Raw genomic sequence first — 110,509 nt, forward strand, 5'->3', positions numbered from 1 at the left:
CCCGTCGCCCTGACGCTGGGTGCCACCCTGTACACCCGCCTGCGCGCACAGGTCTACACCTTCAACGCCGCCAAGACGGCCATCACCGGCATCGTGTGCGACGCACTCGACCCCGCTGGCCTGAACCCGAGCGGCCGCAAGGTCACGATCAAGGCCAAGCACTATGTGCAGGCCACGAGCGCGATCAATGGTCCTTCGCTGCTGATGCGTTCGGGCGCGCCCGACCCGCATGGCACGCTGGGCAAGCGCACCTTCCTGCACCCGAGCGCTTCGGTCGGTGGCCTGTACCAGCGCGACATCGCGGCCCACGCCGGTCTGCCCCAGTCGATCTATTCCGACCACTTCCTGGACAACGTGCCGCTCACCGGCACGCCGGGCTACAAGTTGGAAGTCGCTCCGCTGCACCCGGTGCTCGTGGCTGGTGGCCCGACGTACTTCGGCGAGCAGCACGCCACGCTGATGAAGAACTTCAACAAGTACGGGGTCACGATCTCGTTCGTGCGTGACGGCTTCAACGCCGACAGCGTGGGCGGTACCGTGCAGCTGCGCGCCGATGGCTCGCCGGGCCTGGACTACCCGCTCACCACCTCGGTGCTGGAGTCGATTCGCCAGTCGATCAAGAGCCAGGGCGCGGTGCACTTCGCTGCGGGCGCAACGCGCGTCTTCATCGGCCACATCGACGCTGCCACCGAAGGCTTCACCGACAACGCCTCGTTCCAGGCCGCGGCGGATGCTCTCGTCATGTCGAGCGGTCGCGTGCGCCTGAACTCGGCTCACCAGATGGGCGGCTGCGGCATGTCGGCCGACCCGACCAAGGGCGTGGTCAACCCCAACGGTCGCCACCACCAGATCACGAATCTGTCGGTGCACGACTCGTCGGTGTTCCCGACCAGCCTGGGTCTCAACCCGCAAGAGACGATCTTCGCCATGTCGGCCCGCAACACGGCCAAGCTGGCGCTGGACATCTTCGCGAAGAAGAACTGCGGCCTGACCGCCTGATTCGGTTCGTATTTGCTGCTTTCAAGCCCGGGTTCGCCCGGGCTTTTTTTCGTCTGTCGCGGGCCGTTTTGTCAGCGCAAACCGCAGCCCGCGCGCCGCGGCCCTGACGCCCACGCGACTGCCATGGCTCGGTGCTGCGCGCTAGGCTCGTCCCCTTCGCCCGAACCGCCACATAGGAGACACCGCCATGGATACCAGCCAACTCTTTTCGCTCAAGGGCCGAACCGCGCTCATCACCGGTGGCTCGCGCGGCATCGGCCGCATGATCGCGGAGGGCTTTCTCGCGCAGGGCGCTCGTGTGTACATCTCGGCGCGCAAGGCCGACGCCTGCGACGCCGCCGCCCAGGAGCTCTCGGCCTTCGGGCATTGCGTGTCGCTGCCGGCCGACGTGTCGAGCGTGATGGGCGCCCATGAACTCGCCACCGCCTACGGCCAGCATGAGAGCGAGCTCGACATCCTGGTCAACAACGCCGGCGCCGCCTGGGGCGCCGATTTCGACGAGTTCCCCGAGGCCGGCTGGGACAAGGTGGTCGACCTCAACCTGAAGACGCCCTTCTTCCTGACGCAGGCCCTCAAGCCCCTGCTGGCCAAGGCGGCCAAGCGGCAACTGGCCAAGGTGATCAACATCGCGTCGATCGACGGCATCGGCGTGAACCCGCTGGAGACCTACTCGTACGCCGCGAGCAAGGCCGGGCTGATCCACCTCACCAAGCGCATGGCCACACACCTCATCAAGCACAACATCGCGACCACGGCCATCGCCCCCGGCGCCTTTGCCTCCGAGATGAACCGCGCGGCGCGCGACCATGCCGAAGAGGTGTCTTCGCACATCCCGGCGGGGCGCATCGGCACCAGCGAAGACATGGCGGGTGCGGCGATCTTCCTCGCCTCGCGCGCGGGCGACTACGTGCTGGGCAACACCCTGATCGTGGACGGCGGCGTCACGCTGGGTCGCTGACCCGGTATGAGCTTTTCAAGCCGGATTCTTAGTTAGCATCCACAGGGTTCAGAAAACCCGGTATGCCCCGGCATGCCCATCGGCCGCCCGCCCGGCGGCCCGCCACGCAAGGTTCACGCACCATGTCCGACCGCCACCTGGCCCATTGGCCCGAGCACGCCCCGCGCCACCTGTACGTCCCCGAGACCAACCTGTACTTCAACGTCGAGGTGTCTGCGGCGCGCTTCCCGAACAAGCCCTTCCTGTACTTCTACGACACGCCGCTGACGTATTCGCAGTTCAAGCAGGAGACGGAGACCCTGGCCGGCTACCTGGAGCAGGTGTGCGGTGTGAAGAAGGGCGACCGCGTGCTGCTCTACATGCAGAACAGCCCGCAGTTCATGGTGAGCTACTACGCCATCCTGCGCGCCAACGCGGTGGTGGTGCCGGTGAACCCGATGAACCTCACCGGCGAACTCGAGCACTACGTGCACGACACCGACGCCAAGGTGGCGCTGGTGGCACAAGAGCTCTACCCGCGCATGAAGCCGTTGCTGGGCGTGGCGAACGGCCTCGATCACATCGTCGTCGCGGCCTACAGCGACTACCTGCGCGAACCCACCACACTGAAGGTGCCCGAGTTCGTGGCCGCTCCGCGTGCGCCGATCGCCGATGCCGGCAGCCATCTGTGGGCGGACGCGATGGCGGGCCAGCTCACACCGGGCCCGCTGACCGCCGGGCCTGACGACCTCTGCGTGATGCCCTACACCTCGGGCACCACCGGCCTGCCCAAGGGCTGCATGCACACGCACCGCACGACCATGTACAACACCATCTCGGGCGGCGTGTGGGGCCAGGGCAACCAGGGCACGGTGAGCATGGCGGTGCTGCCGCTGTTCCACGTGACCGGCATGCAGACCGCGATGAACGGCGTGATCTTCGGTGGCTCGACCGTAGTGGTGGTGCCACGCTGGGACCGCGAGGCGGTCGCCGAATGCATCCAGCGCTACCGCGTGACGGCCGTGGGCCTCATCACCGCGATGGTGGTCGACTTCGTCTCCAACCCCAAGCTCGACAGCTACGACCTCAGCAGCCTGCGCAAGATCGGAGGCGGCGGCGCGCCCATGCCCAAGGCGGTGGCTGACATCCTCCAGAACAAGCTCGGCATCACCTACGGCGAGGGCTACGGCATGTCGGAGACCAACGCCACCAGCCACACCAACCCGCCGGATCGCCAGAAGAAGCAGTGCCTGGGCGTCCCGTACTTCGACGTTGACGCGCGCGTGGTCGATCCGGCCACCCTGCAGGAACTGCCGCCGGGCGAGACCGGCGAGATCCTGATCCACGGCCCGCAGGTGATGCAGGGCTACTGGAAGAACCCCGAAGCCACGCGAGAAGCCTTCGTCGAGATCGACGGCAAGCGCTTTCTGCGCACCGGCGACCTGGGGCAGACCGACGACGAGGGCTACTTCTTCTTCGTCGACCGCCTGAAGCGCATGATCAACGCGAGCGGCTTCAAGGTGTGGCCGGCCGAGGTCGAGGCCATTCTGTACCGCCACCCGGCGATCCTCGAGGCCTGCGTGATCGCCTCCAAGGACCCCAAGCGCGGCGAGACGGTGAAAGCCTTCGTGGTGCTCAAGAAAGACGCCGACGCCGTGAGCGAGCAGGCCATCATCGACTGGTCGCACGAGAACATGGCAGCCTACAAGATCCCGCGCATCGTGGAGTTCGTCGAGGCACTGCCCAAGTCGGGCACGGGCAAGGTGCAGTGGCGCGAACTGCAGGAAAAGGAAGACGCCCGCACCACCGGCTGAGCCGCCCGGATATGCTGGCGGCCCCGACCTGACGGAGCCGCCGGCGCTGCATGACGAGATTCGACCCGAAGGCGATCTTCATCGCCATGCTGCTGTCCCTCGCGCTCGACGTGATCGGCGCCGTGGTGCTCTACACCGTATTCAGCTCGGGCATGCCCGACAACATGACGGCCGACGAGATGAAGGCCGCGGTGCTGACCATGCAGCAGAGCACGCTCTTCCTGATGACCTCGTTGCTTTACGGCTCGGGCACCACGGTGTTCGGCGGCTACGTGGCGGCCCGGCTCGCGCGCGCTTACCCCTACTTCAACGCGTTCGCCGTCGGAGTCGCGGGCATCGTGCTGGGCCTGGTGCTAGGCGGCGATGCCCCGTGGTGGGCCGATGCACTGGCCATGCTGGTGAGCATCCCGGCGGCGGTGAGCGGTGCGCGCCTGTGGCAGCAGCAGGCGCTGCGCGGCAAACGCAACGAATGAAACACGGCGGCGCGGCGGTGAAACACCACCGCAACCGCCCGGCGCGACAGTCTCCGCCAGTGCCCCAACTGCCGGAGCCTCCCATGAGCGACGCCCTTTTCCTGCCCCGTGAGCTGTTTGCCGACATGCCTACCAGCCCGGCCGCCGGCAGCGCAATGCCTCGGCCCGCTCCCGCATCGCCAACGCTCCCCGCGCCCCGCGCCACCGCTTTCGAAAGCGGCGAGGCGGTGGCCGCCGACCTGCTGCGCTCGCTCGGGCCGGTCGACCGCCGACGCCAACCGCGACCGGCAGGCGCCCGCGGTGTCGATCTGTTCATCGGCTGACCGCGCCTCACCGGCGGCGCGTTCTTCAGCCGGCTGACTCGAAGTTCTCTCTCACGCGCTGCAACAGCGCCATCAACTGTGTCACCTCGTCTGCGCTCAGCCCGGCCACGGCCTGCGCCTGCAGCCGCGACGCGCCCTGCCGCAGCGTGCGCAGCACCGCGCGCCCCGGTTCGGTAACGCTCAGGCTCACGCTGCGCCGGTCGGACGCCTCCACCGCGCCGTCCAGCAGGCCCTGATCGCGCAGCGTCTTGATCAGCCGCGCCAGCTGGGCCTTGTCGCGCCCGGTGTGGCGCGCCAGATCGCTCTGCGTGGCGCCGGGGTGTGCGTCGAAAAAGGCGAGCGCCTTGCCTTCCATGTGCGTGATGTCGTGCGGCCCGTCGCGCAGCGCCTGGTACTGGCGGGCGCGGTACTGGTGCATCACGCTGTGGACGAGTTCGAGCACGCCTTCTTCGCGACCCAGGCCGGTTTCACCGCGCCGCACGAAGGGTGGCCGGCCCGATTGGTTGACATTGTCAATTGATTTGCCCATGATGGGTGACATTGTCAACCAATTCGCCAGACACCGGAATACCCGCATGAACACAAGCACCGTCGACACACCCGCCCGCCCGCTCGGCGTGCGTCGCGTACAGCACGAACTCAAGCGCCGCGAGCTGACCGTGGCCCGCGTGGAGCGGCTCAGCCCCAACGTCCTGAGCATCACCTTTCGAGGCGACACCTTGGCCGATTTCGTCAGCGCCTCGTTCGACGACCACGTGAAGCTGATGCTCCCTGCCGAGCCCGGTGCCGAGCCCGCGCGCCGTGACTACACGCCGCGCCGGTTCGACACCACCGCCCGCGAGTTAACGCTCGAGTTCGACCTGCACGCGACCGGCCCCGCCGCGCGCTGGGCGGCGCGGGCCGCACCAGGGCAGCAGGTGGCGATCGGTGGGCCGCGCGGCTCGTTCATCGTGCCTCTGGAGTACGACTGGCACCTGCTCGTCGGCGACGAAACCGCGCTGCCCGCCATTGCGCGCCGGCTCGAAGAACTGCCCGCGAGCGCCCAGGCGCTGGTCGTGCTGCAGGTCCGTGAGGCCGCCGACCGGCGCGCGCTGCCCAGCGCCGCCCAGGTGCAGCTGCAGTGGGTGGACGACAGCCCGGCACTGATCGCAGCCGTGCGCGCGCTCGCCTTGCCGCCCGGCCAGGGCTACGCCTGGTGCGCCGGCGAAGCCGCCACCATGGCCACCTTGCGCCAGGTGCTGGTCGACGAGAAAGGCCACGACCGCCACGCCATCCGCGCGGCCGCCTACTGGAAGCGCGGCGCGAACGCCCACCACGAAAACCTCGGCTGAAAGGACACCGCTATGTCGCGCGTCTTGAACGTCACCGAATCGCTCTACCAATATGTGCTCGACCATTCGCTGCGCGAGCACCCCGCCCAGGCCGCTCTGCGCGAGGCCACGCGGCTTCACCCGCGCGCCGGCATGCAGATCGCCCCCGAACAGGGGCAGTTGATGGCCATGCTGGCGCGGTTGGTCGGCGCGCGCCGCTGCATCGAGATCGGCGTGTTCACGGGCTACAGCGCGCTGAGCGTGGCGCTGGCGCTGCCCGACGACGGCCGGCTGCTCGCCTGCGACATCAGCGACGAGTACCCACGCATCGGCCAGCCGTACTGGGAGCAGGCGCAGGTGGCCCGCAAGATCGACCTGCAGATCGGCCCCGCCCTCGCCACCCTCGATGCGCGCCTGGCCGCTGGAGAGGCCGGCCAGTACGACTTCGCCTTCATCGATGCCGACAAGACCAGCTACGACGCCTACTACGAGCGCTCCCTGCAACTCGTGCGCGCGGGCGGGTTGATCGTCATCGACAACACCTTGTGGGGCGGCGCCGTGGCCCAGCCCGCCAGCGACCCCGACACCCTGGCGCTGCAGGCGCTCAACGCCAAACTGCATGGCGACGAACGCATCGACCTCTCGCTGCTGCCCTTCAGCGACGGCGTGACGCTCGCCCGCAAGCGCTGAGCGGCCCGGGCCCAGCCACAGCGCCAACGGCTGGCCGAATCTTCAAAACACCGCCGTTTTCGGCTTTCGGCGAGACGGCAACCCGCAGCAGGTCGACATTCCGGGCCTTCCCGGCCCATTGGAGACCCACCTTGCCTGCCGTCCGCTCACTCACCTTCTCGAGCCCCTTCTCGCCCCTCCTCGCCGCCGGCCTGGCCGCAGCGCTCTTGCTCAACGGCTGCGCGTCGCTGCGCATCGACCGCGCCGCTCAGGTGGCCACCGGGCTGACCAGCCACTACCTGTGCGACGACGTCTTCATCTCAGGCCTGGACGCCCAGACCGCCTTCACCGAACGCATCGAACCCCTGCGCGGCATGGGGCTGGTGAACTGGGGGCTGCGCTGGTCGATCGACCCGGAGCGCCGGCAAGTCACGGCATCGATCGCCGGCGCCTTCGAAAGCCACGCCGTGTACCGACCCGGCCTGGGCTGCGTGGCCCTGCCCGCGACCGAGCCCTTGCCGCCAGACTCGCCGGCCGACCCGGCCCGGCCGACCGGCCTGCCCCCGCCCCTGCAGCCTGAAATCGCCCCCGGCCCGGCACGCGTGCAGACCCCTCACCCCCCACTGGCCGCCGCGCTGGCTCGCGCGGTCTCGCCCACGCAGCCCGACGGCCAGCGACATCAGACCAAGGCCGTGCTCGTGCTGCGCAAGGGCCGGCTGATCGCAGAGAGCTACGCACCGGGCATCGGCGTGGACACCCCGCTGCTCGGCTTCTCGATGAGCAAGTCCGTCACCAATGCTCTGATCGGCGTGCTGGTTCAGCAAGGCAGGGTCGACCCTGCCGCGGCTGCGCCGGTGCCCGCCTGGAGCGACCCCGCCGACCCGCGGCACGCGATCACCCCCGAGCGGCTGCTGCGGCAGACGTCGGGGCTCGACCTGCCGCAAGACAACAGCGGCTTCGACCCCGGCACGCAGATCATGTACAGCGTGCGTGACAAGGCCGCCGCCTCGGCCGCCGGCTCACTCGCCGCGCCGCCCGGCACGCAGTTCGCCTACAGCGACACCAATTTCCTGCTGCTCTCGCGCATCCTGCGCGATGCGGTGGGTGGCCGGGCCGACGACGTGCGCCGCTTCGCGCAGCGCGAACTCTTCGGCCCGCTCGGCATGCGCCGCGTGACGCTCGACTTCGACGCCACCGGCACGCCTGTCGGCGCGGCGCACATCCTCGCCCCGGCGCGCGACTGGGCACGCTTCGGCCAGCTCTTTCTCGACGACGGCATGGCCGGCGGGACGCGCCTGCTGCCTGCCGGCTGGGTGCGTTGGTCGACCACGCCCACGCTCGACACCGCCTACGGCGCCGGCTGGTGGACCAACCGTTTCGGCGGGCAGATCAAGCCCGACTGGGGCGTGCCCTGGGGGCTGGCCAACGCGCCCGCCGATGCCTTCTTCGCGCGCGGCTTCATGGGTCAGTTCGTGGTGGTGATCCCCTCCGAGCGGCTGGTGATCGTGCGCCTGAGCGTGGCGCAGGTGCGCGGCGACGACATCGCCGAGACCGACCGCATCGTGGGTGAGATCCGCGCGGCGCTCAGAACATGGCCCTGAACACGCGGCCCTGGGTGGGGGCCCGGTCACACGGTGCATGGGGGCGGCAAGGCAAACTGCGCCTTCCACCGGATGGCGAACCACCGCCCAGGAGCCCGCATGGCCTTCTTTCCCCAAGACGCTCTCAACGATGGCGTGCGCAAGCGCGAGGTGTTCGGCTGGGCGATGTACGACTTCGCCAACTCGGGCTACACCACGGTCGTGCTCACGGCGGTGTTCAACGCCTACTTCGTGGGCGTGGTGGCCGATGGCGCGCCCTGGGGCACGTTTGCCTGGACGCTCGCGCTCGCCGCGTCCAGCCTGGTCGTGATGATCGTGATGCCGGCCCTCGGGGCCTATGCCGACCTGCGCGCCAACAAGAAGCGGCTCTTGGCGATCAGCACCGCGCTGTGCGTGGCCTCGACGCTGATGCTGGCCTACGCGCAGCGCGGCGACGTCGCCTGGGCGGTGGCGGCGATCGTGCTGTCGAACACGTTCTATTCGATCGGCGAGGCGCTCACCGGCGCCTTCCTGCCCGAGCTGGCGCGCCGCGAGGCCATGGGGCGCGTGTCGGGCTGGGGCTGGAGCTTCGGCTACTTCGGCGGCATGCTGTCGCTCGGCCTGTGCCTGGGCTACGTGCTCGCCGCGCAAGCCCGCGGCGAGCCGGCCACCACCTTCGTGCCGGTCACGATGCTCATCACCGCAGCGGTCTACGGCGTGGCCTCGCTCGCCACGTTCGCGCTGCTGCGCGAGCGTGCGGTACCGCAGCAGGCGAAGGCGGCGGCCCAGCCCGGCGTGATGGCCTCGCTGCATCGCCTGGCGACCACCTGGCGCCAGGCGCGGCGCTTTCGTGACTACTCGTGGCTGCTCGCCTGCGCGGTGAGCTACCAGGCCGGCATCGCGGTCGTGATCGCACTCGCCGCGGTCTATGCCGAGCAGGTGCTCGGCTTCAAGCAGGCCGAGACCATGGCGCTGGTGTTTCTCGTCAACATCGCCGCCGCGCTCGGCGCCTTCGCCTTCGGCTACTGGCAGGACCGGATCGGCCACAAGCGCGCACTCGCCGTCACGCTGGTGGGCTGGGTGGCCATGACCCTGCTGGCCTACATGGCCACTGGGCCAGCACTCTTCTGGCCGGCCGCGGTGATCGCAGGCCTGTGCATGGGTTCCAGCCAGTCGGCGGGCCGCGCCATCGCCGGCCTCTTTGCGCCCGAAGCACAACGCGCCGAGTTCTATGGCTTGTGGACCTTTGCGGTGCGGCTGGCCGCGATCCTCGGGCCGCTCACCTATGGCCTCGTCACCTTGATCACGGCCGGCAACCACAGGCTAGCGATTCTTTCGACGGGACTCTTCTTCGTCGTCGGGCTGCTGCTCTTGCGACCAGTGAACGTGGAGCGCGGCGCAACGGCCGCGCAGGAGGCCGCATGAGCACGCCGATGCTGCAAGCCAAGCGCATCCTCGTCACACACGCCGATGGCTTCATGGGCCCCACGCTGTGCGAGGTGCTGCGCGAGCACGGCGCGACCGTGCTGCCCAGCCACGACCCGCTGCGCGACCCGGCATCACCTGCTGCGGTAGTCGCCCAGGCCGGTCCGATCGACGTGCTCGTGGTCAACCTCGCGCACCCGGCGCCGAGCACCGCCGCGAAGGACGTGGACGACGCTGAATGGCACGACACCTTTGCCGCGCTCGTCGATCCGCTGCCGCGCCTGGTGCGCGCGGTGCTGCCGCAGATGATCGAACGGCGCGCCGGCAAGATCCTGGTGATGGGCAGCTCGTCGGCGCTGCGTGGCATGAAGCGCACTTCGACCTACAGCGCGGCACGCGGCGCACAGCTCGCGTACGTGCAGGCGGTGGGCGTGGAGGTGGCGCCGCACAACGTGCAGGTCAACGCCATCGCGCAAAACTTCGTCGAAAACCCGACCTACTTCCCACCCGAAGTGCAGGCCGATCCCCGTTTCCAGGAGCGGCTTCAACGCGAGGTGTCGCTGGGCCGTCTGGTCAGTGCGCGCGAAGACGCCGCCTTTGCGGCCTACCTGTGCAGCGATGCGGCCCGCTGCTTCGTGGGGCAGGTGTTCCCGGTGTGCGGCGGCTGGGTACAGCGTTGACCCGCGGCCGGCGCACCTCTCAGGTCAACGACCACTGCCCCGCGCGGTCGACCGCGACGCCATCGGTGCGCAGCTTGTCCAGGTGCGCCAGCAGCGAGCGTGCCGCGACGGGGAGCAGGCGCGGGTCCACGTCGTCGTAGGCGTGGGGCAGCAGGCCTTCGAGCGTGGCCGGCCCGTGCTCGCGCAACGTGGCGAGCACCTTGGCCTCGCGCTTCAGGCGGTGCGCGATCACGCCCTCGAAGGCGCGCTGCGGGTGCGCAATCAGAAAGCCGTGGCCGGGCGCGAGCCACTCGATGTCTTCGCCCATCAGCGCATGCAATGACGAGATGTAGGCGGCCATGTCGCCGTCGGGCGGGTTGATGACGACGGTAGAGCCCTGCATCACGTGGTCGCCGGTGAAGAGCGTCTTTTCTTCTTCGAGCAGGTAGCACAGGTGGTTGGATGCATGGCCCGGCGTGTGGATCACGCGCAGCGTGGAGTGCGGGCCGACCGCGATGCGCTCGCCGTCGATCAACTCGCGATCGGGCGCGAAGCTCGCGTCCTGCCGTTCGGGGTATGCGGGCAGCCGGCCCAGCACCTCGGCGTGGGTGTGCTGCTTGAGCGCGACCGCGCCGGGCGAGTGATCGGAGTGCGTGTGCGTGGCAAGAATCCAGCGCACCGGCCCCGGCGCCGCGGCCAGGATCGCCTCCACATGCGATGGCATTGCCGGGCCGGGGTCAATGACGGCCCACTCGTTGCGCTCGCCACCGCCGACGAGGTAGGTGTTGGTGCCAGGGCCTGTCATCACGCCCGCGTTGGCACACGTGACGCGGATCACGTGCGCCGACAAGCGCACCGCCCGCCCGGGCACGATCTCGTACGAAGCCGTGCCGTGCCCCAGCGGGTCGATGCGGCCCATCTCGGCCCAGGCGTACTCATTGGGCATGACCGGGCGCAAGCCCTGGCTGCCCGAACCGATGCGCGGGTTGATGAGGTTCACCACGCGCGGGCCACGCGCATGGGCTATCAGCGCCTCGGTGGTCTTGAAGGCGGCGATCTCGTTGAGCGTGGCGCGCGTGGGGCCCATGATCTTCAGGGTGTCGCTGCGCGCCAGCGCATCGGCCGGGCGCAGCCACTGCATGCCGACCATCTCGACGCCGTCGTGCTGCGCGGCCTGCCCCGGTGGCAGCGCGGCCACGAAGAAGCGCGTGTCGTAGCGCTTGGCGCGGCCGAGAGGCGTGAGCCAATGGCTGAAGTAGCCGAGTTCGCCCACGGCGAGCGTGAGCCGCTCTTCGGCGCAGAACTCGCCCAGGCTGCGCTCGCCATCGTTCAATGGTGCGCGCCACGGCGCCAGGCGCTCGGCGTCGCCGCCCACCAGCGCGCCATCGCGCAGCGCGAAGAGCAGGCCGCACTCTTCGAAGCATTCGCGGATGGCGGTGATGGCGTAGTCGAGCCCGCCTTCAGGCACGCCAAGGCGCGCGCTCATGGCGGTGTCGTCGACCCCGCTGCACAGCGATCGCCACTGCGCGTCGGCCTTGTCCACGGTGCCGCCCGGGAACACCCAGGCGCCGCTGTTGTGGTCGCCGCGTTCGGCACGGCACAGCAGCAGCACCTCCAGCCCACCGGGCGCATCGCGCACCACGAGCAGCGTGGCGGCGGCGCGCGGCGGCTTGCCGGCGGAACTGAGGTCGATGGGGGCAACGTCGTGTGAACTCATGACTGCACTGTGAGATGGTGGCCGGGCCTTGCACAGTCTCGCATTCCCTCGCCGTGCGCTGGCGTCGCCAAGGCGGCTGCCCTTCGCGGCAAGACGTGATCACAATCGCCCAACCCAGCTGCCGCCGCACGCCATGTCAATCATCCTCGTACGCCACGGCGAAACGCCGCTCAACGTCGCCCGCACCCTGCAGCCGGCCGACACGCCGCTGAGCCCCACCGGCCTGTTGCAGGCGCAGGCGGTGGCGCAGCGCCTGGCCGACCTGAAGGTCGCGGCCATCCTGAGCAGCGACCTGCCCCGCGCCCTGCAAACCGCACAGGCCATCGCGGCCAGCACCGGTGCGCCGATCACGCCCACGCCGCTGCTGCACGAGCGCAACTTCGGTGATCTGCGCGGACAGCCCTACGACAGCCTGCCCTACAACCCGCTGGCAATGACCGAAGCGCCGCCGGGGGGTGAATCGGTGGCCACCTTCGAGGCCCGCGTGGCCCAGGCCTTCGCGCAGATCCTGGCGATGCGCAATGGCCTGCCGGGCAACCTGGCCGTCGTGACACATGGCCTCGTGATCCGCGCGCTGCTCGCGCGTCATCTGCAATTGGCGGCCGATGCCAGACCGCTGCGCGTGGGCAACACCTCGGTGACGATCTGCGGCGCGCAGCCGCCCCATGCGCTGGAGCTGGTGGATTGCACGCGCCATCTCGACGGCACGATCGCGCACGACGCCAAGAGCCTGTCGGGCGGCTGAGCCGCCGGCACGCTTCGTTCAGGCGCGCTCGGCCAGTGGCGCGTCGATCACGAGATCGCTCTCGGCGCGCGCCACGCAGGGCAGCACCCAGCCATCTGCCTTTTCTTCGCGGCTGAGGCCGGGCCATTCGATCGTGTAACTCACCTTGCCCTGCAGCAGCCTGCACATGCAGGTGCGGCAGGTGCCATTGCGGCACGAGGTGCGCAGCGGCGATAAGCGTCGCATCGGGCCCAGCCTCGAAAGCCCAGCCCTGCGGGCTGAGGTTGACGCGATGGCTCACGGCCGCTCAGTCAGAACGCTCGCTCAAGCGCTCTAGCAGGGCCATCGCCGCCGCGGGGTTGCGTTCCTTCGCGCCACTGATGAAGTACACGAACACCTCGCGCGGCGCTGCCGGGCGCGGCGGCTCGACGCGCGGCAGGGCGTCGGGCTCACCGCCCTCGGCCCAGCGCCGCGCGCAAGTTGCAATCGCATCCAGCACCTGCGGCTCGAAGCCCAGCGGCAGCGCGCTTTGCGAGCGCATGGTGCGCAGGTAGACGAAGTCGCCCGTCACGTCGGCGAACGAGGGGTAGTCGTCGGAGTCGGTGAACACGGTGCCCACGCGATGGAGGCGGGCGAGCGCCAGGTACTCGGGCGTCTTGAAGCTGTCGTGCCGCACGTCCATCACGTGGCGCAGCGGCAAGCCGCCCACACCGCTCGGGAGCAGCTTCAAGAAGGCACCGAAGTCATCTGGATCGAAGCGCTTCGTGGGTGCGAATTGCCACACCACGGGCCCGAGCTTGTCGCCGAGTTCGGCCAGGCCGCTGCCGATGAAACGCTCGACCGACTCGCCCGCCTCGGCCAGCACCCGGCGGTTGGTCGCGAAGCGGTTGGCCTTGAGCGAGAACACAAAGCCGTCCGGCGTTTCCGCCTGCCACTTGGCAAAGGTGGCCGGCTTCATGGTGCTGTAGTAGGTGCCGTTGACCTCGATCGCGCTCAGCTTGCTGGCCGCGTACTCGAGCTCACGCGCCTGAGACCAGCCCTTGGGATAGAAGTTGTCGCGCCAGGGTTCGAAGGTCCAGCCGCCGATGCCCACGCGAACGCGCGCCGAAGCGCTCATCGCAGCAGACCCCAGGCGAGCGCTGACAACCCCGCAACCACCAGCACGCCGCAAACGACGAGCAGCATGCGGGTGCGCACGCGCAGGATGTCGACCGCATCGACCAGCCGCACGTTTTGCTCGGCCAACGTCTCGATGAGCTTGGCCGAGGCCTGCTGCTGCGCCTGCAATTGCGCGAGGCTCGATTCGAGCCGGGCGATCCGCTCCTGCGTACCCAGTGGCTCGGCGCTGTCGGGCTCGGCTTCGGCAGGCTGACTGCGCGCGAACATCTTGCGCGCGCCCTTGACCACATTGGGCGCAGCGTCGATCACGTCACCCCAGGGAATGACTTTCAGGGCGGACAACCAGGAAACGGTCATGTTGCGAGCCGGGCGGCATGAGGCCGCCGGGGCGGTGAGAAGTGTCGCACCGCCCCGGCCCAGCCCGGAAATCAGGCCGGGGATACCCGACCGTCTTTCAGGCGCACCCGGTCACCCACGCGCAACCCGGCCAGGCTGTCCTGCTGGACGGTGCGCGTGTCACCGTTCTCCAGCCGCACCTGAACGCGGTAGCCCACGATCTGCTCGCGGCGATCGCGTTCGATCTTGTTGCCCAGCACCGCGCCACCGATGGCACCGGCCGCAGTGGCGAGCTTCTTACCGTTGCCGTCGCCGATCTGGTGGCCGGCCACACCGCCGATCACGCCACCCGCCACGGCCCCCAGGCCCGTGCCCTTGGGGCGCTCGGTCAGGGTTTCGATCTCGCTCACGTAGCCCACATCCGCCCGCGCCACTGGCTTGGGTGCCGGGCGCCGGGCCTCTGTCTGCGTGGCCGGAACCGGGGTGCCGGCCGGGCTTGCCACGGGTTCGCCGTTCTGCGGACCGCAGGCGGTCAGAAGGGTGAGGGCCGCCGTGCAGGCAAGCGCCGCCGAGGCCATCGAGTACGTCATCAAGTTGTAAGAAGGGTTCTTCAAAGTGGACTCCTGCTCCTGTAGGGGCAGGCGAATCTTCCGGTGCGCGGAGGTTGTGTGTCTGTCCGCTGCACCCGCGAGTGCGCGTAGGACCGATCGCACGACACATGCACGCTGTAGGCAAATGACTACAGGCTTTCGCTGCCTCGCCTGATGGCGAATGCGCGAGGCGATCGGGACCATTCGCACCATGCACCCGGCAAGCGTGTGCAGTGAGTCAAAGGCAAGGATCAAGGAGCACGCCATGGCGAGCAATGACGATTGGGTTGAAGACGTTCGGCGCTGGTACTTCGGCGGCAACGCCCCCGCAGCCGACCGCGAGTTGGACGGTGAGCCCGGGGCCGAGGCCCACGAACTCGGCTACGAAGCCGCCCACCCCGCGCTGCAGGCCCGCCATTGGCCTGACGCGCCGAGGCCCAAGAACTCGCCATGAGTGAGATGCACGCCGAGAGCAAGCCTCACGCTTGGCCCTCGGCTGGCTGGGCGGGCGAATGGGCTCAGCGGGTTCACCCACTGCGTGCCGAGATTCAGCGCCTCTGGGCCGCGCTGCCCGAGTGGGCCCGATCCCCGGCCACGATCGCCAGCGCGGCGGCCGTGATCGCGATCTGCCTGCTGGTGGCGCTGGCGATGGTGGTTCACGGCGTGGTCGAGCGCGGCGTCGAACTCAACCAGGCCTGGGTCGCCGAGCAGAACCGGTCTTCCGCCGTGGCGACGCGCATCACCTCGCGCGTTTCAGCCGGCATCTCAGCGGGCACCGGCTTAGCGCCGCAGGTGGCCAGCGCGCGCCCCTGACGGCGGCGCGCGCCACTCTCATTCGTACGCCGTCACCAGGTGTCGATGGGGTGCCCGCCCCGCTCGCGTACCTTTGACGAGGCCAACCCGCGCGCCAGCCAGTGGCGGGTGTCGGCGGGGTCGATCACCGCATCGATTTCCAGCATGGCGGCCATGTGGATCGCCTTGCCGCGCTCGTACTGCGCAGCCACCAGCTTGTCGAACAGGGAATCGCGCTCCGGCCCTTCGGGCACAGCCGCCAGTTCCTTGCGGTAACCCAGGCGCACCGCGCCCTCGAGCCCCATGCCACCGAACTCCCCCGTGGGCCATGCGGCGGTGAACGTGGGCGCGTGGAAGCCACCGGCCGCCATCGCCATCGCCCCCAGCCCGTAGCCCTTGCGCAGCACCAGCGCGAGGAACGGCACGCGCAGGTGCGCCGCGGTCACGAACATGCGGCTCACGTGCCGCACCTGCGCCTGCTCTTCGATCTCGGGACCGACCATGAAGCCGGGCGTGTCGATCAGCGAGACGATGGGCAGGCCATGCGTGTTGCACAACTGCATGAAGCGCGCCGCCTTGTCGGCCGCATCGGCATCGATCGCCCCGCCCAGGTGCGCCGGGTTGTTGGCCATCAAGCCGATCGGGCGGCCCTCGATGCGCGCGAGCGCGGTGAGGATGCCGTGGCCGAAGCCGGCGCGCAGCTCCAGCAGCGTGCCGGTGTCGGCCACGCCGCGCATGACGTTGCGCACGTCGTACACGCGCACGCGGTTCTCGGGCAGGGCGTCGCGCAGCAGCGCCGGGTCGGCCGCGTTCCATTGCGAAAGCGCACCCTGAAAGTAGCCGAGGTACTGGCGCGCCGCGATCACCGCCTGCGCTTCGTCGTCGACCAGCACGTCGATCACGCCGTTGCCGTGCTGCACCGCACTCGGGCCGATCTGCTCCGGCGTGTAGACGCCCAGACCCCCGCCTTCGACCATCGCCGGCCCGCCCATGCCGATGTTGCTGTTGCGGGTGGCGATGATCACGTCGCTGCAGCCCAGCAAGGCCGCATTGCCGGCAAAGCAGCGGCCCGCCGCGATGCCCACCACCGGCACCAGGCCGCTCAGGCGCGCGTAACTCGCGAAGGTGTGCAGGTTGAGGCCTGCCACGTGCATCGAATCGGTGTCGCCCGGGCGGCCGCCGCCGCCTTCGGCGAACAGCACCACCGGCAGGCGCTGCTCCAGCGCGACGCCCAGCATGCGGTCGGTCTTCTCGTGGTTGCGCATGCCCTGCGTGCCGGCGAGCACGGTGGCGTCGTAAGACATCACCACGCAGCGTGATTTCTCTTCGCCGAACTGCCCGCCGTTCACACTGCCGATGCCGGTGACCAGACCATCGGCCGGCGTGTTCTTGATCAGGTCCTCGAGCTCGCGGCGGCGCGTCTGCGCGGCAAAGGCCAGCGCGCCGTACTCGATGAAGCTGCCGTCGTCGCACAGGTCGGCGATGTTCTCGCGCGCACTGCGCATGCCCAGCGCGTGGCGCTTGGCCATGGCCTCGGGGCGGTTCGCATCGAGCGTGAAGGCATGGCGCGCGATCACCTCCTGCAGGTCGGCGCGCAGCGCAGGCGGCGCGTCGGCAGGTGTGGGGGAGTGATGCTGAGCCACCGACACCCCGGCGGCCACGGCCACCGCAGGGCCGAGCGTGAGCAGCACCTCGTCTTCGGTCACCGCGTCGCCTTCTCGCACCGAGACGCCGAGCACCTGGCCGGCAGCCTCGGCACGCAGTTCGTGCTCCATCTTCATGGCTTCGAGCACCAGCAGCAGGTCGCCCGCCTGCACGGCCTGGCCGGCGCTCACCGCGAGTTGGACCACCGTGGCCGCCATGGGTGCGCGGATCGCGTCTTGTCGTGTCATGACCTCGTCTCCTTGTCGGCGCAATGTAGCGGCCGTGACCCCGCGCGGCTGTCGCGCGGTGGACGCACAATGTGCCCATGACCTCGACGCCGACCAAACCCACGCTGCTCAACGCCCAGTCGTTCACCGATGCCGCCGCGGCACTGGCGCACGCCACGACCATCTACAACAGCGGCATCGCCCACCTGCGCGAAAGCCTGCAACGCTTCGTGGCCGGCGAAGAGCTCGGCCAGCACGTGCGCGCCTGCTACCCCTTCCTGCGTGTGCACACCGACACCGTGGCCCGCGCCGATTCGCGCCTGGCCTACGGCTTCGTGGCCGGCCCCGGCACCTACGAGACCACGCTCACGCGGCCGGATCTCTTTGCCGACTACTACCTGGAGCAGTTCACGCTGCTGCTGCGTAACCACGGCGTCTCGCTCGAAGTGGGCCTGTCGACGCAACCGATCCCGGTGCACTTCTCGCTCGCCGAGCACGACCACCTCGAAGGCAGCATGCCGCCCACGCGCCGCCTGCTGCTGCGCGACCAGTTCGATCTGCCCGACCTCGGCGCCATGGACGACGGCATCGCCAACGGCACGCACGAGCCGCCGATCGGCCCCGACGGCCAACCGCGCCACCCGCTGTCGCTCTTCACCGGCCCGCGCGTCGACTACTCGCTGCACCGCCTGCGCCACTACACCGGCACGGCGCCCGAGCACTTCCAGAACTTCGTGCTGTTCACGAACTACCAGTTCTACATCGACGAGTTCATCCAGCTCGGCCACGAGATGATGGCCGACCCCGACAGCGGCTACAGCGCCTTCGTGCAGCCCGGCAACGTGGTGCTGCGCCGCTCGGGCCTGGGCCCGCAGCCCAACGACGAACTCGGCGTGGCGCCTCCGCGCCTGCCGCAGATGCCGGCCTATCACCTGGTGCGCGAAGACCGCGCCGGCATCACCATGGTCAATATCGGCGTCGGCCCGGCCAATGCCAAGACCATCACCGACCACATCGCCGTGCTGCGCCCGCACGCCTGGATCATGCTCGGCCACTGCGCCGGCCTGCGCAACACGCAGGCGCTCGGCGACTACGTGCTGGCGCACGGTTATGTGCGCGAGGACCACGTGCTCGACGAAGAGCTGCCGCTGTGGGTGCCGATCCCGCCGCTGGCCGAGATCCAGGTCGCGCTCGAATCGGCCGTGGCCGAGATCACGCAGCTGAACGGCTACGAGCTCAAGCGCGTGATGCGCACCGGCACCGTCGCCAGCACCGACAACCGCAACTGGGAGCTGCTCCCGTTTCGCCACCAGACCACCACGCCGGAGCGGCGCTTCTCGCAGTCGCGCGCCATCGCGCTCGACATGGAAAGCGCCACCATCGCCGCCAATGGCTTTCGCTTCCGCGTGCCCTACGGCACCTTGCTGTGCGTGAGCGACAAGCCGCTGCATGGCGAGATCAAGCTGCCCGGCATGGCCAATCACTTCTACCGCGAGCGCGTCGACCAGCACCTGCGCATCGGCATCCGCGCCATGGAGCTGCTACGCGAGCAGGGGGTGGATCAGCTGCACAGCCGCAAGCTGCGCAGCTTTGCCGAGGTGGCGTTCCAGTAGCGGGCCGACCGCTCAGCGCTTGCCGGTCTCGGCAGCGCTGTGAATGATCCAGATCAGGTTGCCGTCGCCACCGGCCGGGTTCCAGCCGCTGCCGCCCGCGAAGACCAGGCGGCCCTGGCCTTTGTAGACGAGTTCGAAGCGGTAGCGGTCGGAGCCGAAGTTGAACGGAATCCAGGCCTTGCCGGTCATGTAGCTGCCCTGGTCGCTGGGCGCGCCGAGGATGTCAGTCGCCTGCTTCATGGTCATGCCGATCTGCAACCGGGTGAACTTGCTGTTGGGCGCCGGCTTGCCGGTGATCTCGCCTTCCCATTCGCCCACCTTGACCTTCTGCCCGTAGCCGGATTCGACCAGCTTGGGGTCGACGACCTGGCCCTGCGCGTTCATGCCGGGGCCGATCTTGTTGCCGGCCGGTGCAGCGGGGGCGGCGGCGGGCTTGCTGCTGGTGCTGGCCGCTGCGGGAGCCGGGGCGGGTGATGCGGCAGTGTCGGACGAGGTGGCGCCCTTCTGGGCGCAGCCGGCAGCCAGAAGGGTGGTGAGCACGGCCGAAAGGGTGTGCACACGCAGATGACGACGGCAGGTCACGGAAGTCATGTCAGGGTCTCTCTGAGCTTGGTGGTTGAACAGATGTGTCAAGAGTGAGCGCCGGCCGACGGATGCTGCGCGCAGCAGGCCGGCCGGGTGCCGTGGCGCACGCTGCCGACCGCCCTCGCCTCCCCGCCGACAGAGCGCGGCCCGGAGCATCTCACAAGCCCACACGCGCGCGGGCACGCGCCGGCCCCCCCGAGGTGCGGCCTCGTCCGTAAGGGGGAGGTGCCGCGCATCCTCAGAGCCCGGCGACGCAAGGGGGCTGAACTAGAATCAGCGCCGCTTGTCCGCGGCACTTCCGGTGGGCCGATTCGGGCCGCCAGACCAGCCATCCACCTCAATTCGTCAGGTGCACCCACCACCCCCGGGCGCACCGAGCCCACTGCCCACGTCGCCTGCCTTCCATGAGCGTTGCTCCGCAGCAATCACCGGCCAGCCCTGCTGCGTTGAGTTTCAGCCGCATTGACCTCGCCAGCGGTGTCGCCGCACCGGCGCATCTGCTCGGCGGCCGCTGGGTGGGCCATGCACCCGACGCAGTCCACGCCCCGCTGCTCGCGCCCGGCGGCGCCTGGCTCGACGGCTGGTTCGGTGGCAGCGACGTGATCTCTCAGCAGCACGGCTGCGTGCGCTACGCCACCGATGGCCGCTGGCTGTACGGCCGCGCCGTCATCGACGAGCGCGAATCCGGCATCCAGGCCGCCACCAAGCGCGCCTATTCCGACCTCTTTGCCGTGCTCGCGGATTCGCCCGCCCACCACCTGCTGCGGCTGTGGAACTACTTTTCCGACATCAACCTCGCATCGCAGGGCAGCGAGCGCTACCGGCAGTTCAACGCCGGCCGGCAAGAGGCCTTCATTGATGCGCAACGCAGCGCCTTCGACGGTTCGCCTGCGGCCTGCGCACTGGGCATGCACGGCGGCAGCCTGCAGGTGAGCTTTCTGGCCGGGGCCGCCGCGCCGATGGCGATCGAGAACCCGCGCCAGGTGAGCGCCTACCGCTACCCTGATCGCTACGGCCCGCGCGCGCCCACCTTCTCGCGCGCGGCCGTCGCCGACGCCGGAGACGGCCGCGGACTGCTGTTCATCTCGGGTACGGCAAGCATCGTGGGACATCAGAGCCTGCACCCTGGCGATGTGCGCCGCCAGACCGAAGAGAGCCTGGCCAACATGACCGTCGTGCGCCAGGAGGCCGAAGACCGGTCGGGGCGCCGCTTCGCGGTGACCGACATGCATCACACCGTCTACGTGCGGAACCCGGCCGACCTGCCGGTGGTGCGCGAGGTGTTCGAGCGCATCGTCGGGCACGACAGCCCGGCCGCGCGCCACGCGCTGTATCTGCACGCCGATGTGTGCCGCGCAGAGCTGCTGGTCGAGATCGAAGCCCACGGCTACAGCACCGACGTGCGGGGCTCCGCGTGAACCGCCTGCGCGCGGCCTTCGCCGGCATCGTGCTGATGGCAAGCGCTGCGGCGTGGTCGCAGACGCGCGTCGATGCCGAACCGACGGCGAGCGCTACGGCGAACTCCAGCGGCTCGCAGAGCCAGGCCGACACATCGGTGACCGAATCACCCGATGACACCGGCACCCGGCATGTCGAGCGCCCCCTGTGGGAGCTGGGCCTCGGCCTCTCGGGCATCCGATTGCCCGACTACCGCGGCTCGGACGAAAGCCAGAACTACCTGCTGCCCTTCCCCTACGTCGTCTACCGCGGCAGCTGGCTTCGCTCGGATCGCGACGGCACGCGCGCCAACTTGTTCGACTCGCGCGACGTGCGCGTCGACCTCAGCTTCGGCGCCACGGCCCCCACCAAGAGCAACAAGAACAAGGCGCGCGAAGGCATGCCCAACCTTCCGGCCACCGCCGAGGTGGGGCCGAACCTCAACGTCACGCTGGGCCGTGGCAGCGACGGCTTCTGGAAGCTCGACCTGCGCATGCCCGTGCGCGCGGCGATGTCGCTCGAAAGCTCGCCGCGCTATGTGGGCGCCACGTTCACGCCCAACCTCAACCTCGACCTGCGTGAAGAAGGCGACCGCTGGAACCTCGGCTTCCTGACGGGCCCGCTGTTCGCGGACCGCAAGTACCACGAGCAGTTCTACAACGTCGATGCCCCCTACGTGACGGCCCAGCGCGCGGCCTACCAGGCGCACGGCGGCTACGCTGGCTGGCAGCTGATCGCGTCCGGGTCGCGACGTTTCGGCATCACCTGGCTGGGCATGTTCATGCGCTACGAGAACCTGCATGGCGCCGTCTACGAAGACAGCCCGCTGGTGAAACAGAACACCTCGTACAGCGTGGGCTTCGCGGTCACGTGGGTGATGCGCACATCATCCGAAACCGTCACGCGCCCGGAATGAGCTCGCTCAAGCAGGTTCTCGTGGGCGTGGCGTTCTACGGCGCGCTGCTGCACCTGGGCGCGATGTCGCTCAGCTGGAACCTGGTGTGTTTCGCGCTCTACCCCTTCCTCTCGCGCGAGAAGGGCATCGAGATCGGCCGGGCGGCCATCTCCTGGTGCTATCGCAGCTTCTGGGCAGGGCTCGTGCGTACCGGGGTGATGAAGCTCGACTACGGCACCCTCGATGCACTCAACAACGACGCCGGCCTGATCATTGCCGCCAACCACCCGAGCGCACTCGATGCGCTGCTGGTGATCGCCAAGATCCCGCGCGGCGTGTGCATCATGCGTGCGAGCCTGATGCGCAACCCGTTCCTCGGCGCCGGCGCACGCCTGGCGCGCTACATCCGCAACGACCCGCCTTGGGGCATGGCACGCGGCGCGGTTCGCGCACTGCGCCAGGGTGGCCAGCTGGTGATGTTCCCCGAAGGCACGCGCACGGTGACGCCGCCGGTCAACAAGTTTCAGCCCGGCATGACGCTCATCGCGCACGTGGCGCGGGTGCCGATCCAGACCGTGATCATCGAAACCGAGTCACCCTACCTCAGCAAGGGCTGGCCGATCTGGCGGCCGCCGCATTTCCCGATGGTGTTCCGCGTGCGCCTGGGCGAGCGCTTCGCGCCCGAGGCCGATCACCAGGGCTTGCTCCGGCGCATCGAAGACTACTTCCGCACCGAGCTGGCACGATGAACGCGAGGCCCGCATCGATGCTGCCGTCCACCACGCACTTGCTGCTAATCCCGAGCTACAACACCGGCCCCAAGGTGTACGACACGGTGCGCGCCGCTCGCGCTCAGTGGTCGCCGGTGTGGGTCGTCACCGATGGCAGCACCGATGGCACGCCCGAAGGCCTGCGCCAGATGGCCGCAACCGACCCGGGCCTGCACGTGATCGAACTGCCCACCAACGCGGGCAAGGGCGCGGCCGTGCTGCAGGGCCTGGTGGCAGCGCGCACGGCGGGCTTCACGCACGCCTTGACCATGGATTCCGACGGCCAGCACCCGGCCAATCTGATCCAAGGGTTCATGCAGGCCTCTGCCCAGCGCCCCGAGACCATGGTGCTCGGCCGCCCGGTGTTCGATGCATCGGCGCCGCTGCTGCGCGTGCGCGGGCGGCGCGTCTCCAACTGGTGGACCAACCTCGAAACGCTAGGCGCCGGCATCGACGACTCGCTCTACGGCTTTCGCGTGTACCCGATCACGGCGTTGATCGCCGTGATGCAGCGCCAGCCCTGGATGCGCCGCTTCGACTTCGACACCGAGGCCGTCGTGCGCCTGGCGTGGCGCGGCATCAAGCCCGTCAACCTGCCCGCACCGGTCAAGTACCTCTCGCCCGAGGAAGGTGGCGTGTCGCACTTCCGCTATGGGCGCGACAACGCGTTGCTCACCTGGATGCACACCCGGCTGATGATCGAGTTCGTGCTGCGGCTGCCCGTGCTGCTGGTGCGCAAGGCCCTGCGCCGCCCTCCTTTCCAGGCCTGACACCCGTGACGCACGCCACCCGCTGGACCACCGAGCTGGGCATGCGCTGGAAGCGCCTCGCGCTCATCAAGACAGTCGGCATCACTGCCTTCACCTGGCTCTTCTTCGTCGCGTACTTCCACATCCTGCGCTACCCCGCCTTCCCGGCCACCGCGATGCCGCTGACGGCACTGGACCACTGGATCCCGCTTCAGCCGCCGTTCCTGATCGCGTACTTCTCGCTGTGGCTGTACATCGGCATCGCGCCGGCGGTGCAATGGGGATTCGACGAACTGCTTTCATACGGCGCATGGGTCACCTCGATGTGCCTCGTCGGGCTCGCGATCTTCTACTTCTGGCCCACCATCGTGCCGGCCCGCGCTGCCGATGCGACCGATTTCCCCGGCTTCGCAATGCTGCACGGCGTGGACGCGCCGGGCAACGCCTGCCCGTCGATGCATGTGGCCGCGGCCATCTTCTCGGCGATCTGGATCGAGCACCTGCTGAGCAACATGCGCGCGCCACGGGCGATTCGCGCACTCAATGTGTTGTGGTTCGTTGCAATTGCCTACTCGACCCTCGCGGTCAAGCAGCACGTGGTGCTGGACGCCATCGCCGGAGCCGCGCTGGGCCTGGTTTTCGGCGCGCTTTCCCTGCGGTTTCGCCCGGGGCGTGGCTAGGGGGCTGCGGCTATCATTGACGGGCGCTGAGGGCGCCAAGACATGCGGCGCAATCCAGGGGCCGCAACGACACGACAAGGGACACGCAGCATGAGTTCGCTCAAGGAACTTCAGGACCTGATTCAAGAGAAGTACGGCATTGCACCCGCCGATCTGGACCCGAATGCGTCCATGCGCGACAAGGGCCTCGATTCACTCGCGCTGGTCGAATTCCTGTTCGCCGTCGAAGACCACTTTCACATCAGCATGCCGGACACCGACGCCAACGTCGACACGCTCGCCCAGTTGGCGGCCGTGGTCGATCGCGTGCTGGCCGCGTCGGCTACCAAGACCGCCGTGTGAGCGCTGCTGCCGTTGCCCCTGCCCCAGTCGCCATCACCGGGCTGGGCCTCGTTTCGTCACACGGCAGCACCCCCGACGACGTGTTTGCTGCGCTGATGCGTGGCGAATCCGCCATTCATCAGGTCTTCCCCGATCTCGCCAAACCTGCGGCGGCAGCCACCGTGGCCTTCGACGAGACGCGCTGGTTCAGCAAGCTGCAACTTGCGGGCGTCGATCGCGTGAGCCAGTTCGCCGTGGCGGCGGCCGACCTCGCCGTCGCCGATGCGGGCACGCTCGGTGATGCCGACCCCGAGCGCATCGGCATCTTCGCCGGGTGCGGCATGGGCGGCGCCACCTCCATCGAAGCCGCTTACCGCAGCACCAACGGCCGCGTACCGCCGCTCACGATCCCTGCGTTCATGCCCAACGCACCGGCCGCGCACATCGCCATGCGCCAGCGCGTGCTGGGCCCGGTGCTCACGTACTCGGTGGCCTGTGCGTCGTCGGCGGTGGCGATTGCCGAAGCGGCCAAGGCCGTGCAGAGCGGCGAGGTCGACGTGGCCATCGCCGGCGGCAGCGAGGCGCTGATCGTCCCCGGCGTGATGCTCGCCTGGCAGGCCATGCACACGCTCGCGAGCTTCCAGGCAGGCGAGGCCGCGCAGGCGGTGCGGCCCTTTGCGCGCGAGCGCAGCGGCTTTGCACTCGGCGAGGGCGCGGCCTTTCTGGTGATCGAATCTGCCGAGCGGGCGAAGCGCCGCGGGGCACGCATCCACGCCCTGCTCAGCGGTTGGGGCATCAGCACCGACGCCACCCACCTCACCAAGCCCGACGCGCCCGGCCAGGCCCGCGCCCTGCGCGCCGCGCTGCGCCGCGCCGGCCTGCAGCCGCGCGACGTGGGCTATTGCAACGCGCACGGCACCGCCACTCCGGTCGGCGACCCGATCGAGCGCGATGCGCTGGCCAGCGTGTGGGGCGACGAAATCACGCAACTGCAGGTGAGCTCCACCAAGGCGCTGCACGGGCACCTGCTGGGTGCCGCGGGTGCACTCGAAGCGGTGATCACGGTGCTCGCCTTGCGCGAACGCCGGCTGCCGCCAAACGCCCACTGCAACGAGGTCGATCCGGCCTGTCAGTTGAATCTGGTGCCGGCGGGCGGGGCCGAGGCGCCGCAGCTCCAGGCTGCCATCAGCAACTCGTTCGCCTTCGGTGGCACCAACGCCGTGCTGCTCTTCCAGCGGGCTTGACCCACGCGTTCGCGCGCCCTGCTGTCACCCCGACAAGCGCGGGGTGGGCACTCAGGCCATGCCGCCGTTGATCGAGATCACCTGCCCGGTGATGTAGGCCGCCTCGTCGGACGCGAGAAACGCCACCAGCGCCGCCACTTCGTCGGCCCGCCCTGCGCGCTTGGCCGGCACCATGCGCTCGATCATGTCCTTGTCGAACGTGCCCTCGGCCATGCCCGATTCGATAATGCCCGGGGCGACCGCATTCACCGTCACGCCGCGGCTGGCCAGCTCCAGCGACAGCGCCTTGGTGGCGCTGTTGAGCGCGCCCTTGGCCGCGGCGTAATTCACCTGCCCGCGGTTGCCGGTGATCGCCGCCACCGACGAGATGTTGATGACGCGCCCCCAGCGCGTGCGCAGCATCGGCATCGTGAGCGGCTGCGTCACGTTGAAGAAGCCATTGAGCGACACGTCGATCACCCCTTGCCACTGCGCCTCTTGCAGCGCCGGGAAGGCCGCGTCGGCATGCGTGCCGGCGTTGTTGACGATCACCTGCACGGGGCCCTGCACGAGCAATTGCGCGCAGGCCGCCTGCGCGGCCGCTCGGTCCGCCACATTGAAGGCCACGGCCTCGCCGCTGCCGCCGGCGGCCTCGATCTCGGCCACCACCTGCTGCGCCACCGCGAGGCGGCTATTGGCGTGCACGATGACATGCAGCCCCTCGCGCGCAAGGCGCAGTGCGATGGCACGACCCAGTCCGCCGCTGCCGCCGGTGACAAGTGCGCGCTTCATGACAGCGCTGTGCCCGACGCATCCGCCGGCTGGGTTGAAACTTGGACAGTCGCGGTGGCGTTCATGCAGGCAAGGGTGTGTTGAGCACCACGGCAGCCCGGCCTTCGGCCACCGGCCGGCCGTCGTGGCTCACGTGGAAGGCGTAGAGGATCTGGCGTGCGTCGCCACTCTGGCGCGTGGCCTGAACCAGCAACTCGCCGCGCAGTTCATCGAGGCGCAGCACATGAAACTGCACACCGCGTGCGCTCGCCAGAAAACCCGGCGATGCGGCCGTGCCGGCCTCCTGGCCGATGAGCGCGCCGTGCAGCGCCATGGCCTGGGCGGCGTACTCGATGGCGATCGGCGACAACAGGCCACTCGCGGTGCGCAAAGGGTGGTCGGCGTCGCACTGGTTGGTGGCGATGCAGGCGATGCGGTGGGCGTCCCAGGATTGCAGGCGATCGAGCAGGCACATGCGGCCCGCATGCGGGATCAGCCGGGCGATCCCCTCGTGCCCCAGCATCTCCTGTGCGCTCATGCCGGCGACACGGCAATGTGCAACGACAGCGCCGGCAGGTAGTCGATCACCACCTCGGCCTGCGGCACACCGCGCGCGATTGCGATCAGCAGTGGCAGCACTGCGGCGGCCGGGATCGCGCGCAGCGCGGCGAGCTCACCCGTGGCGAGGCCCCGCGACCCCGCACCGGGCTGGGCGCCCAGGCGCAGCGTCAGCTCGCACAAGGAAGCCTCGTTGCGCTGCGCCGCCAGCACCAGCGCCGCGCCGAAGTGATCGGGCAGCGGCCGCGTCGCGTTCAGCGGCTCGGGATAGGGCGAATCGCTCGCCACCAGCAGCAAGGGCTGGGCGTTCGCCTGAACGCTGACCGCAGCCTCCAGCAGGCCGGCACCCAGGCTGCCGTCGAACGCGCACAGGCTGGTCGACGACGCGCGGCTACCCACCGCGATGTGCCAAGCGCCGGATGCCGCGTTGTGGACCGAATTGGTGAAGCGCGTGGGCGACACCACCGGCGCCGGCTCGGCGAGCGCCTCGCACAAGGCGTGGCAGTTCGCGCACTCACCGCTCGACGAGGTGAACACCGTGGCCAGCGTGGACGGGTCGATCTGCGCCTGCGCGACCGCTTCGTCGGCCACCGCCATCGCGAGCTTCACGGCTGCCCCCGCGCGGCGGCGTTCAGCCGGCGGCAAGCGCGCCGGCAAGGGCAGCGCCGTGGGTGCCGCTGCGTACACCTGCGATCCCCTCAGCACCGGTTGCGATGCCGCCCAGCCGCTCAGGCCCGGCCCGAGCAGGCCGATGCCCTGCACCCACACGCGCAGGCCGCACGCGGAACCACCGTCCACGGCGCTCATGCCTCACCCCCGAACACCAGGCTGGCGTTGGAGCCGCCAAAGCCGAACGAGTTGGACAGCACGCGCCGCACGGGCGCCAGCCGATTGGCCTGCAGGTAGTTCATGGTCAGTGTGGGGTCGCGCTCTTCGACGTTGAGCCCAGCGGGCATCAGGCCGTTCTGCAAGGCCAGCAGCGAGATCACCGCCTCGACACCGCCGGCGGCGCCCAGCGTGTGGCCGGTGGCGCCCTTGGTGGAGCTGCTCGGCGTGGCGGTGCCGAAAACGGCGCTCACCGCCTTGTCTTCGGCCGCGTCGTTGCTCGGCGTGGCGGTGCCGTGCAGGTTGATGTAGTCGATGTCGCCCGGCTGCAGCCCGGCTTCGGCCAGTGCGCCGCGCATGGCCGCGATCGCGCCCGCGCCTTCGGGGTGGGGCGAACTCATGTGATAGCCGTCGTTGCTCTCGCCGACACCCAGCAGCCAGCCCTGCACGGCCGCAGCCGCCTCACGCTCGAGCACCGCAAACGCTGCGGCCTCGCCGATCGAGAGCCCCTTGCGCTGCGCACCCCAGGGGCGGCAGATCTCGTTGGACAGCAGCTCCAGCGAGTTGAAGCCGTAGAGCGTGGTCAGGCACAGGCTGTCGACACCCCCCACCACCGCGGCATCGATCAGGCCCGCGTCGATCAGGCGGGCCGCATTGCCGAACACCTTGGCACTCGACGAACACGCGGTCGACACCACCCAGCTCGGCCCCTGCAGGCCCAAAGCCCGGGTGGCGAACGCGGCCACCGAGTAGGTGTTCTGCGTGGGCCCGTACAGAAAACTGGCAGGCAAGGCGCCATTCGGCTGGCGCTCGCGGTAGGCCAGTTCGGTCTGCAGCAGCCCCGAGGTGCTGGTGCCGAGGAACACGCCGACACGGTCGGCGCCCCAGCGCGCGCGCGCCTGCGCCACGGCATCGAGAAAGCCGTCCTGCTGCAGGCCGAGCCAGGCCAGGCGGTTGTTGCGGCAATCGAACTCGGCCAGCGCCGAGGGCAGCACCGTGGCATCGACACCCTCGACCTCGCCCACCCAGGTGGGCAGCGGCAGGCTCATGAATCGAACCGGCGCCAGGCCGCTGCGCTCGGCGTGCAAGGCATCGAGATGGGCGGCGCGCCCGGCGCCCAGCGCCGTCGTCAGGGTGGCGGCCGTGATGGCAAGTGGCTTCATGGTCTGAGGCGTACGGTGGCCACGAGCAGCACGTTCGCGAACGGCGTGCCCTGGCTCATGGGTTGGCTGCGTACGTCGAAACCGAGCTGGTCGAGGTAGTCGACCCATTCGGTCAGCGTGCGGCAAAACCGCGGAGGCACGCGATGGCCGCGCACCCAGGTGACGACGGCGTCGACCCATTGGCTGATCTGGAAGTGCGGCTGCCTGGCGGCATCTCCCACGCGCAGCAGCAGGCGGCCGCCGGCGGGCAACGCGCGACGCACGCGCGCCAGCACCTCGTTCTGCTCGGCGATGGTGATGTAGTGCAGCACGTCGAGGATGACCACCGTGTCGGAATCGGGGAACGGCGTGTGGCGCATGTCGCCACAGACGAACTCGGCCTCGGGGCCCAGCGACTCCTTCGCGCGTTGCACGTCACGCGGCATGAGCTCGATGCCGGTGACGCGCGCCAGCGCCGGCGCAGCGGCCCACTGGCTGGGCCAGCGGCCCTCCTGCGCGAATGAGTTGCAGCTATGCAGCAGGCTCGCCAGGAGCCCCTGGCCGCAGCCGATGTCGAGCACGCGCGCACGCGGCGCGATCAGCCCCTGGCTCAGCAGGTGGTGGAACACCGGGTCGAAGCCGAGCTTGCCGCGCGCGAAACGCCACGCAAAGCCACCGGCCTTGCGGTAGGGCTCGCTCGCCGCAGCGATGAGGTCGGCCCAGTGCTGCTGGGGCGTGCGGGTGAGCGTGGTCATGCGGCGGTCACTCCGGGCTGCATGGCCTGCGGCAGCGTGACGGCGCGCAGCCCCGCCGCGGCGATCTGCTGCAGAAGGCGCGGCAGCACCTCGACCGACACCGGCTGCCCACTCGCCGCGCGGGCCGCGCCGCGGTCGTGCAGCAACAGGATGTCGCCTGCCGCAAGCCCGCGCGTGAGGCGCGTCAGCACGTAGGCCGGGTCGGGCCGCACCGTGTCGTAGCCACGGCGCGTCCAGCTCACGAGTTGCAGCCCGCGCTCGTGCAGCACCGGTGCGAGAAACATATTGCGAAAACCGGCCGGCGCGCGGAAGAACACGGGCCGCACGCCGGTCACTTGGGCCAGCGCGTCTTGTGCCGCATCGATCTCGCGCGCAAAGGCGCGTGGGGTCGAGAAGGCGAAGGTGTGCGAGTGCCGGTGGGTGTGGTTCTGCACGCTGTGGCCGCGCGCGACGATCTCGCGGCACAAGGCGGGATGGCGCTGCGCCTGCGTGGCAATGCAAAAGAACGTGGCGCGCGCCGCGTGGGCATCGAGCAGGTCCAGCACGCGAGGGGTCACGTTCGGGTCGGGCCCGTCGTCGATGGTCAGCGACACCTCGCGTCTTGCCGCCGAGGCCTCGGGCAGGCGGCGCATGTTGCTGCCCAGCCAGGTCGAGCGCGGCCACAGCCCGGCGCCGGTGACGAGCGCGTGGTTCGCCGCCAGCGCACCGACCGACCAGGGCCACAGCACGGGGTCGATCAGCACGGCGGCTCCCGCGCCCAGGTGGCAGGCCAGACTGCCCTTCACCAGCACCGGCATGCGCCAGGGCGCGGTGCGGGTCAGGGTCGATGCGGCGGGGGTCGTCGAGGGCATGCGTGCAGCGGCGAAAGGAGCGGAGATTTTTGCACACCACCCCCCTGGAGAAACCGCACGGTCATCGAGCGGGCCGGGGGATGAATGCGGCCGAAAGCAGCAGGCTGATCAGGATGCCGGGGGCCACCACCTGGCCCACGGCGTAGAGGGCCGGGATGCTCGAGAACGCCAGCAGGCAGAAGGACACCACCGCCGTCACATTGGCAAGCGCCAGCGAGGCCAGCGTGTCGTTATCGATCACCGCCTGCGTGCCGGCCGGCGCAGCGTCTTGCTGGGCACGGATCTGGTCGAAGAACAGCGCGTAGTTGGAGCCGATGGCCACGGTGAGCAGCAGGCCGACCAGGTGCAGGATGCCCAGCGCCACGCCCAGCGCACTCAGCCCCGCCAGCACGATCAGCACCGCGCCCACGATGGGCTGCGCGAGTCGCAGCAGGCGGCGCGGGTCGCGCAGATAGAAGCCCAGCAGCAGGCACACCGCGAGTGCGCCCAGCAAGGCCTGCAGCAGCGCCTCGTGCAGGTAGCGCGCGTACAGGGCTGTGAGTTCGTCTCCCACATTGACGACCTGCGCGCCCGGCAGGTCGGCCAGGGCCGTGCGCAGGCGGGCGGCATCGACCGGGGCGCTCGCAGCGGCCTGCACGTTCAACAGGGCGCGCCAGGGCCGCGCGCCGTCGCCCGCCACGAGCTGGGCGGCCAGCGCCGGGGCGAGTGGCGTGTCGCGCAACGACTCCAGGGTGAGCAGGGGCTGAGCGCGGGCCGCCTGCACGTCGTCGACGAAGCCATCCAGGCGGCGCGCCGGCAGCGGGCCGTCGGCCGTCGCCTGCGCCAGGTTCGCGCGCAGGGTGTCGGCTTCGGGCAGGGCCACGCGGCGCTGCTGCTGCAGGGCCGGGCTGGGCAGCAGGCGGGCCGGTGATTGGTAGCCGGCGATCGCGCCATCGGCCATCAGCTTGTCGAGCCGCGCGCCGGCGGCTTCGGCCTGGGCCAGCACGCCGGCCTGATCGGGCGCCGACACGGCGACGAGCGTGCCGCCTTCGGCCGCCCCCACATCGGCGCGCAGGTCGGCATCGATCTGCATCTTGGCCGGCCCGACCGGGCTCAGCGATGACAGATTGCCGCGCCACGCCGACGGCAGCCACGCGAGCGCCACCGCGGCGGCCACCGCAGCGGCCATCAACGGCCAGCGCAAGCGCGGCAGCACCGCCGTGCACCAACCGACGAACCGCCCGAGGTGCCGGCGCAGCCCCGCTCCGGGCGCGCCATCGGGTGCGATGTGCGGGAACACGCAGCGCGTGGTCAGCGCCGCAGCAGCCAGCCCCGCCACGGAGAACAGGCCGAGCTGCGCCAGGCCCGGGAAGCCCGAGAACAGCAGCGCCGCGAAACCGCACACCGATGTCCACAGACCCAGGCGCACCGTGGGCCAGTTCTCGGCCAGCCAGCGCCGAGCGCCGCCGCCTCGCGGCGAACCGGGCACCGAGCGCGCCTGGATCAGGTAGTAGATGCCGTAGTCGACTGCCTCTCCGAGCAGCGTGGTGCCGAAGCCAAGCGTGATGCCATGCACGTTGCCGAACGCCAGGCTCACCGCGGCAATGCCCGCGAGCACGCCACAGGCGACCGGCAACGCGGCGATGGCGAGCGTGCGCATCGATCCACCGAAGGCCAGCAGCAGGATGCCGATGATGGCCACGGCACCGGCGATCGCGAGCTTCTCGACCTCGCTCTTGATCACCGAGCGTGACTCCACGGCGAAAGTGCCCGCGCCCGACACCACCAGCTTGAGCCCCGGCACGGCCAGGGCCGCGAAACTGTCGTGAACGACCTGCAGCGCGCGCTCCTGCGCGTCGATGTCGGCGCCATCGGATCGCGTGGTGGCCAGCAGCACAGCCCGCTCGGCCTGGCGCGACACCCACACGCCGTTGTCGCTGCGCGGCCCGCCCGTGGGCAGCATGCCCTCGGCCATGCGCACCGTCTCGCCGGTGGGGTCGCGCAGGATCACCTGCTTGATCATGCCGCCCGCCGGCGTGCCGAGCAGCGAGGTGGATTCGTCGATGGCGGCGCGCAGCCCCTCTGGCGTGAAGCGCTGCGCGTCGACCGCGGGGCTCAGCAGGTAGCGGTGCTCGAACAGGAACTTGCCGGTGGCCTCGAACTGCGCGTTGTCGCCGTTGTGTACCGACTCGAAGGCGTCGTTCTCGCGCAGCACCTGGCCGAGGCGGCGCGACGCTTCGGCACGCTCTTCAGCGCTGCCGCCTTCAATGCCGATCAGCACCAGCCGCGCGGCCACGCCGGTGCGCAGCTGATCGAGCAGCACCGCCTGCTCGGCGCTCGGCGACGACGGCAGGAAGGCCGACAGGTCGGCCACGTACGTCGTACGCACGGTGACGACGAGCGCCAGCGCCACGCAGGCCAGCCACAGCAACAGCGCACGCCGTTGAGCGAATGCGCCGAGGCGCGTGAGCCACTCGCGCATGCAGCGGCTCAGTTCGCGGCGCTGGCCGCCCGGGCCGCAGGCACCACCGGCTCGATGCTCATCACCGAGCGGTCGCCATCGGTCATGTTGACGACGACGCCGCGCACCTGCGATTGCTGCCCGGTGAGCTGCACGTCGCGCACGAGTTCGCGCAAGCGCGCCGCGCGCGGGGTGAGGTCGAGCCGCCAGCCTTGGGCGCTGCCGCTCACATGCGTCTCGAAGTGACGCTCCAGCAGATCGCGGTTGCCGGTGAGCGTGCCGCGGATGGCGTCAGCGATCACGGCCGCCTCGGGCACCGAATCGAGTGGCACGGTGCGCGTGCGGCCTGCCGAGCTGAGCGTGACGGTGTTGCCGGTGACGGCCACCTTGTCCTGGCGCGGCTTGAGCGTTTCGCGCACGAAGGTGTCGGGCGCGGCAAAACTGAGCCGGCCCGAGGACTCCAGCGTGCGTTCCAGCATGTCGACGGTGCGCTTCTCGGTGAACGTGGCCTCGCCGCTCTTCACCTTGGCCAGCAACTGCGTGAGTTGGGCAAGATCGAAGGCAGCCTGCGCACGCCCGCTCAGCGGGGCCAGCAGTGCGCTGCACACCAGCAACAAGGCCAACGCGGCGCGGCGGGGCTCAGGCCGCGGAGGGGTCGGCAGAGGGGAGGTCGGCAGAGAGATCGACATCGTCGGCCCAGAAGTCGTAGAAGTTGAACCAGTTGTACGGCGTCTCGCGGCACAGCGCCTCGAGCAGCGCCACGTAGCGCTGCAGGGCCTCGGCGGCCATCTGCTCGGCCTGGGCGCGGTCTCCGGCCGCCAACTGGGTGAAATCCGCCAGGTCATGGAAGCGCAGCTCGTAGCGGTTGCCGCCATGGTAGAGGCCGGCGACGAAGACCATGCGCCGGCGCAGCATCGCCGCGAGCCGGAACGGGCCGTCGGAGAAGCTGGCCGCGCGGCCGAGGAAGCTGTGGCGGCTGGTCTGGGTGCGGCCCGATTGCACCGGCAGGCTGCGATCGGCCAGCAGGCCGGCGATGCCGCCGTCATCGAGCCACTGGCGCAGCGCGAGCATGGCCCCCGGGCGGCCGAGCGGGATCGTGTGCAGCTTGGCCTCGGGCGCCACGGCGGCCAGCGCGGCGTTGATCTGCCGCGCGTTGTCTTCGTACATCAGCATCGCCACGCGCTCGCCGTTGTGCTGCGCATCGGCGCGCAAAGCCTCGAAGCTGCCCAGGTGCGCGCCGACCGCCATGAAGCCTTCGCCGGCCTTCATCGGCACATGGATGCGCGCCGAATCGGTGATCTGCACCTCGAAGCAGTCGAAGCGGCTCTGCAGGAAGTACACGCGGTCGAGCACCGTCGACGCGAAATGGTGAATGTGCCGGTACACCTCGGACAGCCGCGCCGGCCGCCCCAGCGCGCGGCCGAGGTAGTCGCGCGACGCGTGGCGCGCCTTGCCATTGGCGAGCAGAAAGTACAGCGCGATGGGGGGCAGCAGGCAGCGCGTGAGCGACCTGCCGGCCGTCATCGCGATCCGGCGGATGAGCTGCAGAGCCCACAGGTGGCTGCGCTCACGCTCGGCAGACCAGGCCGCGGCGGCGCGGCTCACGCGGCGCACTCGAAATGCCCCGAGGCCACCACGCGCTCGGCGCGACGGACCTCGAAACGCAAGGCCGTAGCGGTGCTCTCGAAGTGGAACGACAGGCTTGCCCCCGGGCGCACCGGCGCCAGGAACTTGGCCACGCCCAGGCGCGGCGCAAGGCCCACGCGTGCCGCCAGTGCGGGGTCGCGCAACAAAGCCTCCGTCACCTCGGCCAGCAAGGTCACGCCGGGCAGCAGCGGCTGGCCCGGGAAGTGCCCCGCGAACGCCGGGTGATCGGGCGCGACGAGGTACACGCTCACGCCCCGCCGCGCTGGCGCTGCGCGGCCAGCACACGCTCGGCCCAGGCCGCGAACACCGTGGCCGGCAGCTTGGCGGTGCCTTCGGAGCGCGGCAACTCGGCGACCGCGATCACGCGTCGCGGCACGAACGCCGCATCAACGCGCTGGCGCATGGCGGCAATGACCCGCGGCCCGATCTCGCCGGCCGACACCTCGGGCGCGACCACAAAGGCGATCAGGCGCGTCACGCCTTCCACCGCCGCGTCGGGCGGCAGCCAGAAAGCGCCATCGCGCACGCCGTCGATCGCGTTCAGGTGAAAGTTCAGGTGGCCGAGCGAGCTGCGCTTGCCAGCGATGTTGATGAGGTCGTTGGAGCGCCCGAGCAAGCGGAAACGCGAGGCGTCAATGAGCTCGATGACGTCGGACAGGCGCGTGGGCTCGGGCACGTGACCGCCCTGCGCCACCGTGGCCTCGCCGTCGGCGCTGAGGCTGATGCCATCGAAGGCCTGCCATTCGGCGCCCGCGGTGGTGCGGCGCGTGGCGAGTTGGCCAGTCTCGGTGCAGCCGTAGATCTCGATCAGCGGCGCAGCGAGCGCGGCCTCGGCGCGCGCGGCAAGCTGCGGTGAAAGCGGCGCCGTCGCACTCAGCGTGAGGTCGATCGCCGGCAGTGAAACGCCGGAGTCGATGAGCGACTTCAGGTGGAAGGGTGTCGTCACCAGCATGCAGGGCCGCGGCGCACGAGCGAGCGCGGCGGCGATGTCTGCCGGGTAGAAGGGCCGGCTCGTGTCGATCACCGCGCCGCCGAGCAGCGCGAGCAGCACGGTCGACTCGAAGCCGAACATGTGCTGCGACGGCACGGTCGACACCAGGGTGACGCCCGCCATCGACGGCAGCCCCATGTGGGCCGCGAGCCGCTGCGCTTCGGCACGCGCGTTCTCCACCAGCAGGCCCCAGTGCTTGGCATGCGGCACCGGCGCGCCGGTGGAGCCCGAGGTGAGCACCTGGGCCACCAGCGCATCGTCATCGATGGCCGGCAGATCGGCATGCGCCGGGGTGTCGGCCAGGCCCTGCGGATGGCGCAGCGTCGGCAAGGCGGTGGCGTTGTCGCCCGCGTCGGCCTGATCGGTGAGCGCGTAGGCGCTCGGGAACAGCGCGCGCAGGCGCTCGACCATGTCCGGCGTGTGATTGGGGGGCAGCAGGCTGCCCTGGCCGCACAGCATCGCCGCGCCGAGGCCGACCGTGAAGGCGTAGCGGTCGGCGCTGAGGTTGAGCATCACGCCGCCATTGGGCAGCATGCCCGCCAGACGCTGCACATCGGCCAGGTATTGGCGCCGCGAGAGCACCTGATCGCCGCGGCGAGCCAGCGGCGCGCTGAGGTCGTCGGCCCACAGGAGTTGGCTGGCCTTCATGGCGCGGTATGTCCTTGGCTGGGCATCTTGGGGGCCTGCATGTAGGCACGCACGGCATCGGCGGCGCTGGCACGCTCGAACTCAGGGTGCAGGCGATAACGCAGTAGGTGTTCGCCACCGAACATCACGGCCGTGGCCAGCGGCGTGACCACGTTCGCGAACAGCGCCCAGGTGTCAAAGCTCGCCCAGGCATAGAGCAGCAGCGAAATCACCACGAGCGCAAGAAAGAAGACCACCCAGGCCCGCGTGAGCGTGCGCGTGTAAGCCAGTTGCCGCGGCGGCAGGTAGCCGCCATGCACGCGCAGCGCCACGCTCGAGATGAGCGCGGTGCGACCCGGCCGCAAGGTACTGCCGAACACCAGGGCAAGGCAGAAGTTGATGCCCGCGTGCTGCACCAGGTAGAGCACATGCGAGGGCGCCTTGACACCCGTGACCGCCAAGGCGCACAGGACGCCCAGGGCCGACAGCGCCACCAGGCTGACCCAGCGGTACGCACCACGCCAGGCGCCGAGCGTGATCAGCACCAGCATCGGGCTGAGCACGCCGACCACGTTCCAGGGCGAATCTTCGGTATGCGTCATCAGCCAGTGCGAGCCGCCGATGTAGGCCGCACCCGCAAGGGCGATCGCGGCGATGCGGGCCACCATGCGCAGTTGCATGGCTCAGTTCACGCGGTTGGCGGCGATGTGCTCGGTGAGGCTGGCCAGCGAACTGAAGATGCGCGCGTTGTTCTCGTCGTCCGAGCGCAATTGGAAGCCGTAACGCTGCGACACCACCAGGGCCACTTCGAGGATGTCGATCGAATCGAGGCCGAGGCCATCACCGTAAAGGGGCGCCTGCGGATCGATCGACTCGGGGGCGATCTCCAGGTTGAGCGCTTGAACCAGCAAGGCAGCCACTTCGCGCTGGAGTTCGGGTTGGGAGGAAGTCATGCGTGTGTATCGATCTAGGAGCGCAGGCCCACGGGCCAGGGCGCCCGTCAGCGGGGCGTCAGTTTAACAAAGGGCCACCCTGCGGCCGCCTCGGCCAGAGGGGGGATCAGCGTTCGAACGGGCGGGTCAGGGCGAAGCCGCTGCCATCGGTGACGCCATCGCCCGCCGCGCTGCCACCGCGGGCCGCGGCGTTGAGGCGGTCGATCTCGGCATACGCGAAACGCAGCTGGCCTTCGAGCCGCGTCACCGAGGAGCGCTGCTCGGCCATGAAGGCGGTCTGGCGTTGCTGCGCACTCGTGCGCTCTTTCTCCAGATCGGCCTGCAGGCGGGCGTTGAGCGCGCGCAGGTTCTGGGTGCTCGCAGCCACCTGTTCGCGCGCCGCGGCCACGAGCCGCGCATGCCTCAGCTTGGCGCGCTCGTTGAGGATCACCCAAGCCACCGCCGCGCCCAGCAAGGCGCCGATGAGGCCGGCGGCCAGCATCGTTGCAATTCCCATGGTGTCCATCCGAGCCCCTTGTTCAACGTGCACACGTGCTGCACGCACGCTCGTCAGCGCCGCGGTTGCAGCACTGGAGTGAGAGCGTACTCAGCCGGCGTGCGTTTGTCTGCCCGCGTGTGCGAGGGGTCACGTGACAAAGTGCACGCCCACCTCGCGCGCCTGAGAACCGCAGGCGCGTGGCCGGGCTCAGGCGGTGCGCGGCCTGACCTTCGAGGCGGCCTCCTTGGCGCGGCGGCGAGCCACCTCGACATCACCGTCGAAAGCCAGCGCCACGCCCATGCGGCGCTTGGTGAAGCTCTCGGGCTTGCCGAAGAGGCGCAAGTCGGTATTGGGCACGCGCAGTGCCTCGTCGACCCCGTCGAAGGCAATGCCTTGCGCATCGACACCGCCATAGATCACCGCGCTCGCGCCGGGGCTCTTGAGCGCGGTGTTGACCGGCAGGCCGAGGATCGCGCGCGCATGCAGCTCGAACTCGTTCTGCCACTGGGTGATCATGGTCACCATGCCGGTGTCGTGCGGCCGGGGGCTGACCTCGCTGAACCACACTTGGTCGCCCTTGACGAAGAGCTCCACGCCGAACAGCCCCTGGCCGCCGAGGTTGTCGGTCACGGCCTTGGCGATGTCGCGCGACCGCTGCAGCGCCGCGTCGGTCATGAGGTGCGGCTGCCAACTCTCCACGTAGTCGCCACTCACCTGCACATGGCCGATCGGGTCGCAGAAGTGGGTTTCGACCTGCCCGCCGGCGCCCATGGCGCGCACGGTGAGCTGGGTGATCTCGTAGTCGAAATCGATGAAGCCTTCGACAATCACGCGGCCATGGCTCACCCGGCCTCCGGCCATGGCGTAGTCCCAGGCCTTCTTCACGTCGGCGGGGCCGTCGATCTTGCTCTGGCCCTTGCCCGAACTGCTCATCACGGGCTTGACGATGCAGGGGTAGCCGATGGCCTTCTTGCCTGCGGTGCCGTCGATGGCAGCCTGTAGCTCGTCCAGCGAATCGCAGAACACGTAGGGGCTGGTCGGCAGGCCGAGCGTTCCGGCCGCCAGGCGGCGGATGCCTTCGCGGTCCATGGTCAGACGAGCAGCCCGGGCGGTGGGGATCACGCGCACGGTGCCCGCGGCCTCCAGCTCTTCGAGCATGGGGGTGGCGATGGCCTCGATCTCGGGCACCACCAGCATCGGCCGCTCGGCCTCGATCAACGCCTTGAGCTGCGCCGGGTCGCTCATCGTGATGGTGCGGGCGTGGTGCGCCACCTGCTGGCCCGGGGCGTTCTCGTAGCGGTCGACGGCGATGGTCTCGACGCCCAGGCGCTGCAACGCGATCAGCACCTCTTTGCCCAGCTCGCCGCTGCCCAGCAGCATGACCTTGGTGGCCGAGGGAGAAAGCGGGGTTCCGAGGGTCGTCATGGCATCGCTCTTGAACAGGACAGAAGGGGGCCCATTCTAGGGATGCCATGCTCAACGAAGCTTTATCATCCGCCCCCATGCACACCGGCCCCCGCGACGTGGCGCAGACCCGTCTGGACAACGCCCTGGCCCTGTTCGACGAGTTCGTCCACGCCACCGTCAAACACCCCGATGCCGCCACGCTGCGCGGCCTGGAACGGCGATTCGCCGAACGACTTCAGATCCAACCCAGCTACTGGAGCCAGATCAAGAGCCGCTCGCGGCAGATCGGTGAGCGCCTGGCGCGCCAGTTCGAGCAGCTTTGCCACAAGCCGGCGGGCTGGATGGACCAGCCTCACGGCAGCACGGCCTCGTCGCCCGCGGCCCCTGCGCAGGGCCCCTCGCAAGACGACGACACCAACCGCAATGTCCCGCAGGACGACGACGAGCGCTTCATCGTCGGCCTGGTGCTCACCTATTACCGTCGCCATCCGCATCGCGCCCGCGCGCGGCTGCTCGATCTGCTGGGCGAAGTGCTGGCGCCCTCGCCACCGCCCGCGCCCGCCAAGCCCGGCGCCGCAGCAGCCCGGCCCGCACCGCGCGAGGCCGAGCACGACCTGTGGGCCCGCAGTCAGTCGGGTGTGGCGCCGTTGAAACGCAAACGCTGAATCTCGGGCATCCCCCTAGAACAAGGTGCGCAAGACCTCTTGCGCAAGATAATCAGTTGTTTATCATCTGCGCAAGTTGCGGGGCCAGCCCGTACCGCAGCGACACCCCCCAGCCCCACCCACACCCGGAGCCCATGTTGTCGACCTTTGCACTGATCCCGACGAAGCCGCGCGCGCAGCGCCATGCGTCGTCACCAGTTCGCGGCAACCGTGAGGCGCCACCCGGCGTATCGCCCACCTGAGTGCTCTGTACACAGAGCCTCGAGCGGCCCGGGTTGCATCACTGCCCCGGGCCGTTTTGTTTTTTGTCGCCCGACGTTCCGCGCCGCCCGTCACCTGACTTGCGGATGCCCTGTCCAAACCATGAGGAGAGCATTCATGAAGATTACCGTCACCACCCCGAAGCCGCGCAACCCCGTCGTCGTCGCCGCCCACATGCGTCGCGCCGGCAGCCACCGATCCGGTGGCAGTGCCGCGCGACAACAGGGTCGCCGCACCCTGAAGCGTGAGCTGGCCCAGCTCACCCACCACCCCGACAGCCCATGAACCCACGGCCACGCCCCACGAGGGCGGCCCCCGAAGGAAACGATCATGTCCAGTTTCAAGCCCGTCTCGTGGCGCCCTGACAGCGTCACCCCTCCCTGGACCTACCCGGTCCGCCGCCTGCTGGCCGCAGGCCTGCGTGGCGCCAGCGCCGTGCTGGCGCGCCTCGCGCATGTGATGGCCGTGCCGGTCGTCCCCGACATCCGGCAAGCACCCGAGGTGCTGGAGTTCTATGCCGACGCCGGCGCACCCGAAGGTGCGCTCTACGCCGACGGCGAACTCGTCGGCTACCTCGAAGGTGTGAAGCGCCTCTGAAACGTGGCGCGCCCGGGCTGGCGATTGCAGCCGGCCGGGCCTGCAAACGCAGGCAAACTCCGGCGCATGCCGAGCCCGCCTCTCGTTCACCTAGAGCATGTCGACAAGCGCTTCGCCAACGGCGTGCAGGCGTTGAACGATGTCTCTCTTCAGGTGGCGGGAGACGAGTTCGTCGCGCTGCTCGGCCCCTCGGGCTGCGGCAAGAGCACCGTGCTGCGCCTGGCGGCCGGTCTCGATGCCGCGACCAGCGGCCGCGTTCAATCCCCCGCCACATCGGCCGCGCCCGTGGCCGACACCGCCTGCGTGTTCCAGGACGCCACGCTGATGCCCTGGGCCAGCGTGTTCGACAACGTGTGGCTGCCGTTGCGGCTGGACAGCGTGCCGCGCGCCGAAGCGGCGCCACGCATTGAAGCCGCACTGGCATCCGTCGGGCTCGCCGCGTTTGCCAAGGCCTACCCCAGCGAGCTCTCTGGCGGCATGAGAATGCGCGCCTCGGTCGCACGGGCGCTCGTCACCCAGCCCCGCCTGCTGTTGATGGACGAGCCGTTTGCGGCGCTCGACGAGTTCACGCGCCAGAAGCTCAACGCCGATCTGCTCGGCTGGTGGCTCGCGCGCCGACTGGCCGTGATGTTCGTGACGCACAGCGTCTCCGAGGCCGTGTTCCTGAGCCAGCGCGTGCTGGTGATGGGCGCACGGCCCGGGCGCGTGGTGGCCGAGATCGCCATCGACGAACCCTATCCGCGCGACGCGCGCTTCCGCACCTCGCCCCGCTACGCCGCGGCCTGCGCGCGCATCACCGAGGCGCTCGATGCGGCGCACGCGCTGGCGTGACGATGCAGCGCTTCGCCCCCCTGCTCAGCCTGCTCGCCCTCTTCGCCGCCTGGGAGGCGCTGGTGCGCCTGGCGCAGATCCCGCACTACACCCTGCCTGCGCCCAGCCTGGTGCTGCAGACGCTGTGGAGCAACTTCGGCTCGCTGGCCGCGAGCTGGTGGTTCACCCTCAAGATCACCTTCGGTGCCCTGCTGCTGGCCTGCGCCGGCGGGGTGTTGATCGCCGCGGTGTTCGCGCTCTCGAAGCCGATCGAACGCGCCTTCTTCCCGATCGCGGTGATGCTGCAGGTGACCCCCATCGTGGCGGTGGCGCCGCTGATCCTGATCTACGTGGAAAGCACCACCGCCGCACTGCTGCTGTGCGCGTGGATCGTGGCCTTCTTCCCCATCCTCTCGAACACCGTGATCGGCCTGCGGGCAGCCGATGCAAACCTGCGCGACCTGTTCCGCCTGTACCGCGCCACGCCACTGCAACGCCTGCGCTGGCTGCTGGTGCCGAGCGCCCTGCCGTACTTCGTGGCGGGCCTGAAGATCTCCGGCGGCCTGAGCCTGATCGGCGCCGTCACGGCCGAAATGGTGGCTGGCGCCGCCGGCCGCGAGACCGGTCTCGCCTCGCGCATCCTCGAAGCCAGTTTTCGCACCGAAACGCCCAAGATGTTCGCCGCGCTCGCGCTGCTGGTGCTCACGGGCGTGTTGATCTTCTGGGGCTTCAACGCGTTGTCCCGTGCGCTGCTCGGGCGCTGGCACGCGGTGGAGTCTGCATCCCTCGATTGATTGGAGAGCCCACATGCTGATCCGACCCGCCGTGTTCGCCACCGCCGTTCTCGCCGCGACCTTGATCGCCGGCCACGCTTTCGCTCAGGACAAGGTCGTGTTCGCCACCAACTGGAAGGCCCAGGCCGCGCACGGCGGCTTTTACCAGGCGCTGGCCGACGGCACTTACAAGAAGTACGGCCTGGACGTAACCATCCAGCAAGGCGGGCCGCAGGTGAACAATCGGCCCCTGCTGCCGGCCGGGCGCATTGACTTCCTGATGACCGGCAACCTGCTGCACAGCTTCGACAACGTGAAGAACGGCGTGCCCACCGTGGTGGTGGCATCGATGTTCCAGAAGGACCCGCAGGCGCTGATCGCGCACCCGGGCCAGGGCTACGAGAGCTTTGCCGCGCTGAAGAGCGCGCCGGTCGCGCTGATCGCGAAAGACGGCCAGTTCAGCTGGTGGCAGTGGCTGAAGGTGACGCACGGCTTCAGCGACGAATCGCTCAAGCCCTACAACTACAACCTCGGCCCCTTCCTTGCCAACAAGAAGGCGATCCAGCAAGGCTATTCGGTGGCCGAGCCGATCTACGTCGAGAACCAGGGCAAGTTCAAGCCAGTAGTGCACCTGTTGGCAGACCATGGCTTCAGCACCTACTCCACGCTGATCGAGGCGCGCGCCGACACCGTGAAGAGCAAGCCCGACCTCGTGCAGCGCTTTGTCGACGCCTCGGCCATCGGCTGGGTGAATTACCTCTATGGCAAGCGCGACGCGGCCGCCGCACTGATGATGAAGGACAACCCCGAGATGACCGTCGCCGAGATGGAAGCCTCGGTCGCGCTGATGAAGAACCAGGGCATCGTCGACAGCGGCGAGGCGCTGCAAAACGGCATCGGCGCGATGAGCCCGGCGCGCATCGCCGACTTCTACGCCCAGATGGTGAAGGCCGGCTTGTACAAGGCGGGCGACATCGATCTCGCCAAGGTCGCCACGATGCAGTTCGTCAACAAACGCGTCGGGCTCGACGCCAAGGCCAGAATGGGCGCCAAGTGACACCCGGGAAACCTGCCACTCAAGTGGCAGGCGGCGCGTGCCGATATTGCCGGTAACCGCTCGCACCACCCGGCCCATGACCACCAACGCCCCGCGCCCGCCCCTCACGCACGCCCTGCGTGACCTACCCAGCTGGGTGGCGTGCTTTCGCGAGGCCGAGATCCCGGTGCTTGGCAACACCGCCGATGCGCTCGAGGCCATGCGCGCGAATGAAGACGAGGTCGACGCCAACCTGATCGGCGAGATGGTCGCCGACGACCCGCTGATGACGCTCAAGGTGCTCGCCCACGCGGCGGCAAACCGCCCGCCGCGGCTCGTTACCGACGTCGAGACCGTCACCGCCGCCGTTGTGCTGATGGGCATCACGCCTTTCTTCACGGCCTTCGGCCCGCAGCCCGTGATCGAAGACCACCTGGCCAGCGAGCCCGAAGCGCTGCGCGGGCTGAGCGAAGTCATGCGGCGCGCCCACCGCGCGGCCCAGTTCGCCCTCACGTTCGCCGTGCACCGACAAGATCACGACGCCGCCGTGATCTATGAAGCCGCGTTGCTGCACGACTTTGCCGAGATGCTGCTGTGGTGCCATGCCCCCGCGCTGGCCCTGCAGTTGCGCACCGCGCAGCAGGCGGACCCCACCTTGCGTTCGCGCAGCGCACAACTGCAACTTCTCAACGTGGCCCTGAGTGACCTGCAACAGGCGCTCATGAAAACCTGGGCCCTGCCCGAGTTGCTGATCCGCATCACCGACGACCGCCACGCCGAGCACCCCAGCGTGCAGAGCGTGGTGTTGGCCATCCGCCTGGCGCGCCACACGGCGCTGGGCTGGGACAACCCGGCGATCCCCGACGACATTCGCGACATTGCCGAGCTGCTCAACCTCTCGGTCGATGCGACCGCCGCGCTGGTGCGCGAGACCGACACCTGAACCGCTTACCGCCCGCACGGCGGAGCCCCGCAGGGGATTGCGGTCTTGACCTGCGGCCTCGCCCGCGAGAGCCTACGATCCTGGCTGTTCAAACAGAACACACAGGAGCATGCACATGCAGTTCACCCCCTGGGACAACCCCATGGGCACCGACGGCTTCGAGTTCGTCGAGTACGCCGCCCCCGACCCCGTGGCCTTGGGCCAGCTCTTCGAATCGCTCGGCTTTCGCGCCATCGCAAGGCACCGCCACAAGGATGTGACGCTGTACCGCCAGGGCGAGGTCAACTTCATCGTCAACGCCGAGCCCAACTCCTTCGCGCAACGCTTTGCGCGCCTGCACGGCCCGAGCGTGTGTGCGATGGCCTTCCGCGTGAAGGACGCCAACCTCGCCTACACGCGCGCGCTCGAACTCGGCGCCTGGGGCTTCGACAACCAGACCGGCCCGATGGAGTTGAACATCCCGGCCATCAAGGGCATCGGTGATTCGCTCATCTACTTCGTCGACCGCTGGCACGGCAAGGACGGCGCTGAGCCCGGTGCCATCGGCAACATCAGCATCTACGACGTCGACTTCGTTCCCATCCCCGGCGTGGCCGCCGAGGTGCCGGGCAACGGCCTGACCTACATCGACCACCTCACGCACAACGTGCACCGGGGCCGCATGAAGGAGTGGGCCGATTTCTACGAGCGCCTGTTCAACTTCAAGGAGGTGCGTTACTTCGACATCGAAGGCAAGCTCACCGGCCTGAAGAGCAAGGCGATGACGAGCCCCTGCGGCAAGATCCGCATCCCGATCAACGAGAGCTCCGACGACAAGAGCCAGATCGCCGAATACCTCGACCTGTACCACGGCGAAGGCATCCAGCACATCGCCCTCGGCACCGACGACATCTATGCCACGGTGGATGCGATGAAGCGCAGCAAGGTCGCCTTCCAGGACACCATCGAGACCTACTACGACCTGGTCAACAAGCGCCTGCCCGACCACGGCGAGAAGCTCGACGAGCTGAAGCGCCTGCGCATCCTCGTGGACGGCGCCACGCACCAGGGCGCGCCCAACGAGCTGCTGCTGCAGATCTTCACGCAGACGGTGATCGGCCCCATCTTCTTCGAGATCATCCAGCGCAAGGGCGACCAGGGGTTCGGGGAAGGCAACTTCCGCGCGCTGTTCGAGAGCATCGAACTCGACCAGGTGCGCCGGGGCGTGCTGAGCGACGCACCGACAAGCTGAGCCCCATGCCAGCCGACAAGGCCGTCAACCAGGGCGTGGCGCCGGTCACGTACGGCGACGGCGATCGCCCACCGCGCGGCGACTATGCCGCCGCAGGAGCCGACTACACCTGCGACCAGAACTGGCACCACTACACGCCGCAAGAGCATGCGCTCTACCAGCGGCTGTACGAAAGGCAGGCGGCGCAGTTGCCCGGGCTGGCGTGCGAGGAGTTCATCAGCGCCGTGGCGCAACTCGGCGCGCCGCACGAGATCCCGCGCTTCGATGCGCTGTCGGAGCGCCTGCACCGTGCCACCGGCTGGGAGGTGGTGGCCGTGCCGGGGTTGATCCCCGAGGAGGCCTTCTTCGGCTTGCTCGCGCAGCGGCGCTTTCCGGTCACCGGCTGGATTCGCAAGCCTGAGGAGTTCGACTACGTCGTCGAGCCCGATGTCTTCCACGACCTCTTCGGCCACGTGCCGCTGCTCTTCAACCCGATGTTCGCCGATTACATGCAGGCCTATGGCGCGGGCGGGCTGAAGGCCAGCCGCCTGCAGGCTTGCATGCACCTCGCCCGGCTGTACTGGTACACGGTGGAGTTCGGGCTGATCGCCACACCGGCGGGCCTGCGCGCGTATGGCGCGGGCATCCTGTCATCGACCGGCGAATTGCGACACAGCGTGCTCAGCCCCAAGCCGCAGCGCCTGGGCTTCGACGTCGAACGCATCATGCGCACGCAGTACCGCATCGACAGCTACCAGAGCACCTACTTCGTGATCCGCGGTTTCGAGCAACTCTTCGAAGCCACAGCGCCCGACTTCACACCGCTCTACGAGCGTGTTGCGCAACAGGGCGAATTGAGCGCCGAGGCCCGACTGCCGACCGACACGGTGTGCTGAGCCTCGCCCATCGCGACCGTAGCCGCTCGCCAATCTCGCAGCGCGGCCGCGTGTCAGCGTGTTGAATGGGCCGACGCCTCGAACGGCATCGCCCAGGCCAGCACGTCGTTGAAGACCTCGGGTTGATCGAGCAGGTCCACATGGGCCGCGCCCACGATATGTCGGTTGTCGGCGCCCGGCAAGGTGGCGCTCGACGCGGGAAACACGATGTTGTCGCAGTGGCTGTAGAAGCAGGTGAAGCGCTCGAAATGCTCTGACGATTCAGTGGACTCGAGGGCGCGTTGCCAGTCGGTACCCAGCGCCATCTCACGCGCGTTCGTGGTGGTGGCGAAGCGCGCCAGCCAGGTCCCGCGGTGCGGGCTTCCGATGGTCACGACGCGATGCACTCGGTGTGCCGCAGCAAACGCCATGAGCCACGCCCGGATTGCGAGCCCACCCATGCTGTGGCCCACGACCACCGGCGGCAGGCCGGTCGCCACCTCCATGCGCGACACCGCCTGCTCGATGATGGGCGCGTAGTCGCTGATGCTCCCGAACACGGGTTCGAGGTTCACGGCGATGAAGGGCACGCCGCGTTCACGCAGGCGCGGCAGCCAGCGGTTCCACAGCCCGCGGTTGCACACGAAGCCGTGCACCAGCACGACACCGCGCCGGCCCGGCTGATCGGGCACGAAATCGGGCTCGACGTTCGAGCGAAAGGGCTGCTGCCAGCAGAAGACCCGCGGCGCGGTGCGCACCTCGGCCCACCAGGCTCGCGCCAACTGCGCCACGCTGGCCTTGGGTGCAGGGTCGTCGCCATGAACGAGCCACACGAGCACGTACTCGATGGCGATGAACAACGCATAGCCGAACACGATGAGCGCCACGCCGGCAGCCGCCCACCCGGGCTCGCCCTGTGTCGCGAACCAGACAGCCCACGCGAGGGCGGCGACGGCGAGTGTGAGGGTGGTGAACTGTTGAAGGCGCGCAAGCATGGGCGCCATTAGGACACCAAGCGGACGTCTCGGCCAGTCAATCGCTTGGCCAGGCCCGTGGCAAATCGGTTGGCGAACCCATATACCGACAACTGCGGGTTCGCGCCGATGCTGGTCGGGAACACCGAGCCGTCGTGCACCGAGAGGTTGCTCATCTGCCAATGCGTGCCGTCGGTGCGCACCACCCCTTGGCTCTCGCTCGCACCCATCGCACAGCCGCCCATCACATGGGCACTCACCACGCGGGTCAGCAAGGGCTGCATGGGCAGCGCCTCGATCGCCGCACGCGCATCGGCCCAGGTCGTGTACTCGCCAGCCAGTTCATGCACTGGCACCACGCTGCGCGCACCGGCTGCAAACTGGATCTCGGCCATGCTGAGCAAAGCACGCCGGGCGCCCTCCATGATGAACGCGGTGAGCGGGTAGTCGAGCTCTGGCGTTGCGTCTGACTTCAATCGCACCTGCCCGCCCGGCGCCTGCGGGTGGAAGCCGTCGCGCAGCAAGGCGAGCAGTGCATGCGTGTGCGGGAAGCGGTTGAGCGTCGCCGCTTGTTCCCGACCATGGCCCGCCAACGTGCTCGAGAAGATGACCGGGTGCAGAGGCGGTGCCTCCAGCTTGTAGCCGATGGCGCCGTCGATGGGTTGCGTATGAAGAAAGTGATCGCTGTAGAGCGTCTGGGGAGCGCCATCCCAGGCTTCGACGCGCTGCTCGAAAGTGGCCGCAGAGATCACCACCGGGTGCAAGAACGTGCGCGCCCCGAGCAGCCTGTGCGGATCGGGCAACGCGGAGCGCAGCATGAGCGCAGGCGAGTTGATCGCGCCGCCGGCCACCACATAGTGCCGGGCAGCAATGCGCGTCGGGCGCGGGCTCTCGATCACGTCGCCTGACAAGGTGACGGGCGCGCACAGCAGGCCTTCGATCGAGCCCTTGGCATGCTCGAAGCGCAGCGCACGCGTTTGAACGAGCAAGGTGGCACCATGATCGAGTGCGGCCGGGATCGTCGTCACCAGCATGGACTGCTTGGCGTTGGTCGGACAGCCCATGCCGCACGAGCCGATGTTCCAGCAGCCCTTCACGTTGCGCTCGATGCCGGCTGCCGCGATGCCCAGGCGCGCGGCACCCTGGCGCAGCAGCTCGTTGTTGTTGTTCGGGGCCGTCAGCCAGGGCGTGATGTTCAGGCGCCGCTCGGCCTGCTCGAACCACGGCGCCATCTCGCGTGCGCTCACGTCGGGCAAGCCATGGTGCGACTGCCAATGCGACAGGGTCTCGGGTGGTGTGCGGAAAGAGCTCGTCCAGTTGACCGTCGTGGAGCCCCCCACGCAGCGCCCCTGGAGGATGTTGATCGCCTTGTCTGCGGTCTTGCGCGCAGCACTCTCCTGATAGAGCGCGGGGTACGCCTCGCTCTCGCGCTGATGGAAGTGGCTGCTGCTGCGCAATGGCCCTTCTTCGATCAGCACGATCTTCAATCCCGCCTGAGTCAACAGCTCGGCCGTGATACCCGCGCCTGCGCCGGTTCCGACGATGGCGACATCGCACTCCATTCGAGAAGGCAACTCGGCGTGCTCGCCGCCGAGCACCCGCCACCCTCGGCGCAGGCCCTCGCGGATGGGGTCGGGGATCTGGCCTGCCGCCATCAGATGTCGCGCGGGCCCGGATAGCCGAGCGGAGCCCAGGTCGATGGGTCGGCGTGATACGCCGCATTCGTGAGGTCGCGCAGCGCGTGATAGGCCTGCTGCTTCAACGCGACGGACGACAAACGCATGCTCTGCAGTGCCGCCTGCACCTGCGCCACGGAGGCGGTGTCCCACGGGGTGGGCAACCCGGCGAAGAGCAAACGGCCCGGCCCAGACGCAAGTAGCGCAAGGAGTTGCGAGAGCTCTTGCCGAGTGGCCGCCGGAAAGGCCGCGATGGTGTCGTCCAGGCGCTGTAGGTGCAGTGCCAAGGCCGCCGCTTGGGTGTCGTCATTGCTTGGCAGACTGCCGTCGAGCACCGCACGCGCCACGGCGGCGAACACATCGCGGCCCGCCTCGCTGAGCCGACTGTGCACCAACCCGGGTTGAACGATCGCCAGGCCGCCCCCCACCACGGAGATCGCGGCCGCCCCGCCGAAGCCCAATTGAAGGAGGCGGCGTCTTTGCATGTGAGAGGTGCTGGGAGGTGATGCGCGGCGGGGAGCTCGATCAAGTGTTGCATCATTCGCAGGGCGTGCCGTAGGGGCGGGCAACTAACCGGTACCGAGATCAACCCGCACTCGTGATCACCATGACAGCGACAGCCGAATCGATCCTGAGCCACTTGGCAACAGTGAGCGCAGAGCGAGACGAACGCGCCCGCTCGCCACGGCTGGCTGCCCGGGTGGCGGCGATCAAGGGGTATCAGCAGGCCCGCTTCTCACACACTTACGCGGATCTGCTCTCGACACCGCGCTACAGCGCGGCCGCGCAGTTCTTTCTGGATGAGCTCTACGGCCCGGGTGATTTCTCGCAGCGTGATGAGCAGTTCGCGCGGGTTGTGCCCGCGCTCGTCCGCCTGTTTCCCCGTGACGTAGTTCTCACTGTGGACACGCTCGCGCGGTTGCACGCGCTGTCGGAAGCGCTGGACAGCGAGATGGGACGTCATCTCCAAGGTGAATCAGTGGATGCTTCGAGCTACATGCGCGTGTGGCAAGCCACCGCGCGCGTGCCGGCTAGGCAGACTCAGATCACACTGGTACTTGCAGTGGGCGAGTCACTGGACAAACTCACGCGCAAGCCCCTGCTTCGCCATAGCCTGCGCATGATGCGAGGGCCTGCGCGCGCGGCGGGGCTTGAGGCTTTGCAAGTCTTTCTGGAACGCGGTTTCGAGACCTTCACGTCCATGAAAGGCGCGACCCAATTTTTGACGACCGTGCAGACGCGTGAGCAATTGCTGATGTCTGCACTGTTCGACGGGACCGCGCTAGGACAATTACCGTAGCCGGTCCGAACAGGCAGCTGTGATCATCCAACGGTCTATTCACGTTGGAGTCACAAAACATCATGCAGAAGCCCTGGCTCAAGAGCTACCCGAGCGGCGTTCCCGCCGAGGTCGATGTCGATCAGTACCGAACGCTGGTCGACCTTCTGGAGGAGTCGTTCGCGAAGTTCGCAGACCGGACGGCCGCGATCTGCATGGGCCAGGGCCTCACTTACCGCGAGTTGGACAGCATGTCTCTCGCGCTCGGCGCCTGGTTGCAAGGCAAGGGGCTGAAGGCCGGTGCGCGCGTGGCCATCATGATGCCGAACGTGCTGCAGTACATGCCCGTCATCGCGGCCATCTTGCGCGCTGGCTACACCGTGGTGAACGTCAACCCGCTGTACACGCCGCGAGAGTTGGAGCATCAACTCAAGGACTCTGGGGCCGAGGCCATCTTCATTCTGGAGAACTTTGCCAAGACCCTCGAGCAGGTCATTCTCCAGACCGAGGTGAAGCACGTCGTTTTGGCGTCGATGGGCGACCTTCTCGGCGGAGCGAAGGGCACGCTCGTGAACCTGGTGGTGCGCAATGTGCGCAAGCTCGTTCCACCCTTCCGGCTGCCCTTGGGTGACGGCCGGAGCGTGACGCGGTTCAACCAAGCCGTGGCCGATGGCTCGCGGTCGACCCTGGCCAAGCCGACGCTCGATCCTCAAAGCGTAGCCTTTCTTCAGTACACGGGTGGCACGACCGGGGTCTCGAAGGGCGCGACTTTGCTGCATCGGAACGTGATCGCGAACATCATCCAGTCGGAGGCTTGGTTCCAGCCGAAGCTGAACGAGGTTGGCGGCGCGCAACTTGTAGGTGTGTGCGCGCTTCCGCTGTATCACATCTTCGCGCTGACTGCCTGCTACATGCTGGGTGCGCGGCTGGGTTCGCTGAACATCCTGATTCCCAACCCGCGCGACATTCCCGGCCTGATCAAGACGCTACGGGGTCACCGGGTCAACATGTTCCCCGCGGTGAACACGCTATTCAACGCGTTGGCCAATCACCCGGACTTCAAGAGTCTCGACTTTTCGCAGCTGGCGATTTCGAACGGCGGGGGCATGGCGGTCCAGCAATCGACCGCTGAGCAATGGCGGAAGATCACCGGCTGCCCAGTGGTCGAGGGCTACGGCCTGTCAGAAACGTCGCCCGTCGCGACCATCAATCGGTTCGACATCGATACGTTCACAGGGACGATCGGCCTGCCGGTCCCATCAACCGACATCGCCATCCGGGACGATGACGGCCGCGATGTGGGCTTCGGGCAAACCGGCGAGATTTGTATTCGAGGGCCACAAGTGATGTCTGGCTACTGGAATCGGCCTGATGAAACAGCCAGAGTCATGACGAGCGATGGCTTCTTCAAGTCGGGTGACATTGGCGTCATGGACGAGAACGGTTACGTGAAGATCGTGGACCGCAAAAAGGACATGATCCTGGTGTCCGGCTTCAACGTGTATCCAACAGAGATCGAGCAGGTGGTTGGCATGCACCCTGGCGTTCTTGAATGCGCTGCGATCGGGATCGCAGACGAGCGCTCCGGTGAATCAGTCAAGCTCTTCGTCGTCCGAAAGGATCCGACACTCACAGAGGAGCGCCTTGCGGCTTACTGCAGCGAAAACTTCACTGCGTACAAGCGCCCAAAGGCAATCGAATTCCGGGACGATCTGCCAAAGTCCAACGTCGGGAAGATTCTGCGGCGCGAGCTGCGCGCATGATTTCGCGCTTCGCGATTTGCTGGCACTAGCATGTCGCGAGGCGCCTTAGCGCTTGCGCTCCGGTTGTGGCTTCGCGACAAGGGCGCGTGATTCTTGCAAAACGGCTTCCGCAGATTGACTTGATACGCGAGTCGTGCGCACCTGATACTGCCTGAGCCTAGATATTCACTTGCCGAAATGCTCGTAGAAAAGCAAAAACCCCCGCCACTTTCGTGGCGGGGGTTCTCTAATAATAGCCTGACAATGTCCTACTTTCACACGGGAATCCGCACTATCATCGGCGCTGAGGCGTTTCACTGTCCTGTTCGGGATGGGAAGGAGTGGGACCACCTCGCTATGGTCATCAGGCTTAACCGGTCAACCATCTTGCGGTACGCGCAAGACGGCCAATTTGTAGAGTCGGCTGCTAGATATTTTGTATCTAGCAGCTATCAGCATAATTTGATTGCGCCACCTTCATATTAGAAGGTCGGCATAACTTGGCAAACCCAATCTGACGTCTGTCAAAATTATAGGGTCAAGCCTCACGAGCAATTAGTACTGGTTAGCTTAACTGATTACTCAGCTTCCACACCCAGCCTATCAACGTCCTGGTCTCGAACGACTCTTCAGGGGGCTCAAGGCCCCGGCAAGACTAATCTTGAGACGAGTTTCCCGCTTAGATGCTTTCAGCGGTTATCTCTTCCGCACATAGCTACTCGGCGATGCCACTGGCGTGACAACCGATACACCAGAGGTGCGTCCACTCCGGTCCTCTCGTACTAGGAGCAGGCTCTCTCAATCTTGCAGCGCCCACGGAAGATAGGGACCAAACTGTCTCACGACGTTTTAAACCCAGCTCACGTACCTCTTTAAATGGCGAACAGCCATACCCTTGGGACCGGCTACAGCCCCAGGATGAGATGAGCCGACATCGAGGTGCCAAACACCGCCGTCGATATGAACTCTTGGGCGGTATCAGCCTGTTATCCCCAGAGTACCTTTTATCCGTTGAGCGATGGCCCTTCCATACAGAACCACCGGATCACTTAGTCCTACTTTCGTACCTGCTCGACTTGTCAGTCTCGCAGTCAAGCACGCTTATGCCTATGCACTATCAGCACGATTTCCGACCGTGCCTAGCGTACCTTCGAACTCCTCCGTTACGCTTTGGGAGGAGACCGCCCCAGTCAAACTGCCCACCATACACTGTCCCCAACCCGGATAACGGGCCAAGGTTAGAACCTCAAACACACCAGGGTGGTATTTCAACGTTGGCTCCACGACACCTAGCGGCACCGCTTCAAAGCCTCCCACCTATCCTACACAGATCTGTTCAAAGTCCAATGTAAAGCTACAGTAAAGGTTCATGGGGTCTTTCCGTCTTTCCGCGGGGAGATTGCATCATCACAAACATTTCAACTTCGCTGAGTCTCTGGAGGAGACAGTGTGGCCATCATTACTCCATTCGTGCAGGTCGGAACTTACCCGACAAGGAATTTCGCTACCTTAGGACCGTTATAGTTACGGCCGCCGTTTACTGGGACTTCAGTCAAGAGCTTGCACCCCATCATTTAATCTTCCAGCACCGGGCAGGAGTCACACCCTATACGTCGACTTTCGTCTTTGCAGAGTGCTGTGTTTTTAATAAACAGTTGCAGCCACCGATTCTCTGCGGCCTTATTGGGCTCACCAAGTAAATGGATCACCTACTAAAGGCACACCTTCTTCCGAAGTTACGGTGTCAATTTGCCGAGTTCCTTCTCCAGAGTTCTCTCAAGCGCCTTAGAATACTCATCTCGCGCACCAGTGTCGGTTTGCGGTACGGTCGTATGTAGCTGAAGCTTAGTGGCTTTTCCTGGAAGCAGGGTATCACTCACTTCAGAGGCAAGCCTCCTCGTTATCACGCCTCATCTAAACCCTCCGGATTTGCCTAAAGGGTATGACTACACGCTTGAACCGGGACATCCAACACCCGGCTGAGTTAACCTTCTCCGTCCCCACATCGCACTACATATCGGTACAGGAATATTGACCTGTTTCCCATCAGCTACGCATCTCTGCCTCGCCTTAGGGGCCGACTCACCCTACGCCGATGAACGTTGCGTAGGAAACCTTGCGCTTTCGGCGAGGGGGCTTTTCACCCCCTTTAACGCTACTCATGTCAGCATTCGCACTTCTGATACCTCCAGCAGCCTTCACAAGCCACCTTCACAGGCCTACAGAACGCTCTCCTACCACGTGCAATAAATTGCACATCCGCAGCTTCGGTAACTGGCTTAGCCCCGTTACATCTTCCGCGCAGGACGACTCGATCAGTGAGCTATTACGCTTTCTTTAAATGATGGCTGCTTCTAAGCCAACATCCTGACTGTTTTAGCCTTCCCACTTCGTTTCCCACTTAGCCAATTTTGGGGACCTTAGCTGGCGGTCTGGGTTGTTTCCCTCTTGTGTCCGGACGTTAGCACCCGGTGCACTGTCTCCCAAGCTGTACTCATCGGTATTCGGAGTTTGCAATGGTTTGGTAAGTCGCCATGACCCCCTAGCCATAACAGTGCTCTACCCCCGATGGTAATACTTGAGGCACTACCTAAATAGTTTTCGGAGAGAACCAGCTATTTCCAAGTTTGTTTAGCCTTTCACCCCTATCCACAGCTCATCCGCTAGTTTTGCAACACTAGTCGGTTCGGACCTCCAGTACCTGTTACGGCACCTTCATCCTGGCCATGGATAGATCACTTGGTTTCGGGTCTACACCCAGCGACTGAACGCCCTATTCGGACTCGATTTCTCTACGCCTTCCCTATTCGGTTAAGCTTGCCACTGAATGTAAGTCGCTGACCCATTATACAAAAGGTACGCCGTCACCCTTGCGGGCTCCGACTGTTTGTATGCATGCGGTTTCAGGATCTATTTCACTCCCCTCCCGGGGTTCTTTTCGCCTTTCCCTCACGGTACTAGTTCGCTATCGGTCGATTACGAGTATTTAGCCTTGGAGGATGGTCCCCCCATATTCAGACAGGATTACACGTGTCCCGCCCTACTTGTCGCACGCCTAGTTCTACTACCAACTTTTTCCATACGGGACTATCACCCACTGTGGTCGGACTTTCCATTCCGTTCTGATAAGTCGATAGCTAAAACGTGCAGGCTCCTCCGATTTCGCTCGCCACTACTTTCGGAATCTCGGTTGATGTCTATTCCTCGAGCTACTGAGATGTTTCAGTTCACCCGGTTCGCCTCGCACAGCTATGTATTCACTGTGCGATACCCCTAAGGGTGGGTTTCCCCATTCGGAAATCTCCGGATCAAAGCTAATTTGCCAGCTCCCCGAAGCTTATCGCAGGCTATCACGTCCTTCGTCGCCTGTAATCGCCAAGGCATCCACCACATGCACTTAGTCACTTGACCCTATAATTTTGACACCTCGTGACCGAGGCATCGTCAAGGACTCATATTGAGTATTACGCGTTATGCCAATTTCAATCTCGTTACGAGGTTGAACTTTTGTTGACGCAATCAAATATTGCTGACGGCACGGTATGCCATGAGGCACTTTCCGCCAGCAATGCTGATTTTCGACTCTACAAATTGTTAAAGAACAACAGACGATTCAGTTAGATCGCTGACGAAAGGATTTCCATTCCTTTCGTCAACAATATATTCGAAGTGAATTGGTGGAGGATGACGGGATCGAACCGACGACCCCCTGCTTGCAAAGCAGGTGCTCTCCCAGCTGAGCTAATCCCCCAATTGAATTGGTGGGTCTGGTTGGTCTCGAACCAACGACCCCCGCCTTATCAAGACGGTGCTCTAACCAACTGAGCTACAGACCCCTCGCGAATCTTTGTGAAGCGCGATGGTCGGCCGCAATGCATCAGCCTAGCGCTGACGCATCTGGCCGGCTCACATTTCACACTGTTGTCAATTACAGCCGATAAGAGTGGGCGCTCAAACTTGAGTGCTATTTTCCAGAAAGGAGGTGATCCAGCCGCACCTTCCGATACGGCTACCTTGTTACGACTTCACCCCAGTCACGAACCCTGCCGTGGTAATCGCCCCCCTTGCGGTTAGGCTAACTACTTCTGGCAGAACCCGCTCCCATGGTGTGACGGGCGGTGTGTACAAGACCCGGGAACGTATTCACCGCGGCAAGCTGATCCGCGATTACTAGCGATTCCGACTTCACGCAGTCGAGTTGCAGACTACGATCCGGACTACGACCGGTTTTCTGAGATTAGCTCCCCCTCGCGGGTTGGCAGCCCTCTGTACCGGCCATTGTATGACGTGTGTAGCCCTACCCATAAGGGCCATGATGACCTGACGTCATCCCCACCTTCCTCCGGTTTGTCACCGGCAGTCTCATTAGAGTGCCCTTGCGTAGCAACTAATGATAAGGGTTGCGCTCGTTGCGGGACTTAACCCAACATCTCACGACACGAGCTGACGACGGCCATGCAGCACCTGTGTCCAGGCTCTCTTTCGAGCACTCCTAAATCTCTTCAGGATTCCTGGCATGTCAAGGGTAGGTAAGGTTTTTCGCGTTGCATCGAATTAAACCACATCATCCACCGCTTGTGCGGGTCCCCGTCAATTCCTTTGAGTTTCAACCTTGCGGCCGTACTCCCCAGGCGGTCAACTTCACGCGTTAGCTTCGTTACTGAACAGCAAGCCGTCCAACAACCAGTTGACATCGTTTAGGGCGTGGACTACCAGGGTATCTAATCCTGTTTGCTCCCCACGCTTTCGTGCATGAGCGTCAGTACAGGTCCAGGGGATTGCCTTCGCCATCGGTGTTCCTCCGCATATCTACGCATTTCACTGCTACACGCGGAATTCCATCCCCCTCTACCGTACTCTAGCCATGCAGTCACAAATGCAGTTCCCAGGTTGAGCCCGGGGATTTCACATCTGTCTTGCATAGCCGCCTGCGCACGCTTTACGCCCAGTAATTCCGATTAACGCTTGCACCCTACGTATTACCGCGGCTGCTGGCACGTAGTTAGCCGGTGCTTATTCTTCAGGTACCGTCATTACGCCGAGATATTAGCTCAGCGCGTTTCTTCCCTGACAAAAGCGGTTTACAACCCGAAGGCCTTCTTCCCGCACGCGGCATGGCTGGATCAGGCTTGCGCCCATTGTCCAAAATTCCCCACTGCTGCCTCCCGTAGGAGTCTGGGCCGTGTCTCAGTCCCAGTGTGGCTGGTCGTCCTCTCAGACCAGCTACAGATCGTCGCCTTGGTAGGCTTTTACCCCACCAACTAGCTAATCTGCCATCGGCCGCTCCAATAACGCGAGGTCTTTCGATCCCCCGCTTTCACCCGTAGGTCGTATGCGGTATTAATCCGGCTTTCGCCGGGCTATCCCCCATTACTGGGCACGTTCCGATGTATTACTCACCCGTTCGCCACTCGCCACCAGGATTGCTCCCGTGCTGCCGTTCGACTTGCATGTGTAAGGCATGCCGCCAGCGTTCAATCTGAGCCAGGATCAAACTCTTCAGTTCGATCTTGATAAATTACTCAAAGAATTGAAGTGAACTTCACTTCTATGAGCGTTTAAGGTCCATGAGACCTTGAGTCTTGCGACTCTTGGCACTCGCCTTCAAACGCCCACACTTATCGGCTGTTAATTTTTAAAGAGCTTGCAAACTTTCGTCTGCGTTTTGCTGAACTTGTTTGTTTCAGCAGAGCCTGCGATTATGACTTGTTTTATTAACCTTGTCAACCGCTCGACTATTTTGCTTTTCAAATCCGTCGTCGCGCTTTGCGATTTCTTCTTCGATCAGCAGAGCCTGCGATTATGACTTGTTTTATTAACCTCGTCAACCGCTCGACTACTTTGCTTTTCAAATCCGTCGTCGCGCTTTGCGATTTCTTCTTCGATCAGCAGAGCCTGCGATTATGACTTGTTTTTTATCAACTCGTCAACTGCCTGCTCTTTTTTTCTTTTCTCTGTTTGCTGCCGGCGTTGCGTTTGCGTTGCCTGCTGCAATCAGCGAAGCCAACGACTATAGCACCCTTTTTTTCGTGTGCGCAAGCGGCCTGAGAAATTGGTGGCCCATGCCAAGTCAGCCACCTCTTCATGCAAAGAGTTGGGCACACGCCAACTCGGCATCCTCGCGCTCCAGGATTGCCGGCAATTGCGCTGCCAAGCGGCGCGTGTCTGCCCGCAGCACCTTCTGTTTGACGGCGGCAATCTGCGATGGGTGCATGGAGAAGCTTCGCAGGCCCATCGCCAGCAAGAGTTCTGTGAACGCCGGATCGCCGGCCATTTCTCCGCACACGCTTACGGCCTTGCCAGATTCGCGTGAGCTGGCGATGGCATGGGCAACCAAATGAAGGACCGCCGGATGCCAGGGGTCATATAGATGGGCAACAGCCTCGTCGGCGCGGTCAATGGCGAGGGTGTACTGGATCAAGTCGTTCGTGCCAATGGACACAAAGTCGAAATGGTGCAGGAGCGACTTGACCGCGATGGCCGCGGCGGGCACCTCGATCATGGCGCCCACCTCGACCACTCCATAGGCGCGCCCGGCGTCGTCGAGTTGATGCTTGGCGCGTGCGATCGCCTCCAGGGCCAGGCGCACCTCGCTGACGTGGGCAACCATCGGAATGAGGATGCGTACCTTGCCGAGCGCGCTTGCACGCAGGATGGCGCGGAGCTGCTGCCTGAACATGCCTGGCTCGGAGAGGCTCCAGCGAATGGCCCGCAGGCCCAATGCCGGATTGAGGGCATGCTCATGGCGCAACTCGGTCGCCGAGAGCCGATCCAGCGGCTTGTCGGCGCCTATATCTACGGTGCGGATCGTGACCGGCAGGCCATTCATGCCTTCGACGGCGGCTCGATAGGCCTCGAACTGCTCCTCCTCGCCAGGCAGTTCGCCCCCCCGATTCATGAAGAGGAACTCGCTTCTGAACAGGCCCACCCCGACCGCGCCGGCTGCCAAAGCCGCTGGAGCGTCACCGGGCAGCTCGATGTTGGCGTGCAGTTCGACGCGCTCCCCATCGAGAGTCACGGCCGGCGTATGCCGCAGCCGAGACAGTCGATCCCGCTCGAGGCCGCTCTGCCGCTGCCGGAACCGGTACTCCTCTAGTAGCAAGGGCGACGGATCGACCACGACGACACCGTTGTCGCCGTCGATGACGACCCAATCGTCCTGGCGAATGATGTGGCTGGCTTCGCGCGCGCCGACCACCGCCGGGATGTCCATGCTGCGCGCCACGATCGCTGTGTGAGAGGTGCGCCCGCCAACGTCGGTGATGAACCCGGTGAAGATGCTGCGCTTGAACTGCAGCATGTCGGCCGGCGCGATGTCGTTGGCAACGAGCACCAGCGGGTCTTCGCCGGCAAAGTCGCGCGGGCTGATGCCTGGCGCTGGCGCTTCGGTCGGCAAGGCGGCGCCCCGGCTCATGGCCCTCAGCAGACGCTCGACCACCTGCTCCAGGTCGGCCTTGCGTTCGCGCAGGTAGTCGTCTTCCATTTCGTCGAACTGGCGCGCCAAGACCTCCAACTGCGCCGAGAGGGCCCATTCGGCGTTGTAGTGGCGCTCCTGGATCCATTGCTTGGTGGCGCCGGTCAGTGCCTCGTCGTGCAAGAGCAGCAGGTGGACGTCGAGCAGGGCCGACAACTCACCGGGCGCATCGGCTGGCAGGTCACGCTGCAGGGCGGTCAGTTCCGCGGCCACGGCATCGCGGGCGGTGCGCATGCGATCGATCTCAGCCTCGACCTGGCTGTCCTCGATGAAGTAGTGGGCCACGTCGACGCGGCTGGACGCCACCAGCACCGCACGACCGATGGCCACCCCACGTGAAACCGGCAAGCCGAAGACCTGAAAGCTCATGCAAACGATCGTAGCAGCGCGCACTCCGCGCCGCCCGGGGAACGACCCGGCCGTGTGTCACCACCGCGTCATCGTGAGTTCACGCTCACGTCACGGCCGCCGGCGACGATCGACATGCGATTTCAAGGAGAAACCCATGCGGGATCTGCCCCTGCCGACGATGCCCATCTCCACGCTGCGTGCCGACACGCCACGGAGGTCACTTCACCCTAGCCAGCCAACGACCGCACCGGTCCGTCCTCACGCTGCTGAGTTTCAAGTGGTTTGGGCACGCGATGAAAGAGACGTTCGGCAGGCGCAGCAGCTAAGGCACCTGGTCTTCGCTGAAGAAATGGGCGCACGCCTGAGCGTGCCGCAGGGATCACCACCCGGGCACGACATCGACATGTTCGACCCGTTTTGCGAGCACCTGTTGGTTCGCGCGCAGGGCAACGGAAGCGAGCCCGGGCCGGTGATCGGCACATACCGCGTGCTCACGCCCGATTCGGCCAAGCGGGTGGGCGGCCTCTACAGCGACACCGAGTTCGACCTCACCCGCCTGCGCCCACTTCGTTCGCGCATGGTCGAGCTCGGGCGTTCGTGCGTGCATCCGGACTGGCGCTCGGGCGGCGTGATCATGGCGCTCTGGGGTGCGCTGGCGGAGTTCATGGTGCGCAACCGCCTGGACACGATGGTGGGCTGCGCCAGCGTGAGCATGCGCGACGGCGGGCATTTCGCTGCGAGCCTGTGGGAGCAGTTGCGCCGCACGCACCTCGCGCCGATCGAACTGCAGGTGATGCCACGGTTGGCCTTGCCGGTCGATGATCTACAGAAAGACCTGGAGGTCGAGGCCCCCGCGCTGATCAAGGGTTACCTGCGTTGTGGCGCCAAAGTGCTGGGCGCTCCCGCCTGGGACCCGGACTTCAACACGGCCGACCTGCCCATGCTGATGCGCATTTCCGACTTGCCGGCCCGCTACCGCAAACACTTTCTCGGCGCGTGAGGCCGGGGGCGATCACTCGCCCTCGCCGAACTTGTCGTTGATCAGGGCCACCAGCGCGTCCATCGCGGCCTGCTCATCGGGGCCTTCGGTCTCGATCTCGACTTCGCTACCGATACCGGCCGCCAGCATCATCACGCCCATGATGCTCTTGGCGTTGACGCGGCGCGCGTTGCGGCTCATGAAAACCTCTGACTGAAAGCTGCTCGCCAGCTTGGTGAGCTTGGCCGAAGCGCGCGCGTGCAGGCCGAGCTTATTGCTGATGCTGATGCTTGTTTTGATCATTGGCGCCAGGTTTGTAGGCTTGGTTCTGCGGCCGCGAGGTGGCCACCTGCATGACGCCCTGGGTGGCACCCGCCACGGCGCGCGCGATGACGGCATCGAGCGACTCGTCGGCATAGCACAGGGAGCGCCAGAGCATCGGTACGTTCACCCCGGCGATCACCTTGACGTGGACTCCGTCGGCCAGGCGCTGCGCCACGTTGCAGGGCGTCGCGCCGAAGACATCGGTGAATATGAGCGCATCGGGCCCGCCCACCTGTGCGAGTAGCGCACGCGCGCGCCCCTCGATGACCTCGACCGAGTCTTCGGGCAACACATCGAGCGCCTCGAGCCGGCGCCCGCAATCAGGGAAGGTGTGCTGCGCCACCGCCTTCAGCGAAGACGCCAAAGGGGCGTGCGCAATGATCAACAGGCCGGGCATGCAGGAATTATGAGAGCTTCGACCCGCCAGGCATGCGAACGGGTGGATGCACCCGCATCACTCGCCACAAAAACCACACATGGGCCCACATCGGAAGTCAACGCGCCGCGAGGCACTTCGGCTGACATCTCGGCCCGCCATCGCCCGACGCCCCTTCAGTTCGATGGCCATCCGATGTTGTCGAAGAAATTGGCAACTGCCTCGCCGTCGAGGCCGCCGCCCATCACCGTCGCCTGATACACCCACGCGCCGCGGCTGAAGAAGCCGATCTCCTGCGTCACCGCTTCGCCGCCGGGCATGCGCCCCTGGACGCGCACCCGCTGCGCCAGGGGGTTGGGCGTCATCCCTTTTACGACCCAGGGCCCGAGCGTTTCGGCGCGACCCTCGATGTTGGCAAGGGCCGCCGCGCGTAGCGCCTCGATCGCGGGCGCCATGCGCGCCGGGTCGGACATGTCGGCGTAGGACAGCGCCCAGGTCGCAGTGCCTGCGCGGCACACGAGCATGTGCATGCGAACCGGAGCCCCGGCCAAGGCCAGCGTGCGGTGTTCGGTGCTCGGCTTGCACGGGAACAGCAGCATCACCCCGCTCGACTCGGGCCGAACCTCGCGCCAGTCGAGCGTTGGAGTGCAGGCGCTCAACACGCCCACCAACAACGCCACCGTGGGCACACTCTGAAGGGCACGTCGGCCCCGGGCTAGACGACTCAGCATCGGGCGATTATCGGAGCCGCTGGAGGACACAATCGGCCAGATGAGCGCACACACCCCCACACCCAGCCTGACACCTCAGCCCCTGAGCGGGATCCGGGTTCTCGACCTCTCCCGCGTGCTGGCCGGCCCCTGGTGCACGCAGACACTGGCTGACCTCGGCGCCGACGTGATCAAGATCGAGCGCCCGATGAGAAACGGCAGCGGTGGCGACGATACCCGCGGCTGGGGCCCGCCGTTCCTCAAGGACCGCGACGGCCACGACACCGCCGAGGCAGCGTACTACCTGGGCACCAATCGAAACAAGCGCTCCATCACCGTCGACATCGCCCAGCCGGAAGGCCAGGACCTGATCCGCCGCCTGGTGCGCGATTGCGATGTGTTCATCGAGAACTTCAAGGTCGGCGACATGGCGCGCTACGGTCTGGATGGGGCCAGCCTGCGCGCCGAGCAGCCTAGGCTCGTCTACTGCTCGGTGACGGGCTTCGGCCAGACCGGCCCCTACCGGGAGCGCGCGGGCTACGACTACGCCGTGCAGGGCATGGGCGGCCTCATGAGTGTGACGGGCGAACGTGACGACCTGCCGGGCGGCGGGCCGCAGAAGGTGGGCGTGGCGGTCGCCGACCTCTTCACGGGCATGTATGCCACCGTGGCGATCCTGGCCGCGCTGCGCCACCGCGATGCCACCGGCGAGGGCCAGGCTATCGACATGGCGCTGCTCGACACCCAGGTCGCGATGCTGGCCAACCTGGGCGCGAACTACCTCACCACCGGCACCGCGCCGCGACGCGTAGGCAACGCCCACCAGAACATCGTGCCCTACCAAGTGTTCGAAACGGCCGACGGGCACCTGATCCTGGCCGTGGGTAACGACAGCCAATACGCCAAGTTCTGCGAGGTGGCCGGGCGCCCCGACCTGGCCCAGGACACCCGCTTCATCAGGAACGCCGACCGCGTGCGCCATCGAGACGCGCTCGTGCCGCAGCTGGCGGAGGTTTTCAAGACACGCACGAAGCAGGATTGGTTGAGCGCGCTCGAGGCCGCCAAGGTGCCCTGCGGTGCCATCAACAAACTGGACGAAGTGTTCGCCGACCCGCACGTTCAATCGCGCGGCATGACAGTGGCCATGCCTCACCCGCTGGCCGACGACCTTCGGCTGGTCGCCAGCCCCATGAAGTTCTCGCAGACCCCGGTGCAGTACCGCCGCCCGCCACCGCTGCTGGGCGAACACACACGTGAGGTACTCGAAGAGTTCGGCTGGACATCGGCCGAGATCGACGGCCTCCGTGCGCGCGGCGTGATCTGAGCCATTCAGCAGGCGGATGCCCCGGTACCCGCGGCGCGCAAGCTCGGTGCCAAGTGCCCCCCACCTACGGGGGAAATGGCAGCTACCCTCTGCCGCGAGAGGCCGATCTGCTGTGACACTTACGGCGTGCAACATTTGGCACGTCGCGAGACACATCAAGGCGCTCTTCCATGGACATGACCGAACTGAACCGTGCTCCAGCCTCGTCGGACCCAACCGCCGAAGCCGTGATGCTGGGGGCGCCTGAGCACTGGCGCGACGTCATGGGCGAATTGAGCGCCGAGATCGCCGGGCCGCTGACGGCCGCCCTCGATCGCGTGCAGATCCTCGCCACCACCGGCCGCATCGATCGGTCGAGCTTGCGAGCGCTGGGCGATGAGATCCAGCGCGCCCGCCAGATCAGCATGTCAGGCCAGCAGATCGCCCGGCTCGCCTCCGGCCAACTTCGGCAAACGCCGGAGCGACTGCCACTCACTGACACCCTGAAGGATGTGCTCACTCAGCGCGTGCGCGAGATCAAGGCGCGCAACATTCACGTCCGGCAGGTGCTTCGCCCGGCCGAAGTGATCGTGGACGCCTCGCTGCTGTTCAGCTTGCTCAACACCGCGCTGAGCTGGGCCATGGAACTGGCGCAATCGAGCATCGAGTTCCGTGTGGACATCAAGACCTGGCCCGCCCACGCGCGCGTGATCGCGAAGTTCAGCTACCGCCCGGCCGACCAGGCCGTGGATGCGACCGCCGAAGACGCCCTGCAGGCCCGCCTCGATTCGATGAGTTGGCGACTGCTTCAGCAAACCGCGTGGACCATGGGCCTGCCGATCGAGCGCAAGACCGAGGGCGCCGATGTGCTGATGACGCTGGAGTTCCCGCGCACCGTGAGCAACGAACTCGAAGGCGTGAGCGCCATCGAACTCGACCAGGGCTTCTCGCCCTCGCTGCAGAACAAGCCCCTGTCGGGCAGCCAGGTGCTCGTGGTGGCCTCGCGCCGCGACGTGCGGGTGCAGATACGCGACGCGATCCGCAACATGGGCCTGATCGTGGATTTCGTGAATTCGGTGGACGAAGCCCGCGAGTTCTGCCGCGGCGGGCTACCGCACGCGATCGTGATCGAGTCGGTGCTGCGCGGCGACCGCTTCAACCAGCTGCGCAGCGAGGTCGACACCGGTGGCGCCGAGGTGGCCTTCATCGAGATCATCGAAGAAGGCAGCACCTTCGAGATCTCCGGCTTCGGTGGCTCGAACATCGCCCGCGTCGGGCGCGACGCGATCCTCGCGTCGCTTCCGTCAGCGCTTATGTTCGAGCTGGCGAAGACCGTCTGACGACAGTTCGGCGCGACGACCTCAGCGCGACTACTTCAGGCTGCCGAACACCTTTTGCACGATGGCGCTGCCGGCCGCGGCCGGGTTGGCGCGGATCTTCTTTTCTTCCTCGCCGATCATGAGGAACAAGCCGTCGAGGGTCTTCTCCGTCACGTAGGAGGAGACGTTCGCGTCCTGCTGCTTGATCAGGCCAAAGCCAGCCGCCTTGCCGGCGACGGCGTTGTACTTGTCCACGAGCGCGACCTTTTCAGTGGCCTTGGTGACGATGGGCAAGAACTTCTCGGCCAGCGGCGCCCGGGTCTTGGTCGCGAAGAAGTTGGTGACCGAGTTGTCACCCCCGCTGATGACCTGCTTCGCGTCTTCCACGCTCATGTCCTTGACCGCGTTGACGAGCAGCACCTGCGCCTCGGGGACGGCCTGTTCAGCCGCGCGATTCATGGCCACTTCGAGTTCTTCGACGCGCTTTTGTTGTCCGGTGGCCTTGAGCAGGCCGGCCGCGTCGTTCAAGGCACCGGGCAAAGGAATGCGGACCTTCGGGTTGCCGAGAAAGCCATCGGGCTTGCCCAGCATGTTCACGGCCGCCACGGCGCCCTTTTCCAGGGCCACGCGAATGCCGCTTGCGGCGTCAGTCTCGGAGATGCCGGCGGCCTGCACGTTGGACATGACACCCAGGCCAGCGACCGACACCAGGGCCGACGTAAACTTTCTGCGCTGCATGAAAGCACTCCGTTGAAATTGACTCCGCATCTTGCCGTCGGGCTGTTCGTCTTGGCAATTGGCGCCACAGCAGCCCTCTGCTTTCATGGGCATTCCTCGAACGCGCCCGACGTGGCCTATACGCGGCTCGACGGCACGCCTGCGCGGTTGTCCGCTGCGGGGCAAGGTGGTGCTGGTGAACTTCTGGGCCACCACGTGCGCGGTGTGCGTGAAAGAGATGCCACAACTCGCTGCCACGCACCGTCGTTTCAGTGCGCGGGGCCTCGAAACTCTGGCAGTGGCGATGCGATACGACCCGCCCGCCGCGGCAGTGAATTTCAGTGAATCGCGCCGGCTCCCGTTCTCGCTCGTGATCGACAACACCGGCGATGTCGCAGACAGCTTTGGCGGCGTGGCGGCAACGCCCACCACGCTGCTCATCAACAAGCGCGGCGAGATCGTCCGGCGATATGTCGGCGAACTGGACTTCGATGCGCTGAATGCGCAGCTCGAGACACTGCTCAGCGAGACCTGATCAGCCCTAAAGCATCCAGTCGATGGGCAGCAGCGAAAGGAAACCGACCCAGGCGCGCTTGAAGGCACCCACGCCCGGCTCGCTGGTGTACTGCCGGGTTTGCGCTCCGTCTCGCTCGGTCCAGACGAGGCTGTCACCGTCGGGCGAAAGACCGACCTCGTAGGCAGCCGCCGGGATGGCGTCATCGAAGGCCGAGGACAGCGCGCGCGCCAGGGTCGGGCTGTCCACAACCATGCCGAGTTCGGTGTTGAGCAGCGCCGAGCGCGGGTCGAAGTTGAACGAACCGACGAAGACCCGGCTGCCATCGACAGCGAAGGTCTTGGCGTGCAGGCTCGCCGCCGAGCTGCCCGCCACGCCGCCCCCCTTGTTCGGCGGGGGCGCGCCGGGCCGGCGGCGCAACTCATAGATCTTCACGCCGGCCTGCAGCAGCGGCCTGCGCCATTTGGCGTATCCGGCATGGACGGGTGCCACGTCGTTGGCTTCGAGCGAGTTGGTGAGGATGCGGACCTTCACGCCCCGCCGCGCCATCTGCGAGAAGGCATCGACCACCAACTGCCCCGGCACGAAGTAAGGCGACACCAGATCGACCCCGCGCTGCGGTTCGCCCAGAACCTCTCGCAATTGCGTGATCAGCAAGCCCTCGGCCGATGCCTTGTCGAGCGCCTTGGCGGGGTCGTCGCTCACCAGATGGGCGCTCGACCACTGCATGGCCACGCGTTGCTGCTCCAGCATGCGCGCGAGCAAACTCTGGCGGACCGCGTCGGTATAGACAACCGCCTCTGGCGCGGCGGCGCGCCCGGCGGCGGCGGCGCCAAACCCGGCCAGCGCCTCGGCATCGGCGCGCGGCCCGATGCGGTCGAACGGATAGGCCGAGTCGCTCGCCCAGTAGGCATCGAACCTGTTCGACACATCGGCCACCACCGGCCCGGCGGCGGCGACATCGAGATCGACGAAACCCACGCCTTCGCCGGCACCGAAGTATTCGTCGCCTACATTGCGGCCGCCGACGATGGTGACCTGGTTGTCGGCGGTGAATGACTTGTTGTGCATGCGCCTGTTCAGGCGCGAGAAGTCACCGACGTAGCCCAGCGCCCGCGAACCTCGGTTGACGAAGGGGTTGAAGAGGCGCACTTCGATGTTGGGGTGCGCATCGAGCGCGGCCAGCGTGGGGTCCAGGCCCGAGGTGTTGGCGTCGTCGAGCAGCAGGCGCACGCGCACGCCACGCTCCGCCGCTTCGAACAGGGCATCGAAGAGCAGCCCGCCCGACAGATCGTTGCGCCAGATGTAGTACTGCACGTCGAGGCTGCGTTCGGCGGCGCGCGCCAGCAGAACCCGTGCGGCGAAGGCATCGCGCGCATTCTGTAGCGGGAAGATACCGGTCAGGCCACGATGGGCTGCCGCCTCGGGGGCCACAGCCCGGCCCAGCCGAGTGTCGGCCGTGTCGGTGAGAGCGGTGGACGCCGGGCGGTCGGCCAGCTGCGGCAGGCTGCCGCAGCCGCTCAGCGCCACAGCCAGCGCCGCGAGGCCGGCGCCCACCCAGCGGCGGCCCGGCGTGACGAATGGATCAAGCGACGGCGCCGACACCCGCATGGGCGGCCTGCTGGTCGGCGTGGTAGCTGCTTCGCACCATGGCACCCACGGCAGCATGGGTGAAGCCCATCTTGTGCGCCTCAGCCTCGAACATCTTGAAGGTGTCGGGGTGCACGTAGCGGCGCACCGGCAGGTGGTGGCCGCTTGGTGAGAGGTACTGGCCGATGGTGAGCATGTCGATGCCGTGCTCGCGCATGTCACGCATCACCTGCAGGATCTCTTCGTCGGTCTCGCCCAGGCCGACCATCAGGCCGCTCTTGGTTGGCACGTGGGGCGCGAACTCCTTGAAGCGCTTGAGCAGGTTGAGCGAGTAGGCGTAGTCGGAACCGGGGCGCGCCTCTTTGTACAGGCGCGGGGCCGTTTCCAGGTTGTGGTTCATCACGTCGGGCGGCGCGGCCTTCAGTATTTCCAGCGCACGGTCCATGCGACCACGGAAATCCGGCGTGAGGATCTCGATGCGCGTCTGCGGAGAGAGCTCGCGCACCTTGCGGATGCACTCCACGAAGTGGCCCGCGCCGCCATCGCGCAGATCGTCGCGGTCGACGCTGGTGATCACCACGTACTTGAGTTTGAGCGCCGCGATCGTCTTGGCAAGGTTCTCTGGCTCGTGGACGTCCAGCGGGTCAGGCCGGCCGTGGCCGACATCGCAGAACGGGCAGCGGCGGGTGCACTTGTCGCCCATGATCATGAAGGTGGCCGTGCCGCCGCCGAAGCACTCACCGATGTTGGGGCATGAGGCCTCTTCACAGACCGTGTGCAGCTTGTGCTCGCGCAGGATCTGCTTGATCTCGTAGAAGCGGCTGTTTTGCGTACCGGCCTTGACGCGGATCCAATCCGGCTTCTTGAGCTGCTCGGCGGGAACGATTTTGATCGGGATGCGCGCCGTCTTGGCCTGCGCCTTCTGCTTGGCCGTGGCGTCGTACGACGCCGGCTCCTGGGCTTGGTGGACGACGTTCTCGGTCGACATGGTGGGTGACTTTCTCAGCGCAGGTGCATTGCCAGGCGGTCGCCCAGCTGTCGGGCCGCGTCGGCCCACTCTGCAGAAACGCCCAGTGTAGCGAGATCGACTGTTTTCAGCCCCGCGTAGCCGCAAGGATTGATGTCTTCGAAGGGTCCCAAATCCATGGCCACGTTGAGCGCAACGCCGTGATAGCTGCAGTGTCTGCTCACTTTGATGCCGAGGGCGGCAATCTTGCCGAGGCCGTCGAACGGATCGGCGCGCGGCCCGGTCATCGCAGCATGCCCGAACGGATCGGCCAGATTGACGTAGATGCCGGGCGCGCCAGCGACCCGGTGGCCAGTCACGCCGTAGTGCTCGAGCGTCTTCACGATGCAGTGCTCCAGGCGGTAGACGTATTCCTTCACGTAGATGCCGAGGCGGCGCAGATCGATCAACGGATATGCCACCACCTGCCCGGGCCCGTGGTACGTGACCTGGCCGCCGCGATTGGTCGGCACCAGCGGGATGCCCCGGTCAGCCAGCACATGTTCGGGCTTGCCGGCAATGCCCTGGGTGAAGACAGGATCGTGCTCGCACAGCCAGATCTCGTCGGGTGTTTCTGCAGTGCGCTCCTCGGTGAACGCGCGCATGCGCTCGACCGTCTCGACATAAGGCACCCGGCCGAGCACCTGCACGGTGGGACCGCTCAGAGCACCACCTTGACCATCGGGTGGGTCGACAGCGTGCGGTAGAGCTCGTCGAGCTGCTCGCGGCTGGTGGCGGTGACGGTAATCGTCACGCCCATGTAGTTGCCGCTGCTGCTCGGGCGCAGCTCCACCGTCGAGGCGTCGAACTCAGGGTCGAACTGTTCGGCCACCTGGGTCACGGCGTGCACGAAGCCGTCCACGTTCGAGCCCATCACCTTGATGGGGAACTTCGACGGGTACTCGATCAGCGATTGGTCTGGCGGGATCTCTGGCATGGCTCTATGGAGAAGACGGCTAGATGGATTGGGTGAGCTTGGCCCGCTGGTAGGCCTCGTGCAGCCTCGCGTAGACCGGGCCGGGCTTGCCGCGCAAGGCGCCGTGGCCCACGGCCTCGCCGTCGAGCACGGTCACGGGCAGCACTTCTTTCGATGCGGAGCTGAGCATGATCTCGTCGGCAGCCAGCACGTCGGCCTCGGGCACCGGCCGCAGGTTGTAGGCGATGCCCACCTCTTCGCACAACTCGCGTATCAACTCGTAGCGAACGCCTTCGAGCACGTGTTCGCTCTTGGGCGGCCCGAGGAGCGCACCCTCGTGCACCACCCACACGTTGCTGGACGAGCCTTCGGTCAGGTAGCCGTCGCGCAGCAGGATGGTCTCGATCGCGTCGTGATCGGCCGACAGTTGCCGCGCCAGCACGTTGCCGAGCAGCGAGGTCGACTTGATGTCGCCACGCTCCCACCGGAAATCGCGCGCCGTAACGCAGGCCACGCCCTGGTGGCGTTGCTCGGCACTGGGCGCGGCGAGCGCGCCCGTCATGATGAAGACGGTGGGTTCGATGTCGGTGGGCATCACATGGTTGCGCGGCGCCACGCCGCGCGTCACCTGGATGTACACCGCCTGGTCGTCGGCCGGATGCGCGGCGATCAGCTTGCGGCACAGCGCGAGCCACTGTGCCTCGGTCATCGGGTTCACGATGCGAACCTTGGCCAGGCTGCGGCTCAGGCGCGCCATGTGGTCGTCGAACCTGAAGATGCGCCCGCCATAGACCGGAAACGCCTCGTAGATGCCGTCGCCGAACATGAAGCCCCGGTCGAGCACCGACACGCGGGCGTCGCGCAAGGCGACGAAGTCACCGTTCAGGTAACACAGCGCATCTGAGAGTGCATCTGCGCGTGCATCCCCGCGTGCAGTTTCGAGCCTGTCAGGATCGGCGACGACCATGGCGCCTCCTCAACGTGTCGGGACAACCAGGAACAAGGGGACGAGATTACTTGATCCACAGGCGAATGGAATCCCATGCACGGCCAAAGATGCCGGCCTGCTCCACCGCCTGCAACACCACCAAGGGGCGCTCGGCAATCACCGTACCCGAGGGCGTGGTGACCTTGAGCGTGCCCACGCGCTGGTCCTTGGCTAGCGGGGCGACCAGCGGGTCGGTGCGCTCGACCTTGGTCTGCAGCTTCGATGCGTCGCCCTTGGGCACGCTCAGGAACACCGGCGCCCCCGTGCCGAGCTGGGCCTCCTTGGCGGCGCCCTTCCACACCGGCACCGTGGCGATGGCCTTGTCGGCCTCGAACAGGCGCACCGCATCGAAGGCCTGGAAGCCCCAGTTCAGGAGCTTCTGGCTTTCGTTGGCGCGCGCTTCCATCGACGCCGTGCCCATCACGACGCTGAGCAGGCGGCGCTTGCCGCCGCCGGTGCCGTTGGGCGCCAGGTTGGGGAAGTCGCGCTGAGCCGACACCACCATGCAGTAGCCCGCAGCTTCGGTGTAGCCGGTCTTCATGCCGTCCACGCTCGGGTCGCGCACGAGCAGCACGTTGCGGTTGTTCTCATTGGCGGCAGGCGAGCCTTCGTAGCGGTACTTCTTGATCGAGTACAGCGGGTAGTACTCGGGGAAGTCGGCAACGATGTGGCTTGCAATCACCGCCACATCACGCGCGCTGCTCTTGTGGCCCGGCTCGGTGAGCCCGGTGACGTTCTTGAACGAGGTGTTCTTGAGGCCCCAGGCCTGGGCCTGGCGGTTCATCATGGCCACGAAGTTGTCGAGCGTGCCGCCCACACCTTCGGCCAGCGCCACCGAGGCGTCGTTGCCCGAGTTGACGATCACGCCACGCAGCAGATCAGAGACCTTGGGCGTCATGCGCGGCTCGATGAACATGAGCGAGCCGCCGCCCTTGCGCTCGGCCCATGCCCGCACCGAGACCGGCAGGGTCTGGTCCAGCGTGAGCTTCTTCTCGCGCAGGGCCACGAACGTGATGTAGGCCGTCATCAGCTTGGTCAGCGAGGCGGGGTCGGCCTGAATATCAGCCTCGCGCTCGGCGAGCGTCTGCCCGGTGCTGAGGTCGATCAGGACGTAGCTGCGGGCTGCCACTTCGGGCGGCATCGGCATCTGGGCGAAGGCGGACGTGGCGGCGGCCAGCGTCATGGCGACGAGTGCGAGGAGTCTTTTCATTGGTTGGATCTGGAAGGATGTGAGGGCTTGCAGAGCGCCCGGGCTTATGACCCGAAGCGCACCACAAGGTTCTTGAGCAGGGTCAGCTGCCCATGAAAAAAATGCCCGGCGCCGGGAATCACGACAACCGGCAGCGATTGAGGCCGAGCCCAGTCGAGGGTGGCCGACAAGGGAACAACGTCGTCGGCCTCGCCATGGATGACGAGCGTGCCCGGTGGCGCGGGCGATACGGTCTGCTTCTGCGTCGAGGGGCCGACCAGCACCAGGCCTTCGGGCTTGTCGTCCTCAGGCAGGCGGTGCGCGGCTTCACACGCCACATAGCCCCCGAAGGAGAAGCCGGCCAAGCGAAACGGCAGGGCCGGGTCGCGGTGAGCGGCGATCACGGCCAGCGTGTCGTCGGTCTCGCCGCGGCCTTCGTCATGCGCACCTTCGGAGCCGCCGACCCCGCGAAAGTTAAATCGCACCGCGCGATAGCCCATCTGCACAAACGCGCGGGCAAGCGTCTGCGCCACCTTGTTGTCCATGGTGCCGCCATGCAACGGGTGCGGATGGCAGACCACCGCCACGCCTCGGGGCGTGTGGGCGGGTTCATCGATTGCGCATTCGATCGCGCCTGCCGATCCGGCGATGAGCACGCGCCGAGTCTGGGCGTTCATCGACCGACAGAGTCAGGCAGCAGCAAGCGCTCCACCACCACACCATTCTTCAGGTGCGACTCGACGATCTCGTCGATGTCGTCCTTGTCGACGAAGGTGTACCAGACGGCCTCGGGGTAGACCACCGCCACCGGGCCACCGGCGCAGCGATCCATGCAGCCGGCCTTGTTGACGCGTACGCCACCTGGTCCGTTGAGCTTCTCGGTCTTGGCGCGTGCCTTGCAATGATCGAAGGCCGCCTGTGCATCGTGATCGGCACAACTGGCTTCGCCGTTGTCGCGCTGGTTGAGGCAGAAAAAGATGTGGCGCTGGAAATAGCTCATGCCGGATTTTACGAAGCGTCGTCCCGCGCCGTCACGCGCATCAGCAGGTACATGAGCGCCGCGTAAGGCCACAGCCAACCCACCCACTGCGCCGCACCATGAAAGCGAATGAAGCGCCCCTGCTCCCACGACTGCAGGCTTTCCGCGTAATACGGATCCGTGGGCGCCTGCACGACCAAGGCGACCAGCACCGTCAGGCCCACCAGCCCCAGCGCCGCCGCGCCGCGCCGCGGCAGCAGCGCCAGCCCGAAAGCCAGCGCGCTGCCCAGGATGAGCGCTGGCACCACCGCCGGCGTGAGCCACGCCAGAGCGTGCTGCGGCCCGAAGTTGAGCGCGGTCGACAGCGTCGTGGCGCCCAAACCGATCACGAGGGACGCTGGCACGTGCGCGATCCGCCAGCGGCTGCTGCGCAAAATCGCGAAGGCCACGAACGAAGGGGCCAGAAAGCCGAACGCGATCGCCAGCGACTCAGCGCCACGCGACAGCGGAGAAAGCGATTCGCGGGCATAGACCCAATCCTCGACCCAACCCGACCAGGGCGTCCCCTCGAGCGCCGCCACTGCGGCCTCTTGCAGCGGCAGCAGCACCTGGCCCAGCCCAAATGGCACCGGCGCCGGGAACAGCAAACCCACCGGCCATAGCAACAACAACGCGATCCCGCCCGCGCTGCGGTTGATGAACCACCGGTCGCGCAGCACCTGCCAGCGCGCCACACCGCCAAGCGCCTGCACCGCCAGCGCCACCAGCAAGCCGAGCACCGTGCCGGCGGTGTTGAGCAGCCAATCCGCCAGCGACGGCACGCGTTGCGGCAGCCAGTTCTGCAGGCTTTCCATCGAGGCCGAAAGTGCCGCGCCCGCGAGCACGGTCGTCAACACTGACACGCCAATCGCACGCCCGCTGCGAACCTGGGCACCGAACAGCAAGGCGCCAAAGGGCATGTAGCCGAGCAGGTTGGAGATGAGGTCGAAACCCGTCCACCACGGGCGCCACGGCATGTGCCCCAGGCCCAGCAGCGGCACAGCCGGCATCTTCCAGCCCGTGAAAGGCGACAGGCTGGCGTAGACGATCAGCACGGCATAGAGCGCCGCCAACGGCGCGGCGGAGCTGCGGTGCCTTTGGGGCGGGGCAGCGTCGTGCCCGCCGGGCTCCGCCGATGTGTGCGGGTGCGACGGGCTCATTGCTGGTCAGCCATCGCCGCTCAGAAGGGCTTGACCACCACCAGCACCACGATCAGCGCAAACAACAGCACCGACGATTCGTTGAACACGCGGAACCAGCGCTCGCTGCGCGTGTTGCTGAAGGTCTCGAACTTGCGCAGCAGCGACCGGCAGGCGTGGTGGTAACCCAGCACGAGCACCACCAGGAAGAGCTTGGCATGCAGCCACCCGCCCTTGACGCCGAATCCGAGCCAGAGCCACAGACCGAGAAGCAGTGCCGGCACCATCAAGAGACTCGTGAAGCGATAGAGCTTGCGCGCCATCAGCAACAGGCGCTCGCGCTCGGCGTGGCTGTCCGCGGGCACCGTCGCCAGGTTGACGAACAGGCGCGGCAGATAGAAGAGGCCAGCAAACCAGCTGGCCACGAAGACGATGTGAAAGGCCTTGACCCACAAATACAAGCTGCTCATGCGGCCTGATTATGTTGTGAGTGCGACACGCCCCAAGAAAAAAGCCCCGGCCAACAAGCCGGGGCTGGAAAGCCTTATCGCTGTCATCACGGCAAGGCTCCTGCTCAGGGAGGAAAAGCAGGGGACAACAGCCTTGCAGCTATCATCCGTCGTCAACTTTAGCAGATGACCCCGGGACACGAGCAAGCCTCGCCACCTACGGAAAAACACGCAGTTGCCAACTCTGTCGCGACTGCGCGCGTTGACCATCAACCGCTGTTCATCACCACGAGCCAGGATTCGCGCCGTGCAAACGCCCCCGCCCTTCCCCACCAGCCGGCCGCGCCGTTTGCGGCGCGATGAGTTCACCCGCGCCCTGGTCCGCGAACACCACCTCCGGGCCAGCGACCTGATCCTGCCGGTGTTCGTGTTGGCCGGCCAAGGCATCGCGCAGAACGTCGATTCCATGCCGGGCGTGCAGCGGCTCAGCCTCGATCGCCTCCTGCCGGTGGCCGAGGAATGCGTGCAACTCGGCATCCCGGTCATGGCGCTGTTCCCGGTGATCGAGGGCTCGCTCAAGTCGCCCGATGGCCGCGAAGCCACCAACCCCGAAGGCCTGGTCCCGACCGTGGTGCGCGAACTGAAGAAGCGCTTTCCTGAACTGGGCCTGCTGACGGATGTCGCACTCGACCCGTTCACCTCGCACGGCCAGGACGGCCTGCTCGACGACACCGGCTACATCCTGAACGACGAGACGGTGGCCATCCTCACCGAACAGGCGCTGGTGCAGGCAGAGGCCGGCGTGGACATCGTCGCCCCGAGCGACATGATGGACGGCCGCATCGGCGCGATCCGCTCGGCGCTCGAAGCGCGCGGCGCGATCCATACGCGCATCATGGCCTACAGCGCCAAGTACGCGAGTGCCTTCTACGGCCCGTTCCGCGACGCCGTGGGCTCGGCCGCCAACCTGGGCAAGAGCAACAAGAAGGTCTACCAGATGGACCCGGCCAACAGCGACGAAGCCCTGCGCGAAGTCGCGCTCGATCTGGCCGAGGGCGCCGACATGGTGATGGTCAAGCCCGGCATGCCGTACCTCGACATCGTGCGCCGCGTGAAGGAGGAGTTCCGCGTGCCCACCTTCGCCTACCAGGTCAGCGGTGAGTACGCGATGCTCAAGGCCGCCGCACAGAACGGCTGGCTCGACCACGACGCCGTCGTGATGGAAAGCCTGCTCGCATTCAAGCGTGCAGGCGCCGATGGCGTGCTGACCTACTTCGCGCTCGAAGCAGCGCGCCTGCTGCGGGCGCGTTGATGCGGCTCTTTCACATCCTGCCCGACCAGTTCATCGAACTGACCGACTGGCCGGCGAGCTTGCCGGCCGCAGGCTATGTGTGGGTGAGTACGGCGCGGCGCGAGTTCGAAGTGAACATCGCCACGGTTCAGTCGGCATTGCAGCGCTGGACGGGCGCGCAGATCGTGGACCTGCACGTGAGCGACCTGCTGAATAACCAGTTGCCCTCGCACTTCGACTACACCTCGAACTACGACCTGATGGTCTTCCGGCGCCTGGCGGCGGGGAGCGGGAGCACCGCGATGTTCATCGACGAGGCACAGGGCACGCTGGCCACCGCCAAGCGCGCGCTCGAGGCCATCGACACCAGCCCGGTCGGTTTTGCGGTGTACGACCGCGTGCTGATCACGGTTCACCCGACAGACTGCCAGGTGAACGACTTCTTCGCCTCGCGCCTGAAGCAACTGGTGCACGAGACGGAACAGCGCGCGATCGGCTCGCGCATGCCCACCGGCCCGGCCGACCTGATGCTGCGCATGGTCAACCACATGGTGGATAGCTACCTCGAGCTGCGCCGACTCCTGAGCAAACAGCTCGGTTACCTGCAGACGGAGCTTTTCAAGCCGAACAGCCACTTCGACAGCTGGCAGGTGCTGCTCGACTCGCGCAATGCCCTGCACCTGCTCGAAGACACCTGCGAAGACCAGCGCAGCGCGATCGTCGAGTGGCTGGACGCACTCGAAGAATGGCCCAGCGAGAACGACTCGACCTCCCTGCGCGAGCGCGAGCTGCTGCGGCTGCGCTCGCGCGATGTGCTGGAGCACATCGAACGCGTGCTGAGCCACGTGCGCAGGCTCGAGAACTCGTCGGAGACGGCGGTGCAGATGCACTTCTCGGCGCAAAGCAACCGCACCAACGACATCATGCGTACGCTGACGGTCATCACCGCCATCTTCATGCCGCTGAACCTGATCACGGGCTTCTTCGGCATGAACTTCGACGGCCTGCCCTTGATCCACACCTCGACCGGCGTGTGGATCGCCAGCATCGTGATGTTGGCGCTCGGCGCGGGCCTGAGCTGGTTCTTCTGGCGCAAGCGCTACCTCAGCACCTCGCGCCGTCACTGAGCGCGCAGCGGCTCAGCGGTCGTATGGGTCGGCGAAGCCGAGCCCGGCCAGCACCTCGGTCTCGCGTGCCTCCATTGCCTCGGCTTCGTCGTCGGCTTCATGGTCGAACCCTTGCGCGTGCAAGGCGCCATGCACCAGCAGGTGCGCGTAGTGCGCCTCCAGGGTGATGTTCTGTTCGCGCGCCTCGGCCTCGACGACCGGCGCACACAGGATCAGGTCGGCGCTCACGACGGGTTCATGGCTGTAGTCGAAGGTGAGCACGTTGGTGGCGTAGTCCCGTTCGCGGAACTCCCGGTTCAGTCGCTGCCCTTCTTCGGCATCGACCACACGCACCGTGATCTCGCCCGGGGCTTCGAGCGCCGCGCGGATCCAGCGCGCCACCTTGTGCCGCGGCAGGTGCGCTCGGTGCGTGGCATCTGCAAACTGCAGCGACAGGCTCAGCTCGGGGCGGGGGGCACGAGCCATCAGTCGCGATCCTGCGGGACGGCGTCGTAGGCCTCGACGATGCGCGCCACCAGCGGGTGGCGCACCACATCGGCCGCGGTGAAGCGCGTCATCGCGATGCCCTTCACACGCCGCAACACGCGCTCGGCGTCGATCAGGCCGCTGTCCGTGCCGCGCGGCAGGTCGATCTGGCTCACGTCGCCCGTCACCACGCATTTGCTGCCGAAGCCGATGCGGGTGAGAAACATCTTCATCTGCTCGCGCGTGGTGTTCTGCGCTTCGTCGAGGATCACGAAGGCGTGGTTCAGCGTGCGCCCGCGCATGAAGGCCAGCGGCGCGATCTCGATGTTGCCCTTCTCGAAGGCCTTGGCGACCTTGTCGAACCCCATCAGGTCGTAGAGCGCGTCGTACAAGGGGCGCAGGTACGGGTCGACCTTCTGGGCCAGGTCACCGGGCAGAAAGCCCAGGCGCTCGCCGGCCTCCACCGCGGGCCGTGTGAGGATGATCCGCTGCACCGCGCTGCGCTCGAGCGCATCGACCGCGCTGGCCACAGCGAGGAAGGTCTTGCCGGTGCCGGCGGGGCCGATGCCGAAGGTGATGTCGTGCGCCTGGATGTTGCCCAGGTAGGTGCGCTGGTTCTCGGTGCGCCCGGAGAGATCGGCACGGCGCGTGCGCAGCACGAGTTCTTCGGGGTCGGCATCGTCGGCCTCGTCACCGCTGCGCACGGCTCGCCCACGCCCGCCTCGCCGGGCATCGGCCTGGGCCTCGACCAAGGCCAGCTGGAACGCTTCGGGCGCAATCGGCTTGCGCGCTCGGTCGTACAAGGTCTGCATCAGGGCCACGGCCTGCTCCGCGTTGGGCTTGGCGCCCTCGATGCGGAAGGATTCGTTGCGGCGCGAGATGCTCACGTCGAACGCGGCCTCGATCTGGCGCAGGTGATCGTCGACGCTGCCGCACAGGTGTGACAGGCGGGTGTTGTCCAGCGGGATGAAGGCGTGTCGAAGAATCATGGGGGGCGCTTTCGCAAAGGCGGATTGTCGCGCCAGCCCGGCCGGCATGTCATTCGGCACGGATGCTCCTGCACAATCGGCGCCCATGCAGACACGCCGCTCCCTTTCCGTCGCGACCGCATGGCTGGCCGCCGTGGCTCTGGCCGGGCTGCTCGCCTGGCAAGGGTTGCAGGCGCGTGCGCCCGAGACCCTGGCCAACGTGATCGTGCTCACCTCCGCACAGACCGCCACATGGAGTGGCGATCACTTCCCGGCGGAGCAACCGCCGCGCCGCGTGAGCCTGCCCGACGACTGGGCGGTCAGCCGACCGCGCGAAGACGGGCCACTCTGGTATCGCCTGGGCTTTCAGTCGCCGGGGGTGAAGGACGAACTTCTGGCCGTCGCGATCGACCGCGTCTGCAGCAACGCCGAGGTCTGGCTGAACGGTTTCATCGTGCACAGCGACGGCCACATGAGCGAACCGGTGACGCGCAACTGCCACCGCCCGCTACTCGTGCCCTTGACGCCGGGCCTGCTGCGACCGGGCGAGAACCATCTCGACATCAAGGTGCAGGGCTACGCCTTGCAGAAGGTCACTTCGCGCGCACGGGCTGGCGGGCTCTCGCAGGTGCGTGTCGGCCCGCATGCCCTGCTGGCGCCCGAACACGAAGCGCGCACGTTCCTGAACATCACGCTTGTGCAGGGAGTGGCGATCGCCACCACCGTGCTCGGCGTCTTCCTGCTCTACCTGGGGCGGATCAACCGGAACGAGGTGCACCTCACCTACCTCGGCCTCGCCATCCTCACCTGGAACCTGCTGACCACCCGAAGCTGGCTGCAGCATTCGCCCTTCGACATCAGCACGACCGAGCTGCTGTTCTGCGCGGCCTTCGGCGTGCTGACCGGCCTGGTGGTGCAGTTCCTGCTGAGCTACGGCGCGGTGCGCTCGCGGATGATCGAGGCCTTCCTGCTGCTGCAGGTGCTCCTGGTGCCTCTGACGCTGCTGCTCGCAGGGGCGCAGCGACTGCACTACGTGTCCAGTGCCTGGTACCTGCTGATGGTGGCCGAGATCGCCGCCGCCGCCCTGCTGTATCTGCGCATCGAAAGGCGCTCCGAGCGAGGCAACTTCTGGCCCATGGCCGCGCTGCTGGGGAGCTTGGGCGTGGTCATGCTGCTCGGGCGAGCCATGCAGTTCGGCTGGATGCCGGTGCCGCAGGTGAACCTGCTTCAGTTCGTGGCGCCCTTCATCTTCTCGGTGATCGGCGTGCGGCAGCTCTCGACATTCGCGCGCGCCATGCACGCCGCCGAAGCCGCGCGCAACTCGCTCGAAACCCGCGTGGCCGAAGCCACCGCCGAGATGGAGCGCAACTACGTGCAGATGGCCGAGCTGCGCGTCGAGCAGGTCACCGAGAAGGAACGCAAGCGAATCGCCGGCGACCTGCACGACGACCTCGGCGCCAAGCTGCTGACCATCGTGCACACCAGCGAATCGGAGCGCATCTCCACGCTGGCGCGCGAGGCGCTCGAAGAAATGCGCCTGTCGGTGCGCGGCCTGACCGGCAAGCCCTTGCCCGTGGCCGATGCGCTGGCCGACTGGCGCGCCGAGACGGTATCGCGCCTGGGGCAGGCCGGCGTCGAAGTCGACTGGCGCAGCCCGACTGAAGACGTGACCCAGCAGCTCTCGGCACGTGCTTTCGTGCAGACCACGCGCATCCTGCGCGAGGCGGTGAGCAACGTCATCAAGCACAGCGGTGCCTCGCACTGCAAGGTTCGCTGCTCGCTCGGCCAGCAGGATTTCGTGCTGGTGGTGCAGGACAACGGCCGCGGCATCCCGATGGAGCTCGACGGCAAGCTTGACCGCGGCCACGGCATGGCCAGCATGAAGCACCGCGCCAAGCAGATGCAGGGGCAGTGCCTGGTCGAGTCGGGCCCGGGCTACGGCACCGTGATCCGCCTCACACTTCCACTCGGAACCGCCTGAGCCATTGCAACACCCGCGCAGTCCTGCGACACATGCCGGTCGCAGGCTGATACGATGTTTTTCGGCCTACCCACCTGCGAGCTGCCATGAACAAGATCCTGTTGCTGGAAGACCTCCCCGAGATCCGTGCCTGGCTGAAGGCCTTGGCCTTGCAAGTGTTCCCGCAAGCCCAGGTGTTCGAAGCGGCCCGCGTGCACGACGCGCTGGCGCTTATCACGGCCGAGCGCTTCGAAGTCGCCCTGATCGACCTTGGCCTGCCCGACGGCTCGGGGGTCGACGTGGTCACCGCGCTGCGCGAGGCCCAGCCCGAGGCGCAGTCGGTGGTCGTGACAATCCACGACGACGACGAACACCTCTTCCCCGCGCTGCAGGCCGGCGCCTTCGGTTACCTGCTGAAAGAGCAACCCCGCGAACTGTTCGTGGAGCAGCTTCAGCGCATCAGCCAGGGCGAGCCGCCGCTGTCGCCGTCGATCGCACGGCGCGTCATTGCGTACTTCGCCAAGCAGAGCAAGCCGCAGGCGCGGGCCGACGACCTGCCGCACGTGCAGCTCACCGACCGTGAGAACGAGGTGCTGCTATGGGTGGCCAAGGGCTTCACGCTGCCCGAGATCGGTGTGCAGCTCAACCTCTCGCGCCACACCATTGCCGACTACGTGAAGCAGATCTACCGCAAGCTGAACGTCAGCTCGCGCGCCGAGGCGGCGCTGGAAGCGCAGCGCCTGGGTCTCTTCCGCCGATGACACCTCGATGATCGGTCGCCTGACAGGCCTGCTGGCAGAGAAGAACCCGCCCCAACTGCTCGTTGACGTGAGCGGCGTCGGCTATGAAGTCGATGTGCCGATGAGCACCTTCTACAACCTGCCGGGCCTGGGCGAGCGCGTCAGCCTGCTCACGCACTTCGCGGTGCGTGAAGACGCGCAGGTGCTGTTCGGCTTCCTGACCGCCGAGGAGCGCGCGACCTTCCGCCAACTGGTGAAGATCTCCGGCGTGGGGCCGCGCACGGCGCTGTCCATCCTGTCGGGCCTGAGCGTGAGCGAGCTCGCGCAGGCGGTGTCGATTCAAGAGAGCGGCCGGCTGGTCAAGGTGCCCGGCATCGGCAAGAAAACCGCGGAGCGCCTGCTGCTCGAACTGAAGGGAAAGCTCGGCGGCGACCTCTCCCTGCCGGCCACCGTGGCGGGCGATGCGCAGGGCGACATCCTTCAGGCGCTGGTTGCCTTGGGCTACAGCGATCGCGAGGCCGCGCTCGCCCTCAAGGGCCTGCCTGCCGACGTGGGGGTGAGTGACGGCATCAAACTCGCCCTCAAGTCGCTCGCAAAGTAGTGAGTTATCGCCTCGCGGCGCAACAATCGCACACATCTTTGCTTACAACTTGCCCCAGCCTGCGGGGGCTGCGCTTCAATTTGGGTTGCCGTGCAAACCGCCCCCATAAAATTAGAGAGCCCCTCCGAAAGCATCTCGCTGCGCCGCCCACACCAGTACATGGCTGACCTGATCAACCCCCAACTCTTTGCTCGTGTGGAGCGTTCGCTGCGCAAGCGGCTGAACACGAACGTCAAGCCCCATCTGACCCGTTGCGCAGCACGCGCCGCCACCGAGGACGAGTTCATGGCCGCGGCCGCCCGCATGCTGATCAATCAGCAAGAGCGGCAGGAATGGCTTGCCTCATGGGCCGCGCGGCGCCACAGCGAAAGCCTGGACACCACCCCGGCCGAACTCGACGCCACCACGCCTGGCACGCTCGACGCGCCACTGCAGCGCAGCTTTCGCATCACCCCGGCCCAGCGCGACCGCGTTCGCGAGGCACTGGCCCATGAGATGGGCCCGATCGCCGACCTGTTGCTCGACACCGAGATGCAACGTGCCGGCTCGGTGAGTGAACTGCTGTCGCGCCTGGAAGCACACCTCGACGACGACGAGCAGCGCGCACGCTTCCGCGCGGCGACCTTGTCCTCGAAGCTTGCGTAGCGCGGCTGGCCCGCTCAGATCTGCCCACTGCGGCCTTGGCCGCATCCACTCCATTTCCCCTGTGACACGAGCCCTGCCATGAACCTGAAGCTGAGATTCAACCTGGTGTTCGCCGTGATGTTCCTGATCGCGCTGGGCGTGGCAGGCGGCCTGGTGTACCGGCAAGTGCAGACGAACGCGAGCGCCGAAGTGGTCCACGACGCGCAGCGCATGATGGATGTGGCGATCGCCGTGCGCGGCTACACGGTCGACAACATCAAGCCTCACCTCGACCCGCTGCTCGACCGCCACTTCCTCGCCGAGACCGTGCCGGCTTTCGCCGCCACCGAGACGCTCGCCCGGTTGGCCGCCAAGCAGCCCGGCTACAGCTACAAGGAAGCCACACTCAACCCGACCAACCTGCGCGACAAGCCCACCGCCTGGGAGGGTGACCTGGTGCAACGCTTTCGCGCACAGCCCGACCTGAAGGAGCTCCGGGGCGAGGTGAGCACCGAACAGGGCGACCTGTTTTACGTGGCGCGCCCCATCCGCATCACCAACCCGGCCTGCCTGGCCTGTCACAGCACGCCCGCCGCAGCACCGCAGACCTTGATCGCCCGCTACGGCGACAAGAACGGCTTCGGCTGGGAGCTCAACGAAGTCGTCGGTGCGCAGGTCGTGGCCGTGCCGACCGCGCTTCCGCAAGAGAAGGCGCGCCAGCTCTTCTTCACGTTCACCGGCTCGCTGGTGGCCGTGTTCGTGGTGTTGTTCCTGGTGCTCAACTGGCTGCTGCAGCGCCTGGTGGTTCGCCCGGTGCGTGACGTCGCCAATGCGGCGCGCCGCATCAGCCAGGGTGACCTGTCGCTGGCCGAGTTCGCGGAGACGCGTTCCGACGAGATCGGCACCCTGCAGAAGTCGTTCAACCGCATGCGCCGCAGCCTCGTCAAGGCGATGGGGATGCTGCGCAGCTGAGGCCACACCGCCCCAAATGAAAACGGGCCCTGCGAGGGCCCGTTTTTCATGGTTGACGCGTGGCTCAGTGCTTGTGTTCCGTCTTGGAGCCAGGCGCCTCGACATTCACCTGCACCGTCACCTCGCCCGCCTTCTCGAACTTCAGCTTGAGCGGGAAGCTGCTGCCCTGCTTGAGCGGCGCGTTCAGGCCGACCAGCATGACATGCATGCCACCCGGCTTGAGCGCCACGGTTTGGCCCGCCGGCAGGTCGATGGCATCGACAGCGCGCATACGCATCACGTCGCCTTCCATCTTCATTTCGTGAAGCTCCACGCTCTTGGCCACATCGGCGCTGGCCGACAACAGGCGGTCGGCCGTGCTGCCTCGGTTCTCCACCGAGAGAAACGCGCCACCCGCGGTCTGACCTTGGGCCGTAGCGCGCGCAAACGGATGGCCGATGCTCAGATCGCCCAGCTTGAAGTCGTGAGCGTGCGCCACCAGGGCCGCGAGGCTCAACGTGAGGGCAGTGAGGGTGCGGTGCAGTTTCATGTGTGCTCCTGGTCTCTTGATTTGATGGGCGGTGCGGCGGTGCCGCACTGCGAAGCGCACTATACGTATCCGAAGAAGTGCTGCCGCCCTGGTGGACATAATCACAGCCATGAGCATCCAGACCGACGATTTCGAGCCCCAACGCCGCGCGAGCGGCGGCTCCACCGAGGATCGCCGCGTGGTGAGCGCCGCCCCCGCATCGCCGAACGAAGAGGCGATAGAGCGCGCGCTGCGCCCCAAGGGTCTGGCCGAGTACGTAGGCCAGGCCAAGGCGCGCGAGCAGCTGGAGATCTTCATCGGCGCGGCCAGGAAGCGCAGCGAGGCGATGGACCACGTGCTGCTGTTCGGCCCACCGGGCCTGGGCAAGACGACGCTCTCGCACATCATCGCCAACGAGTTGGGTGTGAACTTGCGCCAGACCTCCGGCCCGGTGCTTGAAAAGCCCAAGGACCTGGCGGCCCTGCTCACCAACCTGGAGAAGAACGACGTTCTCTTCATCGACGAGATCCACCGACTCTCGCCCGTGGTGGAAGAAATCCTCTACCCCGCGCTGGAGGACTACCAGATCGACATCATGATCGGCGAAGGCCCGGCCGCACGCTCGATCAAGCTCGACCTGCAGCCCTTCACGCTCGTGGGCGCCACCACCCGCGCCGGCATGCTGACCAACCCCTTGCGCGACCGCTTCGGCATCGTCGCGCGGCTCGAGTTCTACACCGCCGACGAACTCGCCCGCATCGTGCGCCGCTCGGCCGGGCTGCTCAACGTACCGGCCGATGCCGAAGGCGCCTTCGAGATCGCCCGCCGCTCACGCGGCACACCGCGCATCGCCAACCGGCTGCTGCGCCGCGTACGCGACTACGCCGACGTGAAAGGCGACGGCCGCATCAACAAGCCGCTGGCCGAGAAGGCACTTCAGATGCTCGACGTCGACCCGCAGGGCTTCGACGTGATGGACCGCAAGCTGCTCGAAGCCGTGATCCACCGCTTCGACGGCGGCCCGGTCGGCCTGGACAACGTGGCCGCGGCCATCGGCGAAGAGCGCGACACCATCGAAGACGTGATCGAGCCCTACCTCATCCAGCAGGGCTTTCTGCAGCGCACGCCGCGCGGGCGCATCGCCACGCTGGCGGCGTATCGGCATCTGGGGGTCACGCCGCCCAGATCCAGCGGTGGCGACCTCTTCGAAGGTGGCGCCTGACGCCGCCCGGGCCCGCGCAGGACCCACTCACAACAGGTCTTCGACCGCCAGCCAGTGGTACTTGACCGCGCTGCGCGCGCCGAAGCGCGCGGCGATTTCGGCCACGCGCTGCGTGTGAGGTGCATCGGGCGCGTAGACGAGCAGCCAGCCGCAGCCTTCCTTCGCGAGCGTCTGGTAACGCCGCATCAACGTCACCTCGTAGCCAAAGCCCGAGAGCCCACTGGCGTGCGAGAGCATGTAGTCCATCTGGGCGCTCTCTTCGTCGGCGGTGTAGTGGAGCAGGTCTTCTTCGTCGAAGCCGATCGCCCGCAGCGCGGTGTGCGCTTCGGCGGTCAGTTCATCGTCGGAGAAGGCCAGCAGCACGTGGCCGACGGGGTTGTAGGTACCCAGGGAGTGGGGCATGTCGCCCTTGGTCATCCGCTTGATCGCCATGGAGACCTCCTGTTGGAGCACAGGCTGCTCAGTCTAGGCTTGCCACCGCGGAGGTCAACTGCCGGGGCGCGCGCTCGCACACCCACCCCACGGCGCACAGCCCCGCAATGACGCCCGCGGCCGCCGCGAGCTGCTGGGGCAGGCTCATGCGATGGGCATTCCACAGCAGCAACGAGGTGGCCCCGAGCAGCCCCACGAACAGCACCCCGGCCAGCCACTGCGCGCCACGCGACATGGGCGGGTCGTAGCGCTCGACACGGGTGATGTCGAACGCCGCCTTGGGGAAGCGCGCCGCCACGTCGGCCGGCCGCCAGCCAGGGTGCTTGAACCACACGCGCAGCTTGTCGGCCCAGCTCCGCGCGTGCCACGAATCCTTGAACAGCTCGGCGTAGTACTGCAGGTTGGCCCACACCGGGTTCCAGCTGCGCAGCGGGCCGCGCGTGCCGTAGACGATCGTCTCCGCATCGTCTTCCTCGATGAAGCTGCCGAAGATCCGGTCCCACACGATGAAGATGCCGCCGTAGTTCTTGTCGAGGTACTTGTCGTTCACCGCGTGGTGAACCCGGTGGTTGCTGGGCGCGCAGAACCAGCGGTCGAACCAGCCGAGCTTGCCGATCTGCTGGGTGTGCACCCAGTACTGGTAGAGCAGGTCGATCAGCGCCACCACGCCGAACACCAGCGGCGGAAAGCCCAGCACCGCCATCGGCAGGTAGAACAGCCATCCGCCGACCCAGCCGCTGCCGGTTTGTCGCAAGGCGGTGCTCAGGTTGTAGTCCTCGCTCTGGTGGTGCACCACATGGGCCGCCCAGAACATCGCCACGGTGTGGCCCAGGCGGTGGTGCCAGTAATAGCAAAGGTCGTACAGCACCAGGCCCGTGAGCCACACCCACCACGCCTCCGCGGGAAGCTTCCAGAGCGAGGCGTGCTCAAAGACCAGCACGTACAGCCAGACGGTGAACAGGGCGCTGAACAGGCCCACCAGCTGGCTCGCGATCCCGAGCCCGATGCTGTTGAGCGCGTCGTTCAGGCGGTAGGTGTTTCGACCGCGTTTCACGCCAATGACGAATTCGAGACCGATCATCAACAGGAAGACCGGCGTGGCCAGGACGATCACTTGCGCAGGAGTCATCCCAGGATGGTGCAGGCACTCACCTTGCCGCGACCAGAGGAATGACCCCAGCGGCGCCGAGACCTCGCGTCACATAGGCAATCCCAATGACGCGAATGGGCCGATTCAATGCTGGGCCCATTCAATCCTGCGTAAGATTCCAACTGTCGATTTCTCCAACTCAATAGGAAGAAGCAATGTCCCTCATCAACACCCAAGTCCAGCCGTTCAAGACCGAAGCCTTCCACAACGGCAAGTTCATCACCGTGAGCGACGCGACGCTGAAGGGCAAGTGGTCCGTGCTGATCTTCATGCCGGCGGCCTTCACCTTCAACTGCCCGACCGAAGTGGAAGACGCGGCCGACAACTACGCCGAGTTCCAGAAGCTGGGCGCCGAGGTCTACATCGTCACGACCGACACGCACTTCTCGCACAAGGTGTGGCACGAAACCTCGCCGGCCGTCGGCAAGGCCAAGTTCCCGCTGGTGGGCGACCCCACCCACGTGCTGACCAACGCGTTCGGCGTGCACATCCCCGAAGAAGGCCTGGCCCTGCGCGGCACGTTCGTGATCAACCCCGATGGTGTCATCAAGACCGCCGAAGTGCACTCGAACGAGATCGCCCGTGACGTGAAGGAAACGCTGCGCAAGCTGAAGGCTGCCCAGTACACCGCCGCTCACCCGGGCCAGGTCTGCCCCGCCAAGTGGAACGACGGCGCCAAGACGCTGACCCCGTCGCTCGACCTCGTCGGCAAGATCTAAGTCACGTTGAAACCATGGTGCCCTGGCACCAATTGAAGCAAGGCACGCCACCCGCTCACGCAGTGGGTGGTCGAGCCGCGCTTCGCCTCGGCGCAGGCCTGCTCACGATGAGGAGGCCGGCTCCCGAAGTCGCTTGAACGACGACACCACGACGCAACACGAAAGGACGAACACCATGCTGGACGACGACCTCAAGGCCCAACTCGGCGCCTACCTTCAGCGGGTCAATCAACCCTTCGAGATCGTGGCCTCGCTGAACGACTCCGAGAGCTCCCGCGACACGCTCGAGCTGCTGCAGACCATCGTCGGCCTGCGCAGCGACATGATCACCCTGCGCACCGACGGCCAGGACGCGCGCAAGCCGTCCTTCACGCTGCAGCGCACCGGCGCCACCAACAGCCTGCGCTTTGCGGGCCTCCCGCTCGGCCACGAGTTCACCTCGCTCGTGCTGGCCCTGCTGTGGACCGGCGGCCACCCGCCCAAGGCCGAGCAGGCCGTGATCGAACAGGTGCAGGCCCTGGACGGAGACTTCAATTTCGAGGTCTACATGTCCCTCACCTGCCACAACTGCCCGGACGTGGTTCAGGCACTGAGCCTGATGGCCGTGCTCAACCCCAAGGTCAAGACGACCGTGATCGAAGGCGGCACCTTCCAGGACGAAGTGAACGCCCGCGAGATCATGGCCGTGCCCATGGTCTTCCTGAACGGCCAGGTGTTCGCCTCGGGCCGCATGACGGTCGAGGAGATCGTCGCCAAGCTCGACACCGGCGCGGCCGCCAAGGACGCCGCCAAGCTGAGCGCCAAGGACCCCTACGAGGTGCTGATCATCGGCGGAGGCCCGGCCGGTGCCGCGGCCGCGGTGTACGCCGCCCGCAAGGGCATCCGCACCGGCGTGGCGGCCGAGCGTTTCGGCGGCCAGGTGAACGACACGCTGGCGATCGAGAACTACATCTCGGTGCTGGCCACAGATGGCCCGAAGTTCGCGCTCGGCCTGGAGGCGCACGCCCGCGCCTACGAGGTCGACATCATGAACCTGCAGCGCGCCGATGCCCTCGTGCCGCCGGCCGAGCCGGGTGGCCTGGTGGAGATCAAGCTCGCCAACGGCGGCTCACTCAAAGGCAAGACGGTGATCCTCTCGACCGGCGCGCGCTGGCGCAACGTGAACGTGCCTGGCGAACAGGAATACAAGAACAAGGGCGTGGCCTACTGCCCGCACTGCGACGGCCCGCTGTTCAAGGGCAAGCGCACGGCGGTGATCGGCGGCGGCAACTCGGGTGTCGAGGCCGCAATCGATCTGGCCGGGATCGTGGCCCATGTGACGCTGGTCGAGTTCGCCGACCAGTTGAAGGCCGACGCCGTGCTGGTCAAGAAGCTGCAAAGCCTGCCCAACGTGACCATCCACACCAACGCGCAGACGACCGAGGTCACCGGCGAGGGCGGCAAGGTGAACGGTCTGCGCTACAAGGACCGCGCCACCGGTGAGGAGCACCTCGTGCCGCTGGAAGGCGTGTTCGTGCAGATCGGGCTGGTGCCCAACACCGAGTTCCTGAAGGGCACGGTGGAACTATCGCGCTTCGGCGAGATCATCGTGGACGACCGCGGCGCGACCAACGTGCCGGGCGTGTTCGCGGCGGGCGACGCGACCACGGTGCCATACAAGCAGATCGTGATCGCGGCCGGTGATGGCGCAAAGGCGGCACTCAGCGCCTTCGACTACCTGATCCGCCACTCGGCCTGACCAGACGGTGGCGCGCTCGACCGGGCCGGCTACATGCCGGCCCTTTTCATTCAGGCCGCGTGACCCACGCGGTCACTGCTCTCGTCGAGCTCGCCACCATCGAGGTGGTGCGTGTCGCTCCAGCAGACGAGGCTGAAGCCCTCTGGCGTGTAGAGCAGCCGGTTGATGCTCGCATTGCCCAGTTGCCAGGAGCGCGGCGCCTTCAGCTCGACGCGTGACGCGGCGCGGTACAGGCAGTCCATCACGCCACCGTGCGCCACCAACGCGATCGTCTCGCCCGGGTGCGCGGCGGCCAAGCGCGTGGCCACGATCACGCAGCGTGCGTAGAAGGTGGTGAGCGACTCGCCGGTGTCGCCGGGCTGGAAGTCGAGATCACGCTTGCGCCAGCGCTCGCTCTGCTCGGGCCAGCGTGCTTCGATCTCTTTGTACGTGTGCCCTTCGAACGCGCCGAAGCCGCGTTCACGCAGTTGCGCCTCCGTGTGGATGGGCAACTGCAAGGCGTGGCCGACCGCCTGCGCCGTTTGAAACGCACGCAGCAGGTCGCTCGAATAGATCGCCGAGATGCCTTCGTGCGCCACCGCCGCGGCAAGGCGCTGCGCCTGCCAGCGGCCGGTGTCGTTGAGCGGGATGTCGAGTTGGCCCTGGATGCGGGTGTCGACATTCCAGGCCGTCTCGCCATGGCGGATGGCGATGACGCGGGTCGGCTCGCCCTTCATCGGCGGCCGCCGCTCCGCCCCAGGACGGCTGGCGCCCCCTTTGGCGGGCAGGATTGAAACGACGCGGGGGCCGTCATCAAAGCAGCCGGCGGTTCAGCGTGTAGATGCCGGTGAGCGCGGCCTGCGCAAGCGTGTGCCCGGCAATCGCCTCGCGCACCTGCGCACCGGTGAACGCGCCTTCGACCGCCACCCGCGGCACTTCCAGCGCGTAGAGCGTGAACACGTAGTGGTGCAGGATCGAATCGTTGAACGGCGGGAACGGGCCGTCGTAGCCGAAGTACTGGCCGCCATTGGCTGCATCGCCCGCGAACCAGCCGGTGTAGTCATTCAGGCCGTGGCGCGCACCATGCAGCGTGGCCGGGCCGGGCTTGCCCTTGGGCGTGAAGCCGCGGCTGAACTCGCCTTCGGCGATCTCGCGCAAAGAGGGCGGCAGGTCGACCATCACCCAGTGGATGAACTCCACGCGCGGCAGGTCGCTCGGCACTTCGCGGTCGGTCTTGTTGACATCGTCGCCGCGGCTGGGCACGTCGGGGTCGTGGCAGATCAGTGCGAACGACTGCGTGCCCGCAGGCACCTCGCTCCACGCGAGATGCGGACTGAGGTTGTCGGAGAAGGTGACGCCCGACGCGTCGTCGGGCCGGCCGGCGGCATAGCGTGTGGGGATGCGCGCGCCTTCGGCGAAGCTGTTGCTCAGGAGTTTCATGGGCTGGATGTCTTGTTCGATGGGGGCGGGATCGATGGGCCGGCTCAAACGCCCCAGACGATGGGCGTGCCCGCCGCGTGCGAGCGCTTCATGGCTTCGACGAGCGGCCATACATGCTGGCGCAGGGTCACGTTGTCGCGCACCGCGGAGTGGCCCTCTTCGCCGGCCTGGTCGTCGGGCTCGTCGGATTCGGCACGCGCGCGGGCCGCGTCGTCGGCCGCCACGGCCTTCTCGATGGCCTGCATCGCCGCAGGCATGTCGGCGCATTCGATGATGCCCTTGGCCGAGGGCTGCTTGCCGATGATGCGAAGGACGCGGTCGCCCGTGGCCTCCATCATGATCACGTCACCATCGGTCTTCGACTTGAACTTGTAGATCATTTGTACATGTACCCACGGTTGAAAGGGAAACGCGATTGTGCGCCCCGCATCGTGCCGGCAGACACATCACCGCTGGGGCGTGAGGCCAACATCTGGAACAGCGAGATCCAGCCCTGCTCGAAGCTCATTGCGCTGCCGGCGAGGTACAGCCGGTAGGCACGCACCACCGACTCGCGCGTGACGGCGCGCGCCTGCAGCAGTTGCGCTTCGAGCCGGTCGCTCCAGGCCCACAGCGTGCTCGCATAGTGCGGGCGCAGGTTCTCTGCATCGACCGGCTCCAGGTTGGCCTCGCTCATGACCTTGAGCACATGCGAGACATGCATCAACTCACCGCCCGGGAAGATGTAGCGCTCGATGAAATCGCCGATGCCCGCGCCGAGCTGGTCGTTGCGCGTATTGCCCGCGGTGATGCCGTGGTTCATCAGCAGGCCACCGGGCTTGAGCAGGCGACGCACCTTGTTGAAGTACACCGGCAACTGCGCCAGGCCCACGTGCTCGAACATGCCCACCGAGGCAATGCTGTCGTAGGGCTCAGCCTCGGGCAGATCGCGGTAGTCGCACAGCTCCATGGTCACGCGGCCGCGCAGGCCGCGCTGGTCGATCAGGCGGTTCACGTGGGCATGCTGGTTTTTCGACAAGGTGATGCCGTCGGCGCGCACGCCGTAGTTCTCGGCCGCCCACAGCAGCAGCCCGCCCCAGCCGGCGCCGATGTCGAGAAAGCGCTCGCCCTCGCGCAGCATCAGCTTCCTGCAGATGTGGTCGAGCTTCGAGGCCTGGGCGCCTTCGAGCGTCATCTGCGCCTCGCGCCAGTAGGCGCAGGAGTACACCTTGCGCTCATCGAGCCAGAGGTCGTAGAACGCGTCGGAGACGTCGTAGTGGAACTGGATCTGCTGCGCATCGGCATGCGCGTGGTGGCGTGCGCGCGAGCGCGCCGCACGGGTGATGCCGCGCCACCAAAGGATCGGCAACGACGCGTTCGCCGCCTCGATGGGCTCGTTGCCCACGATCTGCGCGGCGATGTGCATCAGGTCGCGCATGCTGCCGTCGATGTCGAGCTTGCCCTCGACGTAGTCTTGCGCCACGCGGCCGATCTGTCCGGTGGCGATGTGCGCCAGCGGTGCGAGGTCGTGCAGCCGCAGCGTGACCTTTGCCTCAGCGCTGCCGATGCGCCGCCCGCCGGGCAGCACCACCGCCAGTCGCACGCCTTGCGGCGCCAGTCGTTCTTCCAGGGCTCGTTCGATTGCCAGCATCGTGTTGCACCTCGTCGCGTAACAACGGGAGCTGGCGGCGGAATCGCAGCGCGCACGCGAGCTCCGGGTCGGGTGCGATCGTAGGGGGATTTGGCTGACACCGCACCAATTGCGGGATTAGCAATTTCACTGCCAAGGCCACGGGCACGGCGACCCGCGCATCACCGGCGCCCCCGGTAATCGCTGCAGCAATAACTGCGCAGCGCGCGGGTTACTTCTGGACGAGCTGCACCGCGGCCTTGCGGCTGGGTGCGCGCGACTTGGCGGGTGCGAGCCGTTCTTCGAAGCCGCCGCTTTCGAGCGCGGGGGCATAGAGGAACCCCTGGAACTCGTGGCACCCGGCCTCGAGCAGGAACTGCCGCTGCGGTTCGGTCTCCACGCCTTCGGCGATCACGCGCAGGTTCAGCGCGCGGCCGAGCTGGATGATGGCGTTGACGATCGCCACGTCACTCGCATCGCCCGGTAGCTGGCTGACGAAGCTGCGGTCGATCTTCAAGCGGTCGATCGGGAAGCGCTTGAGGTAGCCCAGGCTGGAGTACCCGGTGCCGAAGTCGTCGATCGCCAGGCCCACGCCGAGCTGCGCCAGGGCCTCGAGCCGGTGCAGCGCATCTTGCGCGTCACGCAGCAGGATGGATTCGGTGAGTTCGAGCTCCAGCAGCGCGGGCGGCAGGTTCACGGCGCGCAATTCGCTCGCCACGCGCTCGATGAAATCCGGTTGCTGGAACTGCAGCGCCGACACGTTGATCGACACCGGCATTGACAGCCCGTTGGCACGCCACGCGGCCGCTTGCTTGACTGCCTTGGAGAGCACCCAGTCACCGATCGCGATGATGAAACCGCTCTCCTCGGCCACCGGGATGAACTCGCCGGGCGAGACCTCGCCGAGCACAGGGTCGCGCCAGCGGATCAGGGCCTCGGCGCCCACCACGGCACCGGTCTTCAGGTCGATCTGCGGTTGGTAGTGCAGGCGGAACAGGCCGCGCACCAGCGCTTGGCGCATGGCATGGTCGAGCTGCATGTTCGAGCGCTGCGTGTCGTCGGCCTTGGCCTGGTGAAAGCGGAAGCTCGCGCGGCCGGTTTCCTTCACGCGGTGCATGGCCGCATCGGCGCGCCGCATGAGTTGGTCGAGCGTGATGCCGTCGCCGGGGCACAGCGCCACGCCGATGCTGCAGGTGACGGTGAAGCTCTGGTCGTCGATCGTGAACGGCCGCGCCATGGCCTCGAGTACGCGGCGCGCGGTGGCTTCGGCGCCGGGCACGTCGGCCTGGTGCACGAGCAGCACGAATTCGTCGCCGCCCAGCCGCGCCACGGTATCGACATTGCGCAGGCAGGCCTTGATGCGCTCGGTCACTTCGAGCAGCACGCGGTCGCCCACGCCGATGCCCAGGTTGTCGTTGACCTGCTTGAAGCGGTCGAGGTTGAGCACCATCAGCGCAAACGGGTGCCCGCCGCGCTGCGACATGGCCAGCGCAAACTCGACGCGGTCGGCCAGCATGCGCCGGTTGGGCAAGCCGGTGAGCGCATCGGTCTGCGTGAGTTCTTCGATGCGCTGACGGGCGGCGATCTGCTCGCTGATGTCACGGAACGAGAACACCCGACCGATCGGGTGGCCGTGGCTGCATTGCGGCAAGGTCACGCGTTCGAGCACCTTGCCCGAGTGCAGGGTCAGGACGTCGGTGGTCTGCAGCAGCGCGGTGTCGAGGATGGCGTTCAGGCGGCGCGAGTATTCATCGGCGTCGCCACCCTGCGGCACCACCACGCTGCGGCGCATCCAGTCGTGCACTGCGCGGTCGTCGCGCTGCGTGAGCAGGTCTTCGGGCAGGCCCCACAGCGTGGCGAAGCGGCGGTTGAAGTTGCGGATGCTGCCGCTCAGGTCGGTCACGAGGATGCCATCGGCACTCGATTCGAGCGTGGCGCGCAGCTCGGCGACGCGCGATTCGAGCTCGGCCTCGGTGGCGCGCTGGCCGCTGAGGTCGCGCAGCGTCACGACGAGCGTGTCAGCGTCACCCGTCAAGCGGCTTACGCGGCGCGTCACGGGGACGATGGTGCCGTCGAAACGACGCACCACGGTGTCGGACAGGATGGCGCCGTCGTGGCCTTGGATCACGTCATCCCAGAAGGCCACGTCTTCGGCGGTGGCGCTGAGCTCGGCAGCCGAGCGGCCACACAGCGACGGCGCATCCACGCCGAGCAGCGTGCCGGCGGCCGCATTGGCGGCGGCGATGCGAAGCGTGCCAGCCTCCACCAGCCACACGGGATCGAGCAAGGTCTCGATCAGGGCCGCCCAGCGGGCGAGCCCACCCGATGCCGCCGCATCGGCGCTCACGGCCGGGGCTCCGGGCTCGGGACGTCGGGTTCGAAGAAATAGGCCACGCGCATGCGCGGCGAGAGGTAGTCGAGCGATTCGGCGGGCAGCGCCTGCGGCTTCAGGCTGCGGCGGATGCCCAGTCGGGGCTCGTCTTCGAGGTTGACGATCAGCGCCTCGTCGCGCGGCACGCGGGGCTCGTGCACCAGCACCCGCGGCTTGAGCGGGCGCGACGAGTTGACCGACACCACCATGGCATAGCGGTCGTCGGTGAGTTGCACCACCGAGCCGGGCGGGTACACGCCCATCATCTTGATGAACGCCCCGAGGATGGCCGTGTCGTAGCGGTGCTTTCCTTGTGCGAACAGCAGCGACAAGGCCTCGTGCGGCGTGAGCGCGCGCGACGGCACGTGCGGGTTGCACATGTTGTCGTAGCGGTTCACGAGCGAGACGATGCGCGCCGCGGTCGTCATGCGGTCGCTGTTGAGCTTGAGCGGGAAGCCGCTGCCATCGGCATGCTCATGGTGTTGCGCAATGACCAGCGTGGCTCCCGGCTTGAGATCCATCTTCTTGGCCAGCGTCACGCCATGGGCCACGTGCTCTTGATAGAACTGCAGTTCGGCCGGCGTGAAGTGTTCTTCGCGGTGGCGCACACGCTCGGGCAGCTCCAGCTTGCCGATGTCGTGCATCAGCGCGCCCACGCCCAGGTCGAGCATCTCGGCAGCGGGCAGGCCGAAGGTCTTGCCCATCAGCAGCGAGATCACGGCCACGTTGACGGCGTGGAACGATGACTTGTCGCCCGCGGCTTCGCTCAGCAGGCGGATGCACATCTCCTGCTGGCCGATCATCTTGTCGACGAAGGCCTGCGCCAGCGCCTCGGTCTGTTCGCGCGCCGCCTGCGGCTTGGTGGCGACGAGTTCGGTCGCCGTCTTGCAGGCGCGGGTCGCTTCGGCGAACTGGTGCTCGCACAGGATGAGCGAGCTGCGCTGCTGCACCAGAGCCTCGCGGCGCAGGCGCCGCTGCGCGGCCTCGGGCGTTTCTGCCACCACGGCGGGCGGGGCCGCCGGTGCGGCTGCGAGCGCCGAGGGTTCGGTGTTGGCTTGCGCGCCCTCGGCGGGCAGCGTGACCGGGCCGTCGACATCGTCGACAACGTCGGAATCGCTGCGCTCGGGGCTCCAGCGCACGCGCTTCTTGCCCAGCGAACGGATGGTGTTGATCTGCGCCGCCGAGCCGATCTTGAAGCTGCTCAGAGGGAACGGGTGCGACATCCAGCCGCCATCGAGATGCACGAACATCCCGATGCGCAGTTGCGCCACGTCGATCAACGATGGTGAAGAAACTTCTTTCATGCCCGGAGGCCGCAGGCCCCGATGGAAATTTGCAAGGGTGTGCTTTCTTTTCGGCGGAAGCACCCCCGACTTGAAGCCATTATGGTCAGCCACCCCCGTGCGCACCCTGCTACTTCTGACAGGGCACGGCGTGGCGCCGGAGCTTTCCGTGGAGTAATGCTCACAGCCCTGACGACGGGGTGCGCGATGAGCGCCCGCTCACCTTCGATCAGGGCGCGATTTCAGCGCTCGATCCGTGTCGACAGCACGATGGCCGAGGTGGTGCGCTCCACCCCATCGAGCGCGCCGATGCGGTCGATCAGCACGTCGAGTTCGCCGATCGACTGCGCCGCCACCACGGCGATCAGATCGAAGGGCCCGCTCACCGAATGCAGCGTGCGAACTTCGGCAATGCGCCGCAACGCCTGCTCGATCGCCCCGCTCTGCCGCGGCGCGACGGTGATGAAGATGTGCGAGCGCACCAGCGCCGCCTCGGCCGCGTCGGGCACGACGACGGTGTAGCCCAGCACCACCCGCTGGCGCTCCAGCCGCTCGATGCGGCTCTGGACCGTGGTGCGCGACAAGCCCAGCTGGCGCGCGAGTTCGGTGATCGGCGCACGCGCGTTCTCGCGCAGCAGGGCCAGCAGCGAGCGGTCGGTGGCGTCGAGGGCTGAGATGGTCATATTGATCAGATTGCATCGTCAATATGCCGAACTTTGCGCGTCGAATCGGCAAGTGTCCAGCTGCAATCTGCGAGGCGCCTGTCGAGAATTCAGTCATTCCTTCTCAACGCGCAAGGTGCGGCCATGAAAGACATCCTGGTGATCGGCGGCGGCAAGATCGGCTCGGTGGTGGCGGCCTTGCTCGCCCACACGCAAGGCGACAGACGCTACCGCGTGACGGTCGCCGACCGCTCGCCCGCGCTCCTGGCAGAGAACGAACGCGAAGCCCCGCCCGAGCGTCTCGACACCCTGGTGCTCGACGTGAACGACCCCGCGCACCTGCGCCGCGCGCTGGCGGGGCGCTTTGCGGTGCTGAGCGCCGCGCCCTTCCACCTGACCACCGCCGTGGCCGAGGCCGCACGCGAAGCCGGTGTGCACTACCTCGACCTCACCGAAGACGTGGCGAGCACGCGGCGCATCCGCGAACTGGCGCAGGGGGCATCCAGTGCCTTCATCCCGCAGTGCGGGCTGGCACCGGGTTTCATCTCGATCGCCGCGGCGGATCTTGCACGCCGCTTCGACAGCCTGGACAGCGTGCGCATGCGCGTGGGCGCGCTGCCCGCCTACCCGAGCAACGCGCTGAACTACAACCTGACCTGGAGCACCGAGGGCGTCATCAACGAGTACTGCGAGCCCTGCGAAGCCATCGTCAACGGCCAGGTGACCGAGGTGCCGGCACTCGAAGAGCGCGAGGAATTCTCGCTCGACGGCGTGCTGTACGAGGCCTTCAACACCAGCGGCGGCCTGGGCACCCTGTGCGAGACGCTGGCCGGGCGGGTGCGCACGCTCAACTACCGCACCATCCGCTACCCCGGCCACGCTGCCATCATGAAGGCGCTGCTGCATGACCTGCGCCTGCGCGATCGGCGCGATGTGCTGAAAGACATCCTGGAGAACGCCCTGCCCGCCACCATGCAGGACGTGGTGATCGTCTTCGTGACGGTGGCCGGCCTGCGCGACGGCCGCCTGCAGCAGGAGACCTACGCGCGCAAGATCTACAGCCATGTGCTGGCCGGGCGCATGCGCAGCGCGATCCAGATCACCACCGCGAGCAGCCTCTGCGCCATGCTCGACATGCTGGCAAGGGGCCAATTGCCGCAGCAGGGTTTTGTACGCCAGGAAGACGTGCGGCTCGATGACTTTCTGGCCAACCGGTTCGGCCATGTCTACGCGATGGATGCGCTGGCGCACGCCGCCTGACGCGCCCCGCACGCCGCGCGAGGGCCGGACCCCCTAGTTTTCAGTCGCCTGCGCCCCCCTAAAACAGCGGGGGGCGGTGGCCGAAGGTCATCTGACTTCAGGCGCATTTGCACTACCTTTTGGGCGGGGCAAATTGCGACCATGACCACACCCGCCTACGACAGTGAAGCCACCATCGGCCACGGCCTGACACCGAGCTCGACGCGCGAGAGGGCGTTCGACGAGCCGGCCAACGCCTTGCCCGCCGGCACCAAGCTGGGCGAGTTCTCGGTGCTGTCGGTGATCGGCGAGGGCGGCTTCGGCATCGTGTACTACGCCTACGACCACTCGCTCGGCCGGCAGGTGGCCATCAAGGAATACATGCCGGCGCAACTGGCCTCGCGCACGCGCGCGCTCACGGTGTCGGTGCGCTCGGAGCGCCACGCCGAGACCTTTGCCACCGGGCTGCGCAGCTTCATCAACGAGGCGCGCCTGCTCGCGCAGTTCGACCACCCCTGCCTGCTCAAGGTGCACCGATTCTGGGAGGCCAACGGCACCGCCTACATGGCCATGCCGTACCACGCCGGCGTGACGCTCGAACGCAGCCTGCGCCAACGCGCCACGCCACCCGACGAAACCTGGCTGCTCGAACTGCTGCAGCACCTGCTGAGCGCGCTCGAGCAGATGCACACGGCCCATTGCTACCACCGCGACATCGCGCCCGACAACATCCTCATGCAGCCGAACGGGCGGCCGCTGCTGCTCGACTTCGGCGCGGCGCGCCACGTGATCGGCGACATGCAGCGCGCGCTCACCGTGATCCTGAAGACCGGTTACGCGCCGGTCGAGCAGTACGGCGACGTGCCCGACATGCCCGACATGAAGCAAGGCGCCTGGACCGACCTTTACGCGCTCGGCGCGCTGGTGCACTTTGCGATCACCGGGCACACGCCGCCGCCGGCCGTGCAGCGCTTTCTGGAGGACCGCTATCAACCGCTGGCGCAGGTGGCTGCCGGGCGCTACAGCCCACGCTTCCTGAGCGCCATCGACCGCGCGCTGGCGCTGCGGCCGAGGGGGCGGCCGCAGAGCGTGGCCGAGATGCGCGAGTTGCTGGGCCTGGTGACGCCTGCGGCAGCGCCGGCGCCCGGCCCAGAGCCTGCCGCGGCGCCGGCCCCCGCCCCCACTCCGATGCCAACGGTGGCTGCGCGGTCTGCCGAATCGGTCGAACCGGCCGCCGCAGCTCCAGCGCCGCGCGCTGCCGCGTCAGACGAACCCACGCGGGCACCGCCACCTGCGTTCCCGCCGGCCGAACCGGCGACGCGCCCGGAACCGGCTGTGGCGCCCGCCCGCCCCCCTGAGACTGAACCCGAGCGAACCGACGCGGCGAGCGCATGGCGGGCCCACGCCACCGCAACACACGCCGCGGTGCTGCCCGCGCCCGCCAGCGCGCGCCTGAAGCGCTATCGGCTCGCGTTCGTCGGTACCGGCGTGGCGGCGAGCGTGGCCGCCCTGATCGGCCTCGCAATCCTGTGGGGCGGCTCCGGGCCCGAGCTGACGGCGGGCAGTGTCGCGCCCCTCCCGATCGACCCGCCCACACCCGAGGAGTGGCTGGCCCGCCACCCGCCCGCCGCAGGGCCGGCCACCGTGCCGCCCGCAGCCACCGACACCGACTCCGCAACTGCGACCACACCGCCAGACAGCACGCGCGCCATGTCGGGCGTCGTGACGCCGGCCGACGACACCCCGCCCGCGGCGCCAGCCGCAGCAGTGGCGGCGCGCCCAGCGCCGATCGACACACCACCGATCCCGGCCCCGCCCATCGCGGTGCCGCCCCTATCGCCACCGCCGATCGACGCCGTGCCATCACGCGCGGCGCCTCAGCCGCCGGGCGAGGCAGCGCCCGCGCCCCGCCCCGCGCGCGCAGCGACCGCCGCGCACCCGGCCCCGGCACACAAGCCTGCCGCGCAGCCGGCAGACACCGACAACAAGCCGACGATGTCGCGGCAATGCATCGACATCATCCAGCGCGTTTCACTCGGGGAGCCTCTGTCGAGCGAGGAACGCGAACTACTCAAGAAGGAGTGTGGTCAATGAAATCGAATCTCATCCGCGGCGTCTCCGGCCGTACGCTCGCCTACCTCGTCCTGCTCGGTGCCCTGATGCTCGTCGGCTGCGCCACCCCGCCGCCCGCGGCACGCACCGACGAGTTGCCCTTCGACGAGGCCGCCGCCGTCGCCACCGACAACCTGATGGCGCAGACGCAGCAGTTGCCGGCCTTCGTCTCCAAGCTCACGAACCGCGCCGTGGTGATCGACCCGATGTTCGACAACCCCTCGGGCCAGCAGACCGCGCTCACCCGCCAGCTCGAAGACCGCGTCTCCGACCGGCTGCGCGGCGCGCAGGTCGAGGTGCTGCCCTTTCAGCCGGCCAGCCTCGCCAAGGCCCAGTACCTGCTGACGGGCACGCTCACGCGCGTGATCGCAGCGGCAGGCAACCAGCACCCGCCCTTCCAGATCGACCTCGCGCTCACCGACACCAAGAGCGGCAAGGTGGTGGCGCAGGCGTCGTCCCGAGCGCGAGACGACAAGCTCGACACCACGCCCACGCCCTACTACCGCGACAGCCCCTTCCTCGTGAAGGACAAGGTGGTCGAGGGCTACCTGCGCACCAGCAGCACGCAGCCCGGCCAGCCGGCCGATTCGGCCTACTTCGAGCGCGTGACGACCGCGGCCACCATCAACGAAGCGACACAGCTCTACAACAGCGACAAGTACCGTGAGTCACTCGACATGTACAAGGTGGCGCTCGCCACGCCCAGCGGCGAGCAGATGCGCACGCTCAACGGCATCTACCTCGCAAGCTGGAAGCTCGGCCGCAACGGCGAGGCCGAGCAGGCCTTCAGCAAGGTGGTGGAACACGGCATCTCGAACAACAACCTGGGCGTGAAGTTCCTCTTCAACCCGAACAGCACGGAGTTCTGGTCCGACCAGAAGGTGAGCGGCCCCTACAACCTGTGGCTGCGCCAGATCGCGCGGCAAAGCGCCAGCGCCAAGGTGTGCATGAACGTGGTCGGCCACACCAGCCGCACCGGCAGCGAGCCGTACAACGACAAACTCTCGGCCCAGCGCGCCACCGTGATCCGCCAGCGCCTCACCAGCGAGGCCCCCGAGTTGTCGGCACGCACCAAGGCCAGTGGCGTGGGCTACCGCGAGAACATCATCGGCACCGGCACCGACGACGCAAGCGATGCGCTCGACCGCCGCGTGGAGTTCAAGATCGTGGGTTGTCGAGCCAGCACCGATTCCGTCTAGCGGGACAACCCCGCCACCCGCTGGGCGGGATAATTCGGCTCCAAGAATCACCCTCACATTCAGGAGCCGACATGTCCCAGCAAGCCTTCATCTGCGACGCGATTCGCACCCCCTTCGGCCGTTACGGCGGTGCACTGTCGTCGGTGCGTGCTGACGACCTGGGCGCCGTGCCGCTCAAGGCGCTGATGGCTCGCAACCCGAACGTGGACTGGGCCGCGATCACCGACGTGATCTACGGCTGCGCCAACCAGGCCGGTGAAGACAACCGCAACGTGGCGCACATGTCGTCGCTGCTCGCCGGCTTGCCCATCGAGTTGCCGGGCGCCACGATCAACCGCCTGTGCGGCTCGGGCATGGACGCGGTGGGCACCGCCGCGCGCGCCATCAAGGCTGGCGAAGCGCAACTGATGATCGCGGGTGGTGTCGAGAGCATGAGCCGCGCGCCCTTCGTGATGCCCAAGGCCGAGAGCGCGTTCAGCCGCAGCAACGCGGTGTACGACACCACCATCGGCTGGCGCTTCGTCAACAAGCTGATGAAGGAGATGTACGGCGTCGACTCCATGCCCGAGACGGCCGAGAACGTGGCGGTCGACTACAAGATCGAGCGCGAAGCGCAGGACCGCATGGCACTCGCCTCGCAGCTCAAGGCCGTGGCCGCGCAGAAGAGCGGCTTCTTCGATGCCGAGATCACGCCGGTGACCATCGCGCAGAAGAAGGGCGACCCGATCGTCGTGAACAAGGACGAGCACCCGCGCGAAACATCGCTCGAGGCCCTCGCCAAGCTGAAGGGCGTGGTGCGCCCCGACGGCAGCGTGACCGCCGGCAATGCCTCGGGCGTGAACGACGGCGCCGTGGCCCTGCTGCTCGCCACCGACTCCGCCGCCGGCAAGTACGGCCTCACGCCGCGTGCGCGCATCGTCGGCATGGCGACCGCTGGCGTTGCACCGCGCATCATGGGCATGGGCCCGGCGCCCGCCACGCGCAAGGTGCTCGCGCTCACCGGCTTGAAGCTCGACCAGATCGACGTGATCGAACTCAACGAAGCCTTCGCCGCGCAAGGCCTCGCGGTGCTGCGCGACCTGGGCCTGAAGGACGACGATGCACGCGTCAACCCCAACGGCGGCGCGATCGCGCTCGGCCACCCGCTGGGCGCGAGCGGTGCGCGCCTGGTCACCACCGCGGTGAACCAGTTGCACAAGACCGGTGGCCGCTACGCGCTGTGCACGATGTGCATCGGCGTCGGCCAGGGCATCGCGATCGTGATCGAGCGGGTCTGATCGCGCAGACCCTTCAAGGTAGGGAGAAGCCACCGACTAGGGATTGAGCCAGCCGTCTCCAGCGCATTTACTGAAGGAACCGCAGACACACGTCTGCTTGTTCCTCAGGGGAGACGACACATGGCCACCACCTACCGCATCCATCCGGCGATCGGCGTTGCCCGCATCGGCAACAGCCCGGAGTTCTTCATCGGGCCCGAACGCCTGCGCGAGATCCCGGAGCCCACCGGCGGTTTCAAGGACGCGCAATGCCGCGTCAAGCGGCAAGCCGCGCGCTTTCGCATTTACGCGCACCACGACGACAACACGGTCGAAGAGATCACCGACGCCGAGGCGGAGATCACCTGGTCCGTTCACCTGGTCAACAAGAAGGCAGCCTACCCCGGGCGTGGCAACTCCGAGTCGGCCACCGACCTGACCATCGACCCCGGCGCGCGCAGCACCACCGGCCCCAACCAGCAGCAACTGTTCGACACCGGCCAGATCCGCTTCTCGGGCCAGGCGGCCACCACAGTGCCGCTGGGCGAGATGCGCAGCGACACGCAGAACCGCCTGCTGGTCCTTGGCGGCGCGGGCAGCGCCGCATCGCCTGCCGGCAATGGCATCGGCAACTTCTGGGCGAATGCCGGCTGGTACGACGACATCGCCGACGGGCCCGTCACGGCCACCATCACCCTGCGCGCGACCAACACGTCGCCACCGGTCGTCGGGGCCTGGGTCATCACCACGCCGCCGAAGTTCTCGCCCCACCAGGACAGCGCGACCACGCTGTACGACCGCATCTTCGAGGCCATGGTCGGCGCCAACCTCGCCACCGCGCCCACCAGCACCTCGTACACCGACGACGTCTATCCGATCCTGCAACGTGCGCGCGACATCAAGTGGGTCGTCAACACCAGCGCTCACGGATGGCCCGACCCGGTGGTCGCCCAAGGCGAGCGCAACGCGATCTTCAACCGCCTGCGCCCCAACAGCAACATGCCCGCGATCAACGGGTCGGACCCGGGCCTGACGACGCTGCAGTTCGCGCACATGGAGCGCTGGAACAACAACAACTTCACCAACGACTGGGCCGGCGTGCCCGCCCCCGAAGCCGATGTCTCCCCCGCCGGACTGGACCGCGCGGCGCTGGAGGCGTGTGTGGGCGCGGCGTTCTTTCCCGGCATCGAAGCCGGCGGCAAGGACGCAAGCAACCGCCCGATCCTTGATGCAGGCAACTACCTGGAGGCATTTCGCATCGATGCCGCGAATGTGGCGCCGGGCACCATCAGCGCGTCGATGGCGCTGCCGTGGCAGGCCGACTTCATCGCCTGCGGCACGAACTGGTGGCCCGTGCCGCGCCCCAACCAGGTCAAGCCGCAGGGCACCAACACCTACCAGGACTGGCTGCGTGGCATCACCGGCTCCGAGGACATGGTGGCGCGCTGGCACATGCTCGGGTTTGTGGTCAAGCAAGGCAACACGCATGTGGAAGTGGAGCGCTGCGACACCGCATCCATCACGCTGCTGACGCCCTACCTCAACTTTGCCGACGTGCCGCGCGGCCCGATGGGCATGGTGCGCGAGCAGCCGATGGCGATCAGCTTCGAAGTCAGCTCGCCCGGCAGTGCCGTGACGCTCGAGTACGCGCCGGGGGGTGGCCTCACGCATGCGCAGCTCGTGCCGGGCAACACCACCGTGACGGTCGGCCCGACCTCGGGCAGCGAGATCGTCACCGCGCGCCTGTGGGTGATCTACCGCACCGGCGCGGCGCCCTCGGCCATCCCGACGCAGAACGTGACGGTGCGCGAACCCGTGAGCGGCCAGACCTGGAACATCACGATCGACGCCAACACGGTGGCCCGCAAGACGGCCGCGGTGGCGCTGGTGCTCGACCGCTCGGGCAGCATGGCCGAAGACCGCGGCGACGGCCAGAGCAAGCACGCCTCGCTGCAGCAGGCGGCCGAGACCTTTGTCGACGTGATGCTCGAAGGCGATGGCGTGGGGCTGGTTCGCTACGACCACGACGCCCAGGTGGTGCAGCCCGTGGTGCTGCTCGGCAGCGGCGGCGTGAGCGACCTCAACCGCGGCAACACCATCGACCTGATCCGCGGCAACAGCTTCGACCCGGCTGGCGCCACCTCCATCGGCGACGGCATCTTCGAAGGGCGCAACATTCTCGACAACGCCGGAGCCTTCGACGTGAAGGCCCTCACCGTGCTGACCGACGGCGTGGAGAACAGCGACCGCTACATCGCCGACGTGGCCGGCTCGATCAACGAGCTCACCTACGCCATCGGGCTGGGCACGCCACAGAACACCAGCGCCGCCGCGCTGCAGAACATCTCGGGCAACAACGGCGGCTTCCTGCTGATCACCGGGGCCATCGACACCGACAAGCGCTTCCTGCTGCAGAAATACTTCCTGCAGATTCTGGCCGGCGTGAGCAACGCCGAAATCGTGCTCGACCCCGACGGGCAGCTGGTGCCCGGCGCGGTGCACCGCATCCCGTTCCAGCTGACCGACGCCGACAACGGTGTCGACGTGATCCTGCTCAGCCCCTATGTGCATTCGATCGACTTCCGCCTGCAGACGCCGACCGGTCTGATCCTCGAACCCTGGCGAGCGCTGAGCGAGCCGGCCATGCGCTACGTGCTGGGCAAGGAGGTGAGTTACTACCGCCTCGTGCTGCCCACCCAGCTGGTGGCCAACCGCTTCGACCAGGGCGGCACCTGGCACGCGCTGCTGACCATCGGCAAGCCGCGCACGCGGCCGAGCGAAGGCAGCGAAGACGGCGTCGACCTCTCCATCCTGCGGGGCCTGCACGCCAGCCCCGCGACGCGGCAGCGCACCCTGCAGGCGGCGGGCATGCCCACCGAGCTGCAGCGCCAGTTCGCGCTGGCGCAAGGTGTCGGCAGCGGGCGCGCGGCCGACCTGGTGGCTGCAACCGACATGGCCGCGTCAAGCGGCGGGCGCCGCACCCTGCCCTACAGCCTGATCGTGCACAGCTACTCCAGCGTGTCCTTGCGCGCCGAGATGCAGCAAAGCGGCTACGAGCCCGGCGCGCTGATGAAGGTGCAGGCCACGCTCACGCAATCGGGCCTGCCGCTCGACGGCGCAGCCACGGTCTGGGCCGAGCTGACGCGGCCCGACCGCAGCATGGCCACGGTCGCCTTCCACCTCATCGAGCCCGGCCTGTACGCAGCCGAGTTCGCGGCGGGCAGCGTGGGCACCTACCAGTTGCGGGTGCGAGCACACGGCAAGACCCGCCGCGGCCTGCCCTTCACGCGAGAGCGCAGCCTCACGGCCGCCGTCTGGCGTGGTGGCGATCGCGATGCAGACGCGAGCACCGGCCACGGCGGGCGGCCCGGCGGCAGCCAGGGCTCGCTGTGCGAGTTGCTCGAATGCCTGCTCAAGCGGGGTGCGCTCATCGAGCCCGAACTCGAAAAGCGTCTGCAGGCGGCTGGCCTGAACCTCGACGCGCTGCGCAAATGCCTCGATGGCCACTGCAGCCATGGCCGCAAGGGCGATCCGCGGCAGGACGGCTGACGACCATGCCGGCGACGCACGACACCGTGTTCGATGTGGCCATCGTCGGCGCCGGCCCCGCCGGCGCGGCCACCGCCCGCCGCGCCTCGCAGGCCGGGCTGAGCGTGCTGCTGCTCGAGCGCAGCCGCATTGATGCGCCGCGCATCGGCGAGAGCCTCGCCCCGGACGTCCAGCCGGCCCTGCGCGCGCTGAGCCTCTGGAGCGATTTCCTCGCGCTCGGCCCCTTGCCCTCGTGGGGCACGCGCAGCGTGTGGGGCGAGGTGCAGGCGCAGTCGCACAGCCACCTTCAAAGCCCCTGGGGCTGCGGCTGGCACGTCGACCGCGCCGCCTTCGACCGCCTGCTCGCCCAGGCCGCGCGCGCCAGCGGTGCGCAACTTTGTGAGGGCACCGGGCTTCGCGGTTTGAACTTCGACAACGACGGCAATACGTGGGTGCTGCAAACCACCGATGCGGCCGCGGCGCCACTGCGCGCAAGGGTCGTCGTCGACGCAACCGGCCGGCGCGCCCAGATCGCACGCGCCCTGGGCGCCCGGCGGCTGCGCTTCGATGGCCTGGTGGGTGTGGCGGTGCGCTGGCGAGGCGCGCCCCGCAGCGAGCAGGGCCACCTGCTGGTCGAAACCACCCGCGAGGGCTGGTGGTACTCCGCGCCACTGCCCTCGGGCGACATGGTGGCCATGCTCATGACCGACGCAGACCTGTGCGCTCGTCAGGCCCTCGGCCGCGCTCCGGGATGGCATGCGGCGCTGGCCGATGCCCCGCTGACCCGGCAGCGCCTGGGCGCGGCCCGCTGCGACTCCGCGCCGCAGGTGCATTGCGCGCACAGCCAGCGGCTGCGTCAGGACCCGGCGCAGGCACAGGGGCCGTGGCTTGCGGTCGGCGACGCGGCACTCGCGGTCGACCCGGTGTCGGGCAGCGGGGTGCTGCGCTCCCTGCACATGGCACAGGCCGCCGCGCAGGCGGTGCAGCACGTGATTTCCGCAGGGCATGCCGACTGGCGCGCCCCGCTTGCAGCGTACGAGGCCGAGCGCGATGCCGAATGCAGCCAGTTCCTGATCGAGCGAGCCCATTACTACGCGGCAGAGTCGCGGTTCAACAGCCCCTTCTGGCAGCGCCGCGGCGGCCCCGGCATGACAGTGGCCGCCCACCCGCCGCAGCTCGAATTCGCGTAGCCGGCCGCGCCCGCACGCCGGGGCGATCTGCAGCCCAGGCAGCCGTGGGATGGAAATCGGTGCGGGGTCAGCCCCGATTGCAGCGCCACGGGGCCTGCCTAGACTTCGCTGCAGGTGTCCCTGTAAGCACGAGGCAGAGCAATGCAGTCCTGGCAGATCGAGCCGCAAGGCGTTACCCGGCACGGTGTGCAGGCCAGCTTGGCCGGCGTGATTGGCGCCATCGGCAGCACCGCGTTCGCCGGCAGCGCGCTGGCCAGCGTGAACGGCGCGCTCAATGCGGCGTCGTGGGCGGTCTACAGCGTCTGGCGCGATCGCGCGCCGGTGCTTCACCTGTCGTCGAGCCACGGCGTGCAAGACACGACGCGCGATTGCTTCCGCGCCTACCAAGAGGGCCTGTACCGCAGCGACCGCAGCTTCGACGCGGCGCACGCCCCCGCGGCCCGCGGCCAGGCGCTGATGCTGCGGCTTGCGGCGCGCGAGTTCAACAACCCGGCACACCGCGACGCCATCTACCAGCGCCACGGCATGTGCGAGCGGCTGTCGGTGGTCGAGCCGCAGGCCGATGGCTCGGTGCTGGCCGTCAACCTCTATCACCATGAGCACCAGGGCGCGTTCGGTCCGGGGGAGTTGGAGAACTTCGAGCACCTCGCCGTCGGCCTGCTGGCCACGGTGCGCCGGCACATCGCCTTGACGGATGCCACTGCGCCGTCACGCCCCGACCTGGCTCAACTGCGAAGCGCACTGCAGCGTCGGTACGAAGCCATGCCGGCGCGCGAGCTCGACGTGTGCGCGCGGCTGCTGCAAGGCCTGAGCTACGACGGCATCGCGGCCGACCTCGGCCTCACGGTGGCCACCGTCAAGACCTACCGCCGCCGCGCCTTCGAGCGCATGGGCTTGCACTTCAAGAGCGAGTTGTTCGCAGCCTTCGTGGGCTGCGACTGAGCCGCTCGGTCAGCGCCCCGTCAAGCCGCCACCGCAGGCTTCGAACGCGCTACATCAAGCGTGTTCAGCACGCGCCGCAACGCATCGACCGCCGCGTCGATCTGCGCACGTTCGATCACCAGGGGCGGCGCCAGGCGCACCACCGTGTCGTGCGTGTCCTTGGTGAGCACGCCCTCGTGCATCAGCGCCTCGCACACCTCGCGCGCCGAAGCGAACGCCGGGTCGATCTCCACGCCGATCAGAAGACCACGCCCGCGCACCTCGGTGATGGCCGCGTGGCCAAGCGCATGCAGCCGCGCGATCAGGTACTCGCCCATCTCGTGGGCGCGCTGTGCCAGCGTGCCGTCTTCGAGGAGCTGTAGCGCAGCCCGCCCCACGGCCGCGGCCAGCGGGTTGCCGCCGAAGGTGCTGCCATGGTCCCCGGGAGTGAAGAGTGCCATCACGTCGTCACGCGCCAAAAAGGCGCTCACCGGCAGCAGCCCGCCGCCGAGCGCCTTGCCGAGCACCAGGCCATCGGGGCGGATGCCGTCGTGGTCGCAAGCCAGCAGTGCACCGGTGCGGCCAAGCCCGGTCTGCACCTCGTCGCAGATCAGCAGCACGTGGTGGCGCGTGCAGATCTCGCGCACCGCGCGCAGGTAGCCCGGCGGCGGCACCACGATGCCGGCTTCGCCCTGGATGGGCTCGACCAGGAAGGCCGCAGTCTCGGGCGTGATGGCCGCCTCGAGGGCCAGGGCGTCGCCATAGGGCACGCTGGCGAAACCGGGGGCAAAGGGGCCGAAACCGTCGCGGTACTGGGCCTCGCTCGAGAAGCCGACGATGGTGGTGGTGCGCCCGGCGAAGTTGCCTTCAGCCACCAGGATTTGCGCCCGGCCCTCGGGCACCCGCTTCACCTTGTAGGCCCATTTGCGGGCCGCCTTGATGGCGGTTTCAACCGCCTCGGCGCCGCTGTTCATCGGCAAGGCGCGTGGCATGCCGGTCAGCCGGCACAGGAGTTCGAGAAACCCGCCGAGCTGGTCGGTGTGGAAGGCCCGGCTGGTGACGGCCAGCCGCTGCGCCTGCTCGGTCAGCGCGTTCACCAGCACCGGGTGGCTGTGGCCAAAGCTTACGGCAGAGTAGGCCGACATCATGTCGATATAGCGGCGGCCGGTGTCGTCGAACAGATGAACACCCGCGCCGCGGGTGAGCACCACCGGCAGCGGGTGGTAGTTGTGGGCGCCGTGGCGGGCTTCGAGGTCGATCGCCGAGGTGGCGCGCGCACGCTGGCGTAGCGCCGTGGCACGGGCAGCAGTCGTCATGGGTGTGTCCTTGCGGGTCATCCCAGACAGTCTAGGCAAGGCCTGGCGAAATTTGCATTCCATTTATTGCATACATAGACTCCATGGCGCATGAAACATGCACTGAAATGGAAGCACATATGCCAGAAACAGAACTCGACGCCCTGGACCGCAAGATTCTCACGGCACTCCAGGCCGACGGCCGCGCCAGCAACGTGGAGTTGTCGGCGCAGGTGCACTTGTCGGCCCCGCAGTGCTTCCGTCGGGTGCGCGCACTCGAAGAACGCGGCGTCGTTCGCGGCTACCGCGCTCTGGTGGCACCCCAGGCGCTGGGCCTGGGCGTGATGGCCTACGTGAGCCTCAACATCGACGGCGGGCAGTTCGGGCGGGTGCGCGAGATCGAGGCGGACATTCGCACCTTCCCGCAGATCCTTGAATGCCACACGGTTTCTGGCGACAGCGATTACTTACTCAAGGTGGTGGCACGCGACCTCAAGAGCCTGAGCCAGTTCCTCACCGACCAGCTGATGCAGGTACCCGGCGTGGATGACGTGCGCTCGATGATCTGCCTGGAGGAGATCAAGGCGCCCTCTGCTCTGCCGGTCGACCTGTGATCCCGGCGGGGGTCCCAGAGCCTGCATTGCAGTACAAATGCGCTTGATTGATCCGCCAATCGCACGAAGGCGGCGAATAGCGATGGCTTTGCGTATGGTCAATAACTATATTGATCCCACCCAAGCCCATCTGGCGCCGCCATGTCCTCCCTCGATTCTTCCGACACCTACCCGTTCAGCCTGGAGACCTCGGCGACCGACGCCGTCGACGGGCCGCACAAGCGCGACCTGATCGCCGGCCTGGAAAAGGGCCTGGCGGTGATCGAAGCCTTCGACCAGGACCGCCCGCGGCTCACGATCAGCGAAGTCGCCACCCGCTGCAGCCTGACCCGCGCCGCGGCGCGCCGCTACCTCATCACGCTCGAATACCTGGGCTACGTGACAAGCGACCGCCGCATGTACTCGCTCAGCCCCAAGGTGCTGCGCCTGGGCCAGAGCTACATGCACTCGGCACGGCTGCCGCGCATCGTGCAGCCCGACCTGCACAAGCTCGCCTACGCGTTGAAAGAGGCCTCGTCGGCCGGAGTGCTCGAAGGCAATGACGTGATCTGCATCGCCGCCACCGAGGCCGGCCGCCTCGTCTCGGCCACGCTGCAGCCCGGCACGCGCGTGCCGGCCTACTGCACCGCCAACGGCCGCGTGCTGCTCGGCGCCAAGACGCCGGCCGAACTCGACGCGTGGCTGGCCCAGCAGAAGTTCGAGGCACGCACGCCGCACACCGTCACTGACCCGCAGCAACTGCGCGAGGCGATCGAGCACGCGCGCAACAAGGGCTACGCCATCGTCGACCAGGAGTTCGAACTGGGGCTGCGCACCATCTCCGTCCCGCTGAAGAACTTTCGCGGCGAAGTGCTCGCGGCCATGAACATCAGCGTGCAAGCCTCGCGCGTGAGCGCTGCGCAACTGATCGAGACCTGCCTGCCGCCATTGCTGCAAGCGCAGGCCGGCATGCGCAGCACGCTCTGACGGGGCGGCCATGAGCACGCCGCAACGCGTTCAAGTCGCCATCGTCGGCGCCGGGCCCTCGGGCCTGCT

109 protein-coding genes, 2 tRNA genes, 3 rRNA genes and 2 pseudogenes (2 of these 116 running past the window's edge) are annotated in these 110,509 nt (G+C 67.2%); 57 read left to right on the forward strand and 59 right to left on the reverse strand.

What is annotated here, in order from left to right:
* The 5 genes from AC1KAR_RS07260 to AC1KAR_RS07280 all read left to right on the forward strand — a co-directional run.
* Positions 1–999: the 3' portion of a GMC family oxidoreductase N-terminal domain-containing protein gene (locus AC1KAR_RS07260; RefSeq protein WP_480315984.1), read on the forward strand. The gene continues 639 nt to the left of window position 1, outside the view; the window shows 999 of its 1,638 coding nt (coding positions 640–1,638); its start codon lies off the left edge, out of view; the stop codon is at positions 997–999.
* A 187-nt stretch (positions 1,000–1,186) separates the two neighbouring features.
* Complete coding sequence (locus AC1KAR_RS07265; RefSeq protein ID WP_480315986.1) at positions 1,187–1,957, forward strand: SDR family oxidoreductase; 771 nt, start codon at positions 1,187–1,189, stop codon at positions 1,955–1,957.
* A gap of 122 nt (positions 1,958–2,079) precedes the next feature.
* Positions 2,080–3,750, forward strand: coding sequence for a long-chain fatty acid--CoA ligase (locus tag AC1KAR_RS07270; protein ID WP_480315988.1), 1,671 nt, complete (start codon positions 2,080–2,082; stop codon positions 3,748–3,750).
* Between the two features lie 50 nt (positions 3,751–3,800).
* Positions 3,801–4,223 carry a hypothetical protein gene (locus AC1KAR_RS07275; RefSeq protein WP_480315990.1) on the forward strand — a complete coding sequence of 141 codons (423 nt, stop codon included), beginning with the start codon at positions 3,801–3,803 and terminating at the stop codon, positions 4,221–4,223.
* A gap of 83 nt (positions 4,224–4,306) precedes the next feature.
* Positions 4,307–4,546 carry a hypothetical protein gene (locus AC1KAR_RS07280; protein ID WP_480315991.1) on the forward strand — a complete coding sequence of 80 codons (240 nt, stop codon included), beginning with the start codon at positions 4,307–4,309 and terminating at the stop codon, positions 4,544–4,546.
* A gap of 25 nt (positions 4,547–4,571) precedes the next feature.
* Here AC1KAR_RS07280 and AC1KAR_RS07285 read toward each other — a convergent pair whose 3' ends face one another.
* Positions 4,572–5,075, reverse strand: a complete 504-nt coding sequence (locus AC1KAR_RS07285) for a MarR family winged helix-turn-helix transcriptional regulator (RefSeq protein ID WP_480315993.1) — start codon at positions 5,073–5,075, stop codon at positions 4,572–4,574.
* A 46-nt stretch (positions 5,076–5,121) separates the two neighbouring features.
* On the opposite strand from AC1KAR_RS07285, the gene AC1KAR_RS07290 reads away from it, so the two are divergent.
* From AC1KAR_RS07290 to AC1KAR_RS07310, 5 genes are all read left to right on the forward strand, one after another.
* A complete protein-coding gene (locus AC1KAR_RS07290; protein ID WP_480315995.1) occupies positions 5,122–5,877 on the forward strand; it encodes a siderophore-interacting protein in 756 nt (251 codons plus the stop codon).
* Positions 5,878–5,889: 12 nt separating this feature from the next.
* Positions 5,890–6,546, forward strand: coding sequence for a class I SAM-dependent methyltransferase (locus AC1KAR_RS07295; protein WP_480315997.1), 657 nt, complete (start codon positions 5,890–5,892; stop codon positions 6,544–6,546).
* 131 nt (positions 6,547–6,677) lie between these two features.
* Entirely contained in the window at positions 6,678–8,126 is a 1,449-nt protein-coding gene (locus AC1KAR_RS07300) for a serine hydrolase domain-containing protein (protein ID WP_480315999.1), read from the forward strand.
* A 99-nt stretch (positions 8,127–8,225) separates the two neighbouring features.
* Positions 8,226–9,530 carry an MFS transporter gene (locus AC1KAR_RS07305; protein ID WP_480316001.1) on the forward strand — a complete coding sequence of 435 codons (1,305 nt, stop codon included), beginning with the start codon at positions 8,226–8,228 and terminating at the stop codon, positions 9,528–9,530.
* Positions 9,527–10,210: an SDR family oxidoreductase gene (locus AC1KAR_RS07310; RefSeq protein ID WP_480316003.1), complete on the forward strand. Its 684-nt coding sequence runs from the start codon at positions 9,527–9,529 to the stop codon at positions 10,208–10,210. Before AC1KAR_RS07305 ends, AC1KAR_RS07310 begins: the two co-directional genes overlap by 4 nt.
* A 19-nt stretch (positions 10,211–10,229) precedes the next feature.
* On the opposite strand, the gene AC1KAR_RS07315 is transcribed toward AC1KAR_RS07310, so the two are convergent.
* Positions 10,230–11,906: an MBL fold metallo-hydrolase gene (locus AC1KAR_RS07315; RefSeq protein WP_480316005.1), complete on the reverse strand. Its 1,677-nt coding sequence runs from the start codon at positions 11,904–11,906 to the stop codon at positions 10,230–10,232.
* Positions 11,907–12,039: 133 nt separating this feature from the next.
* Here AC1KAR_RS07315 and AC1KAR_RS07320 point away from each other — a divergent pair, with 133 nt between their 5' ends.
* Positions 12,040–12,651: a histidine phosphatase family protein gene (locus AC1KAR_RS07320; RefSeq protein ID WP_480316007.1), complete on the forward strand. Its 612-nt coding sequence runs from the start codon at positions 12,040–12,042 to the stop codon at positions 12,649–12,651.
* 18 nt (positions 12,652–12,669) lie between these two features.
* Here the strand turns inward: AC1KAR_RS07320 and AC1KAR_RS07325 are convergent.
* The 4 genes and pseudogenes from AC1KAR_RS07325 to AC1KAR_RS07340 form a co-directional block, all read right to left on the reverse strand.
* Positions 12,670–12,858 (reverse strand): annotated as a pseudogene (locus AC1KAR_RS07325) (2Fe-2S iron-sulfur cluster-binding protein); the annotation flags it as partial.
* 79 nt (positions 12,859–12,937) lie between these two features.
* Positions 12,938–13,747 carry a DUF72 domain-containing protein gene (locus tag AC1KAR_RS07330; RefSeq protein ID WP_480316009.1) on the reverse strand — a complete coding sequence of 270 codons (810 nt, stop codon included), beginning with the start codon at positions 13,745–13,747 and terminating at the stop codon, positions 12,938–12,940.
* Positions 13,744–14,106, reverse strand: a complete 363-nt coding sequence (locus tag AC1KAR_RS07335; RefSeq protein WP_480316011.1) for a hypothetical protein — start codon at positions 14,104–14,106, stop codon at positions 13,744–13,746. The genes AC1KAR_RS07330 and AC1KAR_RS07335 overlap by 4 nt, the downstream gene beginning before the upstream one ends.
* 71 nt (positions 14,107–14,177) lie before the next feature.
* Positions 14,178–14,699: a glycine zipper 2TM domain-containing protein gene (locus AC1KAR_RS07340; protein WP_480316012.1), complete on the reverse strand. Its 522-nt coding sequence runs from the start codon at positions 14,697–14,699 to the stop codon at positions 14,178–14,180.
* Between the two features lie 241 nt (positions 14,700–14,940).
* On the opposite strand from AC1KAR_RS07340, the gene AC1KAR_RS07345 reads away from it, so the two are divergent.
* Both AC1KAR_RS07345 and AC1KAR_RS07350 read left to right on the forward strand, forming a co-directional pair.
* Positions 14,941–15,129, forward strand: coding sequence for a hypothetical protein (locus tag AC1KAR_RS07345; RefSeq protein ID WP_480316014.1), 189 nt, complete (start codon positions 14,941–14,943; stop codon positions 15,127–15,129).
* Positions 15,126–15,488: a hypothetical protein gene (locus AC1KAR_RS07350; protein ID WP_480316016.1), complete on the forward strand. Its 363-nt coding sequence runs from the start codon at positions 15,126–15,128 to the stop codon at positions 15,486–15,488. Before AC1KAR_RS07345 ends, AC1KAR_RS07350 begins: the two co-directional genes overlap by 4 nt.
* 32 nt (positions 15,489–15,520) lie before the next feature.
* On the opposite strand, the pseudogene AC1KAR_RS07355 reads toward AC1KAR_RS07350, so the two are convergent.
* A pseudogene (locus AC1KAR_RS07355) lies at positions 15,521–17,350 on the reverse strand (carboxyl transferase domain-containing protein); the annotation flags it as partial.
* 86 nt (positions 17,351–17,436) lie between these two features.
* Here AC1KAR_RS07355 and AC1KAR_RS07360 point away from each other — a divergent pair.
* Positions 17,437–18,951 carry an AMP nucleosidase gene (locus tag AC1KAR_RS07360; RefSeq protein ID WP_480316018.1) on the forward strand — a complete coding sequence of 505 codons (1,515 nt, stop codon included), beginning with the start codon at positions 17,437–17,439 and terminating at the stop codon, positions 18,949–18,951.
* Positions 18,952–18,963: 12 nt separating this feature from the next.
* Here the strand turns inward: AC1KAR_RS07360 and AC1KAR_RS07365 are convergent, their stop codons facing one another.
* Complete coding sequence (locus tag AC1KAR_RS07365; protein WP_480316020.1) at positions 18,964–19,542, reverse strand: hypothetical protein; 579 nt, start codon at positions 19,540–19,542, stop codon at positions 18,964–18,966.
* Between the two features lie 398 nt (positions 19,543–19,940).
* Here AC1KAR_RS07365 and AC1KAR_RS07370 point away from each other — a divergent pair, with 398 nt between their 5' ends.
* From AC1KAR_RS07370 to AC1KAR_RS07400, 7 genes are all read left to right on the forward strand, one after another.
* Positions 19,941–20,954, forward strand: coding sequence for a chorismate transformation FkbO/Hyg5 family protein (locus tag AC1KAR_RS07370; RefSeq protein ID WP_480316022.1), 1,014 nt, complete (start codon positions 19,941–19,943; stop codon positions 20,952–20,954).
* A complete protein-coding gene (locus AC1KAR_RS07375) occupies positions 20,951–21,889 on the forward strand; it encodes a MipA/OmpV family protein (RefSeq protein ID WP_480316024.1) in 939 nt (312 codons plus the stop codon). Before AC1KAR_RS07370 ends, AC1KAR_RS07375 begins: the two co-directional genes overlap by 4 nt.
* Positions 21,886–22,617, forward strand: a complete 732-nt coding sequence (locus AC1KAR_RS07380) for a lysophospholipid acyltransferase family protein (RefSeq protein WP_480316026.1) — start codon at positions 21,886–21,888, stop codon at positions 22,615–22,617. Before AC1KAR_RS07375 ends, AC1KAR_RS07380 begins: the two co-directional genes overlap by 4 nt.
* A 17-nt stretch (positions 22,618–22,634) precedes the next feature.
* Positions 22,635–23,408, forward strand: coding sequence for a glycosyltransferase family 2 protein (locus tag AC1KAR_RS07385; protein WP_480316028.1), 774 nt, complete (start codon positions 22,635–22,637; stop codon positions 23,406–23,408).
* Positions 23,409–23,413: 5 nt separating this feature from the next.
* Positions 23,414–24,067 (forward strand): phosphatase PAP2 family protein, encoded by a 654-nt coding sequence (locus tag AC1KAR_RS07390; protein WP_480316030.1) that lies wholly within the window; start codon positions 23,414–23,416, stop codon positions 24,065–24,067.
* A 90-nt stretch (positions 24,068–24,157) separates the two neighbouring features.
* Positions 24,158–24,409, forward strand: coding sequence for an acyl carrier protein (locus tag AC1KAR_RS07395; RefSeq protein WP_480316031.1), 252 nt, complete (start codon positions 24,158–24,160; stop codon positions 24,407–24,409).
* Complete coding sequence (locus AC1KAR_RS07400; RefSeq protein ID WP_480316033.1) at positions 24,406–25,632, forward strand: beta-ketoacyl-[acyl-carrier-protein] synthase family protein; 1,227 nt, start codon at positions 24,406–24,408, stop codon at positions 25,630–25,632. The genes AC1KAR_RS07395 and AC1KAR_RS07400 overlap by 4 nt, the downstream gene beginning before the upstream one ends.
* Before the next feature lie 51 nt (positions 25,633–25,683).
* Here AC1KAR_RS07400 and fabG read toward each other — a convergent pair whose 3' ends face one another.
* The 15 genes from fabG to purT form a co-directional block, all read right to left on the reverse strand.
* The gene (gene fabG, locus AC1KAR_RS07405; protein ID WP_480316035.1) at positions 25,684–26,403 is read right to left on the reverse strand and encodes a 3-oxoacyl-ACP reductase FabG; all 720 of its coding nucleotides are present in this window, start codon (positions 26,401–26,403) and stop codon (positions 25,684–25,686) included.
* Between the two features lie 61 nt (positions 26,404–26,464).
* On the reverse strand, positions 26,465–26,920 hold the full coding sequence (locus AC1KAR_RS07410; protein WP_480316037.1) for a hotdog family protein: 456 nt from the start codon (positions 26,918–26,920) through the stop codon (positions 26,465–26,467).
* Positions 26,917–27,747: a beta-ketoacyl synthase chain length factor gene (locus tag AC1KAR_RS07415; protein ID WP_480316039.1), complete on the reverse strand. Its 831-nt coding sequence runs from the start codon at positions 27,745–27,747 to the stop codon at positions 26,917–26,919. Before AC1KAR_RS07415 ends, AC1KAR_RS07410 begins: the two co-directional genes overlap by 4 nt.
* The gene (locus tag AC1KAR_RS07420) at positions 27,744–28,928 is read right to left on the reverse strand and encodes a beta-ketoacyl-[acyl-carrier-protein] synthase family protein (protein WP_480316041.1); all 1,185 of its coding nucleotides are present in this window, start codon (positions 28,926–28,928) and stop codon (positions 27,744–27,746) included. The genes AC1KAR_RS07415 and AC1KAR_RS07420 overlap by 4 nt, the downstream gene beginning before the upstream one ends.
* Positions 28,925–29,662: a class I SAM-dependent methyltransferase gene (locus AC1KAR_RS07425; RefSeq protein WP_480316043.1), complete on the reverse strand. Its 738-nt coding sequence runs from the start codon at positions 29,660–29,662 to the stop codon at positions 28,925–28,927. Before AC1KAR_RS07425 ends, AC1KAR_RS07420 begins: the two co-directional genes overlap by 4 nt.
* Positions 29,659–30,513: a polysaccharide deacetylase family protein gene (locus AC1KAR_RS07430; protein WP_480316045.1), complete on the reverse strand. Its 855-nt coding sequence runs from the start codon at positions 30,511–30,513 to the stop codon at positions 29,659–29,661. Before AC1KAR_RS07430 ends, AC1KAR_RS07425 begins: the two co-directional genes overlap by 4 nt.
* Positions 30,514–30,574: 61 nt before the next feature.
* A complete protein-coding gene (locus tag AC1KAR_RS07435; RefSeq protein ID WP_480316047.1) occupies positions 30,575–32,974 on the reverse strand; it encodes an MMPL family transporter in 2,400 nt (799 codons plus the stop codon).
* Between the two features lie 8 nt (positions 32,975–32,982).
* Positions 32,983–33,576, reverse strand: a complete 594-nt coding sequence (locus AC1KAR_RS07440; RefSeq protein WP_480316049.1) for a LolA-related protein — start codon at positions 33,574–33,576, stop codon at positions 32,983–32,985.
* Between the two features lie 16 nt (positions 33,577–33,592).
* Positions 33,593–34,558, reverse strand: coding sequence for an acyl-CoA synthetase (locus AC1KAR_RS07445; RefSeq protein ID WP_480316051.1), 966 nt, complete (start codon positions 34,556–34,558; stop codon positions 33,593–33,595).
* A complete protein-coding gene (locus AC1KAR_RS07450) occupies positions 34,555–34,851 on the reverse strand; it encodes an ApeI family dehydratase (protein WP_480316053.1) in 297 nt (98 codons plus the stop codon). Before AC1KAR_RS07450 ends, AC1KAR_RS07445 begins: the two co-directional genes overlap by 4 nt.
* Positions 34,848–36,239 carry an AMP-binding protein gene (locus AC1KAR_RS07455; RefSeq protein ID WP_480316055.1) on the reverse strand — a complete coding sequence of 464 codons (1,392 nt, stop codon included), beginning with the start codon at positions 36,237–36,239 and terminating at the stop codon, positions 34,848–34,850. Before AC1KAR_RS07455 ends, AC1KAR_RS07450 begins: the two co-directional genes overlap by 4 nt.
* Positions 36,236–36,898, reverse strand: a complete 663-nt coding sequence (locus AC1KAR_RS07460) for a COG4648 family protein (protein ID WP_480316057.1) — start codon at positions 36,896–36,898, stop codon at positions 36,236–36,238. The genes AC1KAR_RS07455 and AC1KAR_RS07460 overlap by 4 nt, the downstream gene beginning before the upstream one ends.
* Positions 36,899–36,901: 3 nt before the next feature.
* A complete protein-coding gene (locus tag AC1KAR_RS07465) occupies positions 36,902–37,171 on the reverse strand; it encodes a phosphopantetheine-binding protein (protein ID WP_480316059.1) in 270 nt (89 codons plus the stop codon).
* Between the two features lie 106 nt (positions 37,172–37,277).
* Entirely contained in the window at positions 37,278–37,667 is a 390-nt protein-coding gene (locus tag AC1KAR_RS07470; protein ID WP_480316061.1) for a hypothetical protein, read from the reverse strand.
* A gap of 189 nt (positions 37,668–37,856) precedes the next feature.
* Positions 37,857–39,074: a formate-dependent phosphoribosylglycinamide formyltransferase gene (purT, locus tag AC1KAR_RS07475; protein WP_480316063.1), complete on the reverse strand. Its 1,218-nt coding sequence runs from the start codon at positions 39,072–39,074 to the stop codon at positions 37,857–37,859.
* 77 nt (positions 39,075–39,151) lie between these two features.
* Here purT and AC1KAR_RS07480 point away from each other — a divergent pair, with 77 nt between their 5' ends.
* The 9 genes from AC1KAR_RS07480 (at position 39,152) to phhA (ending at position 46,247) form a co-directional block, all read left to right on the forward strand.
* Complete coding sequence (locus AC1KAR_RS07480) at positions 39,152–39,721, forward strand: hypothetical protein (RefSeq protein ID WP_480316065.1); 570 nt, start codon at positions 39,152–39,154, stop codon at positions 39,719–39,721.
* 378 nt (positions 39,722–40,099) lie between these two features.
* Positions 40,100–40,267, forward strand: coding sequence for a hypothetical protein (locus tag AC1KAR_RS07485; protein ID WP_480316067.1), 168 nt, complete (start codon positions 40,100–40,102; stop codon positions 40,265–40,267).
* A gap of 45 nt (positions 40,268–40,312) precedes the next feature.
* Positions 40,313–40,579: a hypothetical protein gene (locus AC1KAR_RS07490; RefSeq protein WP_480316069.1), complete on the forward strand. Its 267-nt coding sequence runs from the start codon at positions 40,313–40,315 to the stop codon at positions 40,577–40,579.
* Positions 40,580–40,645: 66 nt separating this feature from the next.
* Positions 40,646–41,410: an ABC transporter ATP-binding protein gene (locus tag AC1KAR_RS07495; RefSeq protein ID WP_480316071.1), complete on the forward strand. Its 765-nt coding sequence runs from the start codon at positions 40,646–40,648 to the stop codon at positions 41,408–41,410.
* A 2-nt stretch (positions 41,411–41,412) separates the two neighbouring features.
* Positions 41,413–42,183, forward strand: a complete 771-nt coding sequence (locus tag AC1KAR_RS07500) for an ABC transporter permease (RefSeq protein WP_480316073.1) — start codon at positions 41,413–41,415, stop codon at positions 42,181–42,183.
* A 13-nt stretch (positions 42,184–42,196) separates the two neighbouring features.
* Positions 42,197–43,219, forward strand: a complete 1,023-nt coding sequence (locus tag AC1KAR_RS07505) for an ABC transporter substrate-binding protein (RefSeq protein ID WP_480316075.1) — start codon at positions 42,197–42,199, stop codon at positions 43,217–43,219.
* A gap of 76 nt (positions 43,220–43,295) precedes the next feature.
* Positions 43,296–44,141, forward strand: coding sequence for an HDOD domain-containing protein (locus AC1KAR_RS07510; RefSeq protein WP_480316077.1), 846 nt, complete (start codon positions 43,296–43,298; stop codon positions 44,139–44,141).
* Between the two features lie 115 nt (positions 44,142–44,256).
* A complete protein-coding gene (gene hppD / locus AC1KAR_RS07515; RefSeq protein WP_480316079.1) occupies positions 44,257–45,372 on the forward strand; it encodes a 4-hydroxyphenylpyruvate dioxygenase in 1,116 nt (371 codons plus the stop codon).
* Between the two features lie 5 nt (positions 45,373–45,377).
* The gene (gene phhA / locus AC1KAR_RS07520) at positions 45,378–46,247 is read left to right on the forward strand and encodes a phenylalanine 4-monooxygenase (protein ID WP_480316080.1); all 870 of its coding nucleotides are present in this window, start codon (positions 45,378–45,380) and stop codon (positions 46,245–46,247) included.
* 53 nt (positions 46,248–46,300) lie between these two features.
* Here the strand turns inward: phhA and AC1KAR_RS07525 are convergent, their stop codons facing one another.
* From AC1KAR_RS07525 to AC1KAR_RS07535, 3 genes are read right to left on the reverse strand one after another with little or no spacing between them, the layout of a single operon-like run.
* Complete coding sequence (locus AC1KAR_RS07525) at positions 46,301–47,221, reverse strand: esterase/lipase family protein (protein ID WP_480316082.1); 921 nt, start codon at positions 47,219–47,221, stop codon at positions 46,301–46,303.
* An 8-nt stretch (positions 47,222–47,229) separates the two neighbouring features.
* On the reverse strand, positions 47,230–48,855 hold the full coding sequence (locus tag AC1KAR_RS07530; protein ID WP_480316084.1) for a GMC family oxidoreductase: 1,626 nt from the start codon (positions 48,853–48,855) through the stop codon (positions 47,230–47,232).
* Positions 48,855–49,361: a hypothetical protein gene (locus AC1KAR_RS07535; protein ID WP_480316086.1), complete on the reverse strand. Its 507-nt coding sequence runs from the start codon at positions 49,359–49,361 to the stop codon at positions 48,855–48,857. The genes AC1KAR_RS07530 and AC1KAR_RS07535 overlap by 1 nt, the downstream gene beginning before the upstream one ends.
* A gap of 122 nt (positions 49,362–49,483) precedes the next feature.
* Between AC1KAR_RS07535 and AC1KAR_RS07540 the strand changes: the two genes are divergently transcribed.
* Entirely contained in the window at positions 49,484–50,176 is a 693-nt protein-coding gene (locus tag AC1KAR_RS07540; RefSeq protein ID WP_480316088.1) for a DUF8198 family protein, read from the forward strand.
* Positions 50,177–50,238: 62 nt separating this feature from the next.
* Positions 50,239–51,918 (forward strand): long-chain-fatty-acid--CoA ligase, encoded by a 1,680-nt coding sequence (locus AC1KAR_RS07545; RefSeq protein WP_480316090.1) that lies wholly within the window; start codon positions 50,239–50,241, stop codon positions 51,916–51,918.
* Positions 51,919–52,153: 235 nt separating this feature from the next.
* Here the strand turns inward: AC1KAR_RS07545 and rrf are convergent.
* The 6 genes from rrf to ptsP all read right to left on the reverse strand — a co-directional run bounded on the left by rrf (position 52,154) and on the right by ptsP (position 59,740).
* Positions 52,154–52,266: ribosomal RNA gene (rrf, locus tag AC1KAR_RS07550) — 5S ribosomal RNA — on the reverse strand.
* Between the two features lie 165 nt (positions 52,267–52,431).
* A 23S ribosomal RNA gene (locus AC1KAR_RS07555) occupies positions 52,432–55,308 on the reverse strand.
* 264 nt (positions 55,309–55,572) lie between these two features.
* Positions 55,573–55,648, reverse strand: a tRNA-Ala gene (locus AC1KAR_RS07560).
* A gap of 8 nt (positions 55,649–55,656) precedes the next feature.
* Positions 55,657–55,733 (reverse strand) — tRNA-Ile (locus AC1KAR_RS07565).
* 139 nt (positions 55,734–55,872) lie between these two features.
* Positions 55,873–57,403, reverse strand: a 16S ribosomal RNA gene (locus AC1KAR_RS07570).
* The 16S, 23S and 5S rRNA genes sit together here with 2 tRNA genes alongside, the layout of an rRNA operon.
* Before the next feature lie 576 nt (positions 57,404–57,979).
* Positions 57,980–59,740, reverse strand: a complete 1,761-nt coding sequence (gene ptsP / locus AC1KAR_RS07575; protein WP_480316092.1) for a phosphoenolpyruvate--protein phosphotransferase — start codon at positions 59,738–59,740, stop codon at positions 57,980–57,982.
* 136 nt (positions 59,741–59,876) lie between these two features.
* Here ptsP and AC1KAR_RS07580 point away from each other — a divergent pair, with 136 nt between their 5' ends.
* Positions 59,877–60,722, forward strand: a complete 846-nt coding sequence (locus AC1KAR_RS07580; RefSeq protein WP_480316094.1) for a GNAT family N-acetyltransferase — start codon at positions 59,877–59,879, stop codon at positions 60,720–60,722.
* Between the two features lie 12 nt (positions 60,723–60,734).
* Here the strand turns inward: AC1KAR_RS07580 and AC1KAR_RS07585 are convergent, their stop codons facing one another.
* The 3 genes from AC1KAR_RS07585 to AC1KAR_RS07595 all read right to left on the reverse strand — a co-directional run bounded on the left by AC1KAR_RS07585 (position 60,735) and on the right by AC1KAR_RS07595 (position 61,931).
* A complete protein-coding gene (locus tag AC1KAR_RS07585; RefSeq protein ID WP_480316096.1) occupies positions 60,735–61,004 on the reverse strand; it encodes an HPr family phosphocarrier protein in 270 nt (89 codons plus the stop codon).
* On the reverse strand, positions 60,973–61,422 hold the full coding sequence (locus tag AC1KAR_RS07590) for a PTS sugar transporter subunit IIA (protein ID WP_480316098.1): 450 nt from the start codon (positions 61,420–61,422) through the stop codon (positions 60,973–60,975). The genes AC1KAR_RS07585 and AC1KAR_RS07590 overlap by 32 nt, the downstream gene beginning before the upstream one ends.
* Before the next feature lie 155 nt (positions 61,423–61,577).
* Complete coding sequence (locus tag AC1KAR_RS07595; RefSeq protein WP_480316100.1) at positions 61,578–61,931, reverse strand: hypothetical protein; 354 nt, start codon at positions 61,929–61,931, stop codon at positions 61,578–61,580.
* On the opposite strand from AC1KAR_RS07595, the gene AC1KAR_RS07600 reads away from it, so the two are divergent.
* From AC1KAR_RS07600 to AC1KAR_RS07610, 3 genes are all read left to right on the forward strand, one after another.
* Entirely contained in the window at positions 61,930–62,097 is a 168-nt protein-coding gene (locus tag AC1KAR_RS07600; protein ID WP_480316102.1) for a hypothetical protein, read from the forward strand. The two genes, AC1KAR_RS07595 and AC1KAR_RS07600, sit on opposite strands and share 2 nt — an antisense overlap.
* Positions 62,098–62,172: 75 nt before the next feature.
* Positions 62,173–63,435: a CaiB/BaiF CoA transferase family protein gene (locus tag AC1KAR_RS07605; protein ID WP_480316104.1), complete on the forward strand. Its 1,263-nt coding sequence runs from the start codon at positions 62,173–62,175 to the stop codon at positions 63,433–63,435.
* A gap of 170 nt (positions 63,436–63,605) precedes the next feature.
* On the forward strand, positions 63,606–64,754 hold the full coding sequence (locus AC1KAR_RS07610; RefSeq protein ID WP_480316106.1) for a hypothetical protein: 1,149 nt from the start codon (positions 63,606–63,608) through the stop codon (positions 64,752–64,754).
* Positions 64,755–64,784: 30 nt separating this feature from the next.
* Here the strand turns inward: AC1KAR_RS07610 and AC1KAR_RS07615 are convergent, their stop codons facing one another.
* Positions 64,785–65,471, reverse strand: a complete 687-nt coding sequence (locus tag AC1KAR_RS07615; protein ID WP_480316108.1) for a DUF4197 domain-containing protein — start codon at positions 65,469–65,471, stop codon at positions 64,785–64,787.
* Positions 65,472–65,646: 175 nt separating this feature from the next.
* On the opposite strand from AC1KAR_RS07615, the gene AC1KAR_RS07620 reads away from it, so the two are divergent.
* Positions 65,647–65,985 carry a TlpA disulfide reductase family protein gene (locus AC1KAR_RS07620; RefSeq protein ID WP_480316110.1) on the forward strand — a complete coding sequence of 113 codons (339 nt, stop codon included), beginning with the start codon at positions 65,647–65,649 and terminating at the stop codon, positions 65,983–65,985.
* Positions 65,986–65,991: 6 nt separating this feature from the next.
* Here AC1KAR_RS07620 and AC1KAR_RS07625 read toward each other — a convergent pair whose 3' ends face one another.
* Genes AC1KAR_RS07625 through AC1KAR_RS07670 form a run of 10 tightly spaced genes read right to left on the reverse strand, consistent with a single transcriptional unit; the run spans position 65,992 to position 74,280 of the window.
* Positions 65,992–67,575, reverse strand: coding sequence for a phospholipase D-like domain-containing protein (locus AC1KAR_RS07625; RefSeq protein WP_480316112.1), 1,584 nt, complete (start codon positions 67,573–67,575; stop codon positions 65,992–65,994).
* A complete protein-coding gene (lipA, locus tag AC1KAR_RS07630; RefSeq protein ID WP_480316114.1) occupies positions 67,550–68,542 on the reverse strand; it encodes a lipoyl synthase in 993 nt (330 codons plus the stop codon). The genes AC1KAR_RS07625 and lipA overlap by 26 nt, the downstream gene beginning before the upstream one ends.
* A 14-nt stretch (positions 68,543–68,556) precedes the next feature.
* Complete coding sequence (lipB, locus tag AC1KAR_RS07635) at positions 68,557–69,204, reverse strand: lipoyl(octanoyl) transferase LipB (protein WP_480317795.1); 648 nt, start codon at positions 69,202–69,204, stop codon at positions 68,557–68,559.
* Positions 69,205–69,221: 17 nt separating this feature from the next.
* Positions 69,222–69,497, reverse strand: a complete 276-nt coding sequence (locus AC1KAR_RS07640; RefSeq protein ID WP_480316116.1) for a YbeD family protein — start codon at positions 69,495–69,497, stop codon at positions 69,222–69,224.
* A gap of 19 nt (positions 69,498–69,516) precedes the next feature.
* On the reverse strand, positions 69,517–70,443 hold the full coding sequence (locus AC1KAR_RS07645; RefSeq protein WP_480316118.1) for a D-amino acid aminotransferase: 927 nt from the start codon (positions 70,441–70,443) through the stop codon (positions 69,517–69,519).
* A gap of 46 nt (positions 70,444–70,489) precedes the next feature.
* Positions 70,490–71,674, reverse strand: a complete 1,185-nt coding sequence (locus AC1KAR_RS07650; protein ID WP_480316120.1) for a D-alanyl-D-alanine carboxypeptidase family protein — start codon at positions 71,672–71,674, stop codon at positions 70,490–70,492.
* A 44-nt stretch (positions 71,675–71,718) separates the two neighbouring features.
* The gene (locus AC1KAR_RS07655; RefSeq protein WP_480316122.1) at positions 71,719–72,330 is read right to left on the reverse strand and encodes an alpha/beta hydrolase; all 612 of its coding nucleotides are present in this window, start codon (positions 72,328–72,330) and stop codon (positions 71,719–71,721) included.
* Positions 72,327–72,653: a (2Fe-2S) ferredoxin domain-containing protein gene (locus tag AC1KAR_RS07660; RefSeq protein WP_480316124.1), complete on the reverse strand. Its 327-nt coding sequence runs from the start codon at positions 72,651–72,653 to the stop codon at positions 72,327–72,329. Before AC1KAR_RS07660 ends, AC1KAR_RS07655 begins: the two co-directional genes overlap by 4 nt.
* An 8-nt stretch (positions 72,654–72,661) precedes the next feature.
* Positions 72,662–73,831 (reverse strand): VanZ family protein, encoded by a 1,170-nt coding sequence (locus tag AC1KAR_RS07665; protein ID WP_480316126.1) that lies wholly within the window; start codon positions 73,829–73,831, stop codon positions 72,662–72,664.
* 20 nt (positions 73,832–73,851) lie between these two features.
* Positions 73,852–74,280 (reverse strand): CopD family protein, encoded by a 429-nt coding sequence (locus AC1KAR_RS07670; RefSeq protein WP_480316128.1) that lies wholly within the window; start codon positions 74,278–74,280, stop codon positions 73,852–73,854.
* A gap of 286 nt (positions 74,281–74,566) precedes the next feature.
* On the opposite strand from AC1KAR_RS07670, the gene hemB reads away from it, so the two are divergent.
* Positions 74,567–75,571, forward strand: a complete 1,005-nt coding sequence (hemB, locus tag AC1KAR_RS07675) for a porphobilinogen synthase (protein WP_480316130.1) — start codon at positions 74,567–74,569, stop codon at positions 75,569–75,571.
* Positions 75,571–76,677, forward strand: a complete 1,107-nt coding sequence (locus AC1KAR_RS07680; RefSeq protein ID WP_480316132.1) for a magnesium transporter CorA family protein — start codon at positions 75,571–75,573, stop codon at positions 76,675–76,677. Before hemB ends, AC1KAR_RS07680 begins: the two co-directional genes overlap by 1 nt.
* A 12-nt stretch (positions 76,678–76,689) precedes the next feature.
* On the opposite strand, the gene ybeY is transcribed toward AC1KAR_RS07680, so the two are convergent.
* Entirely contained in the window at positions 76,690–77,142 is a 453-nt protein-coding gene (ybeY, locus tag AC1KAR_RS07685; RefSeq protein ID WP_480316134.1) for an rRNA maturation RNase YbeY, read from the reverse strand.
* Positions 77,142–78,131: a PhoH family protein gene (locus tag AC1KAR_RS07690; RefSeq protein ID WP_480316136.1), complete on the reverse strand. Its 990-nt coding sequence runs from the start codon at positions 78,129–78,131 to the stop codon at positions 77,142–77,144. Before AC1KAR_RS07690 ends, ybeY begins: the two co-directional genes overlap by 1 nt.
* 85 nt (positions 78,132–78,216) lie before the next feature.
* Here AC1KAR_RS07690 and AC1KAR_RS07695 point away from each other — a divergent pair, with 85 nt between their 5' ends.
* The 5 genes from AC1KAR_RS07695 to AC1KAR_RS07715 all read left to right on the forward strand — a co-directional run bounded on the left by AC1KAR_RS07695 (position 78,217) and on the right by AC1KAR_RS07715 (position 83,007).
* Positions 78,217–80,091: a sensor histidine kinase gene (locus AC1KAR_RS07695; protein ID WP_480316138.1), complete on the forward strand. Its 1,875-nt coding sequence runs from the start codon at positions 78,217–78,219 to the stop codon at positions 80,089–80,091.
* A gap of 86 nt (positions 80,092–80,177) precedes the next feature.
* Positions 80,178–80,831, forward strand: a complete 654-nt coding sequence (locus AC1KAR_RS07700; protein ID WP_480316140.1) for a response regulator — start codon at positions 80,178–80,180, stop codon at positions 80,829–80,831.
* A gap of 7 nt (positions 80,832–80,838) precedes the next feature.
* Entirely contained in the window at positions 80,839–81,411 is a 573-nt protein-coding gene (gene ruvA / locus AC1KAR_RS07705; RefSeq protein WP_480316142.1) for a Holliday junction branch migration protein RuvA, read from the forward strand.
* A gap of 159 nt (positions 81,412–81,570) precedes the next feature.
* Positions 81,571–82,056 (forward strand): DUF8082 domain-containing protein, encoded by a 486-nt coding sequence (locus tag AC1KAR_RS07710; protein WP_480316144.1) that lies wholly within the window; start codon positions 81,571–81,573, stop codon positions 82,054–82,056.
* Positions 82,057–82,134: 78 nt separating this feature from the next.
* Entirely contained in the window at positions 82,135–83,007 is an 873-nt protein-coding gene (locus AC1KAR_RS07715; RefSeq protein ID WP_480316146.1) for a c-type heme family protein, read from the forward strand.
* A gap of 64 nt (positions 83,008–83,071) precedes the next feature.
* Here the strand turns inward: AC1KAR_RS07715 and AC1KAR_RS07720 are convergent, their stop codons facing one another.
* On the reverse strand, positions 83,072–83,536 hold the full coding sequence (locus AC1KAR_RS07720; RefSeq protein ID WP_480316148.1) for a copper chaperone PCu(A)C: 465 nt from the start codon (positions 83,534–83,536) through the stop codon (positions 83,072–83,074).
* Between the two features lie 109 nt (positions 83,537–83,645).
* On the opposite strand from AC1KAR_RS07720, the gene ruvB reads away from it, so the two are divergent.
* Complete coding sequence (gene ruvB, locus AC1KAR_RS07725; RefSeq protein ID WP_480316150.1) at positions 83,646–84,737, forward strand: Holliday junction branch migration DNA helicase RuvB; 1,092 nt, start codon at positions 83,646–83,648, stop codon at positions 84,735–84,737.
* A 27-nt stretch (positions 84,738–84,764) separates the two neighbouring features.
* Here the strand turns inward: ruvB and AC1KAR_RS07730 are convergent, their stop codons facing one another.
* Both AC1KAR_RS07730 and AC1KAR_RS07735 read right to left on the reverse strand, forming a co-directional pair.
* Positions 84,765–85,169, reverse strand: a complete 405-nt coding sequence (locus AC1KAR_RS07730) for a hypothetical protein (RefSeq protein ID WP_480316152.1) — start codon at positions 85,167–85,169, stop codon at positions 84,765–84,767.
* A 28-nt stretch (positions 85,170–85,197) separates the two neighbouring features.
* Complete coding sequence (locus tag AC1KAR_RS07735) at positions 85,198–86,298, reverse strand: sterol desaturase family protein (RefSeq protein ID WP_480316154.1); 1,101 nt, start codon at positions 86,296–86,298, stop codon at positions 85,198–85,200.
* A 176-nt stretch (positions 86,299–86,474) separates the two neighbouring features.
* On the opposite strand from AC1KAR_RS07735, the gene ahpC reads away from it, so the two are divergent.
* Positions 86,475–87,038, forward strand: coding sequence for an alkyl hydroperoxide reductase subunit C (ahpC, locus tag AC1KAR_RS07740; protein ID WP_480316156.1), 564 nt, complete (start codon positions 86,475–86,477; stop codon positions 87,036–87,038).
* Between the two features lie 175 nt (positions 87,039–87,213).
* The gene (ahpF, locus tag AC1KAR_RS07745) at positions 87,214–88,776 is read left to right on the forward strand and encodes an alkyl hydroperoxide reductase subunit F (RefSeq protein WP_480316158.1); all 1,563 of its coding nucleotides are present in this window, start codon (positions 87,214–87,216) and stop codon (positions 88,774–88,776) included.
* A gap of 50 nt (positions 88,777–88,826) precedes the next feature.
* Here ahpF and AC1KAR_RS07750 read toward each other — a convergent pair whose 3' ends face one another.
* The 7 genes from AC1KAR_RS07750 to AC1KAR_RS07780 all read right to left on the reverse strand — a co-directional run bounded on the left by AC1KAR_RS07750 (position 88,827) and on the right by AC1KAR_RS07780 (position 96,141).
* Positions 88,827–89,492 carry a histidine phosphatase family protein gene (locus AC1KAR_RS07750; protein WP_480316160.1) on the reverse strand — a complete coding sequence of 222 codons (666 nt, stop codon included), beginning with the start codon at positions 89,490–89,492 and terminating at the stop codon, positions 88,827–88,829.
* Between the two features lie 76 nt (positions 89,493–89,568).
* Positions 89,569–90,195: a YbhB/YbcL family Raf kinase inhibitor-like protein gene (locus AC1KAR_RS07755; RefSeq protein WP_480316162.1), complete on the reverse strand. Its 627-nt coding sequence runs from the start codon at positions 90,193–90,195 to the stop codon at positions 89,569–89,571.
* A gap of 44 nt (positions 90,196–90,239) precedes the next feature.
* The gene (locus tag AC1KAR_RS07760; RefSeq protein WP_480316164.1) at positions 90,240–90,575 is read right to left on the reverse strand and encodes a DUF1840 domain-containing protein; all 336 of its coding nucleotides are present in this window, start codon (positions 90,573–90,575) and stop codon (positions 90,240–90,242) included.
* Complete coding sequence (locus AC1KAR_RS07765) at positions 90,572–91,825, reverse strand: class I SAM-dependent methyltransferase (RefSeq protein ID WP_480316166.1); 1,254 nt, start codon at positions 91,823–91,825, stop codon at positions 90,572–90,574. The genes AC1KAR_RS07760 and AC1KAR_RS07765 overlap by 4 nt, the downstream gene beginning before the upstream one ends.
* 211 nt (positions 91,826–92,036) lie before the next feature.
* Positions 92,037–94,151, reverse strand: coding sequence for a putative bifunctional diguanylate cyclase/phosphodiesterase (locus tag AC1KAR_RS07770; protein ID WP_480316168.1), 2,115 nt, complete (start codon positions 94,149–94,151; stop codon positions 92,037–92,039).
* Positions 94,148–95,479: a cyclic di-GMP phosphodiesterase gene (locus AC1KAR_RS07775; protein ID WP_480316170.1), complete on the reverse strand. Its 1,332-nt coding sequence runs from the start codon at positions 95,477–95,479 to the stop codon at positions 94,148–94,150. The genes AC1KAR_RS07770 and AC1KAR_RS07775 overlap by 4 nt, the downstream gene beginning before the upstream one ends.
* Positions 95,480–95,700: 221 nt before the next feature.
* On the reverse strand, positions 95,701–96,141 hold the full coding sequence (locus AC1KAR_RS07780; RefSeq protein WP_480316172.1) for an Lrp/AsnC family transcriptional regulator: 441 nt from the start codon (positions 96,139–96,141) through the stop codon (positions 95,701–95,703).
* A 123-nt stretch (positions 96,142–96,264) separates the two neighbouring features.
* Between AC1KAR_RS07780 and AC1KAR_RS07785 the strand changes: the two genes are divergently transcribed.
* The 7 genes from AC1KAR_RS07785 (at position 96,265) to AC1KAR_RS07815 (ending at position 107,586) form a co-directional block, all read left to right on the forward strand.
* Positions 96,265–97,380, forward strand: a complete 1,116-nt coding sequence (locus tag AC1KAR_RS07785; protein WP_480316174.1) for a saccharopine dehydrogenase family protein — start codon at positions 96,265–96,267, stop codon at positions 97,378–97,380.
* Between the two features lie 141 nt (positions 97,381–97,521).
* Positions 97,522–99,453 (forward strand): serine/threonine protein kinase, encoded by a 1,932-nt coding sequence (locus tag AC1KAR_RS07790; protein WP_480316175.1) that lies wholly within the window; start codon positions 97,522–97,524, stop codon positions 99,451–99,453.
* On the forward strand, positions 99,450–100,670 hold the full coding sequence (locus tag AC1KAR_RS07795; RefSeq protein ID WP_480316177.1) for an OmpA family protein: 1,221 nt from the start codon (positions 99,450–99,452) through the stop codon (positions 100,668–100,670). Before AC1KAR_RS07790 ends, AC1KAR_RS07795 begins: the two co-directional genes overlap by 4 nt.
* A gap of 71 nt (positions 100,671–100,741) precedes the next feature.
* Complete coding sequence (gene pcaF / locus AC1KAR_RS07800; RefSeq protein ID WP_480316179.1) at positions 100,742–101,947, forward strand: 3-oxoadipyl-CoA thiolase; 1,206 nt, start codon at positions 100,742–100,744, stop codon at positions 101,945–101,947.
* A gap of 120 nt (positions 101,948–102,067) precedes the next feature.
* Complete coding sequence (locus AC1KAR_RS07805) at positions 102,068–105,475, forward strand: LodA/GoxA family CTQ-dependent oxidase (protein WP_480316181.1); 3,408 nt, start codon at positions 102,068–102,070, stop codon at positions 105,473–105,475.
* A 5-nt stretch (positions 105,476–105,480) separates the two neighbouring features.
* Positions 105,481–106,644, forward strand: a complete 1,164-nt coding sequence (locus AC1KAR_RS07810) for an NAD(P)/FAD-dependent oxidoreductase (protein ID WP_480316183.1) — start codon at positions 105,481–105,483, stop codon at positions 106,642–106,644.
* Positions 106,645–106,785: 141 nt separating this feature from the next.
* The gene (locus AC1KAR_RS07815; RefSeq protein ID WP_480316185.1) at positions 106,786–107,586 is read left to right on the forward strand and encodes a response regulator transcription factor; all 801 of its coding nucleotides are present in this window, start codon (positions 106,786–106,788) and stop codon (positions 107,584–107,586) included.
* A gap of 20 nt (positions 107,587–107,606) precedes the next feature.
* Here the strand turns inward: AC1KAR_RS07815 and rocD are convergent, their stop codons facing one another.
* A complete protein-coding gene (rocD, locus tag AC1KAR_RS07820) occupies positions 107,607–108,881 on the reverse strand; it encodes an ornithine--oxo-acid transaminase (protein ID WP_480316187.1) in 1,275 nt (424 codons plus the stop codon).
* A gap of 119 nt (positions 108,882–109,000) precedes the next feature.
* Here rocD and AC1KAR_RS07825 point away from each other — a divergent pair, with 119 nt between their 5' ends.
* The 3 genes from AC1KAR_RS07825 to pobA all read left to right on the forward strand — a co-directional run.
* Entirely contained in the window at positions 109,001–109,474 is a 474-nt protein-coding gene (locus tag AC1KAR_RS07825) for an Lrp/AsnC family transcriptional regulator (RefSeq protein ID WP_480316189.1), read from the forward strand.
* Positions 109,475–109,615: 141 nt separating this feature from the next.
* The gene (locus AC1KAR_RS07830; RefSeq protein WP_480316191.1) at positions 109,616–110,440 is read left to right on the forward strand and encodes an IclR family transcriptional regulator domain-containing protein; all 825 of its coding nucleotides are present in this window, start codon (positions 109,616–109,618) and stop codon (positions 110,438–110,440) included.
* Between the two features lie 10 nt (positions 110,441–110,450).
* A protein-coding gene (gene pobA / locus AC1KAR_RS07835; protein ID WP_480316193.1) for a 4-hydroxybenzoate 3-monooxygenase crosses the window boundary here: on the forward strand, positions 110,451–110,509 show its beginning. It continues 1,132 nt past the right edge of the window; 59 of the gene's 1,191 nt are visible here — the first part of the coding sequence; it begins with the start codon at positions 110,451–110,453; its stop codon lies beyond the right edge, outside the window.

This window comes from Piscinibacter sp. PDB1-1, assembly GCF_056675995.1.

Excerpts from the sequence above, each read along its gene's own strand:
- AC1KAR_RS07265 (WP_480315986.1), top strand. The coding sequence starts at position 1,187 with ATGGATACCAGCCAACTCTTTTCGCTCAAGGGCCGAACCGCGCTCATC.
- AC1KAR_RS07270 (WP_480315988.1), top strand. The coding sequence starts at position 2,080 with ATGTCCGACCGCCACCTGGCCCATTGGCCCGAGCACGCCCCGCGCCAC.
- AC1KAR_RS07275 (WP_480315990.1), top strand. The coding sequence starts at position 3,801 with ATGACGAGATTCGACCCGAAGGCGATCTTCATCGCCATGCTGCTGTCC.
- AC1KAR_RS07280 (WP_480315991.1), top strand. The coding sequence starts at position 4,307 with ATGAGCGACGCCCTTTTCCTGCCCCGTGAGCTGTTTGCCGACATGCCT.
- AC1KAR_RS07285 (WP_480315993.1), bottom strand. The coding sequence starts at position 5,075 with ATGGGCAAATCAATTGACAATGTCAACCAATCGGGCCGGCCACCCTTC.
- AC1KAR_RS07290 (WP_480315995.1), top strand. The coding sequence starts at position 5,122 with ATGAACACAAGCACCGTCGACACACCCGCCCGCCCGCTCGGCGTGCGT.
- AC1KAR_RS07295 (WP_480315997.1), top strand. The coding sequence starts at position 5,890 with ATGTCGCGCGTCTTGAACGTCACCGAATCGCTCTACCAATATGTGCTC.
- AC1KAR_RS07305 (WP_480316001.1), top strand. The coding sequence starts at position 8,226 with ATGGCCTTCTTTCCCCAAGACGCTCTCAACGATGGCGTGCGCAAGCGC.
- AC1KAR_RS07310 (WP_480316003.1), top strand. The coding sequence starts at position 9,527 with ATGAGCACGCCGATGCTGCAAGCCAAGCGCATCCTCGTCACACACGCC.
- AC1KAR_RS07315 (WP_480316005.1), bottom strand. The coding sequence starts at position 11,906 with ATGAGTTCACACGACGTTGCCCCCATCGACCTCAGTTCCGCCGGCAAG.
- AC1KAR_RS07320 (WP_480316007.1), top strand. The coding sequence starts at position 12,040 with ATGTCAATCATCCTCGTACGCCACGGCGAAACGCCGCTCAACGTCGCC.
- AC1KAR_RS07330 (WP_480316009.1), bottom strand. The coding sequence starts at position 13,747 with ATGAGCGCTTCGGCGCGCGTTCGCGTGGGCATCGGCGGCTGGACCTTC.
- AC1KAR_RS07335 (WP_480316011.1), bottom strand. The coding sequence starts at position 14,106 with ATGACCGTTTCCTGGTTGTCCGCCCTGAAAGTCATTCCCTGGGGTGAC.
- AC1KAR_RS07345 (WP_480316014.1), top strand. The coding sequence starts at position 14,941 with ATGGCGAGCAATGACGATTGGGTTGAAGACGTTCGGCGCTGGTACTTC.
- AC1KAR_RS07350 (WP_480316016.1), top strand. The coding sequence starts at position 15,126 with ATGAGTGAGATGCACGCCGAGAGCAAGCCTCACGCTTGGCCCTCGGCT.
- AC1KAR_RS07360 (WP_480316018.1), top strand. The coding sequence starts at position 17,437 with ATGACCTCGACGCCGACCAAACCCACGCTGCTCAACGCCCAGTCGTTC.
- AC1KAR_RS07365 (WP_480316020.1), bottom strand. The coding sequence starts at position 19,542 with ATGACTTCCGTGACCTGCCGTCGTCATCTGCGTGTGCACACCCTTTCG.
- AC1KAR_RS07370 (WP_480316022.1), top strand. The coding sequence starts at position 19,941 with ATGAGCGTTGCTCCGCAGCAATCACCGGCCAGCCCTGCTGCGTTGAGT.
- AC1KAR_RS07380 (WP_480316026.1), top strand. The coding sequence starts at position 21,886 with ATGAGCTCGCTCAAGCAGGTTCTCGTGGGCGTGGCGTTCTACGGCGCG.
- AC1KAR_RS07385 (WP_480316028.1), top strand. The coding sequence starts at position 22,635 with ATGCTGCCGTCCACCACGCACTTGCTGCTAATCCCGAGCTACAACACC.
- AC1KAR_RS07395 (WP_480316031.1), top strand. The coding sequence starts at position 24,158 with ATGAGTTCGCTCAAGGAACTTCAGGACCTGATTCAAGAGAAGTACGGC.
- fabG (WP_480316035.1), bottom strand. The coding sequence starts at position 26,403 with ATGAAGCGCGCACTTGTCACCGGCGGCAGCGGCGGACTGGGTCGTGCC.
- AC1KAR_RS07410 (WP_480316037.1), bottom strand. The coding sequence starts at position 26,920 with ATGAGCGCACAGGAGATGCTGGGGCACGAGGGGATCGCCCGGCTGATC.
- AC1KAR_RS07415 (WP_480316039.1), bottom strand. The coding sequence starts at position 27,747 with ATGAGCGCCGTGGACGGTGGTTCCGCGTGCGGCCTGCGCGTGTGGGTG.
- AC1KAR_RS07420 (WP_480316041.1), bottom strand. The coding sequence starts at position 28,928 with ATGAAGCCACTTGCCATCACGGCCGCCACCCTGACGACGGCGCTGGGC.
- AC1KAR_RS07425 (WP_480316043.1), bottom strand. The coding sequence starts at position 29,662 with ATGACCACGCTCACCCGCACGCCCCAGCAGCACTGGGCCGACCTCATC.
- AC1KAR_RS07430 (WP_480316045.1), bottom strand. The coding sequence starts at position 30,513 with ATGCCCTCGACGACCCCCGCCGCATCGACCCTGACCCGCACCGCGCCC.
- AC1KAR_RS07435 (WP_480316047.1), bottom strand. The coding sequence starts at position 32,974 with ATGCGCGAGTGGCTCACGCGCCTCGGCGCATTCGCTCAACGGCGTGCG.
- AC1KAR_RS07455 (WP_480316055.1), bottom strand. The coding sequence starts at position 36,239 with ATGAAGGCCAGCCAACTCCTGTGGGCCGACGACCTCAGCGCGCCGCTG.
- AC1KAR_RS07460 (WP_480316057.1), bottom strand. The coding sequence starts at position 36,898 with ATGCAACTGCGCATGGTGGCCCGCATCGCCGCGATCGCCCTTGCGGGT.
- AC1KAR_RS07465 (WP_480316059.1), bottom strand. The coding sequence starts at position 37,171 with ATGACTTCCTCCCAACCCGAACTCCAGCGCGAAGTGGCTGCCTTGCTG.
- AC1KAR_RS07470 (WP_480316061.1), bottom strand. The coding sequence starts at position 37,667 with ATGGGAATTGCAACGATGCTGGCCGCCGGCCTCATCGGCGCCTTGCTG.
- purT (WP_480316063.1), bottom strand. The coding sequence starts at position 39,074 with ATGACGACCCTCGGAACCCCGCTTTCTCCCTCGGCCACCAAGGTCATG.
- AC1KAR_RS07480 (WP_480316065.1), top strand. The coding sequence starts at position 39,152 with ATGCACACCGGCCCCCGCGACGTGGCGCAGACCCGTCTGGACAACGCC.
- AC1KAR_RS07485 (WP_480316067.1), top strand. The coding sequence starts at position 40,100 with ATGAAGATTACCGTCACCACCCCGAAGCCGCGCAACCCCGTCGTCGTC.
- AC1KAR_RS07490 (WP_480316069.1), top strand. The coding sequence starts at position 40,313 with ATGTCCAGTTTCAAGCCCGTCTCGTGGCGCCCTGACAGCGTCACCCCT.
- AC1KAR_RS07495 (WP_480316071.1), top strand. The coding sequence starts at position 40,646 with ATGCCGAGCCCGCCTCTCGTTCACCTAGAGCATGTCGACAAGCGCTTC.
- AC1KAR_RS07500 (WP_480316073.1), top strand. The coding sequence starts at position 41,413 with ATGCAGCGCTTCGCCCCCCTGCTCAGCCTGCTCGCCCTCTTCGCCGCC.
- AC1KAR_RS07505 (WP_480316075.1), top strand. The coding sequence starts at position 42,197 with ATGCTGATCCGACCCGCCGTGTTCGCCACCGCCGTTCTCGCCGCGACC.
- AC1KAR_RS07510 (WP_480316077.1), top strand. The coding sequence starts at position 43,296 with ATGACCACCAACGCCCCGCGCCCGCCCCTCACGCACGCCCTGCGTGAC.
- hppD (WP_480316079.1), top strand. The coding sequence starts at position 44,257 with ATGCAGTTCACCCCCTGGGACAACCCCATGGGCACCGACGGCTTCGAG.
- phhA (WP_480316080.1), top strand. The coding sequence starts at position 45,378 with ATGCCAGCCGACAAGGCCGTCAACCAGGGCGTGGCGCCGGTCACGTAC.
- AC1KAR_RS07525 (WP_480316082.1), bottom strand. The coding sequence starts at position 47,221 with ATGCTTGCGCGCCTTCAACAGTTCACCACCCTCACACTCGCCGTCGCC.
- AC1KAR_RS07530 (WP_480316084.1), bottom strand. The coding sequence starts at position 48,855 with ATGGCGGCAGGCCAGATCCCCGACCCCATCCGCGAGGGCCTGCGCCGA.
- AC1KAR_RS07535 (WP_480316086.1), bottom strand. The coding sequence starts at position 49,361 with ATGCAAAGACGCCGCCTCCTTCAATTGGGCTTCGGCGGGGCGGCCGCG.
- AC1KAR_RS07540 (WP_480316088.1), top strand. The coding sequence starts at position 49,484 with ATGACAGCGACAGCCGAATCGATCCTGAGCCACTTGGCAACAGTGAGC.
- AC1KAR_RS07545 (WP_480316090.1), top strand. The coding sequence starts at position 50,239 with ATGCAGAAGCCCTGGCTCAAGAGCTACCCGAGCGGCGTTCCCGCCGAG.
- ptsP (WP_480316092.1), bottom strand. The coding sequence starts at position 59,740 with ATGAGCTTTCAGGTCTTCGGCTTGCCGGTTTCACGTGGGGTGGCCATC.
- AC1KAR_RS07580 (WP_480316094.1), top strand. The coding sequence starts at position 59,877 with ATGCGGGATCTGCCCCTGCCGACGATGCCCATCTCCACGCTGCGTGCC.
- AC1KAR_RS07585 (WP_480316096.1), bottom strand. The coding sequence starts at position 61,004 with ATGATCAAAACAAGCATCAGCATCAGCAATAAGCTCGGCCTGCACGCG.
- AC1KAR_RS07590 (WP_480316098.1), bottom strand. The coding sequence starts at position 61,422 with ATGCCCGGCCTGTTGATCATTGCGCACGCCCCTTTGGCGTCTTCGCTG.
- AC1KAR_RS07600 (WP_480316102.1), top strand. The coding sequence starts at position 61,930 with ATGCGAACCGGAGCCCCGGCCAAGGCCAGCGTGCGGTGTTCGGTGCTC.
- AC1KAR_RS07595 (WP_480316100.1), bottom strand. The coding sequence starts at position 61,931 with ATGCACATGCTCGTGTGCCGCGCAGGCACTGCGACCTGGGCGCTGTCC.
- AC1KAR_RS07605 (WP_480316104.1), top strand. The coding sequence starts at position 62,173 with ATGAGCGCACACACCCCCACACCCAGCCTGACACCTCAGCCCCTGAGC.
- AC1KAR_RS07610 (WP_480316106.1), top strand. The coding sequence starts at position 63,606 with ATGGACATGACCGAACTGAACCGTGCTCCAGCCTCGTCGGACCCAACC.
- AC1KAR_RS07615 (WP_480316108.1), bottom strand. The coding sequence starts at position 65,471 with ATGCAGCGCAGAAAGTTTACGTCGGCCCTGGTGTCGGTCGCTGGCCTG.
- AC1KAR_RS07625 (WP_480316112.1), bottom strand. The coding sequence starts at position 67,575 with ATGCGGGTGTCGGCGCCGTCGCTTGATCCATTCGTCACGCCGGGCCGC.
- lipA (WP_480316114.1), bottom strand. The coding sequence starts at position 68,542 with ATGTCGACCGAGAACGTCGTCCACCAAGCCCAGGAGCCGGCGTCGTAC.
- AC1KAR_RS07640 (WP_480316116.1), bottom strand. The coding sequence starts at position 69,497 with ATGCCAGAGATCCCGCCAGACCAATCGCTGATCGAGTACCCGTCGAAG.
- AC1KAR_RS07645 (WP_480316118.1), bottom strand. The coding sequence starts at position 70,443 with ATGGTCGTCGCCGATCCTGACAGGCTCGAAACTGCACGCGGGGATGCA.
- AC1KAR_RS07650 (WP_480316120.1), bottom strand. The coding sequence starts at position 71,674 with ATGAAAAGACTCCTCGCACTCGTCGCCATGACGCTGGCCGCCGCCACG.
- AC1KAR_RS07655 (WP_480316122.1), bottom strand. The coding sequence starts at position 72,330 with ATGAACGCCCAGACTCGGCGCGTGCTCATCGCCGGATCGGCAGGCGCG.
- AC1KAR_RS07660 (WP_480316124.1), bottom strand. The coding sequence starts at position 72,653 with ATGAGCTATTTCCAGCGCCACATCTTTTTCTGCCTCAACCAGCGCGAC.
- AC1KAR_RS07665 (WP_480316126.1), bottom strand. The coding sequence starts at position 73,831 with ATGAGCCCGTCGCACCCGCACACATCGGCGGAGCCCGGCGGGCACGAC.
- AC1KAR_RS07670 (WP_480316128.1), bottom strand. The coding sequence starts at position 74,280 with ATGAGCAGCTTGTATTTGTGGGTCAAGGCCTTTCACATCGTCTTCGTG.
- AC1KAR_RS07680 (WP_480316132.1), top strand. The coding sequence starts at position 75,571 with ATGCGGCTCTTTCACATCCTGCCCGACCAGTTCATCGAACTGACCGAC.
- ybeY (WP_480316134.1), bottom strand. The coding sequence starts at position 77,142 with ATGGCTCGTGCCCCCCGCCCCGAGCTGAGCCTGTCGCTGCAGTTTGCA.
- AC1KAR_RS07690 (WP_480316136.1), bottom strand. The coding sequence starts at position 78,131 with ATGATTCTTCGACACGCCTTCATCCCGCTGGACAACACCCGCCTGTCA.
- AC1KAR_RS07695 (WP_480316138.1), top strand. The coding sequence starts at position 78,217 with ATGCAGACACGCCGCTCCCTTTCCGTCGCGACCGCATGGCTGGCCGCC.
- AC1KAR_RS07700 (WP_480316140.1), top strand. The coding sequence starts at position 80,178 with ATGAACAAGATCCTGTTGCTGGAAGACCTCCCCGAGATCCGTGCCTGG.
- ruvA (WP_480316142.1), top strand. The coding sequence starts at position 80,839 with ATGATCGGTCGCCTGACAGGCCTGCTGGCAGAGAAGAACCCGCCCCAA.
- AC1KAR_RS07710 (WP_480316144.1), top strand. The coding sequence starts at position 81,571 with ATGGCTGACCTGATCAACCCCCAACTCTTTGCTCGTGTGGAGCGTTCG.
- AC1KAR_RS07715 (WP_480316146.1), top strand. The coding sequence starts at position 82,135 with ATGAACCTGAAGCTGAGATTCAACCTGGTGTTCGCCGTGATGTTCCTG.
- AC1KAR_RS07720 (WP_480316148.1), bottom strand. The coding sequence starts at position 83,536 with ATGAAACTGCACCGCACCCTCACTGCCCTCACGTTGAGCCTCGCGGCC.
- ruvB (WP_480316150.1), top strand. The coding sequence starts at position 83,646 with ATGAGCATCCAGACCGACGATTTCGAGCCCCAACGCCGCGCGAGCGGC.
- AC1KAR_RS07730 (WP_480316152.1), bottom strand. The coding sequence starts at position 85,169 with ATGGCGATCAAGCGGATGACCAAGGGCGACATGCCCCACTCCCTGGGT.
- AC1KAR_RS07735 (WP_480316154.1), bottom strand. The coding sequence starts at position 86,298 with ATGACTCCTGCGCAAGTGATCGTCCTGGCCACGCCGGTCTTCCTGTTG.
- ahpC (WP_480316156.1), top strand. The coding sequence starts at position 86,475 with ATGTCCCTCATCAACACCCAAGTCCAGCCGTTCAAGACCGAAGCCTTC.
- ahpF (WP_480316158.1), top strand. The coding sequence starts at position 87,214 with ATGCTGGACGACGACCTCAAGGCCCAACTCGGCGCCTACCTTCAGCGG.
- AC1KAR_RS07750 (WP_480316160.1), bottom strand. The coding sequence starts at position 89,492 with ATGAAGGGCGAGCCGACCCGCGTCATCGCCATCCGCCATGGCGAGACG.
- AC1KAR_RS07755 (WP_480316162.1), bottom strand. The coding sequence starts at position 90,195 with ATGAAACTCCTGAGCAACAGCTTCGCCGAAGGCGCGCGCATCCCCACA.
- AC1KAR_RS07760 (WP_480316164.1), bottom strand. The coding sequence starts at position 90,575 with ATGATCTACAAGTTCAAGTCGAAGACCGATGGTGACGTGATCATGATG.
- AC1KAR_RS07765 (WP_480316166.1), bottom strand. The coding sequence starts at position 91,825 with ATGCTGGCAATCGAACGAGCCCTGGAAGAACGACTGGCGCCGCAAGGC.
- AC1KAR_RS07775 (WP_480316170.1), bottom strand. The coding sequence starts at position 95,479 with ATGAAAGAAGTTTCTTCACCATCGTTGATCGACGTGGCGCAACTGCGC.
- AC1KAR_RS07780 (WP_480316172.1), bottom strand. The coding sequence starts at position 96,141 with ATGACCATCTCAGCCCTCGACGCCACCGACCGCTCGCTGCTGGCCCTG.
- AC1KAR_RS07785 (WP_480316174.1), top strand. The coding sequence starts at position 96,265 with ATGAAAGACATCCTGGTGATCGGCGGCGGCAAGATCGGCTCGGTGGTG.
- AC1KAR_RS07790 (WP_480316175.1), top strand. The coding sequence starts at position 97,522 with ATGACCACACCCGCCTACGACAGTGAAGCCACCATCGGCCACGGCCTG.
- AC1KAR_RS07795 (WP_480316177.1), top strand. The coding sequence starts at position 99,450 with ATGAAATCGAATCTCATCCGCGGCGTCTCCGGCCGTACGCTCGCCTAC.
- pcaF (WP_480316179.1), top strand. The coding sequence starts at position 100,742 with ATGTCCCAGCAAGCCTTCATCTGCGACGCGATTCGCACCCCCTTCGGC.
- AC1KAR_RS07805 (WP_480316181.1), top strand. The coding sequence starts at position 102,068 with ATGGCCACCACCTACCGCATCCATCCGGCGATCGGCGTTGCCCGCATC.
- AC1KAR_RS07810 (WP_480316183.1), top strand. The coding sequence starts at position 105,481 with ATGCCGGCGACGCACGACACCGTGTTCGATGTGGCCATCGTCGGCGCC.
- AC1KAR_RS07815 (WP_480316185.1), top strand. The coding sequence starts at position 106,786 with ATGCAGTCCTGGCAGATCGAGCCGCAAGGCGTTACCCGGCACGGTGTG.
- rocD (WP_480316187.1), bottom strand. The coding sequence starts at position 108,881 with ATGACGACTGCTGCCCGTGCCACGGCGCTACGCCAGCGTGCGCGCGCC.
- AC1KAR_RS07825 (WP_480316189.1), top strand. The coding sequence starts at position 109,001 with ATGCCAGAAACAGAACTCGACGCCCTGGACCGCAAGATTCTCACGGCA.
- AC1KAR_RS07830 (WP_480316191.1), top strand. The coding sequence starts at position 109,616 with ATGTCCTCCCTCGATTCTTCCGACACCTACCCGTTCAGCCTGGAGACC.